This window comes from Microbulbifer sp. YPW16 (assembly GCF_021290385.1).
Lineage (GTDB): Bacteria > Pseudomonadota > Gammaproteobacteria > Pseudomonadales > Cellvibrionaceae > Microbulbifer > Microbulbifer zhoushanensis.
The window spans coordinates 2,178,947-2,294,289 of sequence record NZ_CP089928.1; the positions used below are offsets into that span (position 1 = coordinate 2,178,947).

General features: G+C 60.3%; 100 protein-coding genes and 1 tRNA gene (2 of these 101 running past the window's edge). 54 read left to right on the forward strand and 47 right to left on the reverse strand.

Annotation, left to right across the window (positions count from 1 at the left end; all coding sequences use genetic code 11):
* Positions 1-870 carry the 5' portion of an NAD-dependent succinate-semialdehyde dehydrogenase gene (locus LVE68_RS09195; RefSeq protein ID WP_232939926.1) on the reverse strand. Its footprint begins 576 nt before the window's first position, so the window shows 870 of its 1,446 coding nt (coding positions 1-870); its start codon is at positions 868-870; its stop codon lies beyond the left edge, outside the window.
* A 205-nt stretch (positions 871-1,075) separates the two neighbouring features.
* On the opposite strand from LVE68_RS09195, the gene LVE68_RS09200 reads away from it, so the two are divergent.
* The 17 genes from LVE68_RS09200 (at position 1,076) to LVE68_RS09280 (ending at position 12,076) form a co-directional block, all read left to right on the forward strand.
* Positions 1,076-1,993, forward strand: coding sequence for a LysR family transcriptional regulator (locus LVE68_RS09200; RefSeq protein ID WP_232939927.1), 918 nt, complete (start codon positions 1,076-1,078; stop codon positions 1,991-1,993).
* A 157-nt stretch (positions 1,994-2,150) separates the two neighbouring features.
* Complete coding sequence (locus tag LVE68_RS09205) at positions 2,151-2,393, forward strand: hypothetical protein (protein ID WP_232939928.1); 243 nt, start codon at positions 2,151-2,153, stop codon at positions 2,391-2,393.
* Positions 2,394-2,482: 89 nt separating this feature from the next.
* Positions 2,483-2,842, forward strand: coding sequence for a hypothetical protein (locus tag LVE68_RS09210; protein WP_232939929.1), 360 nt, complete (start codon positions 2,483-2,485; stop codon positions 2,840-2,842).
* 186 nt (positions 2,843-3,028) lie between these two features.
* Positions 3,029-3,367, forward strand: a complete 339-nt coding sequence (locus tag LVE68_RS09215) for a hypothetical protein (protein WP_232939930.1) — start codon at positions 3,029-3,031, stop codon at positions 3,365-3,367.
* A 76-nt stretch (positions 3,368-3,443) separates the two neighbouring features.
* Positions 3,444-3,812 carry a DUF4870 domain-containing protein gene (locus LVE68_RS09220; protein ID WP_232939931.1) on the forward strand — a complete coding sequence of 123 codons (369 nt, stop codon included), beginning with the start codon at positions 3,444-3,446 and terminating at the stop codon, positions 3,810-3,812.
* A gap of 94 nt (positions 3,813-3,906) precedes the next feature.
* Positions 3,907-4,545, forward strand: coding sequence for an FMN-binding negative transcriptional regulator (locus LVE68_RS09225; protein ID WP_232939932.1), 639 nt, complete (start codon positions 3,907-3,909; stop codon positions 4,543-4,545).
* Between the two features lie 150 nt (positions 4,546-4,695).
* Positions 4,696-4,983: a hypothetical protein gene (locus LVE68_RS09230; RefSeq protein WP_232939934.1), complete on the forward strand. Its 288-nt coding sequence runs from the start codon at positions 4,696-4,698 to the stop codon at positions 4,981-4,983.
* 119 nt (positions 4,984-5,102) lie between these two features.
* Positions 5,103-5,456, forward strand: coding sequence for a hypothetical protein (locus LVE68_RS09235; protein WP_232939936.1), 354 nt, complete (start codon positions 5,103-5,105; stop codon positions 5,454-5,456).
* A gap of 33 nt (positions 5,457-5,489) precedes the next feature.
* Entirely contained in the window at positions 5,490-6,011 is a 522-nt protein-coding gene (locus tag LVE68_RS09240; protein ID WP_232939938.1) for a hypothetical protein, read from the forward strand.
* Positions 6,012-6,118: 107 nt separating this feature from the next.
* Positions 6,119-6,619, forward strand: coding sequence for a GNAT family N-acetyltransferase (locus tag LVE68_RS09245; protein WP_232939940.1), 501 nt, complete (start codon positions 6,119-6,121; stop codon positions 6,617-6,619).
* Positions 6,620-6,636: 17 nt separating this feature from the next.
* Complete coding sequence (locus LVE68_RS09250) at positions 6,637-6,978, forward strand: hypothetical protein (protein WP_232939942.1); 342 nt, start codon at positions 6,637-6,639, stop codon at positions 6,976-6,978.
* Positions 6,979-7,302: 324 nt separating this feature from the next.
* Positions 7,303-8,877 (forward strand): serine/threonine-protein kinase, encoded by a 1,575-nt coding sequence (locus LVE68_RS09255; RefSeq protein ID WP_232939944.1) that lies wholly within the window; start codon positions 7,303-7,305, stop codon positions 8,875-8,877.
* Positions 8,878-8,907: 30 nt separating this feature from the next.
* Entirely contained in the window at positions 8,908-9,801 is an 894-nt protein-coding gene (locus LVE68_RS09260) for an MBL fold metallo-hydrolase (protein ID WP_232939945.1), read from the forward strand.
* Positions 9,798-10,400: an esterase/lipase family protein gene (locus LVE68_RS09265; protein WP_232939946.1), complete on the forward strand. Its 603-nt coding sequence runs from the start codon at positions 9,798-9,800 to the stop codon at positions 10,398-10,400. The genes LVE68_RS09260 and LVE68_RS09265 overlap by 4 nt, the downstream gene beginning before the upstream one ends.
* A 65-nt stretch (positions 10,401-10,465) precedes the next feature.
* Complete coding sequence (locus tag LVE68_RS09270) at positions 10,466-11,101, forward strand: CDP-alcohol phosphatidyltransferase family protein (RefSeq protein WP_232939947.1); 636 nt, start codon at positions 10,466-10,468, stop codon at positions 11,099-11,101.
* Positions 11,098-11,586, forward strand: a complete 489-nt coding sequence (locus LVE68_RS09275) for an FAD-binding oxidoreductase (RefSeq protein WP_232939948.1) — start codon at positions 11,098-11,100, stop codon at positions 11,584-11,586. Before LVE68_RS09270 ends, LVE68_RS09275 begins: the two co-directional genes overlap by 4 nt.
* Positions 11,579-12,076: a hypothetical protein gene (locus tag LVE68_RS09280; RefSeq protein WP_232939949.1), complete on the forward strand. Its 498-nt coding sequence runs from the start codon at positions 11,579-11,581 to the stop codon at positions 12,074-12,076. The genes LVE68_RS09275 and LVE68_RS09280 overlap by 8 nt, the downstream gene beginning before the upstream one ends.
* Before the next feature lie 574 nt (positions 12,077-12,650).
* On the opposite strand, the gene LVE68_RS09285 is transcribed toward LVE68_RS09280, so the two are convergent.
* The 9 genes from LVE68_RS09285 to LVE68_RS09325 all read right to left on the reverse strand — a co-directional run bounded on the left by LVE68_RS09285 (position 12,651) and on the right by LVE68_RS09325 (position 19,766).
* The gene (locus LVE68_RS09285; RefSeq protein WP_232939950.1) at positions 12,651-13,409 is read right to left on the reverse strand and encodes a TerC family protein; all 759 of its coding nucleotides are present in this window, start codon (positions 13,407-13,409) and stop codon (positions 12,651-12,653) included.
* A 71-nt stretch (positions 13,410-13,480) separates the two neighbouring features.
* Positions 13,481-13,864 carry an STAS/SEC14 domain-containing protein gene (locus LVE68_RS09290; RefSeq protein WP_232939951.1) on the reverse strand — a complete coding sequence of 128 codons (384 nt, stop codon included), beginning with the start codon at positions 13,862-13,864 and terminating at the stop codon, positions 13,481-13,483.
* 150 nt (positions 13,865-14,014) lie between these two features.
* Complete coding sequence (locus tag LVE68_RS09295; RefSeq protein ID WP_232939952.1) at positions 14,015-14,320, reverse strand: hypothetical protein; 306 nt, start codon at positions 14,318-14,320, stop codon at positions 14,015-14,017.
* A 10-nt stretch (positions 14,321-14,330) separates the two neighbouring features.
* A complete protein-coding gene (locus tag LVE68_RS09300; RefSeq protein ID WP_233006703.1) occupies positions 14,331-15,050 on the reverse strand; it encodes an SIMPL domain-containing protein in 720 nt (239 codons plus the stop codon).
* A 293-nt stretch (positions 15,051-15,343) separates the two neighbouring features.
* On the reverse strand, positions 15,344-15,742 hold the full coding sequence (locus LVE68_RS09305) for a VOC family protein (protein WP_232939953.1): 399 nt from the start codon (positions 15,740-15,742) through the stop codon (positions 15,344-15,346).
* A 33-nt stretch (positions 15,743-15,775) separates the two neighbouring features.
* On the reverse strand, positions 15,776-16,081 hold the full coding sequence (locus LVE68_RS09310) for a putative signal transducing protein (RefSeq protein ID WP_232939954.1): 306 nt from the start codon (positions 16,079-16,081) through the stop codon (positions 15,776-15,778).
* Between the two features lie 159 nt (positions 16,082-16,240).
* Positions 16,241-17,752 carry an aldehyde dehydrogenase gene (locus LVE68_RS09315; protein ID WP_232939956.1) on the reverse strand — a complete coding sequence of 504 codons (1,512 nt, stop codon included), beginning with the start codon at positions 17,750-17,752 and terminating at the stop codon, positions 16,241-16,243.
* A gap of 254 nt (positions 17,753-18,006) precedes the next feature.
* Positions 18,007-18,534, reverse strand: coding sequence for an asparaginase (locus LVE68_RS09320; RefSeq protein WP_232939958.1), 528 nt, complete (start codon positions 18,532-18,534; stop codon positions 18,007-18,009).
* Positions 18,535-19,103: 569 nt separating this feature from the next.
* A complete protein-coding gene (locus LVE68_RS09325; RefSeq protein WP_232939960.1) occupies positions 19,104-19,766 on the reverse strand; it encodes a fumarylacetoacetate hydrolase family protein in 663 nt (220 codons plus the stop codon).
* Between the two features lie 149 nt (positions 19,767-19,915).
* On the opposite strand from LVE68_RS09325, the gene serA reads away from it, so the two are divergent.
* Both serA and rarD read left to right on the forward strand, forming a co-directional pair.
* Entirely contained in the window at positions 19,916-21,148 is a 1,233-nt protein-coding gene (serA, locus tag LVE68_RS09330; RefSeq protein ID WP_232939962.1) for a phosphoglycerate dehydrogenase, read from the forward strand.
* Positions 21,149-21,765: 617 nt separating this feature from the next.
* A complete protein-coding gene (gene rarD / locus LVE68_RS09335) occupies positions 21,766-22,674 on the forward strand; it encodes an EamA family transporter RarD (protein ID WP_232939964.1) in 909 nt (302 codons plus the stop codon).
* Positions 22,675-23,143: 469 nt separating this feature from the next.
* Here rarD and LVE68_RS09340 read toward each other — a convergent pair whose 3' ends face one another.
* The 6 genes from LVE68_RS09340 to hisB form a co-directional block, all read right to left on the reverse strand.
* A complete protein-coding gene (locus tag LVE68_RS09340) occupies positions 23,144-23,764 on the reverse strand; it encodes a hypothetical protein (protein WP_232939965.1) in 621 nt (206 codons plus the stop codon).
* A 62-nt stretch (positions 23,765-23,826) separates the two neighbouring features.
* Positions 23,827-24,801, reverse strand: a complete 975-nt coding sequence (locus LVE68_RS09345) for an alpha/beta hydrolase (protein ID WP_232939966.1) — start codon at positions 24,799-24,801, stop codon at positions 23,827-23,829.
* A gap of 673 nt (positions 24,802-25,474) precedes the next feature.
* Entirely contained in the window at positions 25,475-26,233 is a 759-nt protein-coding gene (hisF, locus tag LVE68_RS09350) for an imidazole glycerol phosphate synthase subunit HisF (protein ID WP_232939967.1), read from the reverse strand.
* 23 nt (positions 26,234-26,256) lie between these two features.
* Positions 26,257-26,988: a 1-(5-phosphoribosyl)-5-[(5-phosphoribosylamino)methylideneamino]imidazole-4-carboxamide isomerase gene (gene hisA / locus LVE68_RS09355; protein ID WP_232939968.1), complete on the reverse strand. Its 732-nt coding sequence runs from the start codon at positions 26,986-26,988 to the stop codon at positions 26,257-26,259.
* A gap of 128 nt (positions 26,989-27,116) precedes the next feature.
* Entirely contained in the window at positions 27,117-27,791 is a 675-nt protein-coding gene (gene hisH / locus LVE68_RS09360) for an imidazole glycerol phosphate synthase subunit HisH (RefSeq protein WP_232939969.1), read from the reverse strand.
* Positions 27,792-27,936: 145 nt separating this feature from the next.
* A complete protein-coding gene (gene hisB, locus LVE68_RS09365; protein ID WP_232939970.1) occupies positions 27,937-28,524 on the reverse strand; it encodes an imidazoleglycerol-phosphate dehydratase HisB in 588 nt (195 codons plus the stop codon).
* 109 nt (positions 28,525-28,633) lie between these two features.
* Here hisB and LVE68_RS09370 point away from each other — a divergent pair, with 109 nt between their 5' ends.
* The 6 genes from LVE68_RS09370 to LVE68_RS09395 all read left to right on the forward strand — a co-directional run bounded on the left by LVE68_RS09370 (position 28,634) and on the right by LVE68_RS09395 (position 36,034).
* Positions 28,634-28,963, forward strand: a complete 330-nt coding sequence (locus LVE68_RS09370; protein WP_232939971.1) for a hypothetical protein — start codon at positions 28,634-28,636, stop codon at positions 28,961-28,963.
* 223 nt (positions 28,964-29,186) lie between these two features.
* The gene (locus LVE68_RS09375) at positions 29,187-31,331 is read left to right on the forward strand and encodes a TonB-dependent receptor (protein WP_232939972.1); all 2,145 of its coding nucleotides are present in this window, start codon (positions 29,187-29,189) and stop codon (positions 31,329-31,331) included.
* Between the two features lie 185 nt (positions 31,332-31,516).
* Positions 31,517-33,562: an AsmA family protein gene (locus LVE68_RS09380; protein WP_232939973.1), complete on the forward strand. Its 2,046-nt coding sequence runs from the start codon at positions 31,517-31,519 to the stop codon at positions 33,560-33,562.
* Positions 33,563-34,244: 682 nt separating this feature from the next.
* On the forward strand, positions 34,245-35,354 hold the full coding sequence (gene mutY / locus LVE68_RS09385; RefSeq protein WP_232939974.1) for an A/G-specific adenine glycosylase: 1,110 nt from the start codon (positions 34,245-34,247) through the stop codon (positions 35,352-35,354).
* A gap of 142 nt (positions 35,355-35,496) precedes the next feature.
* Positions 35,497-35,772, forward strand: coding sequence for an oxidative damage protection protein (locus LVE68_RS09390; RefSeq protein ID WP_232939975.1), 276 nt, complete (start codon positions 35,497-35,499; stop codon positions 35,770-35,772).
* Between the two features lie 186 nt (positions 35,773-35,958).
* Positions 35,959-36,034: transfer RNA gene (locus LVE68_RS09395), tRNA-Phe, on the forward strand.
* Between the two features lie 500 nt (positions 36,035-36,534).
* Here LVE68_RS09395 and LVE68_RS09400 read toward each other — a convergent pair.
* Genes LVE68_RS09400 through LVE68_RS09440 form a run of 9 tightly spaced genes read right to left on the reverse strand, consistent with a single transcriptional unit; the run spans position 36,535 to position 50,707 of the window.
* Entirely contained in the window at positions 36,535-38,442 is a 1,908-nt protein-coding gene (locus LVE68_RS09400; protein WP_232939976.1) for a DNA phosphorothioation-associated putative methyltransferase, read from the reverse strand.
* Between the two features lie 6 nt (positions 38,443-38,448).
* Positions 38,449-40,851 carry a protein kinase domain-containing protein gene (locus LVE68_RS09405; protein WP_232939977.1) on the reverse strand — a complete coding sequence of 801 codons (2,403 nt, stop codon included), beginning with the start codon at positions 40,849-40,851 and terminating at the stop codon, positions 38,449-38,451.
* A 6-nt stretch (positions 40,852-40,857) separates the two neighbouring features.
* Positions 40,858-41,784 carry a phospholipase D family protein gene (locus LVE68_RS09410; RefSeq protein WP_232939978.1) on the reverse strand — a complete coding sequence of 309 codons (927 nt, stop codon included), beginning with the start codon at positions 41,782-41,784 and terminating at the stop codon, positions 40,858-40,860.
* A gap of 11 nt (positions 41,785-41,795) precedes the next feature.
* A complete protein-coding gene (locus tag LVE68_RS09415) occupies positions 41,796-43,592 on the reverse strand; it encodes an ATP-binding protein (protein WP_232939980.1) in 1,797 nt (598 codons plus the stop codon).
* A gap of 20 nt (positions 43,593-43,612) precedes the next feature.
* Complete coding sequence (locus LVE68_RS09420; RefSeq protein WP_232939982.1) at positions 43,613-45,235, reverse strand: DEAD/DEAH box helicase; 1,623 nt, start codon at positions 45,233-45,235, stop codon at positions 43,613-43,615.
* Between the two features lie 11 nt (positions 45,236-45,246).
* Positions 45,247-46,113: a phosphoadenosine phosphosulfate reductase family protein gene (locus tag LVE68_RS09425; RefSeq protein WP_232939983.1), complete on the reverse strand. Its 867-nt coding sequence runs from the start codon at positions 46,111-46,113 to the stop codon at positions 45,247-45,249.
* Entirely contained in the window at positions 46,106-49,585 is a 3,480-nt protein-coding gene (locus tag LVE68_RS09430; protein ID WP_232939984.1) for a hypothetical protein, read from the reverse strand. Before LVE68_RS09430 ends, LVE68_RS09425 begins: the two co-directional genes overlap by 8 nt.
* Positions 49,582-50,511, reverse strand: a complete 930-nt coding sequence (locus LVE68_RS09435) for a DUF4007 family protein (protein WP_232939985.1) — start codon at positions 50,509-50,511, stop codon at positions 49,582-49,584. The genes LVE68_RS09430 and LVE68_RS09435 overlap by 4 nt, the downstream gene beginning before the upstream one ends.
* A complete protein-coding gene (locus tag LVE68_RS09440) occupies positions 50,501-50,707 on the reverse strand; it encodes a hypothetical protein (RefSeq protein ID WP_232939986.1) in 207 nt (68 codons plus the stop codon). The genes LVE68_RS09435 and LVE68_RS09440 overlap by 11 nt, the downstream gene beginning before the upstream one ends.
* Before the next feature lie 757 nt (positions 50,708-51,464).
* On the opposite strand from LVE68_RS09440, the gene LVE68_RS09445 reads away from it, so the two are divergent.
* The 5 genes from LVE68_RS09445 (at position 51,465) to LVE68_RS09465 (ending at position 59,661) form a co-directional block, all read left to right on the forward strand.
* On the forward strand, positions 51,465-51,962 hold the full coding sequence (locus LVE68_RS09445) for a hypothetical protein (protein ID WP_232939987.1): 498 nt from the start codon (positions 51,465-51,467) through the stop codon (positions 51,960-51,962).
* A 158-nt stretch (positions 51,963-52,120) separates the two neighbouring features.
* Positions 52,121-52,555, forward strand: a complete 435-nt coding sequence (locus LVE68_RS09450; protein ID WP_232939988.1) for a VOC family protein — start codon at positions 52,121-52,123, stop codon at positions 52,553-52,555.
* Between the two features lie 634 nt (positions 52,556-53,189).
* Positions 53,190-53,825 (forward strand): hypothetical protein, encoded by a 636-nt coding sequence (locus LVE68_RS09455; RefSeq protein WP_232939990.1) that lies wholly within the window; start codon positions 53,190-53,192, stop codon positions 53,823-53,825.
* A gap of 381 nt (positions 53,826-54,206) precedes the next feature.
* Positions 54,207-56,366, forward strand: a complete 2,160-nt coding sequence (locus LVE68_RS09460) for a PKD domain-containing protein (protein ID WP_232939992.1) — start codon at positions 54,207-54,209, stop codon at positions 56,364-56,366.
* A 1,135-nt stretch (positions 56,367-57,501) separates the two neighbouring features.
* Positions 57,502-59,661 (forward strand): PKD domain-containing protein, encoded by a 2,160-nt coding sequence (locus tag LVE68_RS09465; RefSeq protein WP_232939994.1) that lies wholly within the window; start codon positions 57,502-57,504, stop codon positions 59,659-59,661.
* Positions 59,662-60,405: 744 nt separating this feature from the next.
* Here LVE68_RS09465 and LVE68_RS09470 read toward each other — a convergent pair.
* The 5 genes from LVE68_RS09470 to LVE68_RS09490 all read right to left on the reverse strand — a co-directional run bounded on the left by LVE68_RS09470 (position 60,406) and on the right by LVE68_RS09490 (position 68,744).
* Positions 60,406-61,455: a glycoside hydrolase family 16 protein gene (locus LVE68_RS09470; protein WP_232939996.1), complete on the reverse strand. Its 1,050-nt coding sequence runs from the start codon at positions 61,453-61,455 to the stop codon at positions 60,406-60,408.
* A complete protein-coding gene (locus LVE68_RS09475; protein ID WP_232939998.1) occupies positions 61,452-63,395 on the reverse strand; it encodes a glycoside hydrolase family 3 protein in 1,944 nt (647 codons plus the stop codon). Before LVE68_RS09475 ends, LVE68_RS09470 begins: the two co-directional genes overlap by 4 nt.
* 150 nt (positions 63,396-63,545) lie before the next feature.
* Positions 63,546-66,137: a glycoside hydrolase family 3 protein gene (locus tag LVE68_RS09480; protein ID WP_232940000.1), complete on the reverse strand. Its 2,592-nt coding sequence runs from the start codon at positions 66,135-66,137 to the stop codon at positions 63,546-63,548.
* Between the two features lie 60 nt (positions 66,138-66,197).
* Positions 66,198-67,187 carry a glucokinase gene (glk, locus tag LVE68_RS09485; protein WP_232940001.1) on the reverse strand — a complete coding sequence of 330 codons (990 nt, stop codon included), beginning with the start codon at positions 67,185-67,187 and terminating at the stop codon, positions 66,198-66,200.
* A gap of 228 nt (positions 67,188-67,415) precedes the next feature.
* Complete coding sequence (locus LVE68_RS09490; protein WP_232940002.1) at positions 67,416-68,744, reverse strand: sugar MFS transporter; 1,329 nt, start codon at positions 68,742-68,744, stop codon at positions 67,416-67,418.
* A gap of 510 nt (positions 68,745-69,254) precedes the next feature.
* Between LVE68_RS09490 and LVE68_RS09495 the strand changes: the two genes are divergently transcribed.
* Entirely contained in the window at positions 69,255-70,436 is a 1,182-nt protein-coding gene (locus LVE68_RS09495; RefSeq protein ID WP_232940003.1) for a sensor histidine kinase, read from the forward strand.
* A complete protein-coding gene (locus LVE68_RS09500; protein WP_232940004.1) occupies positions 70,433-71,284 on the forward strand; it encodes a LytR/AlgR family response regulator transcription factor in 852 nt (283 codons plus the stop codon). Before LVE68_RS09495 ends, LVE68_RS09500 begins: the two co-directional genes overlap by 4 nt.
* Before the next feature lie 499 nt (positions 71,285-71,783).
* Here the strand turns inward: LVE68_RS09500 and LVE68_RS09505 are convergent, their stop codons facing one another.
* The 6 genes from LVE68_RS09505 to LVE68_RS09530 form a co-directional block, all read right to left on the reverse strand.
* Positions 71,784-73,055, reverse strand: a complete 1,272-nt coding sequence (locus LVE68_RS09505) for a sugar MFS transporter (protein ID WP_232940005.1) — start codon at positions 73,053-73,055, stop codon at positions 71,784-71,786.
* A 316-nt stretch (positions 73,056-73,371) separates the two neighbouring features.
* Positions 73,372-74,862: a tryptophan halogenase family protein gene (locus LVE68_RS09510; protein ID WP_255701100.1), complete on the reverse strand. Its 1,491-nt coding sequence runs from the start codon at positions 74,860-74,862 to the stop codon at positions 73,372-73,374.
* Positions 74,863-74,922: 60 nt separating this feature from the next.
* Positions 74,923-75,960: a cupin-like domain-containing protein gene (locus tag LVE68_RS09515; protein ID WP_232940006.1), complete on the reverse strand. Its 1,038-nt coding sequence runs from the start codon at positions 75,958-75,960 to the stop codon at positions 74,923-74,925.
* Positions 75,957-76,688 carry a SapC family protein gene (locus LVE68_RS09520; protein WP_232940007.1) on the reverse strand — a complete coding sequence of 244 codons (732 nt, stop codon included), beginning with the start codon at positions 76,686-76,688 and terminating at the stop codon, positions 75,957-75,959. Before LVE68_RS09520 ends, LVE68_RS09515 begins: the two co-directional genes overlap by 4 nt.
* Positions 76,689-76,724: 36 nt before the next feature.
* The gene (locus LVE68_RS09525; RefSeq protein WP_232940008.1) at positions 76,725-78,296 is read right to left on the reverse strand and encodes a tryptophan halogenase family protein; all 1,572 of its coding nucleotides are present in this window, start codon (positions 78,294-78,296) and stop codon (positions 76,725-76,727) included.
* A 123-nt stretch (positions 78,297-78,419) separates the two neighbouring features.
* Positions 78,420-81,386: a TonB-dependent receptor gene (locus LVE68_RS09530; protein ID WP_232940009.1), complete on the reverse strand. Its 2,967-nt coding sequence runs from the start codon at positions 81,384-81,386 to the stop codon at positions 78,420-78,422.
* 394 nt (positions 81,387-81,780) lie between these two features.
* On the opposite strand from LVE68_RS09530, the gene LVE68_RS09535 reads away from it, so the two are divergent.
* Together LVE68_RS09535 and LVE68_RS09540 are read left to right on the forward strand one after the other, a co-directional pair.
* Positions 81,781-82,206: a DUF1810 domain-containing protein gene (locus LVE68_RS09535; RefSeq protein WP_232940011.1), complete on the forward strand. Its 426-nt coding sequence runs from the start codon at positions 81,781-81,783 to the stop codon at positions 82,204-82,206.
* Between the two features lie 304 nt (positions 82,207-82,510).
* Positions 82,511-83,287 (forward strand): LuxR C-terminal-related transcriptional regulator, encoded by a 777-nt coding sequence (locus LVE68_RS09540; protein ID WP_232940013.1) that lies wholly within the window; start codon positions 82,511-82,513, stop codon positions 83,285-83,287.
* 152 nt (positions 83,288-83,439) lie between these two features.
* On the opposite strand, the gene LVE68_RS09545 is transcribed toward LVE68_RS09540, so the two are convergent.
* The 8 genes from LVE68_RS09545 to LVE68_RS09580 form a co-directional block, all read right to left on the reverse strand.
* Positions 83,440-84,009 carry a DJ-1 family glyoxalase III gene (locus LVE68_RS09545; RefSeq protein WP_232940015.1) on the reverse strand — a complete coding sequence of 190 codons (570 nt, stop codon included), beginning with the start codon at positions 84,007-84,009 and terminating at the stop codon, positions 83,440-83,442.
* A gap of 59 nt (positions 84,010-84,068) precedes the next feature.
* Positions 84,069-84,629 (reverse strand): hypothetical protein, encoded by a 561-nt coding sequence (locus LVE68_RS09550; RefSeq protein WP_232940017.1) that lies wholly within the window; start codon positions 84,627-84,629, stop codon positions 84,069-84,071.
* An 80-nt stretch (positions 84,630-84,709) separates the two neighbouring features.
* Positions 84,710-85,771, reverse strand: coding sequence for a DUF3570 domain-containing protein (locus tag LVE68_RS09555; RefSeq protein ID WP_232940019.1), 1,062 nt, complete (start codon positions 85,769-85,771; stop codon positions 84,710-84,712).
* 148 nt (positions 85,772-85,919) lie between these two features.
* On the reverse strand, positions 85,920-86,150 hold the full coding sequence (locus LVE68_RS09560) for a DUF4266 domain-containing protein (RefSeq protein ID WP_232940021.1): 231 nt from the start codon (positions 86,148-86,150) through the stop codon (positions 85,920-85,922).
* Between the two features lie 3 nt (positions 86,151-86,153).
* On the reverse strand, positions 86,154-86,630 hold the full coding sequence (locus LVE68_RS09565) for a TlpA family protein disulfide reductase (RefSeq protein WP_232940023.1): 477 nt from the start codon (positions 86,628-86,630) through the stop codon (positions 86,154-86,156).
* A gap of 90 nt (positions 86,631-86,720) precedes the next feature.
* Positions 86,721-87,377, reverse strand: a complete 657-nt coding sequence (locus LVE68_RS09570) for an outer membrane beta-barrel domain-containing protein (protein WP_232940024.1) — start codon at positions 87,375-87,377, stop codon at positions 86,721-86,723.
* Complete coding sequence (locus tag LVE68_RS09575) at positions 87,347-88,135, reverse strand: outer membrane beta-barrel protein (protein ID WP_232940025.1); 789 nt, start codon at positions 88,133-88,135, stop codon at positions 87,347-87,349. Before LVE68_RS09575 ends, LVE68_RS09570 begins: the two co-directional genes overlap by 31 nt.
* A gap of 3 nt (positions 88,136-88,138) precedes the next feature.
* A complete protein-coding gene (locus LVE68_RS09580) occupies positions 88,139-90,757 on the reverse strand; it encodes a hypothetical protein (protein ID WP_232940026.1) in 2,619 nt (872 codons plus the stop codon).
* A gap of 226 nt (positions 90,758-90,983) precedes the next feature.
* Here LVE68_RS09580 and LVE68_RS09585 point away from each other — a divergent pair, with 226 nt between their 5' ends.
* The 13 genes from LVE68_RS09585 (at position 90,984) to LVE68_RS09645 (ending at position 106,783) form a co-directional block, all read left to right on the forward strand.
* Entirely contained in the window at positions 90,984-92,201 is a 1,218-nt protein-coding gene (locus LVE68_RS09585; RefSeq protein ID WP_232940027.1) for a hypothetical protein, read from the forward strand.
* Between the two features lie 9 nt (positions 92,202-92,210).
* Positions 92,211-94,718: a LamG domain-containing protein gene (locus LVE68_RS09590; protein WP_232940028.1), complete on the forward strand. Its 2,508-nt coding sequence runs from the start codon at positions 92,211-92,213 to the stop codon at positions 94,716-94,718.
* 101 nt (positions 94,719-94,819) lie between these two features.
* Positions 94,820-96,391 carry a general secretion pathway protein GspF gene (locus LVE68_RS09595; RefSeq protein ID WP_232940029.1) on the forward strand — a complete coding sequence of 524 codons (1,572 nt, stop codon included), beginning with the start codon at positions 94,820-94,822 and terminating at the stop codon, positions 96,389-96,391.
* A gap of 44 nt (positions 96,392-96,435) precedes the next feature.
* A complete protein-coding gene (locus tag LVE68_RS09600; RefSeq protein ID WP_232940030.1) occupies positions 96,436-97,440 on the forward strand; it encodes an FAD:protein FMN transferase in 1,005 nt (334 codons plus the stop codon).
* 174 nt (positions 97,441-97,614) lie between these two features.
* A complete protein-coding gene (locus tag LVE68_RS09605) occupies positions 97,615-98,157 on the forward strand; it encodes an AraC family transcriptional regulator (protein WP_232940031.1) in 543 nt (180 codons plus the stop codon).
* Positions 98,158-98,175: 18 nt separating this feature from the next.
* Positions 98,176-100,155, forward strand: coding sequence for a hypothetical protein (locus tag LVE68_RS09610; RefSeq protein WP_232940033.1), 1,980 nt, complete (start codon positions 98,176-98,178; stop codon positions 100,153-100,155).
* Complete coding sequence (locus LVE68_RS09615) at positions 100,152-102,998, forward strand: tetratricopeptide repeat protein (RefSeq protein ID WP_232940035.1); 2,847 nt, start codon at positions 100,152-100,154, stop codon at positions 102,996-102,998. The genes LVE68_RS09610 and LVE68_RS09615 overlap by 4 nt, the downstream gene beginning before the upstream one ends.
* A complete protein-coding gene (locus LVE68_RS09620) occupies positions 102,985-103,659 on the forward strand; it encodes a tetratricopeptide repeat protein (protein WP_232940037.1) in 675 nt (224 codons plus the stop codon). Before LVE68_RS09615 ends, LVE68_RS09620 begins: the two co-directional genes overlap by 14 nt.
* The gene (locus tag LVE68_RS09625) at positions 103,656-103,958 is read left to right on the forward strand and encodes a hypothetical protein (protein WP_232940039.1); all 303 of its coding nucleotides are present in this window, start codon (positions 103,656-103,658) and stop codon (positions 103,956-103,958) included. The genes LVE68_RS09620 and LVE68_RS09625 overlap by 4 nt, the downstream gene beginning before the upstream one ends.
* A gap of 100 nt (positions 103,959-104,058) precedes the next feature.
* Positions 104,059-104,724: a MotA/TolQ/ExbB proton channel family protein gene (locus LVE68_RS09630; RefSeq protein WP_232940040.1), complete on the forward strand. Its 666-nt coding sequence runs from the start codon at positions 104,059-104,061 to the stop codon at positions 104,722-104,724.
* A 13-nt stretch (positions 104,725-104,737) separates the two neighbouring features.
* Positions 104,738-105,253, forward strand: a complete 516-nt coding sequence (locus LVE68_RS09635) for an ExbD/TolR family protein (RefSeq protein WP_370636822.1) — start codon at positions 104,738-104,740, stop codon at positions 105,251-105,253.
* 1 nt (position 105,254) lies between these two features.
* Positions 105,255-105,797, forward strand: a complete 543-nt coding sequence (locus LVE68_RS09640; RefSeq protein ID WP_232940042.1) for an ExbD/TolR family protein — start codon at positions 105,255-105,257, stop codon at positions 105,795-105,797.
* A complete protein-coding gene (locus LVE68_RS09645) occupies positions 105,794-106,783 on the forward strand; it encodes an AgmX/PglI C-terminal domain-containing protein (RefSeq protein ID WP_232940043.1) in 990 nt (329 codons plus the stop codon). Before LVE68_RS09640 ends, LVE68_RS09645 begins: the two co-directional genes overlap by 4 nt.
* 27 nt (positions 106,784-106,810) lie before the next feature.
* Here the strand turns inward: LVE68_RS09645 and LVE68_RS09650 are convergent, their stop codons facing one another.
* From LVE68_RS09650 to LVE68_RS09660, 3 genes are all read right to left on the reverse strand, one after another.
* The gene (locus LVE68_RS09650; RefSeq protein WP_232940044.1) at positions 106,811-107,662 is read right to left on the reverse strand and encodes a carbon-nitrogen hydrolase family protein; all 852 of its coding nucleotides are present in this window, start codon (positions 107,660-107,662) and stop codon (positions 106,811-106,813) included.
* Between the two features lie 150 nt (positions 107,663-107,812).
* Complete coding sequence (locus LVE68_RS09655) at positions 107,813-108,190, reverse strand: DUF2237 family protein (RefSeq protein ID WP_232940045.1); 378 nt, start codon at positions 108,188-108,190, stop codon at positions 107,813-107,815.
* On the reverse strand, positions 108,177-108,776 hold the full coding sequence (locus LVE68_RS09660; RefSeq protein WP_232940046.1) for a DUF2939 domain-containing protein: 600 nt from the start codon (positions 108,774-108,776) through the stop codon (positions 108,177-108,179). Before LVE68_RS09660 ends, LVE68_RS09655 begins: the two co-directional genes overlap by 14 nt.
* 275 nt (positions 108,777-109,051) lie before the next feature.
* Here LVE68_RS09660 and LVE68_RS09665 point away from each other — a divergent pair, with 275 nt between their 5' ends.
* The 7 genes in view from LVE68_RS09665 to LVE68_RS09695 are tightly spaced (at most 23 nt apart) and all read left to right on the forward strand, a layout consistent with a single transcriptional unit that may run on beyond the window.
* On the forward strand, positions 109,052-109,810 hold the full coding sequence (locus LVE68_RS09665) for a DUF975 family protein (protein ID WP_232940047.1): 759 nt from the start codon (positions 109,052-109,054) through the stop codon (positions 109,808-109,810).
* A gap of 23 nt (positions 109,811-109,833) precedes the next feature.
* On the forward strand, positions 109,834-110,520 hold the full coding sequence (locus LVE68_RS09670; RefSeq protein ID WP_232940048.1) for an RDD family protein: 687 nt from the start codon (positions 109,834-109,836) through the stop codon (positions 110,518-110,520).
* A gap of 1 nt (position 110,521) precedes the next feature.
* Positions 110,522-111,481 (forward strand): stage II sporulation protein M, encoded by a 960-nt coding sequence (locus LVE68_RS09675; protein WP_232940049.1) that lies wholly within the window; start codon positions 110,522-110,524, stop codon positions 111,479-111,481.
* On the forward strand, positions 111,471-113,018 hold the full coding sequence (locus LVE68_RS09680; RefSeq protein ID WP_232940050.1) for a hypothetical protein: 1,548 nt from the start codon (positions 111,471-111,473) through the stop codon (positions 113,016-113,018). The genes LVE68_RS09675 and LVE68_RS09680 overlap by 11 nt, the downstream gene beginning before the upstream one ends.
* Positions 113,008-114,255 (forward strand): DUF4350 domain-containing protein, encoded by a 1,248-nt coding sequence (locus LVE68_RS09685; RefSeq protein WP_232940051.1) that lies wholly within the window; start codon positions 113,008-113,010, stop codon positions 114,253-114,255. The genes LVE68_RS09680 and LVE68_RS09685 overlap by 11 nt, the downstream gene beginning before the upstream one ends.
* The gene (locus LVE68_RS09690) at positions 114,252-115,268 is read left to right on the forward strand and encodes an AAA family ATPase (protein ID WP_232940052.1); all 1,017 of its coding nucleotides are present in this window, start codon (positions 114,252-114,254) and stop codon (positions 115,266-115,268) included. Before LVE68_RS09685 ends, LVE68_RS09690 begins: the two co-directional genes overlap by 4 nt.
* Positions 115,265-115,343 carry the start of a DUF58 domain-containing protein gene (locus LVE68_RS09695; protein WP_232940053.1) on the forward strand. It continues 1,274 nt past the right edge of the window, so only the first 79 of its 1,353 coding nucleotides appear in the window; the start codon lies at positions 115,265-115,267; its stop codon lies beyond the right edge, outside the window. Before LVE68_RS09690 ends, LVE68_RS09695 begins: the two co-directional genes overlap by 4 nt.

Here is a 115,343-nt window from a genome sequence, read left to right on the forward strand (position 1 = left end):
GGACACGCAGGTCTGGCCGGCATTGCGCATCTTGGTGGCCACACAGGCGCTGACCGCGGTGTCCAGGTCGGCGTCATCGAAGACGATAAACGGCGCATTACCGCCCAGCTCCATGGACATCTTTTTCACACCGGTGGCGCACTGGGCCATCAGGATCTTGCCCACGGCGGTGGAGCCGGTAAAGGTGAATTTGGCCACCCGCTCATCCTCGGTCAATACCCTGCCAATGGCCGGGGCGTCGGATCCCACCACCATATTGATGGTGCCCGCCGGCAGGCCCGCCTCCTCCGCCAGCTGGCACAGGGCCAGCGCAGACAGCGGCGTCTCGGAGGCCGGCTTGATCACCACGGTACAGCCGGCTGCCAGTGCCGGTGCCGCCTTGCGGGTGATCATCGCATTGGGGAAGTTCCACGGCGTGATGCAGGTCACGACGCCCACGGGCTGGCGGATGGTCTGCAGGCGCATGGCCGGATTGTGGGTGGGGATGGTCTGGCCGTAGGCGCGGCGGCACTCCTCCGCATACCACTCGATATAGGACGCGCCATAGGCGATCTCGCCCTTCGCCTCCGCCAGTGGCTTGCCCTGCTCCAGGGTGAGGATGCGGGCCAGGTCATCGGCATTGTCCATGATCAGCTGGTGCCAGCGCTTCAGCACCGCCGCGCGCTCGGCCGCGGTCTTCTCGCGCCAGGCCGGCAAAGCGGTATGGGCCGCAGCCACCGCCGCCCCGGCGTCCGTCGCGGAGCCGTCGGCGATCTCCGCCAGCAGCGTCCCATTGGCCGGATCGCGCACCTCGATAGAGGAGGCGGCATCCCGCCACTGGCCATTGATATAGTTCTGTGTCTTCAACAATTCCGGTTTTGCCAGCTGCACTATCGGACTCCTTGCATCTAGTGGACTTTGGGCAGATACCCGGAATTCTGGACGGGGGCCGAGAGGACGCATAGTGTATTTTCTCCAACTAAAATTTACCCCCGTCAAACTTTGGTCTATTCTGCCGCCTACCCTGGTGTTTCCCCGCATCTGGGCCCCGCGGACATGGCGGGAAACCCGTCTTTCAACGAGAGTGGATAACCTGATGAGCGGCAAGAAGGCACTGGGTGGGCGAGTCACCGATATGGACCTGCGGCTGCTGCGGGTCTTCCGCGAGGTGGTGCGCGCGGGCGGACTGGCCCCGGCAGAGGTGGCACTCAACATCAGCCGCTCCACCATCAGCCTGCACCTCACCGACCTGGAGACCCGCCTGGGCATGCAACTGTGCCTGCGCTCCCGAGGCCGCGCAGACTTCAAGCTGACCCCGGATGGCGAGGCCCTGTACCAGGCAATCGGCGAACTGGACGGCCACCTGGCCGCCTTCAAGAGCCAGGTCAACGCCATCCAGTCCCAGCTTACCGGCAGCCTGCGCATCGTGCTGCCGGACGACGCGCTGGAGATTCCCCAGCTGGACCTGCCTGCCACCCTGGCCGGCATCCGCGAACGTGCGCCCCAGCTGCAACTGGACCTGCAATTGGCCGCGCCACAGGAACTGGAGCTGGAAATCCTTGCCGGTCGCGCGGACGTGGGTATCAACCCACTGCACACCAGGCGTCCGGGCCTGGATTACCGCCCCCTGTTCAACCACCAGTCACTACTCTACTGTCACCGCAGCCACCCGCTGGCCTCAGAACCCAACGTTAGTGAGGAGTTACTGACCCAGCAGGAACTGGCGGCCCCCAGCCACGCGGTGCTCTCCGGCGCCGCCCACCTGTATCGCCTGTTTCCCAACAAGAGCACCGCCAACCATATGGCAGCGCGCCTGGCCATGATCCAGTCAGGAAAGTTCATCGGCTTCCTTCCCTCCTACCTGGCAAGACGCCACCAGCAGGACGGCGAGCTTATCGCCCTGCGCCCGGACCAGTTCCAATACGAAATCCAGAACGCCGCCACCTTCAAGCGCACCGCCGCCGACCATCCGGCGGTACTGTTGTTTCTAAAGGCGCTGGTAATTACCGGCTGACTGAGCCCGCAGAAATTACACGGGATTACACCGATCCGGCGTGGTTAAATAGGGTCCATACGGAAGAAAACAGTCACATCCCGACACTGCCATTAACCGGGATATGACCATGCCTGAGACAGGCAGGTAAAACCTGCCGAGCAATGAGAGGAGCTTCATGGAAGAGGTATTCACAGGAATATTCCGGGTATTGGGCCGATTCCTGTTTGAAATTGTATTTTCGATAGCGGCTGAAATCCTGTTCCAGGTGCCCGGCTACTGGTTATGTAAACCGTTTACGAAACCTGGCAGGCAGCCAGACGGTTTCCTGGTTGTTGTACTCAGCATCCTGTTCTGGATTCTGGTCATTGCTGCCTCCTATGCCGGGTACCAGCTGCTTAATGGGGAAACCGGCACATAGCACTGTCCACATAACGCGCCGCCGGGATTACTCCGGGCGCGGCCAGTAGCCCAGCGACATTTGATCCAGGAAACCAGCACAGGGAAGCCATGAAAATAAAGCCCGGCAGACATCAAATAAGAGCGATTCTATTCTGGTCAATCGTTATCCTGATTGCGCCATTTGCTGTCGAAGTGGTGATGCTTGCGGAGCTGGCGGGTGCGGAGTTCGCCATTGGCTTTTTACTGCTCTACCTGAAACAATCCATGTTACAGCTTAGGGAAAGGCTTCTGCGACTTAAAGCCACCCTGACCAACGTTGCCGGGCTTTTGAATAGTCATATCGTTTTTAATGAAAGGGTTTTCTATCCGCATGCTGGCCTGTCACTGACAGTGGTGGCAATTGGCGCACCGCTGCTTTATGTCGCTCTAATCTGGTACCCGGTTATTGCAGCCGGCAGCTGGACCTAGTGTCTTTCGGCTAATTTTAAAGGACAGGCGCTCCATCTACGCCACTTGAATGACATACGGTAAAGCATGCCTGATATGAAAAGTGGCCGCTATGGAGCAGCACTTCCAGAGCGAAAGCCTGACAGGGCCAGAGGCAACGAACCGCCCTCATGCCGCGACACCTTTCGACCAGGGGAGAATATCAAGATGATCAGCGAAGACACCATAAACATACTGATAAAAGCGAGAAAAGAGCAGGCTGCCATTTACGGCCTACAGGCACTCTCAATCACGGCACTGGTGATATTGATTGCCCTGGAGGTGCTTGGTGTTCAGCACAATCTTACAATTTTCCTGGCTACGCTTGCGACGATTTTCATGTGCGGGGCTGTCGGGCAGAACAGGTGGGTATCGGTATCACGCGGCCAGCTGGTCAAAGCGCTCGAACAGCTGATAAACAATGATGCCAATGCAGTTGAGCGGCTGGCTGAGAAGAACAAAGCAAAAATCCGGCCTGGCTATAACTTCAGGGCTACCGATGACTAATTAACCCGCCGGAAAAGGACCGCTTTGAACAATCACTAGCCATTCAAAGAGCAGTAAGAAATGAGAGGGATAAGGAATGAATGAAATAAGACCATGGGGAATGGATAAAAATACATTCCTGATGCTGATGCACCTCAGCCAGCTGACCGGCTTCTTTTTGCCAGTCGCCGGGTTCGCGCTGCCCATCATCATGTGGGCCACCAACAAGGATCAGTCTGTCGAGATTGATCGCCATGGGAAGGTGATCCTCAACTGGATGATCAGCTTAATCATCTACGCCCTGATCTGCTCTATCCTGGTTTTTGTTGTCATCGGCATCCTGGGCTTTTTCGTCCTGCTGCTAGTCGAGGTTATTTTTGTGGTAATCGCAGCTGTCAAGGCCAGTGAGGGCGAACTATGGCAATACCCGCTCAGCATAAAGTTCTTTCAGGTCCCGGGTGCATAACCGGGACAACCCGGGCGAGTGACCTTTAGACACTCCAAATTGGCGCCCGGAGTACCAGGGGGCGCTTTTACCAGCACAACTGTGAAACCAGCAGATGTATACACCAAAGCCATTCAGGCAGGCCAACCCGGAAAAAATCAAACAAATTATTGCCGAGTATCCACTTGCGACCCTGGTCACCGGTAACGGAGCAGGGGTTGAGGCATTCCACCTGCCACTGGTTATTGCCGAACGTGATCGCAATCTGGTCCTGCAGGGGCATATCGCCAGGGCAAGCCACCTGTGGCGGGAAGCCTGCGATGGCGCCGAAGTGTTACTGATTTTTAATGGCCCAAACTGTTATATCTCTCCCAGTCTTTACCCAACCAAACAGGAACACGGCAGGGCAGTTCCCACCTGGAATTATGTGAGTGTGCACATACGAGGCAACATGCACTTTGTGCATGATCCCGCCTGGACCCATGAGACCCTCGAAAAGCTGACGGCCCAACAGGAAGGCTCCGGTGAGGAGGCCTGGTCAATCAGTGATGCGCCGGAGGACTATATCCAGAAGATGTTGAAGGCTGTGGTCGGACTGGAAATCGAGGTGATATCGATAGAGGGACAATGGAAATTGAGCCAGAACCAACCGGCACGCAACAGGGATGCCGTGATTGGTGCCCTGGGAAAATCTGACGATACGAATAAGACCAAAATTGGTGAACTGGCCTCGTCATGTATGACTGAAGGCTGATATGGTATTTTAAGTAGTCCCTGAAGCTACAGGGACCGACCAAGCAAACTTTCGCGCAGACGCCATATGAAAAAAATAAAAACGATAATAATCGCCCTGGTTTTTTCCGCGCCGGGATATGCTCAGGAAAAGCAGGAACCACTGAAAAGCATGTCCACATGCCTGATAATGTACGACTGGACATCCTGGGGCATGTGGCGCTTCGATGTTTACGCGCTCGCAGGCAATATGATCCTGATCGGTGAGAAAAAGAACCACTTCAGGGTCGACAGCAGTAGTCCGGGCTACAGCCACGTGATCGACGGGGAAGTGGTGGCCACTTACCCCGACGCCACAAGCATCGATGACCTCGGTGAGAACTGCCAGGACAACTGCCCCGTCAACCATGAGCGCCGTACCGGCTGGTTCAAGCGCCGCTGTGACTCTTACCCCTCATAACTGAAACCAGTTATTCAACCTGCCCCGCTTCACCTGTACAAGCGCAAATCGCAGGAACGCCCGGTTTCAGTTGAGTGCCGGGCATATACGAAAAACTTTATTGTAAGGGAGAGATCACATTGAGACCTGCCCCCGTAAAAGACATGGTTACAGTAGAGGTTCTGGATAAGCTCGATATCCGCGTCGGCACCATTCTGGAGGCGGCGGAGACCGCGCAATCACGCAAGCTGATGAAGCTTACCGTGGACTTTGGCAATCACCAGCGCTCGATCCTCGCGGGCATCCGCCAGGAGCGAGACAACCCGCAGGCGATCACGGGCCGGCAGGCGCTGTTCGTGGTAAACCTCCCGGAAAGAGAGATGGCTGGGGAGACCTCACAGGGTATGCTGTTCGACATCGGTTATGAGGATGGCCTCAGCCCGTGCCTGGCCATCCCCGAATCCCCGGTCCCGAATGGCAGCCGAGCGGACTAGAAGAAAGATGGCAATTCAGGGGAGTCCGTCACCATGAAACCAATCGAACTGTTGGCCGTAGGCATCAGGATATGCGGCATTATGCTGGCCATCATTGGTCTCAAGTCGATTTCCAGCCACCACGCAACCTTTGCAATGTTGAACCAGAGCAACTTCGGGGATACCACGGCTATTGCCTACCTGGCCGTGACAGAACTGGCCATCATCTTTGCTGTCAGCGCAATATTCATGCGTTTCCCGATGTCTGTCGCCGGAAAGTTGTTGCCGTTTGAAAGTTCGCATCCCATCAGTTTCTCCGACCGCGCTACCGACATACTCGCTGTCGCATTTTGTATCCTGGGTGTCTATATACTTTCCTGGGCGCTTCCCGACCTGGTCGACAATGGTATCTGGCTCTGGTACTACACCGCCGAGCGTCATCAGCTGGGGGATCGTTATGCCAGTACAATGATCACCTTGCTGGTCACCCTTGTGGAAATCGCTATCGGCCTGTTCCTCTCCCTGCGCAGCCGTGGATTCAGCGCACTATTATGGAGGTTAAGGAACGCGACATAACCTATTGTCAATCCACCGGCGTAACCGCCTTGATCGACAGGCCCACGGGCTACCCGGAACCAGGCTACCGGCCGGCTGCACTGCAACTTTTTTACCAGAGCAAAACCTTGAGCAATATTGAACCAGTCACCACCTACTACCTGGAGATGACCGACCAGCAAAGCCTCAAAAGCAAGCCCAAACCCGAGGGCCTGGAGGTGGTAGAGGCAGAGGAAAAGGAATTCCGCTTCAACCGCTACCTCTACCAGCTGGTGGGGGAGCCATGGCAATGGGTGGACCGGCTCTCGCTGCCAGATGCAGAGTGGAAGGCATATGCGGAACGCCAGGCCCTGCGTACGTGGGTGGCGTATTACCGCGGGTCCATTGCCGGCTACTATGAGCTGGAAAAGCAGTGGGAAGGCAATGTACAGATTGCCTACTTTGGCCTGGCGCCACGGTTTATTGGCCGCGGCTTTGGCGGCTACCTGCTGTCCCACGCCCTGCAGTCGGCGTGGGACTGGGGCAACACCCGCCGCGTATGGGTGCATACCTGCTCGCTGGACCATGAGGGTGCGCTGGATAACTACCGTGCCCGCGGTATGCAGGTTTACAGGACCGAACAGGAATAGGAGGAGCGGAAGGGAATATGCGCTACCCGGTAACACCCGATGGCCGCTACTTTGTGGTCCGGGGCAGGCTGTGGCGCATGAGTAACCCGGCGCTTACGGAGGGCGAGCGCGAGCGACTGACCCGGGAACTGATGCGCCACCGCTCCGCCGTGGGACGCGCCAGGAAAGCAGCCAACGAGGTGGCGGAAAAAGCCGCCCGCGAGGGTGTGCATGCAGCCAAGGTGGCGCTCGGTGAGCGCGGGCCAGCCTGGTGGCATGACGGCGCACCCGACTATAACCGCTACATGGTGAAGAACACCCCCTACCGCGACTGGTATCACGGCCTGCCGCCCCGGGACCGGAACCCGGATGAAAAATAAGCTTCCACTTCCCACGCCCAGATAGACGACGCCTCTTTTTTCCGGGGAATCCCTGCCGCGATTGTAAAGTCGTAGCCCGTCGTCTATCTAGTTATACAAGCTTTGTATATGGCCGGGCCGGATCGGCTTCCCCGGCCAGCACGCTGTTCCCGATTGACTCTCCATACAGTCTCTCCTGCCCACAGCAGAGACGGCGTAGCCAGGTTTCACGCCAGTTGCATATCCAGGCCGGGCAGGGAATACGCCCGCTGCTGGCAAGCAGTTGTGGCGGGCAATGCCCGCTGGCCGCGGTCCTCGTATGGATAACAGGCAAAACAGGCGTATATGGATTCTCCCGATATTCAGATACCCGGCTACACCATTCATGCCGCCATCGGCCACGGCGGCATGGCGTCTGTTTATCTCGCCACCCAGGAATCCCTGGATCGCAAGGTAGCGATAAAAGTGCTGCGCAACTGCGCCGATGCCGAGTTTGGTCAGCGCTTTATCAATGAGGCTCGTTTTATCGCCGGCCTCAACAACCCCCATCTCATTACCATCTACGATGTTGCGAGCATGGAAAGCGGCGATTACTACATCGCCATGGAATTTGTCGGCAACGGCGATGTAATCGAGAATGCCGATCGCTTTACACGTCCGGCGCCGATTCTCGCACTGATCCGCCAGGTGGCCGAGGGACTATCCATTGTCCACGACAATGGCATCATCCACCGGGACGTAAAGCCCACCAACATTCTCTTCCGCGCGGACGGCACCGCGGTGCTGACAGATTTCGGTATTGCCAAGAATGTCGAGAGTGACTCGGACCTTACCCAGAGCGGCCTCAGCCTGGGAAGTCCGTCCTATAGCAGTCCGGAACAGGCGCAATGTCACCCACTCGATATCACCACCGATATCTACAGCCTGGGTGTGGTGTTGCTGGAGCTGTTACTGGGCCGAAACCCGTTCAAGGGCGACAGCCACACCAGTACAGCAGTGAACCATATCCAGTTGCCGGTACCGGAACTCCCGGAAGAGTTTGACTACCTGGCGCCGCTGGTGGAACGGATGCTGGCGAAAGACCCTCGGGACCGTTATCCCTCCTGCCGCGAATTGATTGCGGATATCGACCGGGTACTGGAAGGTGACGATAGCCAACAAACTGATATAACGCTGCCCTTTATCCGCCAGCGCAGGCTTGCCGGACCCGCTGGACAAAAGGCAAAACTGCTGACAGTGGCAAGCTGCGTGCTACTGCTCACTGTATATTTCGGCTTTTTCTATAAAACCCCAACCGAGCGTGAGATCGAGCGGCTGCTGGAACAGGCGCAGCTCAGCATGGACGCCGGGCGCTTTATGTTACCGACAGGTAATAACGCGCGTAATTACTACAGCCAGGTGCTGGCACTGGATAACTCCAACCTGGAAGCGATCCTGGGCCGCAAGACCGCCGAGAAAAAACAGCTGGATAGCTACCTGAAGCAGGGTGCACAGGCACTGCAGGACGGCCGGTTGCAGCAGCCGGAAGGAAACAATGCACTGCACTATTACCGCCAGGCACTGGCGCTCGACCAGGACAATGCCAGGGCCAATGCCGGGATCGCCCGGGTAATCGACGAATTTGTCCGCCTGGCAAGGGTGGAAATCGACCAGAATGATTTACGCAATGCCCACTTCTACGTCGATAGCGGTCTCAGTATCCAGCCGGAGAATGACGTACTCCTGTCACTCAGCGACGAACTCAAGCAGAGACAGCAAAGGCAACAGCAACAGCACCGGCAACAAGTGCGAGAGGTCGATGCAGCGCAACCGGTCGCACGCAGGTCCAAACAAGCACCAAAAAAGAAGCAGTCCACCGTCAGGACCCACCTGCGCAATATCGTTGACAAGTTTCGCGATGTTATCGATGGTGACCGCTGATTACGATGCACCTTATTGCGGCAGGTCCCCATGAAGCCAGCGCTAGCGCTTTCCCTTGTTGCTTTCCTGCTCGGGCTGTTCGACCACGATAGTGCACGGGCTGCGCAGCAGGCGCCGGAATACCGTATCGATCCGGTCAAGGCCAATGTCTACCGTTTCACTGCCGGCAGCTACCGCTCCGTCTTTATGGTTACCAACGCGGGCATCTTCCTCGCCGACCCGATTTCCGCCGCTGCCGCGCAATGGCTTCATGGTGAATTAAGCCGGCGCTTCGAAAAGCCGGTACGCTATATGGCGTACAGCCATAATCATGTGGACCACACCCTGGGCGGTGAAGTCTTCGCCCGGGGTGGCACCACCATCATTGCCCACCAGTATGCCGCGGAGGACCTGGCCTGGACACGGGTCCCCACCGCCCTGCCGGACATCACATTCCGCGAGAGACTGACCGTCAACCTCGGCGAAGGCCAGGTAAGGCTGCGCTATCACGGTCCCAATAATGGCCGCGGCTCGGTGAGCATGCGCTTTATGCCCGCCAATGTATTGTTCGTTGTGGACTGGATCGTGGTGGGCCGCATGCCTTACCGGGACCTGCCGGGCTACGATATCCACGGCATGATCCGCTCGACCCGTGAGGTGCTGGCGGGCGAGCCCTTTGACGTATTTGTCGGCGGGCATGCCGGGACCGGCGACCGCGAAGATGTGCAGCGCTACCTCACCTACCTGCAGGCGCTCTATGACGCCGTGCGCGACGGCATGCTGGCCGGCAAGTCCCTGCAGGCATTGCAGGGGGAAATCCGCCTGCCGGAGTTCCGGGACCTGGAAATGTATGACGAATGGCTGCCGCTCAATATCGCGGGGGTATACCGTACCCTGGAAGATATGTCCTACCTCAAGATGCGCGAGGATGTCGACAGCCCATGAGCAACAGGGGGAGGGTGGTATTGCTAATCCCGGGCATCTTCGACCGCGGCAAGTCCATGCACCGCATGGAGGCAGTGCTGGACAGTGCCGGCTTCTCCGCATATTACATCCACCTGCAATACAATTCCGGCTGGTACGGAATGGAATTCCTCGCCCACCAGTTGAAGAGCCAGGTGGAGGAACTGGTGGAGCCGGACCAGACCTGTGCACTGGTAGGATTCAGCATGGGCGGCATTGTCGCCCGGCACTATATCCAGGTACTGGGCGGGCAGGAACGGGTCCACAAGTATATTTCCATCGCCAGCCCCCACTTCGGCAGCGTCTGGGCCAACTGCCTGCCCTACCGGGGCGGGCGCCAGCTGAGCGTGGGCAGTGAATTCCTGGCGCGCCTGAACCGGGAAATACACAGCCTCGAACCGCTCGAGCCGGTTTCCATCTGGACCCGCTACGACGCCACCATTTTGCCACACCGCAGCGCGCTCCTGCCGCTGGGTAATATCTATGAAGTGCCAGTGGCATTGCATCGCTGGGTGCCGCTGGACCGGCGCGTGATTGATATTGTCTCCGATGAACTTGGCACGGCACCCGCACCACGTTGAACTTTCCCCTTCACGGTCATCATTGATATAAACAGTCTTCCCGGGAAGAAATACAAGGAAGGCTATTGGATTTACCCACTGCGCGGGCTTCGACAGGCATGCCCGGCTACCAGGCGATATTACCCTGGGCCCTTGTCGCCCTCAGGGGACTGCTGGCACCGCTATCAATTGTTATCACCTGGTTACAGTTTCCGCCTTCCATCTGGCTGGGCCAGTTCGCGATGGCGATCATCTCCGATATTTACGATGGCCGGCTCGCACGTCGCTGGGGTACAGCCTCGCCCGCTCTCCGCCGCGCGGATAGCATGGTCGACACGTTCTATGCCCTGGCCTGCCTGTGCTGTTTCTGTATTGCCGCACCGCAGGTTATGCTGGCCCACCTGCCGGGCATCCTGTCGCTGTTGGCCCTCGATGCGATGCGGGCAATCATTGACTGGCGTCGCTTCGGCAAGCGTGCCAGTTATCACGCCTGGAGCATGAAGCTGTTCGGGTTGTCGATTATCCCGGCGGGCATCCTGGTCATGACCAGCGGACAACCACACTGGACACTGTGGCTGTCCATCGTTATCGGCCTTTACGCGCAGCTCGAGGCCCTGTCGATGTCGCTGATCCTGCCGCGCTGGACCCACGACGTAAAACATATCGGCGCAGCCCTGGCGATTCGGCGCGCGGGGGATACGAACTCCGGAGGAAAACCGTGAAATTTCCGATTGCGCTATCACCAACACGGCTGGCCGGCATAATGGCAGCGGGCCTGTCGATCCTAACCGCCCTGCCGGTGTGGGCAAGCACAGAAATAGCGCCATTCACTTCCGACGGCTGCAGCCTGTTCCCCGATGGCACGCACGAGGCAGAGACCCTGTGGCTGGACTGTTGCCGGGCTCACGACCTGGCCTACTGGCGGGGCGGCACCTATCGCGAAAGGCTGGAGGCGGACCGGGAACTTGAGGCCTGTGTGGCCGATGCGGGCGAGCCGGAAATCGCCGGCCTGATGCTGGCCGGCGTGCGGGTCGGCGGCTCACCATTCCTGCCCACCAGCTTTCGCTGGGGCTACGGCTGGCCCTACCTGCGCGGCTATGAGGCGCTCAGTGAAGAGGAACTTTCGGCCATCAGGGCAGCCCTGGGCGGAACCGACCCGCGGGATGCGGGAAAACATACAGACAAGGAGAAAAAGAATCGTGAGTAGTGGCGAGGCCGGTGCAAAACCCTATATCGAAACCAACCAGGCCCAGAAAGGGTTCCTTTACCCGTTTTTCCTGGTCCATATGGGCGTGTTCGGGTCGGTGCCTTTTTACCAGGCCTACTTCAGCGACGATCCCTCTTTCAGCAGTATCTTCCTGTTCGGCGGGTTCGGGCTGTATGTCTATATATTTTTTTATAACGCCATCTTCGGGCGCGATGCCATCCGCTGGATGTTTATCAATGCCGGCCTGGGCATCTGGGGCATCTACAACGAGCTGGACCTGCTGCTCGGCTTCACCGGCCGCTCGCTCGACGACGTCAGCCCGCTGTATCACGCGGTCCCGTTCACCTATTACGTGATGTACACCTTCCTGCTGCGCCAGGGCGTGATCGACCTGCTCGGCGCACGCCGGGATGAAGACCGCCGCAGGAAGGTGGAACACGGCTATATCGCCATCTCGCTGCTGGTGTATACCGGGCTGTATTTTCTCTGAATCGGGGGGTGTTGCGAACAGCCTGCTGACTGGTGGGAGGGCGGATACAAGATCCGCCCCTACGACGGGTCACCCTCCGGAAATCATGCACCGTAGGGGCGAACCTTGTGTTCGCCCGGGCCCGATACCCGCACTGGGGATGGGCGGATACAAGATCCGCCCCTACGACGGGTCACCCTCCAGAAATCATGTACCGCAGGGGCGAACCTTGTGTTCGCCCGGGCCCGAATCCCGCATTGTGGGAGGGCGGATACAGGATCCGCCCCTACGACGGGTCACCCTCCGGAAATCATGCACCGCAGGGGCGAACCTTGTGTTCGCCCGGGCCCCATATCCGCACTGGGGATGGGCGGATACAAGATCCGCCCCTACGACGGATCACTCTCCGGATATCATGCACCGCAGGGGCGAACCTTGTGTTCGCCCGGGCCCGATACCCGCACTGGGGATGGGCGGATACAAGATCCGCCCCTAGGACGAATCACCCTCCGGAAATCATGCACCGTAGGGGCGAACCTTGTGTTCGCCCGGGCCCGAATCCCGCACTTTGGAAGGGCGGATACAAGATCCGCCCCTACGCGGCCTTGTCCTCTTCGGTATACGGTTTATGGAGTTCCACCGGCTTGCCCTGCTTCTTACGCAGGCGCAGGTTGAGCATCTCCACCGCCACCGAGAACGCCATGGCAAAGTAGATGTAGCCCTTGGGTACATGCACGTCGAAGCCTTCCAGCATCAGGGTGAAGCCCACCAGGATCAGGAAGGACAGGGCCAGCATCTTCACTGTCGGGTGGCGCTCGACGAAATCACCAATGGGCTTGGCTGCCACCAGCATCACGATCACCGCCAGGATAATCGCAATTGCCATGATGGATATCTGGTCCACCAGGCCCACCGCGGTAATCACTGAATCCAGTGAGAAGACGATATCCAGGATGGCGATCTGCACCAGCACCATGCCGAAACTCGACACTACCCTGGCATCACTGCTGCCCTCCACGCCCTCGAGGCTGTGGTGGATTTCATGCACCGCCTTGAACAGCAGGAACAGGCCACCGCCCACCAGGATGATGTCGCGCCCGGATATCTCATGGCCCAGCACACTGAACCAGGGCTCCACCAGCCCCATGATCCAGACGATGGAAAACAGCAGTGCCAGCCGGGTGACCATGGCCAGGGTCAGGCCGATAAACCGTGCCGGCTCGCGCTGGTGTTCCGGCAGGCGCCCCACCAGGATGGAAATGAAAATGATATTGTCGATACCCAGGACGATTTCCAGCGCCGCCAGCGTCGCCAGTGCCACCCAGGCCTCGGGGCTTGCCATCCACTCGAACATGCAAAACTTCCTTTTGCCGTTGCTTGTTGTTCTGAGCGGCTGATTCTACGGCAGGCAAGCCCCGGCTTGCATCAATCCGATGCGAGCCAGGCCATGGCTTCCTCCTCATCCTCGAAGAACCGCGCATCGCCACCGATAAACCAGGCACCCACCCTGGTGGCCAGCTCCTGCCAGCGCTTGTGGCCCACCATCGCCACCTTGTGGAACTGGCGCCCGTGCCTGAGGCCCAGCTTGAGGTCGTCCCAGGCGGCACGGGCCTCCCAGCCTTCCAATTCGGTGGCGTCGAAAAACACATTGATCTTCGGGTGCCGGGCCTCGGCCAGCGCCGACTCCAGGATCGGCACCATAGCCTCGTAGTCCCTGTGGGTCAGCTTGCCCTTTACCCGCAGGGACAGGAACAGGTCGTCGTCGATGCGCTCCAGGCCCACAGACAGCCCGTGTCGCTTGATCGTCATGAATACCTCCGTCAGCAGCGTTGGCAGTCGTTACAGATCTTACTTTATAGACCAGTGACCCGGGCGGGCAGGCTAACAGGGAGGAGAAGGGTTGTTGAAGGCGGGGCGAGACAGGTCCCGGCGGGCCAACCGCCCGCCGGGAGGAAATCGTCAGTGGCTGAGGATCTCGACGATCTCACGGCTGTGATGCATCAGGCGCACGATCTCGCCCTCGATGCTGACCGTCACCAGGCCGTGGCGATCCACCGGCTTGACGATCACCGCATGGCTGTAGATATCGTGCTCCAGCACATGGCCTACCTGCAGCTTTTTCTTCCAGCCCGGGGGCAGTTCGCCGCCGCGCTCGGCTTTTTTCTGCAGGCCCGGGGGCAGGTCGTTGTTGGGCTTGGCCATGGCGCTGGAAGCGCTCAAGGCCACTGCGGCGCCAAGGGCCGCTGCAATCATGATCCTGTACATACTGCTGTCCTCAGTCGGAAAGGTAATACTCGATTGTCGACACTACCCGCACCTTCTTGATATGCGGGTTGTTCTTGTCGCGATCACGGATACTGAACTGTCCCTGCGACGCGCGCTTGATCTTCCCCAGCACGCTATCGGAGTCCTCGGCGAACTTCTGTGCCACCTGTCTCGCCTCGACCGTGGCCTGTTCGATCATTTCCGGCTTGAGATCGTTCAGGCCGGTGAAAATATATTCCGTCTGTCCCTGGTGATTGCCCTGCGAGAAGGCTATGCCCTCGCGTCCCAGCTGGGCCAGCTGGTCCATGGCCGCCCGTACCGCCTCCACCTCATCGGAGTAGACCGTCACTGTCTGCAGCGCGGTGTAGCGGAAGGGCGCCGGCTGGTTACCACCATATCTCTGCGCTGACTTGTCGGTGACCGCCGGCAGGGAAACCGAAACCGCCTGCGCGGCGATACCCTGCTCCGCCAGGAATTTCTCGATGCGCTCGCTGCTGGCGGCGATATCCCGGTAGAGCGCCTGCAGGTCATTGCTGGCAGCGGTGAACTGGATCGGCCAGATCACGATATCCGCCGGCACCTCCCGTTCCGCCAGGCCCTTTACGGTGACCGTGCGCTCGTAACCCTTGAAGCGCTCCACCGCCTCCACGGCAAACCAGCCCAGCGCCAGCAGGCCTGCCAGTATCCCGGCACCGAGTACGGCAGCGGGAGCGCTGTTCGGCGTTTTCATCTCTGTCACTAGGTCTTCCCTGGTCCAGTCAAAAGGGGGCGAATTGCGTTGGCCGCTCGGGAAACAGATCGTAGGGGCGGATCTTGTATCCGCCCCGTGCCGGTTCCAAGCCCGAGGTGAGGGCGAACACAAGGTTCGCCCCTACGGTGTATGGCGCTGGCATCTATTGCGTTCCCCGCCCGGCAAAGAGGCTGTACGGGCGGATCTTGTATCTATCCGTCCGGATCCGGGCCCGCACACAGATTCGCCCCCGGGCCCTGAATCCAGCCTGAACCTGCAACCGCTTCCGCCAGTCAGTCGCTGATCTCGTCATAACCGCGGCCGCGGAATTCCAGCAGGCAGAAGCCGTGGCCGAAGGGATCCGCCAGGCCCGCGATCGCGCCCCAGTTATTGACCCTGACCGAAGATTCAAGTTTCGCACCGGCGGCTACCGCCTTCTCCACCGCCGCTTCCACGTCCTCGACCACCATATCCAGGTGTACCGGGGTCCAGTGGCGCCGGTAACACCGCTCATCGCCGCCGGCGGTCACGGACCCGGCTTCTTTCGCCAGCAGGTACAGGGGCGCACTGGCACCCAGCAGCTCGACCCCATCACTGCCGAACCGGCGCCCCACCTGCAGGCCAAGGGCGCGGGTATAGAAATCCACCGCACCGGGCAGGTCGTCGACGTCGATATTTACCAGCAGGTCCATTTTTTCTTTACCTCTACTTCGCTAACCGTCTCACTACCCGGCCGGTCGCACATGGCCGCAATGCCAGCAGTAATCAAATGCCGCGCCGTTGTGCTCACCACAACCGGGACAGGACCACTCCTCCCCCGCGTGCTCGTCGGCGCGCAATAACTGCACCGCCCGCTCGTAATCCCGGTCGCGCTCCACCCACAACTCCAGCCACGCCTGGTGCGGCGCCAGCTCGCCGGTGGCGCCCTGGGCGAACTCGTTTTTCAGGACTACGGCGATGCCGGCCACTTCCAGCTTGCTCTTTGCCAGTTCCACCAGCAGGCGGTTTTCGTGCGTGAATACCAGTTTCATAGCTTTTTATCAGCTTCCGTCGGTGCAATGCACTGCGCTTATTGCACCCTACGCCATTGAGAGTATTCCACACAGGTTGCCACAGGCCGGCCCGCTCACACCATAAAAAAGGGGCCGCAGATGCGGCCCCTTGCTCTTATTCCGGATTACGCCGGCAGCTTAGCCGGAGATATCGATCCAGGTGGATTTGAGTTCGCAATACTTATCCAGCGCGTGCAGCGACTTGTCGCGGCCGTTGCCGGACTGCTTGAAGCCACCGAACGGCACGGTGATGTCGCCGCCGAAGTAGTTGTTTACCCACACGGAACCGACACGCAGGTCGCGGGACATCCGGTGGGCGCGGCTGATGTCGCGAGTCCAGACACCGGCGGCCAGGCCGTAGATGGAGTCGTTGGCGATCTGCAGTGCCTCTTCCTCGGTCTCGAACTCGATCGCCACCAGTACCGGGCCGAAGATTTCCTCGCGGGCCACGGTCATTTCGTTGGTGACACCGCTGAAGATCGTCGGCTCGTAGTAGTGGCCACCTTCCACGGCTGCCGCGGCGGCACCGCCACAGACTACCTGCGCGCCCTCTTCCTTGCCCTTGGCCACGTAGTGCTCGACGGTGTCGAACTGGTTACGGTCGATCAGCGCACCCATCACGGTGTTGGGGTCCTGCGGATGGCCCGGCTTGAAGCGGGCGCTGGCCCTTTTCACCTTCTCAATAAATTCGCCGGCGATGGATTTTTCCACCAGCAGGCGGGTACCGGCGGTGCAGGTCTCACCCTGGTTATAGAACACCGCCAGCGCCGCGGCCTCGGCCGCCTTGTCCAGATCGGCGTCGGCGAAGACGATATTGGGGCTCTTGCCGCCCAGCTCCAGGAAGGTGCGCTTCAGGTTCGACTGGCCGGAGTACTCGGTCAGGGTCTTGCCCACCTCGGTGGAACCGGTGAAGGTCAGGCAGTCGATATCCATGTGCAGGCTCAGGGCCTTGCCCAGGCTGCTGCCCGGCCCCGGCAGTACGTTCAGCACACCGTCCGGGATGCCGGCTTCCTTCGCCAGGCCGGCCAGCTTGATGGCGGTGAGCGGGGTGTTGGAAGCGGGCTTCAGGATCACGCTGTTACCGGTGGCCAGCGCCGGGCCCAGTTTCCAGCAGGTGGTGGACAGCGGGAAGTTCCAGGGCACGATGGCGGCTACCACCCCCAGTGGCATGCGCTGGATCAGGGCCAGCTCGTCCGGGCCGGTGGGCGCGACTTCGTCATAGATCTTGTCGACCGCCTCGCCGCTCCAGCGGATGGTGGTCACCGCGCCGGGCACGTCCACGTTCATGGTGTCGCTGATCGGCTTGCCGGCGTCCAGGCTCTCCAGCAGGGCGATTTCGTCCCGGTTCTGCTCAATCAGCTCGGCGAAACGCACCATGATCTTCTTGCGCTCCATCGGCGGCATGGCGGACCAGCTGCCGGATTCGAAGGTCTTGCGGGCAATCTTCACCGCCAGCTCGGCGTCCTCGGGACCACAGCTGGCCACCTGCGCCAGCTCGCGGCCATCCGCCGGGCTGGTGGTGGGGCGGGTCTCGCCGGACAGGGCGTCCACATACTCACCGTTGATGAAAGCGCGGCCCTCGATCTTGAGGCTGTCCGCAAGGGCCAGCCACTCCTGCAGGGTTTCCGGGGTCTTATTCTGTTCTGACATGGCGCACCTCTCAGATTGTCGAAGGGCAAAAGTTGAATGATTATTCAGTTTATACTGAAAATGTGATCACAATTCAAAGGGTTTGTATTGTAACGCGCGAATGGCGGCCGTGCGAAGACGGTTCGGGAACAGATTGAGTGTAGGAGGCCGGGAGGGGAAGGGATTCAGTTATGTAAGGTGCCCGTAGGGGCGGATCCTGTATCCACCCGGGCCCGGCGGATACAGGATTTACCCCACTCAGGGAGGGGGGAGCTTCAGCCCACCGCCTCGAAGGTACCCTCTTCGCGGTTCTTGCGTACGCCGGGGACAGCAAACACGCGGTTGTGGAAGGCGATATAGAAACCCGGCTCCATCAGGCGCGCGGTCAGCAGGGCCTCGGTGACGTTCTGGCGGGCGTCGGAATCGATAAAGCCCATGGGCTTCATGGCACCGGTGAACACCACCGGTACCGGGGGCTGGCCCATCTTCTTGAAGCAGAACTCGGCGGTATCGGCCATGGTGTCGGTGCCGTGCAGGATCACAATGGGGTCGCCCTGCTGCGCGGTGCGCTCCACTGCCTCGGCGATCAACGCCCGGTCGCGGTCGTCCATATCCAGCGAGTCCTTGTTGACCACGCTCTCCAGCTCCAGGTGGGTGTAGGGCAGCCGCAGGCTGGAGATCAGCCCTTCGCGGATAATGGAGGCGCGGTTCTTGAGGGTGCCTTCCTCCTCGCTGTAACTCTTCTCGATGGTGCCGCCGGTGGTGAGGATACGGACGGTGTTAATCGGGTTCAGGTCGGTCATCGCGCCTTGTCTCCCTGCTGGTATTGGCTGCTGGTCCACAGCTGCCTTGTGGGCCATGCTGCTGGAATGGTTGCCGGGAGGTTTGCCCGGCCGGCGGCATCATAGTGCCGCGGGACGATGGGGACAATATTAGCCCCGCTTATGGCTGCTCTGGCCCCGCAGGGCGGACACAAGGTCCGCCCCTACGAAGGAAGGACCCTGTAGGAGCGGCCCATGGCCGCGATCGCGCGGCGCCCCCCGGGACCTGTGCATTTTGCGACACCCCATCCCCACTCCGTAGGAGCGGCCGCTGGCCGCGATCCGCGGCTGGCAGGATGCGCGAGATGTTTACCGCACGGGGTATTGTGCCCCGCACCCCGCAGGGCGGACACAAGGTCCGCCCCTACGGATACGGGATCCCGATGTGCTTATCGCGGCCGGACGTCCTATGGCCATGCGACCGTAGGAGCGGCCGCTGGCCGCGATCCTCGCCAGCTGGGTATCGCGCCATGCCCCGGCAGGGCGGACACGAGGCCCGCCCCTACGAAAGAAGGACCCTGTAGGAGCGGCCCATGGCCGCGATGGCCGGTTCAGGCAACGCTGGTCTCCACCCGCAGCCAGTCGTCCTCCAGCTGCATCACCAGCCGGTCACCGCTGTGCAGGGGCCCCACGCCAGCCGGTGTGCCGGTGAGCACCACATCCCCCGGCTGCAAGGTGAAATAGCTGCTGATATAGGCCACCAGCTCGAGGATGGGCGTGAGCATATGGTTGGTCTTGCCCCGCTGGCGCAGCTCGTCGTTCAGCCACAGGGAGTAACTGAGCCCGTCCCAGTCCGGAAGCCAGTCCAGCTTCACGAACGGCGACAGCGGGCAGGCGCCATCGAACGCCTTGGCCTTTTCCCAGGGGTGGCCCTGCTGCTTCAGCTCTGCCTGCAGGTCGCGCAGGGTCAGGTCCAGCGCCAGGCCGAGGCCGGCGATGGCGTGGGGCACGTCGCCGGGGTTGGCATTGCTGATGGTTTCCCCCACCAACAGGGCCAGCTCCCCCTCGAAATGGCAGCTGCCGCGCCCCGGCGGCAGGTGGATGGGCGCCTCGAAGGGCACCGCCGCGGTGGCCGGCTTGATGAACAGCAGCGGCTCTTCCGGCACGGCGTTGTCCAGCTCGGCGGCGTGGGCGGCGTAGTTGCGCCCGACACAGACGATCTTGCCGGGCGCCAGTCCCGTCTCCGAGCCGCAGGTAAACCGGTGCTGGTACATAGCTATCTTCTATTCCTCTTGCCTATAGTTAGGATGGATATTTCGTATAAAGCTTTCCGGGCCGCTTGTGGTATGATCGCGCCCTCGCCGGATTCCCGGTTTCGCAAATTCTATCTCCAAACCCGTTGCCCATAGTCAAGAGAGTGTATATGGCTCCGCAAACATCATTGCAAAAGGACAAGATTCGTATTCTGTTGCTGGAGGGCGTGCACCAGTCGGCCGTCGACCTGCTGGCCTCGCGCGGCTATACCAATGTGGAGTACCTCAAGACCTCGCTGCCCGAAGACGAGCTGATCGAGAAGATCGCCGACGCCCACCTCGTGGGTATCCGCTCGCGCACGCAGCTGACCCGCAAGGTGCTGGAGAACGCGCACAAGCTGATAGCCATCGGCTGTTTCTGCATCGGCACCAACCAGGTGGACCTGCAGGCCGCCACCGACCTGGGCATTGCGGTATTCAACGCACCCTATTCCAACACCCGCAGCGTGGCCGAGCTGATCATCGCCGAGGCCATCCTGATGCTGCGCGGCATCCCGGAGAAGAACATCGTCTGCCACCGCGGCGGCTGGCAGAAATCCGCCAAGGGCTCCTTCGAGGCCCGCGGCAAGACCCTGGGTATTATCGGCTACGGTGCCATCGGTTCGCAGCTGTCGGTGATGGCCGAGGCCATCGGCATGCGCGTGATCTTCTTCGATGTGGTCACCAAGCTGCCGCTGGGCAACGCCACCCAGGTGAATTCCATGGACGAGCTGCTGGCGCAGGCGGACGTGGTGTCCCTGCATGTACCGGAGCTGCCGTCCACCAAGATGATGATGGGCGCCGAGCAGATCGAGCGCATGAAGCCCGGTGCCATCCTGCTGAACGCCTCCCGCGGCAGCGTGGTGGATATCGATGCACTGGCCGCAGCCCTGAAAAGCGGGCACCTGTCCGGTGCCGCCATCGACGTATTCCCGGTGGAGCCGCGCGGTAACGAGGACGAGTTCCAGTCGCCCCTGCGCGGTGTCGACAATGCCCTGCTCACCCCGCATATCGGCGGCTCCACCATGGAGGCGCAGGAAAATATCGGTATCGAGGTGTCGGACAAGCTGGCGCTCTACTCCGACAACGGCACCACCACCAGCTCGGTCAACTTCCCCGAGGTGGCACTGCCCGGCCATGCCGGCGCCCACCGCCTGCTGCACATCCACCAGAACGTGCCCGGCGTGCTGAGCGCGATCAACAAGGTGTTCTCGGACAACGCCATCAACATCTCCGCCCAGTTCCTGCAGACCAACGAGACCCTGGGTTACGTGGTGATCGACGTGGATGCCGAGTACTCCGACCTGGCACTGGAGAAGCTCAAGAACGTCAAGGGCACCCTGCGCTGCCGCGTACTGTTTTAGCCGTCGCGGGCCACAGGCAAGGCAGGCAAGAAAGGGCGGATACAAGATCCGCCCCTACGGCCCATCGTTCAAACCGAACCACACCGTCATCTCCGGGCCCGCCCCCGTAGGGGCGCACCTCGTGTGCGCCCTGCCGGCCGCTGGCACGAAAAGGGCGGATACAGGATCCGCCCCTACGGCCCACCGTTCAGGCCCAACCACACCATCATCTCCGGGCCCGCCCCGTAGGGGCGCACCTTGTGTGCGCCCTGCCGGCCGCTGGCACGAAAAGGGCGGATACAAGATCCGCCCCTACGGCCCATCGTTCAGACCCAACCACACCGTCATCTCCGAGCCCGCCCCCGTAGGGGCGCACCTCGTGTGCGCCCTGCCGGCCGCTGGCACGAAAAGGGCGGATACAGGAGCCCCTACGGCCCATCGTTCAGGCCCAACCACACCGTCATCTCCGGGCCCGCCCCCGTAGGGGCGCACCTTGTGTGCGCCCTGCCGGTGGCCCGGCCAGCGCAGGGGAGTTAGAATCGCCTCCCGACGCGCCCCCCGATGTGTTTCCGCGCCAGGTCGCCAGAAGCAGCCCCGAGCTCCAACTGCACCCTGAGCCCAAAATAGAGATCCCCCCAGTGCCAGAGAGAGATTCCGCCGCAGCCGGCCTGCTCGCCGGTGTTACTGCCTTCCTGATGTGGGGCGTGGCCCCGCTGTACTTCAAGCTGCTGGACGGCATCTCCGCCCCGGAGATCCTCGCCCACCGCAGTATCTGGGCGCTGGTGCTGGCCATGGTGGTGCTGGCAATCATCGGCAAGCTGCCGGACTTCATGGCCACCCTGCGCGACCGCAAGCGCATGACCACCCTGGCGCTGTCCACCCTGCTGATCGGCAGCAACTGGCTGGTGTTTATCTGGGCCGTGACCAGCAATCACCTGCTGTCCGCCAGCCTGGGCTACTACATCAACCCGCTGATCAACGTGCTGCTGGGTGTGCTGTTTATGGGCGAGCGGCTGCGGCCGCTGCAGTGGCTGGCGGTGGCCCTGGCGGCCATCGGTATCGGGCACGAGCTGTGGCAGTTCGGCGAGCTGCCGGTGGTGGCACTGTTCCTGGCGCTGTCGTTCGGTTTTTACGGCCTGGTGCGCAAGCGCGCACCGGTGGAGAGCCTGACCGGCCTGGCCATGGAAACCCTGTTTATGCTGCCCATTGCCCTGACCTACCTGGTGCTGAGCACCAGCCCCAGCAGCAACATGGCCAACAACGACTGGCAGCTGAACGGCCTGCTGCTGCTCGCCGGCCCGGTGACCCTGCTGCCGCTGCTGCTGTTCAATATCGCCGCGCGCCGGCTGAACCTGTCCACGGTTGGCTTCCTGCAATACCTGGCGCCGACGCTGATGCTGGTGATCGCCACCCAGCTGTTCGGCGAGCCGTTCAGCGAGACCAAGCTGGTGACCTTCGCCTTCGTCTGGTTCGGCCTGGCCCTCTACTCCACCGATGCCCTGGCCCAGCGGCGCAGGGACAGGGCGCTGCGGCAGGCGGCGATCTGACGGGCATCGCGGCCATGGGCCGCTCCTACAGCGCGCCCTTTTCGTAGGGGGACCCTGTGTCCGCCCGGCAGGGTCCAGGGCAATAGCCCGGACCCACCACGCATCCCGCAAATCCGGGTCGCGGCCAGCGGCCGCTCCTACGGTCGCATTGCCACAGGACACGCGGCCGGGATGGGCACATCGGGCTCCCATATCCGCAGGGGCGGACCTTGTGTCCGCCCGGCAGGACCCAGGGCGATAGCCCGGAAAAACCGCGGGCATCCTGCCAGCCCCGATCGCGGCCAGCGGCCGCTCCTGCGGTCGCGTTGCCACAGGACACGCGGCCGGGATAAGCACATCGGGATCCCATATCCGTAGGGGCGGACCCTGTGTCCGCCCGGCGGGGCCCAGGGCGATACGCCGGAACCTCCCCGCACATCCTGCCACCCCGATCGCGGCCAGCGGCCGCTCCTGCGGCAACGCTGCGAGCCTATTGGGCCTGGCCATAAGTGGCCAGGTACTCCCCCGGGATTTCCACCGCGCTGAAGCCACCGGAAAAAGCGGTGATGATCACCGCCGACAGCAGCAGCCCCGCCACGCACATGCCATAGCCCAGGCGGTCCCTCGCCACAGCCCCCATGCGATTGCGCAGCAGCCAGTGGGCGGCGCAGGCCAGGTGGGCGAAGATCGCCGCTACCGCCAGGAAGTAGTAGGGCAGGAAGAACAGTGAGTAGGGGAACACATGCATCCCCGCCGCGGCATAGAAGAAGTTCGTATCCAGCCCCAGCACCGAGCGCCCGAACAGCACCGCGCTCACATGTACCAGCAGGAAAAACGCCAGGTAACAACCGGATATTGCCTGTAACCGGTCGAAGAAATCCTGCCGCTGGCCAAACCGCCGCGCGACAAAATACAGGCCGGAACACACCTGGAACAGCACACAGCCGATCAGCAGGGCCTCCACCAGCGGCAACCGGTACACCTGGCGCAGGTTCTCCATCAACTGGATATGGGCTTCGACACCGGCCACGGCAAACCCGTGGTTGGCGATATGGAACATGGCGAAGAGGGCGATGATCACCGCGGAACTGCGGTGCAGGGTATGCAACATGGGAACTCCTTTCCCCGGCGGGTTAACGGAAATATTTTACCGGCCCGACTATACCCTGTGGATTATTGCATTAACCAGTCGTCCAGCGCCGTGAGGATCTGGTGCCGGTAGGGCTGGGTCTCGTTGATCATCTGGTGGCGCGCGCCGCGGATAATCACCCGCTTGCTATTGGGGAAACGCGAGCGGATGGCACGCATGTTGTAGCGCCAGGAGACGGTCTCGTCACCGGTGCCCTGGATCACCAGGATGCGCTTCTCATTGACTGCGGTTTTGGGGAAGGTCTTCAGCCAGTCCACCATGGCCGCCAGCCAGCGCATGGACATCACCGGTGACTGCAGCGGGTCGCGGTGGGCCTGGCGGCGGGCGAACTCGGCATCGTGGGTATTGATATTGAAGCCGCGGTTGGGGGCCACCATAAAGAAGCGCCCCAGGTAGAACATCCACTTGCGCACATGCCAGCGCGCCGGGCGCACCAGCGGTGCCAGCAGCATGATTTTGTCGAACGGCTGCCAGCGGCTGTACTGCAGGTAGGCCAGCAGTGCCGCGCCGCCGGTGCTCTGCCCCATGGCATGCCAGGGGCCCGGGAGGCGGTCGCGGGCAATGTGCAGCAGCGCCCCCAGTACCTGCCGGTACTGCAGGAAGGAATTGATCGCCACCCGCTCGCCACTGGACAGGCCGTGGCCGGGGAAATCGAAGATCACCACGTTGTAGCCGCGCTCCAGCCCGAAGCGGATGGCGGCACCGTAGATACCGGTGTGGTCGAAATAACCGTGGCAGATAAACAGTGTGCCGCGGGGCTTTTCCAGCAGCCAGTACTGGGCCACCAGCTCGTAGCCGGCCACCTCGAAGGTGCCGACACCGGTCTTGCTCGCCTGGGGGAAATTCAGCTGGTAGAAGTTGCGGTATTCCTGCAGGGCCGGCAACAGCTCGCAGCCACTGAAGTCCAGCGGTGCCAGTTCGTTACGCAACGCCGAGAAGTCCGGTCGACTGAAGACCGGGCTGTGTTCAACGGCGGAGAATTCCTGCAATAGATCCATATTTCAATGGTACTGCATTTTGCCAGCGGGGGAATCCTGGCGTGTCACGGTAACGCCATGGTGCTATCGAGGAGGCCGGGGGGCGGGCGGACACAAGGTCCGCCCCTACGATTGGATTGGAGCCGGGGAAGGGTCTGCGTTTACCGCCGCCTTCCGAACACCGCAGGAGCGGCCGCTGGCCGCGATAATTCCGGGCCCATTACCGCAGGCACTGGTACAGGGCCATCTCATTGCCACCCGTAGGGGCGCACCTTGTGTGCGCCCTTGCAGGAGATGGCACCTCGGGCGGACACGAGGTCCGCCCCTACGACGGGATTGGAGCCGGGGAAGAGTCTGCAGTTACCGCCGCCTTCCGAACACGGTAGGAGCGGCCGCTGGCCGCGATAATTCCGGGCCCAATACCGCAGCCACCCGTAGGGGCGTGCCTTGTGTGCGCCCTTTCAGGAGATGGCACCTCGGGCGGACACGAGGTCCGCCCCTACGACGGGATTGGAGCCAGGAAATCGTCTGCGTTTACCGCCGCCTTCCGAACACCGTAGGAGCGGCCGCTGGCCGCGATAATTCCGGGCCCAATACCGCAGCCACCCGTAGGGGCGTGCCTTGTGTGCGCCCTTTCAGGAGATGGCACCTCGGGCGGACACGAGGTCCGCCCCTACATGGACCGGGGTTGGAATTAGAGCCGCATCTCGATGCCGGCGTCGTGCATATATTGCTTGGCCTCGGCGATGGTGTATTCGCCGAAGTGGAAGATGCTGGCTGCCAGTACCGCGTCGGCACCGCCCTCGAGCACACCGTCGGCCAGGTGCTGCAGGTTGCCGACGCCGCCGGAGGCGATCACCGGTACCGGCACCGCGTCGGACACGGCGCGGGTCAGGGCCAGGTCGAAGCCGTTCTTGGTGCCGTCGCGATCCATGCTGGTGAGCAGGATTTCCCCGGCGCCCAGGCCGGCCATTTTCTTCGCCCACTCCACCGCATCGATACCGGTGGGCTTGCGGCCGCCGTGGGTGAAAATCTCCCACTTGCTGTGTCCCACCTGCTTGGCATCGATGGCGACCACGATGCACTGGCGGCCGAAACGCTCGGCGGCCTCGCGCACGAACTCGGGGTTTTTCACCGCGGCGGAATTGATGGCGGTCTTGTCGGCGCCGGCGTTCAGCAGGTTGCGGATATCCTGGATGGTGCGCACACCCCCACCGACGGTGAGCGGGATAAACACCTGCGAGGCCATCTGCTCCACGGTGTGCAGCATGGTGTCGCGGCCCTCGTGGGTGGCGGTGATATCGAGGAAGGTAATCTCGTCCGCACCCGCCTCGTTGTAGCGCCGGGCGATTTCCACCGGGTCGCCGGCATCGCGAATATCGACAAAGTTAACGCCCTTCACCACGCGGCCGGCATCGACGTCCAGGCAGGGGATGATTCGTTTGGCGAGCATATGACTTACCCCTCTCTAATCCCTTACTGGCCCCACTCGTCACAGAGTTTCTGTGCCGCGCCCAGGTCCAGCTTGTCCTCGTAGATGGCGCGGCCGGTAATGGCCCCGTAGATATCCCTCGCTTCCAGCAGCTGCTCGATATCCTCGATGGAGCTGACCCCGCCGGAGGCGATGATCGGCACCTTCACCGCGTGGGCCAGTTCCAGCGTGGCCGGGATATTCACCCCCTGCATCATGCCGTCACGGGCGATATCGGTGTAGACGATGGCGCTCACGCCGCAGTCCTCGAAGCGTTTCGCCATCTCGGTGGCCTTCTGGTCGGACACCTGGGCCCAGCCCTCGGTGGCCACCAGGCCGTCCTTCGCATCCAGGCCGACAATGATGTGGCCCTCGAACTCGCGGCAGGCTTCCTTCACCAGCTCCGGGTTCTTGACCGCAGCGGTGCCGATAATGGCCCAGGTCACGCCCGCGTCCAGGTAGCGCTCGATGGTGGGCAGGTCACGGATACCGCCGCCGATCTGTACCGGCAGGTCCGGGAAGGCCTTCGCGATTGCATTCACCGCCTCGCCGTTGACCGGGTTGCCGGCAAAGGCACCGTTCAGGTCCACCAGGTGCAGGCGACGCGCGCCCTGGTCCACCCAGTGCTGCGCGGTGGCCAGCGGATCGTCGGAGAATACGGTGGCATCGTCCATTTCGCCCTGGCGCAGGCGCACGCACTGGCCGTCTTTCAGGTCGATCGCGGGAATTACAATCATGGTCAGTCTTTCTGTTGGCGGTGTATCAAATTGTGTGATCGCTGTAGGAGCGGCCCATGGCCGCGACAGCCCCGGGCATTCAGCAAGCCGGGATCGCGACCATGGGCCGCTCCTACACGGTAATGTGGTTAAACCCTGCCGTTCCAGGCAGTGAAATTCTTCAGCAGCCGCAGGCCGCTGTCGGCGCTCTTCTCCGGGTGGAACTGGGTGGCGAAGATATTCTCCCGGGCCACGGCGGCGGCCAGGGACACGCCGTACTCGGCCTGGCCGGCAATATCCGGGTTGTTTTCCGCTGGCACAACGCCCGCGGCGGAGGCCTCAGCGGGTACATAGTAACTGTGGACAAAGTAAAAGCGGCTGCCGTCCTCGATCCCGTTCCACAGCGGGTGCGCCTGCTTCTGCCACACCTGGTTCCAGCCCATATGCGGGACCTTTAACCGTTCACCCCCATGCCGGAGATCAGTGCCGAAAAACTTCACCGGCTCGGGGAATATGCCCAGGCAGTCGACCCCGTTATTTTCCTCGCTGCGCTGCATCATGATCTGCATGCCCACGCAGATGCCCAGCACCGGCAGGCCGGAACCGATGGCGTCCTTGAGCAGCGGCGCGAAACCGGCATCGGTAAAGCCCGCCATGCAGTCGCGGATGGCACCCACGCCGGGCACCAGCAGGCGGTCGGCACCCGTGGCCTGTTCCGGCGTGGTGGCCAGCACCACCTCATCGCCGGGCGCCACCTTCTGCAGCGCACTGGCCACCGAGTGCAGGTTGCCCATGCCGTAATCGAGTACTGCGATTTTCTGCACCGATATTCTCCTGTGACCGCGGCCCCCGCGCAGCAGCGCGAGGGCCGGGAAAGCAAAGGGGCAGATTACGCCGATGCCGGTGACCCGGATCAGCGCTGCCCGTACCTGCGCCCGCCGGCGCGGTGAATCCTCGAGCGGGCGGCCGTTACAGCACACCCTTGGTGGACGGCATGGTACCCGCCATGCGCGGGTCCTCTGCCAGCGCCATGCGCAGGGCGCGGCCGAAGGCCTTGAACACCGTCTCCACCTGGTGGTGGGCGTTGTGGCCGCGCAGGCAGTCGATATGCAGGGTCACCAGCGCGTGGTTCACGAAGCCCTGGAAGAACTCGTAGAACAGCTCGGTATCGAAGTTGCCGATGCGCTTCTGGGTAAACGGCACATTCATCACCAGGCCCGGGCGACCGGAGAAGTCGACCACCACCCGTGAGAGCGCCTCGTCCAGGGGCACATAGGCGTGGCCGTAGCGGGTCATGCCCTTCTTGTCGCCGATCGCCTCGGCGATGGCCTTGCCCAGGGTGATGCCGATGTCCTCCACCGTGTGGTGGTCGTCGATATGGACGTCGCCGTCGCAGGTGATATCCAGGTCGATCATGCCGTGGCGGGCAATCTGGTCGAGCATATGCTCGAGGAAGGGCACCCCGGTATCGAACTTGCCGTTGCCCTGGCCATCCAGGTCCAGGCTGACCTTGATCTTGGTTTCCAGGGTGTCGCGATTGACGCTGGCCTTGCGCATAAGCGTTACGGTCCTTATATGATGCGTTGCAGTGCCTGTATAGAGCACTTCAGGAACAGAGGCGCGAATTATAGAGAAGAACGCCGCCGCTGTGGCCGGATAGTGTCAGATGAAACTTGATTCATGCGGTGTGGTGGATATGATACCAGCCATGAACACCCGCTCACGCCATAAGTCCAACCTGTGGACCGCCCTGTTGCTGCTGATGGCCCTGCTGTCAGCACAGCCGGTATTGGCCGAGCATATCCACTTCGTGGACCCGTCGCATGAGCTGTGCGATGTGTGCTTCCACCAGATGTCCGCCGCGGCGGGCAGTGAATACCGGGCCATTATGCCGGCCCCGGTCACCCACTACCTGCGCCAGAGCGCCCCGGTCCCCGGCGACAGCCAGCCCGAGCGCCAGACCGCCCGCGCACCCCCAGCCTCCCTGTCCCACTAAAACCGATCGATCCGGCGGCCCGACCGTCGCACAACTGTGCGCGTGGCCTGCCACCCGGACCACAGAATTACCGTTTCGGCGCAGTGTCGCCGTAAGCCTGTGACTCCGGGAAGGAACCGCGGCGCCCGCGCGCGCCGCACAATCGAACAGGAATTCCGGCGATGCGCGCCCGCGCCCCAAGTGGCAGCCCGCGTGCACGCCCATGAGACAGGTATAACAACTGATGTATAAGTCCAACAAACTGGCGCTGGCCGTAGCCGGCGCGCTGACCGTATCCGCCACTTTCGCCCAGGCCCAGCAGCAGGGCCAGGCCAGCTCCGCACTGGAAGAGGTGAACGTCACCGTCTCCCCGCTGGACAAGCCTGCCGACGCCGTGGCCGCCCCGGTGTCGGTGCTGGCCGGCGACGAGCTGCGCGACAGGGCCGCCGCCACCCTGGGCGACACCCTCAAAGACGAACTGGGCGTGGCCAACGCCTCCTTCGGCGGCGGCGTGGGCCTGCCGGTGATCCGCGGCCAGTCCGCCAACCGGGTGAAGGTCCTGAACGACAACCTGGACGTGGCCGACGCCTCCAACACCAGCTCCGACCACGCCAGCAGCGTGGAGGCCCTGCTGGCGAAGCGCATCGAGATCCTGCGCGGCCCGGCCGCCCTGCGCTACGGCAGCGGCGCCATCGGCGGCGTGGTGAACGTGATCGACGGCCGCATTCCCACCGAGGTACCGGAGCAGCTGGAGGGCGCCCTGGAAATGCGCCACGACACCGGCAACGAACAGGATGCCGGCGTCTTCCGCCTGGGCGGCGGTGCGGGCCAGCTGGCCTGGTACCTGGACGGCACCTACCGCGAGAACGGCGACACCCAGATCCCCGGCCTGGCCATCCGCCACCACGAGGAAGAACACGGCGCGCACGAAGAGGAAGCCCTCGCCGGCGAACCGCACGCCGAAGAGGAGGAGTTCAACACCGATGGCTTTGTCGGCAACACCAGCGGCCGCGGCCACAGCTACAGCGGCGGTGCCTCGTGGATTACCGACAGCGGCTTTATCGGCCTGTCGGTGAACCAGACCGGCAAGAACTACGGCATCCCCTTCGGCACCCATGCGCATGAGGAGGAAGTGCACGCGGGCGAGACCGCCGAGGAGCACGCAGCCCACGCCGGTGAGGAAGAGGGCCCGGAGGCGGTGCGTATCGCCATGGAGCAGACCCGCTACGACCTGAAAGGCGAGCACCGCTTCGACGACGACTACTGGGACAAGCTCAGCGTGCGCCTGGGCCACAACGACTATGAGCACGTGGAGCTGGAAGAGGCCGAACCTGGCACCCGCTTTACCAACGACGCCTGGGAAAGCCGCATCGAGCTGACCCACGACGACGGTGGCGCCTGGCGCGGCGCCTACGGCCTGCAGCTGTCCGACAAGGACTTCTCCGCCATCGGCGACGAGGCCTTTATCCAGCCCTCCAACACCCGCAGCGCCGGCGCCTTTGTGATGAAGGAGCGCAGCTGGGCCGACTGGCACCTGGACCTGGGCGGCCGCCTGGAGCGGGTGGAAGTGAGCCCGGAAACCGGCAGCGACCGCGACTTCAGCCTGGTCAGCGCCAGCGGTGCCATCCAGTACTTCCTGGCGGAGCACCAGCACGTGAGCCTGGGCCTCACCAGCGCCGAGCGCGCGCCGGTGGCCGAGGAGCTGTACGCCAACGGCGCCCACCTGGCGGAATCCCGCTTTATCCTCGGCAACGCCGACCTGGATACCGAGAACTCCATCAACTGGGAGCTGGGCTACCACCACCACAACGAGGAGGCCCGCGGCTGGCACGCCGCGCGGGTGGAGGCCAACCTGTTCTACAACCAGGTGAGCGACTACATCTACGCCCAGAACACCGGCCTGGAAGACCTGGAGAGCGAGTTCCCCATCTACGCCTACGCCAACCGCGACGCCACCTTCTACGGCGCCGAGGCCTCGGTGAAATTCCCGCTGGCGGGCGGCCACTTCCTCACCCTGTTCGGCGACAGCGTGCGTGCGCAGTTCGATGACACCCTGGTCCCCGGTGAAAGCCGCGACGTGCCGCGCATGCCGCCGCTGCGCACCGGCCTGGCCCTGGGCGGCGACTACAGCCAGTGGAACTGGGAATGGCGCACCACCCACGCCTTTGACCAGGACCGCCCGGGCGCCTTCGAGGAAGAGACCGACGGCTACACCCGCATGGACCTGACCGCGCGCTACAACATCAACGTGGGCGGCAGCGATGCGGTGCTGTTCGCCAGCGCCCGCAACCTGCTGGACGAGGAGATCCGCAACTCCACCTCACTGCTGCGCGACTTCGCCCCCGAGGCGGGCCGCAGCCTGGAAGCTGGCGTTAGGTTTATTTTCTAAGCGATCACGCTTTTTCCCCTCATTTCCCCACCTTTGCGGTTCCGTCATATGCGGCGGAACCGTTTTTTCCTACAATTGCCCAACCGTATGAAGAAGTACGCGCAGCGGCGACGGTGCGGCGCCCGTGCGTGGCGCCTCCCGCAGCCCGCTGCCAGCCACAGAAAATAACAGGGATCACCCACTCCATGGCCTGGATCAAGAACACACTGATATTCCTGCTGATCGTCCTCCTGCTGCTGGCCGGCGCCGCCGCCTGGCTGCTGGGGGGCATCGACATCAATCGCTACAAACCGCAGCTGGAGCAGATGGCCGCCAAGCAGGGCGTGGCCCTGCAGCTGGACGGCGATATCGGCTGGCAGATCTGGCCCAGCCTGGCGCTGGAGCTGGAAGGCGTGCAGCTGGCGCCGCTGCCGGTGCCGGACCAGCCGCTGGTAAAGGCCGACCGCATCGCCGTGGGCGTGGCGGTCATGCCGCTGCTGAAAAAGCGCATCGAGGCACAGGAAATCGTCCTGCTGGGCCCGCAGATCGACCTGCGCGTGGACGAGTCCGGCAAGGGCAACTGGGAGCTGCTGACCGAGGCCATGGAGGCCAAGCGCGAGGCCGAGGCCGAGGAACCGCCGCAGCTGGAAGTGGAGCCCGAGAAAGAGCCCGGCGCCCAGGACCTGAAGCTGGCGCTGGAGAAGCTGCGCATCGAGGACGGCGTGATCCGCTATGCCGATGCCAAGGCCAAGACCGAATACACCGTGGAGAAACTCAGCGTCTCTGCCGACAACCTGGTGCCCGGCGGCGATGCCGGCCAGGTGCAGGCCACTGCCGAAGTCAGCGGCAGCGCGCTGAAACAGCCGGTAACCCTGGATATCGACAGCACCCTGGCAGTGGACGAGGGCCTCAACGGCCTGCGCCTGCAGCCGTTTGAATTCCGTGCCAAGAGCGGCGAGGCGGCGGCCAGGCTCTACCTGCGCGGCCACGTGCGCCGCAGCGCCGACGACCAGCCCTGGCAGCTGCAGTTCACCATGAACGCCGAGGCCAACCCGCTGCGGCCGTGGCTGGAAGTCACCGGCACCGAGCTGGTGACCCAGAGCGGCTCCGCGCTGCAGAAGTTCAGCATGGAAACCAACGTCGAGGGCACCGAGAAAGAGATCAAGCTGACCCCGCTGCAGCTGCAGCTGGACGAGACCGTGTTCTCCGGCAGCGGCCAGCTGCGCAACGCCGAGATCCCCGGCATCGACCTGACCCTGCGCGGCGGCGCCCTGGTACTGGACGACTACCTGCCGCCGCCCTCGCCGCAGGAAGAGGAGCAACCCGAGCAGGAAGCCCCGCCGGCAGAACCTGTTGAGCTGCCGCTCACCGCCATGCGCGGCTTCACCGCCAATATCGAGCTGGCCCTGGAGCGCCTCAACGCACTGGAGCTGCAGCTGGACGCCCCGCTGCTGCGCCTGAACATCGACAACGGCCTGTACCAGCTGCAGGAGCTGAGCGCCGATATCTACGACGGCGAGTTCAGCACCAACGGCCAGTTCAACGCCCGTGGCCAGACCGCCACCGGCCAGGTCACCGGCGGCCTGGTGGGCGTGGAGATCTCCAAGGTGCAGCAGGTGCTGTTCCCCAGCGACCGGGTGCAGGTCTCCGGCAAGTCCACCATCAACTGGGCCGCCCAGACCAAGGGCAAGACCGACCAGGACCTGCAGAAAAACCTGCGCGCCGCGGTACAGGTATCCAGCCAGCAGCTGGCCCTGGCACCGTTCAACCTGGAGAAGGGCATGTGCCAGCTGGTGAGCTTCGTCGAGAAGACCCCGCTGTCACAACAGGAATGGCCCGCCCAGACCCGCCTGCAGGACCTGCGGGTGAACATCAAGGTTGAGGGCGACCAGGTGAAGGTGCAGGAAATCCTCGCCGGGGTGGAGAACATCGCGCTCACCGGTGACGGTGAAGTGGACCTGGAAAAGGCCGACTTCGACTTCGCCCTGGGCCTGTCCCTGGTGGGCCAGCGCACCTCCGCCAGCGGCTGCAGCGTGCAGAACGACCGCTGGCGCAACCGCCCGCTGCCCCTGCGCTGCAAGGACAGCTTCGCCGACGCCGGCATCGGCAGCTGTAAACCCGACAGCCGCCGCACCGACGACCTGCTGCGCGACGAACTGAAGTACAAGGCCGAGAAAAAGTACGGCGACAAGGTCAAAGAAAAAGTCGACGACCTGAAAGACAAATTCAAAGGCCTCTTCGACCGCAACTGATCCCCTCAGCCCAGCCCACAAAAAGGCCCCCACCCGGGGGCCTTTTTCTTTCCCCGTTCGTATCCCCCGTAGGGGCGCACCTCGTGTGCGCCCTGCTCACCGCAGACACAAGGGCGGATACAAGATCCGCCCCCCAGGAAACCTTACACACCCCTGTAGGAGCGGCCCATGGCCGCGACCCAACCCAACCACTGCACCACTCCCGTAGGGGCGCACCTTGTGTGCGCCCAACCACCCGCAGGCACAAGCCCGAATACAAGATCCGCCCCCCAGGAAACCTTACACACCCCTGTAGGAGCGGCCCATGGCCGCGACCCAACCCAATCGATGCACCACACCCGTAGGGGCGCACCTTGTGTGCGCCCAACCACCCGCAGGCACAAGCCCGAATACAAGATCCGCCCCCAGGAAACCTTACACACCCCGTAGGAGCGGCCCATGGCCGCGACCCAACCCAACCAATGCACCACACCCGTAGGGGCGCACCTTGTGTGCGCCCAACCACCCGCAGGCACAAGCCCGAATACAAGATCCGCCCCCCAGGAAACCTTACACACCCCGTAGGAGCGGCCGCTGGCCGCGACCCACCACAGACACAACCCCCAACCTCTGCCCCAAGCCAACCCCCCACCACCTCTGATAAACTCCCCAAACCCGCAGCAACCCCACACCACCACCCGCGATGTCCCCAACCCAATTCCACCAGGCCGTCCTCAAATGGTTCGACCAACACGGCCGCAAGGACCTCCCCTGGCAGCAGGACATCAACCCCTACCGGGTGTGGGTATCGGAAATCATGCTGCAGCAGACTCAGGTCACCGCCGTCATCCCCTACTTCCAGCGCTTCATGGCCAGCTTCCCCACCCTGGCAGACCTGGCCAGCGCCTCCCAGGACCGGGTCCTGGCCCACTGGAGCGGCCTGGGCTACTACGCCCGCGCCCGCAACCTGCACAAGTGCGCGCAGACGGTGATGGAAGAACACGGCGGGGAATTCCCCCGGGACGTGGAGGCACTGGCCAGCCTGCCCGGCATCGGCCGCTCCACCGCCGGCGCCATCGCCAGCATCAGCATGGGCATCAACGCCCCCATCCTGGACGGCAACGTGAAACGGGTACTGGCCCGCTTCCACGCCGTGGACGGCTGGCCCGGCCAGACCAGCGTGGCCAACGAACTCTGGGCCCTGGCCGAGGCCTACACCCCGGCAAAGCGCTGTAACGACTACACCCAGGCCATGATGGACCTGGGCGCCACCGTCTGTACCCGCAGCAAACCCAAATGCGACACCTGCCCCCTGGCCAGCGACTGCATCGCCCGCGCCCAGGGCAACCCGCAGGACTACCCGGGCAAGAAACCCAAGAAAGAGAAACCGGTGCGCCTCACCACCATGCTGCTGATCGAGCACGACGGCGACCTCTACCTGCAACAGCGCCCGCCCAGCGGCATCTGGGGCGGCCTGTGGGTACCGCCGCAGCTGGAGGGCGACGACGGCGGGGAGGCCAGCGCCCAGGAATGGCTGGCCGCGCGGGATATCCAGGCCGGCCAGGTACAGCCGCTGCCCCCCATGCGCCACACCTTCACCCACTTCCACCTGGACATCAGCCCGGTATGGATCCAGCTGGCCAGCCGGAGTCAGCTGGAGGCCGGCCGGGTGACAGAGCCCGGCGGCGACTGGTATAAACTGCGCCAGCTCAACCGCCCCAGGGCGGCACAGGACCTGGGCCTGCCGGCCCCGATCGCCAAACTGGCCAAACAACTGGACGCCTTCCGCGCCCCCTTGTTAGAGCCTATGTAACGCGCCACAACGCCGTAGGAGCGGCCCATGGCCGCGATCAAACCAGATCGAGGCACTGACCCGTAAGAGCGGCCGCTGGCTGCGATAACCGACGGACGCCACGGCCACGGCAAAACCAAACAACCCAACCCCGGAGACCAACATGTCCAGAACCGTATTCTGTCGCAAATACCAACAGGAACTCGAAGGCCTGGACGCGCCCCCCATGCCCGGCCCCAAAGGCCAGGACATCTTCGAGAACGTCTCCAAAAAGGCCTGGCAGGAATGGCTGGCCCACCAGACCATGCTCATCAACGAAAAGCGCCTCAACATGATGGAACCCTCCACCCGCGCCTACCTGGCGGAGCAGATGCAGAAGTTCCTGAGCGGCGAAAGCTACGACGCCGCCGAAGGCTACGTCCCACCGGAAGAGCAGTAAGCGAACTAGCGGAGAGCAGCTAGACTGGAAAGCGGGCGCCCAGACCCACTTACCGCCCCCCAGGCGGCCAAATAGTGAGCACTCGCTAACCGGAAAAACTATTGTGCAATCAAGGGGTTGACTCTCTCATCCAGAGCGGGTTTAATACGCGCCTCGCGACGCAGGGGAAGCCCCGCAAACAGCGAAGCCCGGATAGCTCAGTCGGTAGAGCAGGGGATTGAAAATCCCCGTGTCGGTGGTTCGATTCCGCCTCCGGGCACCATAAAACAAAGCCCCGTCCTCACGGACGGGGCTTTTTTTATGCTTGGTGTCTGGTGGCGGATGAGAACCACCGCGGTTCGACAAATTGCGAAAGCAATTTGAAACGAGCGCAACGCGCGAAGCCCGAAGGGTCGGAATAGCCCCTAGGCTATTCCGATTATTCCGCCTAACCACCGCTCTCTATGCCGCAAACAACCCCCTGCGGAGCACTTTTAGGGCCGGATGACAAAACGCCGGGAGCGTTTTGGTCTGCCGAAGGCACCCGAAGGGTCAAATGCATGGATACATTTGAGACAGTACCACCGATGTGGTTCGACAAATTGCGAAAGCAATTTGAAACGAGCGCGATAGCGCGAAGCCCGCCAGGGACGTTACAGCCCTTAGACTCTTACGATTCTTCGGCCTTCGGAGGCCGGATGAGAGCCACCGCTTGGGACACCGAAGTCAAAATCATCTTGAATTGCCTTGGCTACTAAGAGAACTCTCCAAATTTAGAAAACGTCACTCAGCAATTCCTATTGATTTAAATAACTTCTCGTTAATGAAATCAGATTTATTATTGAGGGGAGGAGGTGAGTACTTCCCAACATAGTCAAAATAGTCAACCTCCTGATCACGCAATCTAATTTTAATTCGCTCAACCAGTTTTGGAGTGTGCGCCGACCATTCTTTATAGCCCATTAAACTTACTTTGCCGGACGTAAAGTGAGCTTTTATTAATTGAATATCATCAAGATCACCATAAAGTTGTGTGGCGCAGCCAATGTAAATACGCAGCAATACGGGAGCCTCACCTAATAGGCCTTTATGAAAGGTGTAGCTATGGCCGTCTTCTAAATGGCCGCAATTAAATCGCTGGTATGCCTCTAGACATGCCGCCTCAACAACATCGGTGTTGCCGACAGAAAATAAAAGCTCTCTAGCTTCATCGACTGCAGCCACGGATGAGCCAAAGAACGCCTTAATATCGCGCTTTAAGCTTATCGGCATTTTTGATTGTGGCCTTCTCTTCTCAAACAGTCCGAGAGCAAAATATACAAGTAGGTCTTCTTTACGCTTTTGACGCGCTTCATTAAATAATTTAGCACCAAAATATTCAATGAGAGCCTGGTGAGCCTTGGAATGAGATCCTGCTATTATTCTAATTTGTCTCGAAAATTCAAATTCGTCACTTGCTGGAATCCTACCTAACTCAAGGCTTGCTTCCCAGTAGTCGGCAAAAAGCTCGATATTCTTCTCAATAACATCTTTTTGTACACGGGTTTTACGGAGCTCAATTTCTCGCTGCGTTTTCTGTTTCCAGGAACGACGAACATATTGCCGCTCAGCGAGAAACAAATGTTCTTCGATTTTGTCTTTAAATACCAGCAATATCCCCTGACCCACAGGGATGGCATTTTCTTCCAGTGTCGTTTCAACATAAAGCTTAAATTCGCCCTGAGAGTAATACTTTTGGAAAGTATTCCGGGAAGTGACAACGCCGTCTTTATATTGTCTAAATTGACTGGTCACACTGTCCCCGGCAATCATTACCGACACAATCAGAATCTTTTCAGCGTACTCATATGCTCTTCTTAGCGTTTCATCTCTTTCATCTCGATCTTCAATGACGTTTAATACAAAGCCAAGATTCACGACGGCACTGCTGATTAACTGCCCTTCAGGGTTATGGACTGGGTCCCATCCAGAGCAATCAATTCCATGAGCCTCAAGCTCTCTTAAATCGTCACCTTTTCCGCAACCATAATCGAGAATGCTATATTCACCATCGAGATAGTTATGCCTCGCTAAAATTTGCATTGGTTGAGAGAGCTGATTACGATCTATTGCTGTCAGATGTCGATCGATTTTTCCTCCGCACTCCGAGCTCTCTAGCGAGTATCGTTTTTCAGATAAGCGGACAAGTCGCCCATCACTATTCAGGGCATAGCCCTTTTTCTTAATAAGTCGTTCCCAGTTTTGCTTGAACCCGATATTCCTAGCGTTTTCATAAAGGCCTACCGACTCACCTTCTCGTGTAATTTCTTCAAAAACCTTAATAAGAGAATGTGTCTCAGCTACAAAAGCTTCCTTCCGATGCAGAATAGGTGGGTTATCGGATTTGGAGTAGTCGGCCTTTCTTACTGTCAGCCTCTCAAGGTCGATGGTATAGCTTTGATGTAAAGAGGGATAACTGTCACACTCAAATCCTGGGTAGTTTAAAAGAGTAACTTTGAAATCTCGTTTGTTGAATTTTATGACATTCCAGATATCATCTGGAATTTTAAGAGCTCTTGCAATCTTAATTACGACTGAGTGTAATTCGTCGGGCAACGTGCTAAAGGCAGATACATGCACATACACTGCATCAGGAAGCTGTTTTCCCACTTCAATCTGGTGTACTAGATCTCTAAATGTAGGAAAATCCATGATAATTCACTTACCGAATGCTGGTTGACTGTCTTCCCATGCTTGAAGAAAACTATTGGTGAGCCTGATTTTAGCTCCATGCTCTTCAACTACATTTGAGGACTTAAGAGCGCTGATTGCAGAGCTTACGGATTTCTTATTTGGCTTGTTACCAACGATATCGTTTGCCTTAAGAGTGTTGCGAACAATAACTTGTCTAGACCTTGGTTGCATATCGGCTAACATACACTTTAAAACTTTAAGCATGTAGCCCTTATTTATATTCCACTGAATCAAAATTCGCTCGGGAATCTCGAGTTCAAGCCGATCAGATATACCAAACCAAGAGCAATAATCCTGAATTCCATCCCAGTTGACATCGCCTCTTAATACCTGATCAAATTTAGATCTAACAACTGCAGGAAAGCTTGAGCTTGTTTTCATGAGCTGAGGCGTGCAATCAACACTCGGTATATCATCATTTTCAACAAAAGGATGTTGTTTTGATAAAGCCTCAGCAAATGTGACCACTAGAGAATAAATATCGGAAAAATATGTCCACCCTGATGCTTTAACTGTAGGATCTTTATATCTAGTTGTCCCTATTAACCTACTGTCGAGCATAGATATGTTAAAATCGATAATACTAGCATTGCCGTGGCTGATAATGATGTTTTCTGGCTTAATATCCTTGTGAATTCTTCCAAGACGATGTAGGTATTGAAGCGCACTCAATATTTGCCGGAAGTAGTTAAGGAGTTCCCCACTAGAAGAAAATTCAGTCTGATCTAAAGTATCACCTTCAAGGTATTCACAAGTTAAAAAGTATTGATCACTGTTATGTATTACATCAAGATCAAATATTCTTACAATGTGTGGGTGGTATAGAACTCTAAGCACCTCAAACTCTTTTCTTGCCAGCTGATCAGCGCCATCAAATGTATCTACGACCTTTAAGCAACAAATATACTCACCAAGTAGATGTTTAGCCCTCCAAATTGAAGAAGTACCTCCCCTTCCGATACAATCAATTAATTCATATTTATCGTTGATTTTGGCACCCGGCCGAAATCGGAACTCTTCGATTTCACTGGATTCATTTGCTTCACTACCAAAGCACTCAATAAAGTCTTCGAGTTGTGGTCTAACAGACTCATCAATATTACAGGCACCCGAAAGCCATTCAAATGCTTCTGCAATTGATGGATCCAGGTGTGATTTTTCCAGGCAATACCTTTCACTCACGAAATCAAGCGTCGAAGCCGAAGCGGGGGGATTACTGGAAATTCTGGGCAAGAAAATATGTGCAAACTGGTAACTCAGAGAACCTGTAGTGTAGACGCCGCTTTCAATATACTCAGGTGGAAGCCAAGGATTTTCTAGCTGGCCGGCAGTAACGAGAGTTTTGGCTTGTCTTGACCGAGCATACCCGACGTCCAGTAACTGAACCTTTCCATCATCAGATAAAAAGATGTTCTCTAAGGAAAGTGCGCGATGATGAATGCCTTTTTTGGACATTTCAATAAGCGCTGAAGCGACATCTAACATCACCCTTCTTTTATCAAAGTGATCCAATTCCGACAAAGAGTGCCCAACAATATTCTGGTGCACTAAGGCAATAGACTCTCCGTCATCGTGATAAGACAATGCCGCAGGGACCGCCGGTAAGTCAGCTAATTCACTTAGCAGATAGAACTCCTTTTTAAGTCGAGCACGTAATTCCGCTATTTTAGATGAGCTCTTTCCAGATATATCGACAAACTTCATCCAGTACTGAAAATTAAAAGTATGACCTTCTGGCTCTACCACCCATAGTTCCATGTCATCATCAATCGAGAGCAGCTTTTTCTTTGTGTAGTTGCCGACTTTCTGCTCTTGTTCTCTTAGTAGCTTGAAATCACAGATAGCACTTAAAGCGATTTCCTTTTGCGATTCTTGCAATTTGTGCTTGTGAAAAGCTGTTACATAATTAGGGGAGGTTAATGCTTGAATAATATTACTTTTATGATAGACAGGCAGACTATTCTCACCTTTGACTAAAGCAATTTCTCCACCCAATCCGCCCGTAATAAATGCAACACCTTGGCACCAAGGTGCATGTTGATTCTGCCTAAGCTTTAAACGACACCTCGATGCTAAGGTTCGCGCGTTTTGATGTAATTTTGGCAGTGGATTTTCAACGCTCCTGCTACCATGAAGCCATACGTCTTTGCCAGCACTTAGCCTACCTTGGTAGCCTTTTACATCAACTATATATATAGCCCAGTCTCCAACAATGATTGCATCGCACTCAAATGGCTGTCCGTGATCCGAATAGACGTCAACGTTTGCGACGATGATATAGTGCTCTGGGAGTTCTTTTTTTAGGAAATCAAAGGCCCACTTTTCAGCATCGTTAGCCGGCTTCCCAACTTGCAGTAGCTTCGCCATGTATTTTTATCTCTTTAGGCTTAATACTTGAGAGTAATTTGGCTGGCACACTTCAAAGTCACTATCAAGAAATTCAGCCCATTCAAATAATATTCGGTTGTATGTTTTTATATCGATTCTATACGGTTTAGGATCGTCGAGAATGGCTGCGTGCAATCGGGCCGAGACAGCACCAAAGCTCAAACTGTCGTCCCTCACTATAGAGTGCATCCATCTGTAGAGGCGCTGACGCTTAAATGCACGTCTCAATGAATCTTTGCAAATATCGTCTATGTTGAGACCTAACAGCTCGAAGTCATGTGCACACTTCTCGTCATCCAAGTTAAGTGTCAGAAGATCGGAAGGTGTTGTGAATAGAAGCTCTCGGACCCAAAGAAACTTTACAGGTTTCTGGACAATTTCATCGATAGCTCTCGACCAATGAACTGAAGTAACCGGCGTTTTATCTTTTTTGGATCTCTGGACCTCATTAGAAATCATTTCATATAATTCGTCAGTCATCCAAGTGACCTCTGAATTTATGAACTCACTAATTTTTTTCAGATCGGCCTGTTCAGCAGAAATTTTTGTTCCAAATTCGTGGTTTCCGGCCAAGCCAATATGCAAGCCTTTCTGTGTTAGATTCGCGGAGCCAAGGAAAATATCCGTATCGTCAATGAGAAAAATTTTCCCATGCAAATTGAGGTCAATCCCAAACTTCCAACCATATCTTTTACATAGTGCATAAACGTCCAAGTCGGATGCGCCAGAAAGTAGATCATGCTTTTGCCATCTAGCGATAACTTCAACATCCTTGTCATTAAGTTTCGCTGTGAACCTATCGTCATGCAGTGCCATTAATTTGATAAAGGCACTACAAACCTTAAATGATTTATGGCAACTGGAAATCGACTTGAATAACTGCTCTGCAAATTGGGAACTGTCTAGAAGCATGGATTACTTCCTTAGACATCTTCGCCATCACTACCCAAATAATCATCTAACAGCTGGCCCCAGTCCCTTCTAGCCATTTGCAACTGTTCAAGCCGCCTTTGACTAGTACACTCTCTTTCCATACGCGCCCAACCGGCCAAACAAATTTCAAGGGCCTCTTTTTGGCTGTCCGGAATTTTTTTAAGTATTTGGGTTGAAAATACATGGTTAGAATTAATTTGCAGGAGCGTCCAACCTTTCTTAGTCGACACATCGAAGAAGGCGTTGGTTGCCATCGGGACTTCTTCCACCCAAACCTGAAGCTGACGATCTAAGATGGTCTTCGCCTTTTCCTGGGCATTTTCGGCGCCGATTCCTTGGAGTTCTCTCTCAATTTCTTCTTTGGTAATTGAAGGGGACTCAGTTGGGTGCTTTTCTTCGCGTTCTTTATGCTTAATATTCACCGCAGCCGTTACTGGATTGACCCCTCCTCGCTCATGCTCCTCAGATCCTTGCGGACCGCTAGCAGCACCTTTGAAATCATATGCTCGAATTCGATTAATAAGTTTGGTCTCGACTTCCTTAATATGCCGTACGATTTCATAGATTCTCAGCTTGGGATCATTATTCGCACGAAGATCTGAGTAATAATCCTGCTCAGAATCAAAGCCTTCCCTTTCATAATCTTCTGACGCTTTCATTGGCCTTAGATTGACCACATGTTGCTTATTGTTAGTCACGCCAAAAATGTTATCGAGAGAGGGGCTAAACTCCACTTGAATACCATAAAATCTTGCCCAACCCTTATCTTTCGCCTCAGGCTTAATAAATTCGGCAGTTAATGCAAGTTCTCGACCGGATCGAACAACTGAAAGCCCCATGTTCTTGGCAGCATGCTTACCCCAAGGCGTGTGGCCAACGGTCTTAGTAGTTGTCTTTCTGATTTCGTCAAGTACTGATTTTTTTAGAACTGTGCCGGTAATCTTCACAGCTTGTTTTCTGCCGTGCTCATCAGCAATATTAAACTCGTATTGGCAGTCGTTACACAGCTCAAACATCGTTTCCCCCTTAAAATCCCCAGGGAGCTCTGGAAGTGAGGTGTTCTTCATTAGATATAGAGGATCATTGGCTGAAAACTTATGTTCTTCACTAACGATATAGATTGATCCATTTGACTCCGTTGATTTGAAGCGAATCGAAACCTTTTCAGAGCTGAGGAAGTTACGATACATACGGCCAACAATATCTTGTGTATGCTTAAAAATTGACTTCCCGGTCTTCCACTGGCATCTATCGATTTTGCTCCATAAAACCAGCGTTCCAGAATTAGGAAGCGATTCACCACAAGCGCCTAAAAGGTCGTCAGGTATTGCTTTCTTTACTGGCTCGGGGATAGTTTCAAGTTGTCCGTCTTTGATTTCATCGATATCAAGATACGTATAGTATATTTCACCTGGTCTCTCCCAGCTCCATACATCAACATGCTTGCATTGAGAGATAGAGGAGTTCGGAAGGCCCATGCCAAACTTGCCAATACCTAGACTATCCTTTCTATTTTCAGATGCGCCGAACTCCAATGCCAGGTGAAGTGTCTCTGGAGACATGCCGCGACCATTATCTAACACCCCAATTTTTTCAATTCTTTTAGTAGCCCTCTCGCCATTGCCTCTAGCATCCTTCTTTATTTCAAAAGTTATAAGTTCAACCCTATCCGCTCCTGCTTGGATACTATTATCCATCAGCTCCGCGAGGGCGTGAGCAGCACTCAGAAATCCGTTATCTCGCATTGAATCAATGGCGACTTGTCCCCTAATAAATGGTCTACTCATAACTTAATTCTCTATTTTTGTTAAACTTCGTTCCAAAGGCGATCCCAGTGGGTAAATGCCTGCGCTACACTAGTGAATGCTGGTATATCATCCCTCACAGTATAAATATTACATTCCTTGTTCCCCCCGCTCCGCTGACCGCGCATCGCACGCCCGGCCATTTGAGAGTATTGAACGAGAGAATCTGTCGGCCTTGCGATAACTGCTACATTTGTAATTGGAGCATCAAAGCCTGCTGTAAGAATATTATAGTTAATTAAAACTCGGACATTCCCATTTGAGTAATTGGAAATCTTATACCTTCGAGTTTCATCATTATCATACTTGCTATCAAGTGAATATGCTTTGACTCCACTAAATGCAAGCATAGAAGCTAGGGCTATAGAATGTTCGACGCTACAGGCAAAAACAATTATTGAGCTCCCCGCTTCGTACTCTTGCTTAATGACTTCTAGTAATTTTAAGTTCCTGTTTTCATCCTCAGAGAGCGCCTGTCTAATTTCATTACTACGCTTTTGGTTAGAGAACTCTTCAGCCAAAAGTATTTTTTTGCCGTTATATTCAATGTTCTTAAAGTTGGCCTTCGCTAAATATTTTTCCTCAACCAGGTATTTTATTGGTGATTCATACCCTGCGACCTGCATAGTGATCTTGTTGCCATGGAAAAAGCTCGTCAACTTTTCATCTTCATCACTATTATGCTCTAGCTTCCTTCCTGGTGTAGCACTTAAGCCAAGTAAGAAAGTTTTTTTCTTGGCATTAATCATATCGCTGACAGTTTTTGCATAAGTAGGAGCAATAGCTTTGTGCGCCTCATCAAAAATGATCAGCGTTACATATTTTCTTAGTTGTTCATATAGTATTCTATACTCATCGCTTCCACGAGCAGCGTTAAGCTTCTGTAAACCTGCCACAAGAAAACCGCTATCTATTCCACCTAGGGAGATATTGGTATTAGAATAATATGCATATAACTTAGTGTCTCGATTGCCCAAGCTACACCAGGCTTTAGCAAATTCTTCCGAGGCTTGTGAGCAAAGCTCTGATGTGTCGGCCAGCCATAATACTAAGCCGTTTTCATTTTCTCTAAGGTGCTCCGCTGCTATATTCATAGCAGTTCTAGTTTTACCTGCACCTGTTGGCAGGTGAAGTAGACATCTATGCTCTTTCGATGAAGCAATTACACTATTAACTTTTTTAACCATCCGCTGCTGATACGGATACATGGGATAAGAGCTTTCAATCCTTGAAATTCCCTTAACGCTTGATACAGCGGTTAAAGCGAAGTCAGCCGCATCTTGATAGCCAAAAAATGAAATAAAGCGTTCCGGCCATCGATTTGCCAGATGAATAAGGACTTCAAATTTGTCCAAATCACTGTCTATTGAAATCCCCTTTTCATTAAGAAAAGTATTGATAATGGTTTGGACTTGTTCCTGGCTCATCCGGTCAATCAACTTTTCGCGCTGATCTTTTTGAGAAACAAGCTCGAATCCGTATAACGTATGAACAGCGCTAATTAAATCCGATTTTTCAACCGGCCGACCTATCAGTTTCTCGTATTCGCCGATAATATCCTTGCCAATCAGTGATGACAGCTCACCATAGGAATATGCATTTAGTATCTCAATAATCAAGGTCACATCCTCTTCATCTATAGCGAGCAAATTAAACAAGCCTGATCATCGGCGTCATCATCATCAGACTCACGTAAAATATCTTGCCATCTAACAGAAGAAGTCTTAGAACTTGCAATTATCCCTTGCTCTTTTTCTCTTTTCTCAGCGCGGGCGACTAACTCATCAATGGTACCTTGTGAGGACCATGTATATCCATAGCCCCCGACTGCTACTTCCCCATCTTGCCAGTCGAACTTCTTGCGCTCACGCTGCTCGAATTCCTTGGCCTTTTCAAACAACTCAGGGTGGTTCCTTTTTAAGCCTAGCCATTCGTCCTGTCGTTGAAAGAAGCAGAAGTAGCATCCCGACCTTGAGCGCCACTTGTAATATTCGGGTATACCAACGGTATCTTCTAGTATTTGAAAAATATCATCGCGGACAAGGCCATCATCAATGAAAGGGAATACCGCCTTGATAGATTCTTTCTGGCTAATGTAACCTTCGCGATTTTCATCCGCCCTTATGCCGATATAGCTTATTACAGGATCGTCTCCAACAAATTCCTCGAATGGCCGGATCTTCATGACACGAGTGCACCAGCGCTGTTTGGCCGATGGCAAATAGCCGTTATGTACTTTCAGCCAGTGCTCAAAGCTTCTTCCACTATCTAATCGTATAATTTCTTTTCCGAGAAAAGACTCTAGTCGATCGAGAAAATCATAAATCTCCTGTAGTTCAGCGCCAGTGTCAGTAAAAAAGTATTCGACTTTTTCGTGGATTTTTGGATAGCGTAGCTTTATGTGAATTGCTAGTGCGGCACTATCTTTCCCGCCGGATATGCCCAGTACGTGTCTAGAGCCATTAACCGCTGCGGCCTCTTTTATCGACATCTTTTCAGCCATTACGTACCCTCGTTAGATTTCTCTTCCTCGCCTTGCTACCTTTATTTTGAGTGGCAAATTGTCTTTCATTTAGGAATTCGTCGACTAACTCCGCAAGTGCCGCGAGCTGTAGCTCACTGTCATTATGCGATTGCAAGGTTTTCTTAAGTAAATTCTTTACGCCCTGAATCGCTTCATGTCGCGCTTGGTCAATCGCTACTACCTCGTCGATCGGCTCCTGGCCTTTTTTAAGAGTTTTGAGCAAAATAACATCAAAGTCACCTTCGAGCTTTTCTGCGGATCGATCATAATGCAGCCGTAAGGTCTCTAGATCTAAAATTCGCTTAGCAAAGTCACTCAACTTGACATCTGCCTCACCCACGTCTGTGTCGGTCCACTTAGCGGATGGCTTTCTGCCTAAAAACATGAGGATGTTTTCTAACCAAGAGGCGTCATCCCCCTCCCGTTTAGTCAGCCGTTTTATGAAGGCCCGAAGTCCATCAATGTCAACTGTATGCTGGTCAAGCCCCTCATAGCGCCCGATTGCTTTTCTTCGAAGGTCCGAAAGATTCTGCCCTTCATCCATATGAAGGGCTTTTGATAAGTTACGAACTTGCTTTTCCAGCATCTTGGGATACGCCGACTTTAGCTCTTGCAGGCATTCCTGTAGAGATGCTGCCATACCCTCCAAATTAGGTTCTTTTTGCTTTAGTTCGCTCTCGTACCCTAGGGCCTTTGGCAGGCCTTCAAATAGCAAGTTCTCCGGCGATTTAGCTAGCTGGAAGGCCCCCCTCACTCGCTTGGACTTCTCACTTATATCGGGACTATTGGTTTTCTGTGTATATGGTTCTAGGGCACCCATCCAACTTGCTAGTGGTCTAACGAGCTGGATAACTGTTCTCTTTGCCTGGTCGCCACCCTGGATGACCTTGCAGTACTCTTCATAGATAGAAGCTCGTAGGCCAGAGATCCTAAACCGCTGGACTGTAAACTCGTCAGGGCGTTTAACAAACCGCTCTACCATCTCTTCCGTAAAAAACGGACGGTAGCGCCGCTCTTCGTATAAGGCAAGTTCATGCTGATAAACTACATAAACCGCCATATACAAGATTGGCAACACACCAGCTTTAACGCCATAGGGTGGCGCTATCAACTCCTGATTAAGTTCAGCAAACGATTTTGGCGCTTTTTCTGTTTGGTCTAAGAAATCCTCTATCCGCTGCCAAACTGGGTATAAGGTCGAAGTTTTCGGCGGTACACAGAAATTCAATGTTCTCTGGCAGTGGATTCCTGTCTCTCGCAATATTGAGCGGTAGATGGCTTTTTCCGGCGGAAACTTGCGTATACCCAAGTCGACTTGGTCGGCGTGGTTCAGCATCGCCACCATAAGTTTGTTTCGAGCTGCGTTTGCCTGGGAAGATGGCCGATCGCGATTAATCAATTCATTGTGCAAAAATGGCGATTTGTTATATGCATTAGCAAGAACGTATGATACAGCCTCTTGAAACTCTCGCTTGCTTGAGACCGTAAGCTGTTTGCCCGCGTGATACCATAATGCTTGTTCTGGCCGATCTAACAGGTCCTGTAACAAGACAGACTGTGCACTTTCGGCAGCTGTGAGCCGATCCTCAAATTCCCTCTTAGCGACAGGGTCGGTATTTAATTCCTGTCGATTAATCTGGACTTGTCTTAACGCAAGTACTTCGGCTGTTGCTTCTCGCAGCTGGCTCCCATTAAGGCAGAGTGAGGTGATGTCCAAGATCGAATAGTAGTTTGCGATATCACTCAGAAAATATTTTTCATCATCTTGTGCGGCAGCTAAGTAGAATAAGATTCTAGGTTGCTCTGCTTGAACTTCAGATCTTTTGTAAGTCTGGGCGTCAATGAACTCGGGGAAGAAATAGCGTAAGGCGCCACTTCGGATTGTGTACTTTCTCGCCACTATAGGCATTAGCGCTTTTTCTTTATTCAGCTGTTCCGCGAGCGAGAACTCACCCAGGTTATTTAATTCCTCCTCAACGGCAGCTTCTAAATCAAAATCACTTCCCTGCCACACTCGATATTCGTTGCTAAATTTTCGATATGTGATAATTGATTTTTCAACAAGCGGCTTAATCCCGACTCTTTTGAGGGAGCTAGAACAGCTTTGCAGGATCGATTTCGAAGCTTTAAATCCGCCTTTTGCGCCAACAATGTTTAATATGCCAATTGTCTTCAACATATTAATCTGATATTCAGGTGCGTCCCCAAGCCGTTCTATAGAAGTTACTACTTCAGCCCAACGTCGGTGAGTGGTGTAGTCTCCAAGAGCCGCCGGCTGATTGGTAATGAAGTAATCATAGATGTGATGGGGATATATCCAGCCATCGACATTATCAATACGGCTCAGCATATCCTGCAGGCCGTGCTCTTCGTGACTCCCCAGATAACTAAACAAGGTCCGTTCGTTTTGCGCGACCTTTTGGCACAAAACCGGCAAGAGAATCGCGCTGACTGGGTGTAACGGATAGCAGCTTTTAAAAAGCTCCGTGGCGGACGCTTCATCTAAAACGCCCGGTAGCGCGTCCTCAGCATTCAAGGCTCCAACCACCGCTTTTGTGTAATTGGTGATTACTTGATCTTCTTTTTTTGAAAAATTCTGAGAAAATGCAGCGCTAACAATTCTTAGCGTCTGTTCGCTCGATTCTAAGAAGGGGACTTCCTCAAAGCGGCCCTGAACTTTAGACCACTCATTTTTAAGGCTCTCTCCAAGCCCCTTTGCATACTGGTCAAATGATTGATGCAAGAGCACAAAGAGGAATAGCTTACTCTCCCCTTGCTCACAGGCGTGCTCGGCCAAGGCCTGGAGAAGGTAAATATCGTTAGCGCCATAGTGGCGTGCTTCATACTCTAGAAACTTCCCTAGCTCATCAATAACTAGGAATATTCCGTTACTGCTTGCTTTTAGTAAGGCAACTTGTAACTTCTTGACAAGAGCTATTACAGTCGTTGTCGATACACCAGGCTTCTCACTTTCCTCTTTCAGTAATTTAATAACTCTGGGCTTGGCGCCAGCCTGTGCAGACCAAAACTTTTCTGCAGCGACAAGCATACCTTTGACTATCTTATTCGCCATCGGCTCTGGCGAACCCGTGATCAGGACTTTTAAATACCCTCTTGTACCTTTGACTTCCTTCGCGAACAACTTTGAAAGTTCAGGCGCGACGGATTTTAGGGTATTAACAGCAGCTTTTGTCGTCTTTTCAGTGGGGTCGGACAAAAGGTGGGCAGAAAACCCCTGACATGAGGACTTACCGGAACCATATGGACCAACTACCGACCAGGCCCTTGGAGCCTGCTCATATGAAAAGCCCTCGGCGATACGGCGAAACAAGCTTAGAGAGCGAGAGGTCGGAATATAGGATTTAACGACATCCAACGAGTCTGCGTCACGCTCTAGATTAATAGAGCGAGTATAGTGCGTATTAACTTTTACTTTTTCTAGTAGACTCATGCGACCCTCTCTTGCTGAGATTGCGCGTAGTGTTTCTTAATTAAATCCATTGCATCAATGCTCTCGGACATATATAGCTGATGCTGGCCGGCTGTATCGCGAATCTCAAAAACTCCGGGAATAAATACCGTCAACTCTTCTAACTTTGTAACCAGGGAAGCTTCCGTTAACCTAAATACGGATCCGGGCGCAACATACTCATCACGGCTGTACATCAAGTCTTCGATAGGAACAACGGTGGTTTTTTTGGCTTCAAGCAACTGGCAGATCGCAAACCCAAGGACTCCCACAGGCAGTTCGGGGCGCGCCATGGGACGAGACTGGTAACTACGTCCGCCAGCAGACTGTGTTACTAGCTTCAATAATGCAAATGGGGAATCCAAAGCATCTTCTAGTGGGGTTCGGGTATTCCCTTTGGATTGCGTATACATCCTGGTAAGCAATCCAGCATCATTTTTTATCGTCGTTGCCGCGGGCTTCTTTTTAGCAATGACTTGATCATGCACGAAGTCGACTAAGGCAGTCGCCAACTCTTGTCCGGTAAATTCAGGCTTATGAAAACGATTGAAGAACCAATACCATGATGTAGCGAGTCCGGTATTGCTCACTAACAACCAATGCAATAGCCAAACAGTAGCTTCATCTTCTAAATAGGGGTCGAATCCGTTTTCACTTAGCAGAGCGACACCCAATTCTGTCGGCGCTCCAGAAACAGCATCGGTCATTCCACAGGCACGTAGCCAATACCGTATGGAGGTGACCATGTTCTTGCCAACACCGAGAACTACGGTCGCATCATCGTCTTCGAATACCTTGGCACCCTTTTTGCTGCTTAGAATAGCGTTGAAACCCTTGGACAGCCAACCATATCTCAGAGCAAAGGTTTCATGACGTCCAAAAGCCATACTGTCGACATTAAATTTCACGATTGGTACCTTTTAAATTCTCTCTCATACGCGTTTCGGCACTATCTTGCCCCGCCCGCCCGGACAAAAAATGGTCCACATTTTCTAAAAACCAAGACTTCAAATTGACACCGTCTTCTCGTAATGCGCTATGGAGTTTTTGCTTTAGATCCGGCTCAATCTCTATGACGATGCGGCCGCTACTGCCTATGCTCATTTTTTGCACACCAATGTTATGTTACATAAACTGAACGATACGCGAGCTCGCAGCGGCTGTCTATATATACAGTAAGGTGCTGCAAGTGATGTATGTAGAGCGCCATTTTCGATTGAATTTTGATCGATGGAGTTCTACTAAGGGATATAACTTTCCCGTAGGCGACAATGGTTTCGGCCGGCGCTTAGCAGTTTTAGGTCATTAATTGGGGAGATTGGGCTAGGTTGGCCGGGCGTTGGCGATGCCGACCGCATCCACACAGGCAATGAGCACTCACTCAACGGTGCCGAGGCACCGGCTTCCACTGGTAACACCAGAGTGGCCAGACTGAGCTTGGCCGCTAGATCGGTTAAATATTGCTGAGCTATTTCCCTTGCCATGCCTCGTGGATCATGGATCATCACCATAGCCATCGCATCCAGCTCACAGTAATTGGCCCTCAAGCTCATAATCGGTCATGTACGGGGAGTGAACCTTTGCGTAAGCAGTTAGTAGGCTGCTCCCCACCTTCTAAGGGAAACGTCGTAACTAAAGGCAGTCCCACATGAAGATGGTCAATTATCAAACAAAGGGCGCTACTCTATCCTTAAATCAATCTACTCGGAGGAATTATTCTTATTCAGCTCAAATTAAGGTTGAATTCCGTAACCTCCACTACAACAGTCTTTCCTACGGCAGCTGCAAAAGCAGCTTTTGGACTGTATAGGCAAATAGCTACGCAAAATTCATTGTTCACTCAACCATTAGGAGCCTGACTATGAAGAAGGCACTCCCGTATCTGGTAACAAGCCTCGTACTCTCCGCCCCGGCTCTGGCCCAGCAGCCCGATGCCGCCGGCAAGGAGATGAAGGAAACCAAGATCCCGGCCGAGGCCCAGGCCCGCATGGACGAGAAGCGCGCCATGGCCGAACAGAAGCGCATGATGGCGGAGCAACAGCGACTGAAGGCTGAGCAGATGCGTGAGGAGGCCATGGAAGAAGGCGAAGTATCGGAAGAGAAGCGCATGGAAGGCAAGAAAAAGCGCATGATGGCCGAAGAGAAGGCCGAGATGATGCAAGACGAGCACATGATGGCCGAGAAAAAGACTGAAATGATGCACGACAAGCACATGAAAGGCGCCAAGGACAACAAGGGCATGGCCAAGCAGGCTGAGAAGAAGGCCGAACAGGAGCGTAAGGAGCTGGGCAAGGGCTCCGAGCAGGGCCAGGCCGCGCGTGAGGAGAACAGCAAGAAGTGGTGGCAGTTCTGGAAGTAAGCGCCACTTGACCCCGGGGGCCGCCGCACTGGCGGCCCTTTGCCTTGGTGGGGGTAGTCATCACCCCCACTACACTCTCTTTACTGCCTTTACTCTCTTTTCCTTCCCCTTCCTCGCCGTGCATACTTTCCCCACGCTGTAACTGCTGAGGATGCACCATGCAACTGACACCCTTTCACCTGGCCATCCAGGTCCGCGACATTGCCGAGGCGCGGGATTTCTATGGCAACAAGATGGGCTTTGCCGAGGGCCGCAGTTCCGACCAGTGGGTGGACTGGAACTTCTTCGGTCACCAGCTGGTGACGCACCTGAATCCGGCCATTGGCCGCGATGGCCAGGTGCCGGCCATTGCCAACCATGTGGATGGCCACGGGGTGCCGGTGCCGCACTTTGGCGTGGTGCTGCCGTTTGACCAGTGGCAGGCGTTTGCCGAGCGGGCGCGGGGGTTTGTGCAGGAATTTGTGATTGAGCCCTATATCCGCTTTGCCGGGCAGCCCGGGGAGCAGGGCACCATGTTCTTTATGGACCCCTGTGGCAATGCGCTGGAGTTCAAGGGCTTCCGGGATATTGAGGCGGAGCTGTTTGCCAAGTGACTTGCCTGCGGGCAATTACCTGGTCGCTCGCAGGCCGCGCCTTCAGTCCCCAATAGGCCTTTAACCTTATGGTGTTCCGGAGTGCCGGCCTGCGTTGGTGCCCCGGCCCAGCGACAGGACGACGCGGGGGCCGACCCGTCGTCCCTGCACCCACGCTCGCTTTATATTACCTGTCATAAATTAACTGCCTCCACCTACCTTAATTTTTCAGCCGACATCACTTTCTTCGCTTCTGCTTCATCGCCTGTAACTGGTATGCCCAGAGGGAAATTGAACCGCCCATGGGCGGAATTTAGCCCTATTGGGCTATTTACGGTTTGTGCGCCAGTCGGCACTTTGTAGGTGTTCACCGTAACCGTGAGCAGACAGGAGGTGTACGGGACAGGGAAGTTCACATTTAAGGTAATGGATTGCCTTCACTCAGGGTGACGCTGTGCTTTGGCCGGCTAGCCTCTGTTCATTGTTGCAGCGTTGCAGCCCGCTTGTCCGGCCCATTTACTCTTCTCTTCGGGCTTGCCTCTCCCACCTGGAAAACTCTGCCTGTGCTGCGCCTTTTTTTGGGTACTTGCCCGAGAAGCGGCAGCCCGCAGCGGAGTTCTAAATACGCTTACTAATAAAGTTTGGGGAAACAAGTATGACCTTGAAGGGTATCTATTCCGTACTGTTGTCGGCGGTAATCCTGTTCAGTGGCGCGGCGGCCGCGCAGCCGCCTGCCGAGCCCGGTCCCGCCGCGGGCGGTGGCGGGCAGCTGGCCGAACTGTACGACGCTATCGAGGCGCTCTCTGCACGGGTGGCAGAGTTGGAGGCCGAAGCCGGCGTCAACATGACCCTCTCCGACCTTATGTCCGGCAGCACCTATCGCATGTACTGGAAAGACAGCGAGGTGGGCGCGGGCTGGACTACCGTCGGCATGGGTACTGGGCAGGTTGTGCTGAATTCCGACGGCACCTTCGCCTATCCGCAATACCTGAAGGCGAAGCAGAACAACGGCACAGAGCTGAACGAAACCTGGTCCTACGATACCTGGGGCGACCTGTCGGTGCTGGGAGAATGGGTTGTCGATGAGGCCAGCTCTTCACTGGAGCTGCAGTTCTATGGCGATGACGGTGTCTATACCCCGGGTGAGGATATGCGCTACTGGTACCAGGTATCCCACGACGGCACAGTGCTGATGTCTTGGGTGCTGGATGACAATGTGGATGCCGGTTACTTCTTTACCGAGTATGTGGCCGGCCTGCGCGTGCATGACAGCGCTTCGCTGCACCAGTAAGCATATCGGCACATGAAGTAGTGTGAGCTGAAAGGCGCACTGCTGCCCCCCCCCCAAAGCCCCATCTTCATCGGTGGGGCTTTTTATTTTACGTGTGGTCTGGCCGCTGTCGGTTCGGATTCGGCACCTTGTTTCTTTTTGCGGTACAGCGGTTCTTTTCCTGTTTCCCGTCCCGGTTCTAACTGCGTCACATTTCCTGGCACGCAGATCAACTTTTTAACTTTTGTCTATCTCGACAGCTTCCGCGTCGCCGCGCATATGATCCGCCCCGGCGATTTGGCCAGTGCTTCAACAGCCCGCCGCTGTGCAGGTTGCTAACTTGGTGCGCGCACCGCACCAATTGGAGGCGGTGCTTTGAAAATAAAATCGAGGAAATCGAGTATGCACAGCGATAAGAGAAATAAATGCGTGCTGTTCGGCGCGGCGATGCTGGCATCGTCCCTGGCCTTCGGGCAGCAATGCCAGAGTCCCACTCCCGTATGGGAAGACAATTTCGACGGTACCGCCCTGGACACCACCAAGTGGGAGCCGATGATCGGCGACGGCTGCACCTACGGGATCTGCGGCTGGGGCAACAACGAGTTGCAGTATTACCAGGCCGAGAATGCCGTGGTGGAAAACGGCATCCTGACCATTACCGCACGCAAGGAGCGGGTAAAAAGCAAGGGCTATACCTCCGCGCGCCTGCGTACCGCCAACATGCCCAACGGTGGCGAGTGGACCAACGGCCGCTTCGAGGCGCGCATCAAGCTGCCGGACGGCGCCGGCATGTGGCCCGCCTTCTGGATGCTGCCCACCGACCCGGACGTGGGCTGGCCCACCAGCGGCGAGATCGACATCATGGAGTCCACCGGCCAGGCGGACGAGTATGTGTCCGGCACCCTGCACTACGGCCAGCCCTACCCGGACAATTCCTTTACCGGCAACCGGCTGCTGACCCAGCCCGAGCCCTGGTCGGCCGACTTCCACACCTATGCGCTGGAGTGGGAGCCGAACGAGATGCGCTGGTATGTGGATGACCAGCTGTACGCCACCCTCACGCCCCAGGACCTGACGGATTCCTCCTACTGGACCTTCGAGAACTACCAGTACCATTTCCTGCTGAATATGGCCGTGGGCGGCAACCTGGGCGGCCCGGTGGATGACTCGGCGCTGCCGCAGACCATGCAGGTGGATTACGTGCGTGTGTACGACTACGGCCAGCCGGCCATCACCGGCGACCGCATCGTGGAGAACGGCTCCACCACCACCTATTCCGTGGCCGGTACCGTGGGCGGCAACCCGGGCTTCAGCTGGAGCCTGCCCGCCGACGCCACGCTGGTCTCCGGTGCCGGCAGCGACACCATCACCGTGCAGTGGGGCAGCAACGGCGGCGACGTGGCGGTAAGCGTGAGCGACAGCTGCGGCAGCGCCGACCTGAGCCTGCCGGTGTACGTGGCACCGAAGCTGGTGCAGGAGCAGGTGCTGGATGACTTCGAGGCGAACCGCCAGCTGGCCTACACCACCGCCGACGGCACCTTTGTGCAGGACGCGGCCAACCCGGCCCCGGACGCCACCAACGGTTCCGGCACCGTGGCCATGTACACCCGCGATGCCGCGGCGCAGTACGATGTGATCATCGCCGACACCAACGCCATCCCGGACGCAGACCCGTTCCTGGCCGGCAACAAGGCGTTCTATATGGACGTGTTCACCAGCGCCGCCCCGGGCACGCAGATCCTGGTGCAGCTGGAGGACAGCTCCACGGCCACCGCCACCAACTACCCCACCGGGCGCCATTCCAAGTACGCCGCCTACGTGGGCGAGGGCAGCGGCTGGCAGCGGCTGAAGTTCGAGCTGGACGACCGCATCGACGGCGGCACCCCGGCGAACGCGGTGGACAGCCTGGTGATCCTGTTCGACCCCAACACCTTCAATGGCGACACCTACTACTGGGACAACTTCGATATCTACGGCCTGGACGGCAGCAGTAACCAGGCACCCGTTGCCAGCGGCAGCGGCAGCTGTGACGGGCTGGGCTGCAGCTTCGACGGCAGCGCCAGCGCCGATGCGGACGGCTCCATCATTAGCTACGCCTGGGACTTCGGTGACGGCAACAACGGCAGCGGTGTCGCGCCCTCACATACCTATGCCGTGAGCGGTACCTACACCGTCACCCTGACGGTCACCGACGACCAGGGTGCCACCGACCAGGACAGCTTCGATGTCACCGCCAGCGACGGCGCGGCGGCCACCACCATGTATGTCTCCAGCGTGGTGACCGGCACCCAGTCCGCCGGCCGCGGCCAGAAGTACGCCACCGCCACCGTCACCGTGCTGGACGACCTGGGCCGCGGCGTGGGTGGCGTGACGGTGACCGGCAACTTCAGCGGCGACATCACCGAGAGCGGCGCAACCGCCACCACCGATGCCAGCGGCATTGCCACGGTGGTGAGTTCCGGCACCGCCGGCGGCAATGTACAGGTGGGCTTCTGCGTGAGTGACCTGGCCGGCGGCAACCTGAGCCACGACACCGGCGCCAGTGCGGGGCTGTGCCAGTAACGGCTGGTTGATGGGGGCGGGCCCTGTGTCCGCCCGTGTAAAAAAATAAAATTTGGTACCACAGGATGTGCCTGTGTGGGCCCTGTCTCCGGTGCTGCCGGGGCAGGGCTTTTTTTTTGGCTCTGCTCCAGTGGGGTATCGCGGCCATGGGCCGCTCCCGCGGTGTGCGCGCAGTATTGTAGGGGCGGATCTTGTATCCGCCCTTTGTGCTTGCGGTTAGCAGGGCGCACACAAGGTGCGCCCCTACGAACAGCCACCAGAGATTAATCCAATTATCGCGGCCAGCGGCCGCTCCTACGGCGTGTTGCGGTTCTGTAGGGGCGGATCTTGTATCCGCCCTTTGTGCTTGCGGTTAGCAGGGCGCACACAAGGTGCGCCCCTACGAATAGCCACCAGAGATTAATCCCATTATCGCGGCCAGCGGCCGCTCCTACGGCGTGTTGCGGTTCTGTAGGGGCGGAGCTTGTATCCGCCCTTTGTGCTTGCGGTTAGCAGGGCGCACACAAGGTGCGCCCCTACGAATAGCCACCAGAGATTAATCCCATTATCGCGGCCAGCGGCCGCTCCTACGGCGTGTTGCGGTTCTGTAGGGGCGGATCTTGTATCCGCCCTTTGTGCTTGCGGTTAGCAGGGCGCACACAAGGTGCGCCCCTACGAACAGCCACCAGAGATTAATCCAATTATCGCGGCCAGCGGCCGCTCCTACGACGTGTTGCGGTTCTGTAGGGGCGGATCTTGTATCCGCCTGTTGTGCAATTGAGCCTGATCGCGGCCATGGGCCGCTCCTACAGGGGGCTGTTGCCCTGGCGATAAATTTCTATGGAATATTTCTTTAGTGGAACTTTGTTCCTGCGGGATATTTTCCCGTTTTCTGCCCCGCCTTCCCGCCTGAAGTGCGCTTTATTTCCCGCCGGGCTGGTAATGGGTGAATTTTGTTCGCCAATGCCCCCTGCACCCTTATGGTTCATAACAGTGATGCTGCACCCAAATCGGGCCACATCGCCGTGCATTTGACCCGCCCCGACGTTTCGACCCGTGTCTCCACCACTTTTCTTTTTTACCGCTGATAACTTGCTTGGTCGCATGGCAGCGGTCGTGGGCTGTGCAGATAATAATGACTTCGAGGAAATCGAGAATGTACAGCGACAAGAGAGCGAAGAGCGCCATCTTCGGCGCGGCGATGCTGAGTTCATCCATCGCCATCGGGCAGCAATGCCAAAATCCCGCCCCCGTTTGGGAAGATAATTTCGACGGTACTGCAGTTGATACCACCAAGTGGGAAGTAATGCTCGGCGATGGCTGCAGTTACGGTATCTGCGGCTGGGGCAACAACGAATTGCAGTCCTACCAGGCCGAGAATGCCACTGTAGAGAATGGCATCCTGACCATCACTGCGCGCAAGGAGCGCGTGAAAGCCAAGAACTACACCTCGGCGCGCCTGCGCACCGCCAATATGCCCAATGGCGGCGAGTGGACCAACGGCCGCTTCGAGGCGCGCATCAAGCTGCCGAACAGCTCCGGCATGTGGCCGGCGTTCTGGATGTTGCCCACCGACCCGGCCGAAGGCTGGCCGATCAGCGGTGAGATCGACATCATGGAGGCCACCGGCCAGGCGGACATGTTCGTGTTCGGTACCCTGCACTACGGCGAACCCTACCCGAATAATTCCCACACCGGCAACAAGGTGCTGAGCCAGCCGGAACCCTGGTCGGCCGACTTCCACACCTACGCGCTGGAGTGGGAACCCAACGAGATGCGCTGGTATGTGGACGACCAGCTGTACGCCACACTCACCCCGGATGATCTCACCGATGCGTCTTACTGGACCTTCGAGAACTACCAGTACCACTTCCTGCTGAATATGGCCGTGGGCGGCAGCCTGGGCGGCCCGGTAGACGATTCACAGCTGCCGCAGACCATGCAGGTGGATTACGTGCGGGTGTACGACTACGGCCAGCCGAGCGTGGTGGGCGACCGCATCGTGGACAACGGCGAGAGCACTACCTATTCCGTGGCCGGCGCCATCGGCAACGGCGCCAGCTACAGCTGGTCTGTCCCGGCCGACGCCACCCTGGTTGCCGGTGCCGGCACCAACACTGTAACCGTACAGTGGGGCAGTACCGGCGGTGAGCTGGGCGTGAGTGTGACCGACGACTGCGGCAGCCGCAGCCTGTCCCTGCCGGTGCACGTATCTCCGCAGATGGCGCAGGAGACGGTGCTCGATGATTTCGAGGCGAACCGCAGCCTGGGCTACACCTACTTCGATGGCACCTTCATCATGGACGCGGCCAACCCGGCCCCGGACGCCACCAACGGTTCCTCTACCGTGGCGAGCTACACCCGCTCCGCGGCGGCCCTGTACGACGTGATCGCGGCTGATACTTCTGCGGTTGCGGATGCGGCGCCCCTGCTGGCAGGTACCAAGGCGTTCTATATGGACGTGTTCACCACCGCGGCACCGGGTACCGAGATCCTGGTACAGCTGGAGGACAGCACCCAGGCCACGCCCGACAACTACCCCACCGGACGCCACTCCAAGTACGCGGCCTACGTGGGCGAGGAAGCGGGCTGGCAGCGGCTGAAGTTCCAGCTGGCCGACCGCATCGACGGAGCTACGCCGGACAGCGCGGTTAACAGCCTGGTGGTCCTGTTCGACCCGAACAGCCTGAACGGCGACACCTACTATTTCGATAACTTCGATATCTACGGTGCCGCCACCGGTGCCAACCAGGCTCCCACGGCCAGCGCCAGCCACAGCTGCGACGGCCTGAGCTGCAGCTTCGATGGCAGCGCCAGCAGCGACAGCGATGGTTCGATTGCCTCGTACCAGTGGGACTTTGGTGATGGCGCAACCGCGTCGACCGCCACCCCATCCCATACCTACGGCGCGGCGGGCACCTACACCGTGACCCTCACCGTGACCGACGACCAGGGTGCGAGCGACCAGGCCAGCTTTGATGTATCCGTCAGCGACGGCGCGGCGGCCACCACCATGTATGTGTCCAGTGTGGTGAACGGCACCGCGTCGGCCGGCAAGGGCCAGAAGTACGCCACCGCGACCGTAACCGTGCTGGACGACCTGGGCCGCGGCGTGAACGGCGTAATCGTCAGCGGCAACTTCAGCGGCGATATCACCGAGAGCGGCGCGACGGCGACCACCGATGCCAACGGCATGGCCACCGTCACCAGCTCCGCTACGGCCGGTGGCAATGTGTCCGCCAGCTTCTGTGTCACCGACCTGAGCGGCGGTGGCCTGAGCCACGATACCGGCGCCAGCGCGGGCCTCTGCCAGTAAAAAAAGAATGCGACCGGGTGGGCCCCCAGCCGCCCGGATTGCATCACGAGGTATCCTCTCCTTTGATCATTGGGCCCCGTTTCCGGCATTGCCGGAGCGGGGCCTTTTTTATTTCTGGTGCAGGCTCTGGCCCGGTGTGGTATCGCGGCCAGCGGCCGCTCCTACAGGTGTATGAGCGGTTTCGTAGGGGCGGATCTTGTATCCGCACGTGGTGCCTGCGGAGTCGTGCCTCAACCGAGATCGATCGCGGCCATGGGCCGCTCCTACGAAGGGGGGAGTGCGGAATACAGTGCGGGTCCTGTTTTTTGTAGGTGCGGCCCATGGCCGCGAACCAGGCCCGGTAAAAACAGTTTTTGCGGGCGAAATCCCCTCTCCTGTAGGCCCGGTGCCGGCTGTGGGCAGGGCGCACACGAGGTGCGCCCCTACAACGAGGCGTCGATAAATATTGAGAGGTACGCCGCTGCGTTCCGGGGGGCAATGCCCCGGGCATATTGCGGCGGAAAAGATTCCGTAGGGGCGAACCTTGTGTTCGCCCGGCTTGGGGATTGCCTCCAGGCTCGGGGGTTGGCCGGGGACAGGGCGCACACAAGGTGCGCCCCTACGTGGGGTGCCCCGATCGAGCTGGATCGCGGCCATGGGCCGCTCCTACGGGGTGCGCGAGGCTTGTAGGGGCGGATCTTGTATCCGCCCGTTTGTGCGTGCGGTGAGCTGGGCGCACACAAGGTGCGCCCCTACGGGTGCGGGTCAGGCTTCCGGTGTCTGTTTACCGGAATTGCTGACGCCGGGATTGAGGACAGAGTCGTCGCCGCGGGAGGCGCAGCCCTTGCCGGTCTCCCGGTCGCGGGTGCATTGATAGACGCGCACGTAATCCACTTCCATCTGTTGCGGGAAGGCGCTTTCGTCGATGCCGGTGTCGTTTTCCTTGCCGGCCCAGTTGCCGCCAACCGCCAGGTTCAGCAGCAGGTGAAACCTGCGGTCGAACGGTGCGTGGGGGCTGTCGGGTTCGGCGGTGGAGTACCAGCCGTCGCTGGTCTGGGTGGCGTAATGCACGCCGTCCACGTACCAGCGGATCTCGCCCTGCTCCCACTCCAGCGCGTACTCGTGGAAGCCATCGGCGGGGTTGGCGCCACCCGGCAGGCGATAGACCTCACCACTGTGCACGTTGTCCGGCGCGGGGCCGCCATAGTGCAGGGTACCGTGCACCCGGTCCTCGCCGCCCACATGCAGGTTGACCGCCTCCATGATGTCGATCTCACCGGAGCTGGCCCACTTGCCGTAGTCCCAGTCGGTGGGCAGCATCCACACGGCGGGCCAGGTGCCCTGGCCCTGTGGCAGCTTCGCGCGGATCTCGAAGCGGCCGTATTTCCAGTCGCCCTTGCCGGCGCTGCGCAGGCGGCCCGAGGTGTAGGTGCCGCTGCCGCTGGTATCGCCGGCATCGTAATCCGGGTGATCGTCCATCACCGCCGGGCCCGTGGCATCCTCGCGGATGGCCTTCAGGTGCAGGTGCCCGTCTGCCACCCAGACGTTGTCCGGGTCGTCCACGTAACATTGCGACTCGTCGTTGCCGCCGCCCCAGCAATTGCGCTCGTAGCTCCACTTGTCGGTATCGAGTTGTTCACCGTCGAACTCATCGCCCCATACCAGGCAGTAGCCGGATTCCAGCGGCGCGGTGAGGCAGTTGCGGGCCCCGGCGGTCGCAGTGGCCGGGTCGCCACTGTCACTGCAGGCAGTGATGGCAACGGTGACGGCAGTGAGCGCGGTAAGGGCCAGGGGGCCCTGCCATTGTGTATTCACTGCTGCTCCCCCGCTGCCCGCTTCTGCTCCTCCCCATTATCTGCTGCATAGGTCAGGCCGTGGCCGAACGGGAACAGCGGGTCGTAGTCTGCGTCGCCCTTGTTGATCGGGATCTGCTTGAGGCTTTTCGGCCAGGTGACCGGCAGCTTGCCGGTGGGGGCGTAATCGCCGAACAGCACGTCCGCCACGCCGGCGCCCTCGGAACCGGGCAGCCAGGCGGCCACCAATGCATCCCATGCGGGCAGCTGGTCGGCGACCAGCAGCGGGCGGCCGGAAACCAGTACCACGACCGTGGGGATATCCGCGGCCTGTACTTTCTCCAGTACCGCCAGCTGCTCGTCGCCCAGGGTCAGCGGCTTGCACAGCTCGCACGGGGCCTCGCGGTAGTCACCCATGCCCTCGGCGTAGGGCTGCTCGCCCACCACCACGATGGCCAGGTCGTGGCCCGCGGCACCTTCACCCTCTGCGCTGAAGGTGACCGGGCCACCGGCGACATCCTTGATACCCTCGAGGATGGTGGTGCCCTCGGTGATATCACCGGCCTTGCCCTGCCACTCGATGGTCCAGCCACCGGACTGCAGGCCGATATCGTCGGCGTGGGCACCGGCGACGAATACCTTCTGGCCCCTGGTCAGTGGCAGCAGGTTGCCGTCGTTTTTCAGTACGACTAACGATTCGCGCACCGCCTGGCGGGCCAGGGCGCGGTGGTCCGGGTGGCCGAGCAGTTCACCGGCCTGCGGGCCATTGGCCAGCGGCGGCAGCGGGTTGTCGAACAGGCCCGCCTGCAGCTTGGTTTTCAGGATGCGGCTGACGGCATCGTCGATGCGCTCCATCGACACCTCGCCGGCCTCCACCGCGGCGGTGAGGTCGGTAATGAACTGCTGCCATTTCTCCGGCTCCATCACCATATCCACACCGGCGTTCACCGCACGCACCACGCGCTCGCGGTTGGTGTCTGCGGGGATCTCCTTCAGTGCCTCCCAGTCGGAAATGGTGAAGCCGTCGAAGCCCAATTCTTCCTTGAGCACGTCGGTCACCAGCTCCTTGTGCTCGTGCATTTTCTTGCCGTTGACGCTGCTGTAGGAAATCATCACGGTGCCCACGCCGGCGTCGATCGCCGGCAGGTAGGGGGCGATATGCTGCTCGCGCAGCTCCTCGTCGGACACCCGGGTATCGCCGCGGTCCATGGCGTAGTCGGCATCACCGGTGCCATAACTGGTGCCGCCGTCACCGACCCAGTGCTTGGCGGTGGCGACAATCTTGTTATTGGCCAGGGTATCGCCGTTCATGGGGCCGCCCTGCAGGCCGAACACCAGCGGCTCGGCGAACTCTGTCACCAGCTGCGGGTCCTCACTGAAGCACTCGTAACCGCGGCCCCAGCGCTCGTCGCGGGTGACGCACAGGGTGGGCGCAAAGGTCCAGCTGACACCGGTGGCGGCCACTTCCCGCGCGGTGGCTTCGCCGATCTTCTGTGCCAGTTCCGGGTTGCGCGTGGCACCCAGGCCGATGTTGTGCGGGAAAATCGTGGCGCCCACCACGTTGCTGTGGCCGTGCACGGCGTCGGTGCCGTAAATGATGGGGATACCCAGGCGCGTGGAGGTGGCGGCGTCCTGGTAGTCGCTGATCATCTGCACCCACTCCTCGCGGGTGTTGTCGCCGGGGAAGGAGCCACCGCCGTTGAGGATCGAGCCCAGGTGATAGTTTTTCACATCTTCCGGGGTGGCGTGGCGACGCTCGGCCTGGGTCATCTGGCCGATCTTTTCCGCCAGTGTCATACGGCCCACCAGCGCGGCCACGCGGCTGTCGATATCGCCCGCTGCCGCTTTAGCGGATTCTGTTTCGGCGGGTTTCACTGCATCCGGCTCGGCGGTGCAGCCCCCCAGGGCCAGCAGCAGTGCCATTACACAGGCGCCGAATCGGCCAGGATTATTGGCAAACATTTTCTCTCCTCCACTGGTCGGCCAGTCCGGGCTGCAACACTGCCGCTACCCGGCTGGCGATTATTTTTCGTAGTGTAAATCACAATGCCCGGGCGAGTGCCCGGGCATTGCGTTGTGCCAGTCGGTGCTGGCGGTAAAGAGCAACGGTTATCAGCCCTGGCAGCGGATCACCGCGTCGCCGGCCTTGTTGGGCACGTACTTGATATTGGCCACGGCCAGCTCCAGCGCGCCCTCGCTGCGCAGTGCCACGGCGTTGGATACGCGGCTGAAATCGGCGCCCTTGTCGACGAAGCACTGCAGGTCGATGGACAGCTTCTGCCACTCGCCCGGCTGCAGTGCCTGCAGGGCGTTCTGCAGCGGCAGTTCCGCGGTGCAGTCGTCACCACAGGCAATCACGGCGTTCACCGGTTGCTCGGGCTTGCTGTCCACGCGGATATCCAGGGTCAGGGCGGCACCCTCTTTCAGGTAGCGGCTCAGGTCCTGGGGCTGTTCCGCGGCCAGCTGCACGCTGCCCGGGCGCAGGCCTTTCCACTGGATACGGCGCGCGTCTTCCTGGGATTCCATATCGATGGAGGCCACGGTGATGTTCTCATCGTCACCGCTGGCGGCGCGGTTGCCGGCGACGGTCACCGGTGCCTGGCCGGCCTCGGTGATCTGCAGCTGCCACGGGGAGCGCGGGCGGGACACCAGCATCCACGCATCTTCCAGGGCACCGTCGGCATAGGTCTGGCCGTCCTCGGTAAGCTCATTGCTCACCAGCGACTCCTGGCCGGCGCGGAGGCCGTAGCCCAGCTTGAACAGCGGTGCGTATTCCTTGTGGTAGGGATTCAGTACGGTCTGGTGTACCTGCTCCGGCCAGCTGAACGGCAGGGTGCCGGTAAAGTCGTAGCGCACATTGCCCTCGGCGTCGGTGAACAGTACATCCGCCACACCGGCGCCCTCGGAACCCGGCAGCCAGGCGGCGACGAAGGCGTCGGACGCGTTCATTTCCTTGTTCACCCACAGCACGCGGCCGGACAGGAATACGCTCACTACCGGGATGCCCTGGGACTTGAGTTTTTTCAGCAGCGCCAGGTCAGCCTTGGTGGCCACCTGGTATTCCAGGCTGGACAGGTCGCCGTGCCATTCCGCGTAGGGGTTCTCGCCGAACACCACGATGGCCACATCCGGCTTTTCGCCGTTGGCAAAACTGTCGGCGGCAAACTCGCCCTGCTCGCTCAGGACCGCTTCACCACCGGCGCCTTTCACGGCTTGCTCGATCCCCTCGAAGATGGAGGTGGCACCGGGGAAATCCTCGCGGGTGGTACCGGTGCCCTGCCAGGTGATGGTCCAGCCACCGGACTGCTTGGCCAGGTTGTCGGCGCCATCGCCGGCGACCAGGATATTCTGGGTCGGCTTCAGCGGCAGCAGCTGGTCGTTGTTCTTCAGCAGCACCAGCGACTTGCGCACCGCCTCGCGCGCCAGCGCGCGGTGCTCGTCATTGCCGACGATATCTTCCTTGCCGGCCAGCGGGCGGTTGTGCTCGAACAGGCCTGCGCGGACCTTGACCCGCAGGATGCGGCGCACCGCGTCGTCAAGGCGCTCTGCGGGAATCTCGCCGCTCTGCGCCTGGGCCAGGGTGTTCTTGTACAGCTCTTTCCAGTCGGACGGCACCATGAACATGTCCAGGCCGGCGTTGATGGCCGCGGCACAGCTGTCGACGGTGCAGCCGGGCACGAACTTGTGGCCATTCCAGTCGCCCACCACAAAGCCGTCGAAGCCCAGGCGCTCCTTGAGCACGTCGGTCAGCAGGTATTTATGGCCGTGCAGGCGCTCGCCATTCCAGCTGTTGAAGGAGGCCATCACTGCCTGCACACCGGCGGGCAGGGCACCGAAGTAACCGGCGGCATGCACCTCGGCCAGTTCCTTTTCCGGCACCTGGTTGTCACCGCGATCGATACCGCGCTGGGTGCCGCCGTCACCGATCCAGTGCTTGGCGGTGGCTACGAGTTTCTCGCCGCCGAGGAACTCCTCGGAGTTCTTCTCGCCCTGGGTCCCCTTGACCATGGCCTCGGCGTAGGCTTTCACCACAGCCGGGTCCTCGGAGTAACTTTCGTAAGTACGGCCCCAGCGGTCGTCGCGTACGACAGCCACGGTGGGGGAGAAGGTCCAGTCGATACCGGTCACCGCCACCTCGCGTGCGGTGGCCTCGCCGATGCGGCGGATCAGGTCCGGGTCGCGGGCGGCGCCCAGGCCGATATTGTGCGGGAACAGGGTGGCCCCCATGACATTGTTGTGGCCGTGCACGGCGTCGCTGCCCCAGATGATGGGGATGGCGGTGCCGCCGTCGGAGGTGTCCATGGAGGCCTCATAGAAAGCCTCGGAGAGAGCGTGCCATTCCTGCGGGGTAGCCAGCTTGTTGTTGTGCGGGTAGCTGCCGCCACCGTTCAGGATCGAGCCCAGGTGGTACTTCTTCACGTCTTCCGGGGTGACGTACTTGATCTCCGGCTGGATCAACTGGCCGACTTTTTCCTCCAGCGACATCTGCGCCATCAACTCATCGATGCGTTTCTCGACAGCCGGGTCTTTCGGCAGCGCCGGTTCCAGTTTCGGCCACACGCTGATATCGCCGCCGCTTGCCTCGACTTGCGCCGCGCTGCTCGTCTCGGGTTTTGCTTCGCTGGTCGCCGCGCGCTCGCCGCAACCGGCGAGGATTGCGCTGCACAGCAACAGGCCGGTGCCCATCTGCCGGGAAAAAGACATGGGTTCTCTCCTCATTTCTTCGGGAACTCTGTTATTCGTACTTTTTGTTCGCACTTGCTTTTATTCATTGCTGCCCGGGAACGCCGCCGCCCCGTGCAGGGCCGGGAACGGGTGGTGCACCAGGTACACCGGCAACTCGGCCAGGTAGCCGGACATGGGGCCCTTGGCCCGCAGCCGGCGCTCAAAATCACTGCGCACCAGCAGCGGGTGCATCTTCGGCAGTATGCCGCCACCCAGGTACAGACCGCCGCGGGCACCGAGCACCAGTGCCACGTCGCCACAGAAGCCGCCCAGCAGGCCGCAGAATGTGTTTACCGCATCGCGGGCCAGCGCACATTCGCCCACCAGCGCCGCAGCGCCGATGTCGGCGGCGCTGCGGGCCGGCACAGCGGCATCCCGCACGGCGACCATTGCCCGGTAGATATTTTCCAGCCCCGGGCCACTCAGCAGGTGCTCCGCGGAGACATGGTCGAACTCGCGGTGCAGGTAGCGGATGATGGCGAATTCCTCGTCAGTGGCCGGGGCGATACTGGCGTGGCCGCCCTCGCCGGGGCGGGCCTGCCAGCCCGCTGCCGTACGCTGCAGGCCGCAGACACCCAGGCCGGTACCCGGACCCACCACGGCGCGCACGGGCTCACTTTCCGGCAACGGGCCGGTGAGGTTGTCGATTCTTTCCAGGTGGGTGCCATCCAGGCCGGGACAGGCCAGGGCCAGGGCGGCGAAGTCATTCAGCAGGGAGACGCGGCGATAGCCCAGGGCCTCCGCCAGCGCGGCGCCGGTAAAACTCCATGGCAGGTTGGTCACCGCCACCCGGTCCCCGTCCACCGGCCCGGCCACGGCGATACAGGCCTCACCGATTTCCGCCGCCGCGGCGGCGGGAATCGCCTCCAGGTAGGCGCGGATGGCATGCTCAAGGGAGGCATGGCTGGCACAGGGCAGGGTGAGGATCTCCTCTACCGCGGCGTCGCCCGGGGAGGTAATGCCAAAGCGGGCGTTGGTGCCGCCGATATCGGCAACGAGCATCCGCTGCCGGCCTGTTATTGAAGTCACACCGGCGTCGTTTCCCGGCTTTCCTACCTGTATCGCTGCTGCCTGCATATCCGAACCCGCTTACCCCTTTAACCTGCTGGTTATCGTTATTCTTGGCCGCCACGTGTAACGCACGACCGGCAGCATGACAAAATGCAATTACCTGCCTTCGCTGCCAAGGGGCCGCGGCGGGATAGTCGGCGGGGTGGTCTGAATTCCGGACAAGAGGGAAGCTGCCCGGCGCGCAACTCAGGTGCGGTTGCGCAGCAGCGGGGAGAATGTGCCGTAGTAGACGATGTAGCAGTAGCACAGCAACGGCACCAGGAACGACAGCTGGATACCGATCTGGTCCGCCAGGATGCCCTGCAGCAGGGGCACGAAGGCACCGCCGACGATAGCCATGCACAGGATGCCGGAGCCCTGGCTGGTGTGCCGGCCCAGGCCCTGCAGGGCCAGGCTGAAGATGGTGGGGAACATGATCGAGTTGAACAGGCCCACGGCAATGATGGCCCACACCGCCTGCATGCCCGAGGTGGCCATGGCCAGCACGATCATCACCGCGGCTCCCAGCGCACAGGTGGCCAGCATCACGCCGGCGGAGATATAGCGCAGTAGCAGGGCACCGGCGAAGCGGCCGATCATGGCGCCGCCCCAGTAATAGGACACATAGCGCGCGGCCTCACCGGTACTCATGCCGGCCACGCCGGGCTCGCCGAAGAAGTTGACCAGGAAGCTGCCGATTGCCACCTCGGCGCCCACATAGACGAAGATCCCGATGGCACCCAGGGACAGGCGGGGATGGCGCAGCAACTCCAGCTTGCTGTCGGCGCCGGGGCGCACCTGCGACGGCAGCTGGTGGCCGGGAATGCTGGGCAGGCGGATCCAGGAGAAGAACGCCACCATCAGCAGCAGCACCACCGCCAGCCAGAAATAGGGAGCCTCCACCAGCGCCGCTTCCTGCGCCCGGAAGGCCTGCAGCCCCTCGGCGGTGGAACGGTCGATACCCACCGAGACGCCGGCAAAAATCACCAGCCCGCCGAAGAATGGCGCCAGGGTGGTACCCAGGGAGTTGAACGCCTGGGTCAGGTTGAGCCGGCTGGGGGCGGTAGCGGCACTACCCAGGGCAATCACGTAGGGATTGGCGGATACCTGCAGGATGGTAATGCCCGCGGCCAGGACGAACAGGCCCAGCAGGAATACCTCGTAGACCTGCATGCGTGCGGCGGGGATAAAGATCAGGCAGCCGGCACAGGCAATCAGCAACCCCATCACCAGCCCCAGCTGGTAGCCGACGCGCTTCAGCAGCTTGCCGGCGGGAATGGAGACGATGAAGTAGGCGGCGAAGAAGCTGAACTGGACGAAGATCGCCTTGGTATAGCTCAGCTCGAATACGTTCCGCAGGTGCGGCACCAGGATATCGTTGAGGCTGGTGATAAAGCCCCAGATAAAGAACAGGGAGGTGAGCACCACCAGGCCGGTGCGCGTCGGCACAGTGGCCGATGCGGCCGACTCGATCGGCGTTGCCATGCCCGCATGGGATCCGCCTATCTCGCCCGTGCCGGTGACTAACTCTTTCATCGGGAATCCGGTCTATTGCACCTGCCTAGCTCGCTGGAAACAGCCTGGTTAAAACGCGTGGCGGCTGCTCGCGCAAGCCGCCCGCGGGCGCGAACCTGTGCGGCTCGCAGCAAGAGTCCTGTGAGACTGTCTTTGCGTCGCTGGGTCGTTTTTATCACGGCGTTGCCGCTTTTCTTTTGCCCCGCACATGGCGGGGGCCCTGCAGAGGGCGGGACGACCCTACCCTACTACACCGGCGCACTCTAGCACAGCTGCAGTTTGCACCCCCCCTGCGCAGCGGGCGCTCGCGGTGACCCGGACTGAAACTGCGCCGGACAGGATAGGCAGGTGTTTCCGTGACCGTATCCACCGGCCCGGTGACCGCAACCGACAAGGCGGTCCAAAAACCCGACAGGGCGGATCGGGAGTCAGGTACGGCGCTGGCCGGCCCGGGGCCCGCGGGTTAATATCTGTGCAGCGGCAAAACACCGCTAAAGATGAGAGAGAGATAACATTTATTACCGGGCCACTATGGCAGAGACTCCCCCGCAGCAATCGGACCTGTCGGTCAGGCTGCATTCCCAGCGCTGGTTCTGGAAACTGCAGCTCATCAGCTGGCTGGGGATTCTGGTGGTTACCTTCCTTTCCCTGACTTTCTGGCACAGTTCAGTCGAGTGGCCGCGGTTCGAGCCCGGCAACACCCTGTTCCAGTGCTCGGTGGCCTTCCTGCTGTCGCTGCTGTTGCGGCCGATCTTCGATATCGCCTGGGACACTCCCATCGCGCTGCGCACCTTCCTCTACCTGGTGGCGGTGGCGGTGATTGCCGGCATCTGGACCCTGGTGCGCATGGAGATGTATATCCGGCTCACCGGTGAGCACTCCCTGTGGTCCGAGTTCGGCGGCTGGTATTACGCCTCCCTGTTCGTGTTCCTGTTCTGGAGCGCCCTCTACTGCGGGGTGAAATACTACCTGCTGCTGGAGCACGAGCACGAGAAGATGCTGGAGGTGGCCGCGGTACACGAGCGGGAGCAGATTCGCCGGCTGCACGCCGAGGCGGTGGCCAAGGAGGCGCAGCTGAAGATGCTGCGCTACCAGCTCAACCCGCACTTCCTGTTCAACACCCTGAATTCCATCAACGCGCTGATCCGCTTCGAGCAGGCCAGCGAGGCCCGCGACATGGTGGTGCGCCTGAGCCAGTTCCTGCGCCACTCCCTGACCGAGGACCCGGTACAGAAGGTGACCCTGGAGCAGGAAATCAACGCGGTGCTGCTGTACCTGGAGATCGAGAAAACCCGCTTTGCCGACCGCCTGCAGGTGGAACTGGAGATCCCCGCGGAGCTGAATACTGCCCGCGTGCCCAGCATGCTGCTGCAGCCGCTGGCGGAGAACGCGGTGAAGTATGCCATTGCCCTGAGCGAGTCCGGCGGCCTGATCAAGATCGGTGCGCGCCAGCTGGACGACAGCCGGCTCGAGCTGAGGGTCTGCGACTCGGGCAGCCGTGACGACAATTCCGGGGCGGGCGCACCGGAGCAGGCCTCCACCGGCGTGGGCCTGGCCAATGTGCGCGACCGCCTCAGCACCCTGTATTCCAATAACTACAGCCTCAGCCAGGAGCGCAAGGAGAACGGGGGCATGATGGTCCGCATCAGCCTGCCGCTCGAACTCGCCGCCACCGGAGCCGGGGCAACAACACGACGGGAGGTAGTCGCATGAGCCACCTGAGAGCGGTGATTGTCGATGATGAACCACTGGCCCTGCGCCTGCTGCAGGCCATGCTGGAAGAGCTGCCGGATATCGAGGTGGTGGCCAGCTGCCGCAACGGCCGCGAGGCACTGAATGCGGTGGCCCGGCACACACCGGACATCCTGTTCCTGGATGTGCAGATGCCGGGCATGAACGGCTTTGATGTGGTGCGGCGCCTGCAGGGCGACACCATCCCGCTGGTGGTCTTCACCACCGCCTACGACCAGTACGCCGTCAACGCCTTCGAGGTGCATGCGGTGGACTATGTGCTCAAGCCCCTGGAAACCGAGCGCCTGCAGACCGCACTGTCGCGGGCGCGGGAACGCCTGCACGCGGGTGCGGGCCAGTCCGGCGCCGGCGGCAATGGCGAGAAGAACCGCCTGCTGGCTTCCATGGAGGATATCGAGCAGCGCGAACAGCCGGATACCGGCGCGCCAGCCGAGGCGCCGGCGCGGGAGGGCAAGGCCAAGCTGGCAATCAAGGACCGCGGCCGTATCACCATGATCTGCCAGGCGGATATCGAGTGGATCGACGCCGCCGGCGACTATATGTGCGTGCACGCCAGTGGTGAGACCCACGTAATGCGCAGCACCATGAAGGAACTGCAGGAACAGCTGTCGTCCGAGACCTTCAAGCGGGTGCACCGCTCGACCCTGGTGAACCTGAACTTTATCGAGCACATCAAGGTGCTGAGCAAGGGCGAGTACCTGCTGACCCTGGCCAGTGGCTCGGAGGTCAAGGTAAGCCGCAACTACCGCCAGCCGATCAAGGAATACCTGGACGCCAGCCGCGGCCAGGCCGCCGCGACACCCCGCTGACGTTTCCTCCGGGATGCGTGTGGCATCCCGGTTCCTCTCCTCCCTGTTATCGGCACGATCCATCCCGGTCGCGGCCAGCGGCCGCTCCTACGTCAGGGGGCGACAGGCAATCCCTATCGCGGCCATGGGCCGCTCCTACAGGAGAGTAGCCGCACTCCGGTGCACGATCCCCGTGTAGGGGCGCACCTTGTGTGCGCCCTGCTCTCCGCACGCACAAAGGGCGGATACAAGATCCGCCCCTACAAACCTCGCGTACTCCGCAGGAGCGGCCGCTGGCCGCGATCCAACTCAATCGGGGCATCCAACGTAGGGGCGCACCTTGTGTGCGCCCTGGCAGGAGCCCGCAACAGGACCAGAAAAAAACCTCAACCCGGGTGCACACAAGGTGCGCCCCTGCCGGACCGGTTTTGAAGACCGCAGGTTTCCGGCAGGCATAAAAAAGCCCGGCAAGCTTGCGCTGCCGGGCGAACCCTTTCCTAGGGAGATGATGAAAAGCCTCTCAGCTTTCCATGGCGATACGGTGTCCACGGATACCGTAAAAGAGGATGTAGAGATAACAGACGATGGGCAGGACGAAGGCCAGCTGGATGCCGATCTGGTCGGCCAGCACGCCCTGCAGCAGCGGCACCACGGCGCCGCCGACGATGGCCAGGCAGAGGATGCCGGAGCCCTGGCTGGTCGCCGGGCCCAGCTTGGCCAGTGCCAGGCTGAAGATGGTCGGGAACATGATGGAGTTGCACAGGCCCACCGCGAGGATGGCGACCATCGCCACCTTGCCGGTGCCGCCTATGGCCAGCGCCAGTAGCACACAGGCGCCGGTGGCACAGATGCCCAGCACCTTGCCAGCGGGGACATGGCGCATGACAACCGCACCGATAAAGCGACCCACCATGGCGCCGCCCCAGTAGTAAGCCACGTAGTAAGCTGCCTTTTCCTCGGTGAGGCCGGCGATATGCGACTCGGAGAGGAAATTCACCAGGAAGCTGCCGATAGCGACCTCGGCACCCACGTAAACGAAGATGGCCAGGGCACCCAGTACCAGGTGCGGGTGACGCCAGGCGGAATCACTGTTGCCAGCCGACTCCAGGGTCGGTGCATGCCCATCGATGCGCGGTAGCTTCAGGAATGCAAAGGTGATGGCCAGCAACGCCAGTGCGCCCGCCAGGATCAGGTAGGGCAGCTCCACTGCCGCAGCCCGCTCCTCGGTGGACAGTTCGCCCGAACCGATACCGGCAACCGACAGGATCAGGAAGGCACCGAAGAAGGGCGCCACGGTGGTGCCCAGCGAGTTGAAGGCCTGGGTCATTGTCAGGCGACTGGCTGCGCTCTTCTCGTCTCCCAGTGCGGTGACATAGGGATTCGCGGAAACCTGCAGGATGGTGATACCGGAAGCCAGCACAAACAGCGCAATCAGGAACAGGGTATAGACCTGCAGGCGCTCCGCGGGAACGAACAGCAGGCAGCCAACCACCGCCACCGACAGCCCCACCACGATACCGCGCTGGTAGCCGATAGCGCCCACCAGCTTGCCCGCCGGCAGCGAGATCAGGAAGTAGGCCCCGAAGAAGCAGAACTGCACCAGCATCGCCTGGGTGTAATTCAGGTCGAAGACACCCTTCAGGTGCGGAATCAGGATGTCATTGAGACAGGTAATGAACCCCCACATGAAAAACAATGAGGTGAGTGCCACCAGCGCGAATTGCTGGCTGGACTGCGAGGACGAAGGCGCGCTGACCGCTCCCGTCTCCAGGTTTGTTCCCAGTGTTGCCATCTTTATTTTTCCCAGTACATCAATTTTTTGTTCGGGCTTATCTACCCCGCTGCCGCGCTCTCATCATTCGCGGCACCGGTTGTGCGAGGCTTGATTGGAGCTATTTCTATCACGCGAAACGGCGCGGGCGGGGGGCTTTTCGATAAGAAGGATCAAATGGGGGGTAGCAGGGACCAGGATAGACGCATGAATTCAGGCCCCGCAGCATCCGGCCAATTACCCCTGCCACGGGACAGTAGCGTAATCCCTGCTGGGACAAATTGAGATGACCCGGGTGCCACTGCGGTGGGGCACCCGGGTTGCAGCAACAGCCCGGTCAGGCCGGCATTGCCTTGCAATAGTGGTCGATAAACTGCCGGTGGTCGGGCAGGTTGTCCACCTGTCGGCGAACGCCCTTGCGGATATTGTCGAGAAAGCTCTTCAGTTCCTCATCGCCCATCAAATCCACTATCGGGTGGTAGCGCTCCGGCATCAAGCCCTGTCCAAGCATTACCTGCAGCCAAGAGCTCTCGCCAAAGAGTTCCGGCGGGAATTTAAACACTACCCCGCTCTCGCGAAACATCTCAAGCCGGTGCGCCAGCGAATCCGGGATTGGCATCGAGCGGCAATAGCGCCAGAACTTGCTGTCCGTGCGGTCGGTGACATTGTAGTGGAGGATGATGAAGTCGCGGATGTTCTCCATCTCCCGCACCGTCTGCGCATTGAACTCATCGATATCGGCCTGAACGATCCCCCGCGAGGGAAACAGCTGCATCATCCGCACGATATTGCGCTGGATGAGGTGAATACTGGTGGACTCCATCGGCTCGATAAAGCCACTGGATAAGCCCACGGCAACGCAGTTCTTGTTCCAGTGCTGGCGGCGGGTACCTGTCCGGAACGGGATGATCCGGGGTTCATTGAGCAGCTCGCCCTCGATATTGCCCAGTAGCAACTCCCGCGCCTGCTCATCGTCCAGGTAACGGCTGCAGTACACCAGGCCATTACCGACGCGATTCTGCAACGGAATCTGCCATTGCCAGCCGGATTCGTGCGCGATAGCCCGGGTAAAGGGCACCGCCGGCCTGGTGGACTCGGTCTGCACTGCCATAGCGCGGTCACAGGGGAGCCAGTGGGTCCAGTCCTCGTAGCCCGTATGCAAGGCACCCTCGATCAGAAGACCACGGAAGCCGGTACAGTCGACAAATAAATCACCCTCGATTACCTGGCCGCTGTCGAGCTGCAGGCCCTCGATAAAGCCAGTGTCGGCATTCAGGCGCACGTCTTCAATCTTTCCCTCGACCCGCTTCACGCCGTGGGACTCGGCAAATTTGCGCAGGAATTTTGCGTAGAGGGTGGCGTCCAGGTGGTAGGCATGGTTGCGGTCCTGGTCCGGCAGCACGGCGAAGCGGTGCTCACGCGCCGCCAGGTGTTCCTTGCAGTAGTCACCGATCGGGTACTCAATCCCCTGCTCAAGCCCCTTGAGCCAGAAGTGCTGGAAGCCGCAGGCCCAGCAGTCCTTACCCAGGAAGCCGAAGGAGTGCAGGTAATCCTCGCCCGGCACGCGCCAGTTCTCGAAATTAATACCCAGCTTGAAGGTGGCATTGGTGGCAGCCATGACCTCCGACTCTTTCAGCCCCAACAGCTGGTGAAAGACATGCAGAGTGGGAATGGTGGCTTCGCCCACCCCGACAGTGCCGATCGCATCCGACTCCACCAGGGTAATGTCCAGGTTTTTCCCGATCAGCTTGCCCAGCGCTGCCGCGGCCATCCAGCCTGCAGTACCGCCACCGGCGATCACCACCCGGCGAATTCTTTCTGTGTCCACGTTACACCTCAGCTTTTATTTTGTGGGCCCGCTGCCGACAGCGACGACACAGGCTCGCTTTCAATTTTTCATTCGTTCCAACAGGTCCGCCCGCAGCTTCTGTGCGGCCTGCTCATCCAGTGGCTCCTGGCGCAGGCCCCGGGCGCTTGCGGGGATATGGCTCGGGCGTCCCGGACCAGCTTCGAACACGTAATAATCGAACAGTGCTTTCCATGCCTGGCGCAGCTCTGGTGAGAGACCCCGCACGCTCAACATGGCATGCAGCAGCGCACTGCTCGGCGCCCCCGCGTAGTCCGGTGATTCGTTCCACCAGTGGCTGTAGAGCACATTGAGGGCATCCAGCCCCTCGACGTGGTGCCACCACATGCCCGGCAAAAAGAGCGCATCGCCGGGATTCAGCTCCGCCACCTGCGCCGCTTCCAGCGCTTCGCGGAACCCGGGGAAGCGCTCGAAATCCGGTTGCCGGAAATCAACCAGGCTGATCTCCTGACCGCCCGGTGCGAACCCAAGAGGACCCGGGTACAGGTTCGCCACCTGCTCCGGCGGGAACAGGGTAAAGCGACGGCGGCCGGCAATATTGCAGGCCAGGTTGTGGGGAAAATCGTAATGGGCCGCGATGCGCGTGCGGTTGCCGAGCCACAGGAAGCCGATAGGCGAGAGGTCTTCCAGGCCAGCTGAATTCTGCTCGGCAAACCCCGGGAACCAGCGACTCACATCGGTAGAGGCCATGTAAAGCGTTGGCGGTGACGGCTCATCGGCACAGTCGAGCATTTCCTGCAGCAGGCGACGCAGGTCTACGCGGCCGTTGCGGAAATTGAACCCATCGAGTGCCTCGTTATAAAACACCCGCCCATCCAGAGCGGGCTCGCCGTAAGCCGCGTTGACGGGCATACCGTTGTAAAATTTGTTCAGGTAGGCAGCCGCATCTCGCGGCGAGGCCGCACAGGCTTTCACTGCAGGCCAGTCGCTGCAGAAGTTGCGCAGCACAACCGGCTGCTCCGACTGGAACAGCTCTGGCGGTACGACGCCGGGGCGGCAATCGTCCCGCTCGGCGGCGAAAGCCAGGCCGAATTCGGCGAGGCACGGCTGCTGGTTCACGCCTCGGCCACCCGACGATTCTTGGCTTCCAGGAGCTGCCGTACATTCGACTGAGAAGCCATGGCCATATAGATCGGCTCGAGGTAGCCCGCCTTGTGCAGGCTGGTAAGTGCGTCAGTGCCCAGGTCGCGAAGCTTGTCCTCATTGATGGTGTAAAAGCCCACCAACTGGTTTTTATCGCCGCTGTCCAGCTGCACCTCCAGGGTGAAGGGCTCGAGCAGCTCGTGCTCGACCAGGGCATCGATAAAACCTTCTGCCGCATTCAGGCCCTGGTGGATTGCCTCCAGCATGTCACCGATGTTGTCGAGATACGGGGAATTGCCGCCGAACTCCATGAACAATCGCTCGCCGCGCTCGGTATTTACGCGCGGATTCTCCATGTCGATGTGAATCACGCGCTGCTGTTTTTCAACACCGTCCTCGGTCACCGTTTGCCGGCCAATCAGGAAAGGCTGGCGGCGGATTGACAGCGGCACGTAGGAAGCCTGCCACTTGCCATGTTCCAGAAACAGGTTTTCTCCCTCGCGGAATCCCAGCAGCGCCAGGGCAAAAAATCGCCCGGTCTCCGGGTGCTTCTGGAAGAAAATGGGGTAGTGAGCCTGCAGGGAGCGGAATTCCAGGGGGAAGGTCAGGGCATACCAGACGTTGTCCCCGTATTCCTCTGCCCGCTCGGTGATTACCCGCAGGTCTTTATGTTCAACGCTGTTCAGCGGTACTGCCTTTGCCATTTTTTTATTTCCTCTCGGTTCATACCTGCGCCGGGCTCAGCATTGCTGGCCAGCGGCGAGGTGGATGCGTTGCAGCAGTTCGCGATTGCTGGGCAGGGTCCGCTGCAAGCGCTCCCGGTTTTGTATATTGTCGTAAAACTGTTTGTGCGCGGCCTGCTCCATGGCCGGTCGCACGGTCCACGGGAGGGGCTCGGTCACAAACCCCATGCCATAAAGAACATACTGGTAGCTGGCGGCTGGAAACAGTTCGTCGGCTATCTCTGTTTCCTCCAGCCACGGTGATCGACGCCGCCACAGCGCCAGGGATTCCTGCAAGCGCGCGGGAATACCGGCAGGATCGCGGTGATCCATCCAGTAGGCGCTATCCTCGCGCTCAGACAGCACATAGTGGAGCTTGAGGAACTCGATAATACGTTGCCAATGGTGCGCGAACTTGCGGTTAAAGCGCACCGCAACCGCCTCCATCATCGTGCGGTCAGGCGGTAGCTGTTCCGCCAGCATCCTGGCCGACTGTTCCACCAGGACCAGAGCCGATGCTTCCAGCGGTTCGATAAAACCTGCAGCCATACCGATGGCAACACAGTTCTTGTGCCAGAACTGCTCGCGGTAACCGGGCTGGAAGCTGATCTTGCGCAGCTCTGCACGCTCGGCGCCGCCGGAACCCAGCGCCGGCTCAAGATAGCGCCGCAGAACCTGCTCGGCATCTTTGTCGCTGGTATGCGCACCGGAAAATGTATAACCCACGCCACGGCGGCTGGGCAACCCGATATCCCAGATCCAGCCGGCCTCTCGGGCAGTGGAAAGGGTGCAGGACGCGATGGGGCTGTCGGCCTCGGGATAGGGCACCTGCACCGCCAGGGCAGAGTCGTTGAACAGTACATCCCGCTGCTCCCGCAGACCGATACTGTAGTGCCCACCCAGCAACAGGCTGCGCGCACCGCTGCAGTCCACGAACAGATCGCCTTCCAGCACCGCGCCCGACTTCAGCTGCAGGCCTGTGATGTAGCCGTGCCGGTCGTTGCGGATATCGGTCACCCGATCCCTAAGGTGCTCAACGCCCAGGCGGGTAGTGCAATGCTCCTGCAACAAATCAGCAAACTTCCCCGCATCCAGGTGGTAGCCGTAGTTGAGGTTGAAAGCATACTCCGGCGTGGTGACCTGCTTCGGAGCCAGGTTCAGGCGGCTGATATGCCCCTGGGGACAGACCGCATCGCCGAACGACATTTCTTCCCGATGCGGTTGCCAGAATGGAACAGGGTTCTGCTGGTGAAATCCTGCGGGGACAGTGAAAGGGTGGAAATACTCGTCGCCACCGGATGCATCGCCCCCGCGGCACCAGCCCAAAAAGCGGGTGCCCTGCTTGAAGCTGGCATTGCAACGGAGCAGGAACTCGGTCTCTGAAATGCCGATGCGCTTGAGTGTAGAGCGCATCGAGGGCCAGGTTCCCTCACCCACACCGATGGTGGGTACATCCGGAGACTCCACGAGAGTAACCTGCAGACCGCGATCAGCGCCCGCGGCATACTCTGCCGCCAGCACACCGGCGGTCAGCCAGCCCGCGCTGCCTCCACCCAGGATCACCACTTTCTTGACTGTTGTTTCACTCATATGCGGTACCACATGCCGAAAAGCACGATCCAGCAGCAGGGTATCATGAACAGAAACAGAAAAGCCGCTGTCACCAGCGGCTTCCCTGCTACCTCTGCTAGAAGATGTGCGTCACGCTATTGCTTAGAAAGCGTAGCGTGCACCCATCTGCCAGCGGGCCCCACCCTGGTATACACCCAGGGTCTGCTGGCTGGAACGGCCATACACACGGCTGTACTCATCGGTCACATTCAGGCCTTCGAGGAAGACCTCCAGACCTTCAACCTGCGGAACCTCGTAGCCGATGTTCAGGTCGATCTGGCTGTAAGCCTCAGTGTACGCCGGGTTGGCACCAGTGCCCTGACCACGGGAGTTCAGGAAGTCATCGCGCCAGTTGTAGGCGATACGCGCCTGGAAGCCGTTCTTGTCATAGAAGCCCACCAGGTTGGCAGAATCGCTCAGGCCGATCATCGCTTCCTGGTCCTGCAGCAGGTAGGGGTTGTACTCAACACCCGCCTCTACAATGGTGTAGTTAGCGATCACACCAAAGCCGGTCTCACCAAACATGTGCTGTACCGCGAATTCCCAGCCATCGATGGTTTCCTTCCGGTCACCGTTCTCGGGAATGCTCAGCAGGAAGGTCATTGCCGGGTCGGTCTCCGGGTTGCCGGTGATCGTGACGGTACCATCCGCGCCTACGTCTACGTAGGGGTCATCGGCGAAGTTGTCACCGATATACTGGCGAATATCATTCACATCAGTGAAGCCAGCATCACGGGCCGCCTGTACCAGTGCACCCTGTGCCGGGTTCGGGATACCGAAGATCTCGGACTCGGTGGTGCCGTTGGAGATGAAGTTGGCAATCCGCTTGGTGAAGTAACCCGCTGACGCGTAGCTGGACTCACCGTAGTACCACTCAACCGACAGGTCGAAGTTGGTGGACTCGAGCGGCAGCAGTGCCGGGTTACCGGCAGAGCCGCTGCCACCGTCGATACGGGCCAGGGAGCCAATGGAAGTACCGCCCTTGATGGCGTCGTAGCTCGGGCGACCGATGGTCTCGCTGGCAGCAGCGCGAACAACGACGTCCTCAGTGACATCCATCTTGAAGTTCACACTGGGCAGCCAGTAGTCGTAATCTGCGGTCTGGGACAGGAAGCCAGTACCGGAATTCACCAGTACAACCTCGTTGGCAGAACCCCAGATAGCCTGGTCGTAAGTCGGCGATGCGGATTCCGAATCCACCTCAGTGGTCTCGTAACGCAGGCCCAGGTTCAACTCATAGGGCATCTCGCCAGCACCGGTCTGGAACGCAGACTCGAAGTTATACTGCGCGAAGGCGGCAGTAGTGGTCTCTTCGGTAGTGCGGTCGGTGGCCTGGTCATAGGCGGTAGACGGGCAGAACTGGGTGCCGCAGTCGCCGACCAGCCCCGGCCAGATATCGTCACCGTACAGGTCTTCGGCGATCGCGCGCACAGTCTCGAAATCCCAGTCGAAGTAGACATTCTGTGCATCTGCACCGCCGATCTCGGAGAAATCACCAGTGGCGATATCGAACTTGTCTTGGATGGAATCGGCCGGGAACAGGGAATCGTCCAGGTCGCTGGCCGGGCCTGCACCGCCCCAGGCGTCGCGCTGCACTACTGCCATCTGCGAGCGATTGGTAACCGCCTGCATGCTCAGGCCGAAGTCGATGTCACTGGACTCATTCAGCTCGAAGTTACCGCTGAAGCGGAATGCATCGATATCGGAGCGGTCACGGGAGTTGGTGAACACGCTACCGGTGACCAGCATGTCGGACGGCTGTACGTCGTTGCCGCCACCGACAGACAGAGCCGGGAGGGCCTCAGTGAAATCGGTGGTAGCGCTGGTGCGCACGAAGGCCGCGGTGGACAGCAGGGCATCTGAACCCCAGGGGCTGTCGGGGCGACGCTCGGCGTCAGAGGTGTGGGCATCGAATGCCAGGGACAGGCTCTCGTTGACGTCCCACTCCAGGTTTACACCCAGGGTCTGGCCGCGGTAGGCCTCGGCGCTCTCACCGGCAGCCATGGACAGGTCAGCCGGGGCGCCGTAACTCTCGGAGTAGATCAGCGGAGTGGCGATAGGGCCATCGGACCAGACGTTTTCAGACGGGCCGAAGTTGTACCAGGCCGAGATATCGTTGTACTGCTTCGCGATATCGTTCGAATAGTACATGTAGTCCATGGTCGCAGTGATGTCGTCGGTCGGCGCCCACTGCAGGACCAGCTGGCCGTTGGTGCGCTTGCGCTGCTGCTCTTCGAACTTATAGACGGTAGTCTGCGGCACTGAGTAGATGTCGTCAGGACCGGGACGGTTAACCTGGTTTTCCTGGGGCACGCCGCCCCACTCAGCAGTACCGGCACCCCAGTTCTGGTCCACGGTACCCGCAAAGCTGCGCCAACCGGTGCCAACCAGACCCTGCTGGCTGCCGCTCTCGCGCTCCTGGACACTGGCGGCGATGACTACACCGAATTCACCATCGGCGAAGGTATCGGCATAGAAACCGGAGTATTCCGGGGTGATGTTAGCCTCTTCGGAGGACTCATCCATCACGCCCTTGGTGGCGAACTGCAGGCGACGCTCGCCAATCTCGAGCGGGCGGGCAGAAAGCAGGTTGATGGTAGAACCGATACCACCGCTCGGCACCAGGGCATTGCTGCTCTTGGCGACCTGTACACCACTCACCATCTCGGAGGCAATATTCTGGAAGTCGAAGGAGCGACCGCCGGTGGTGCGCGCCAGCTGGCGACCGTTCAGGGTAACCAGGTTGTAGTCAGGGTTAATACCGCGCACGGTAACCCGGCTGCCTTCCCCGTTAACCCGGTCGATGGACACGCCGGTGATCCGCTGCATGGATTCGGCCAGATTGGTGTCCGGGAACTTGCCGATATCCTCGGCCGAAATGGCATCCACGATACCATCGCTATCACGCTTGACGTCCATGGAACGGTTCAGACTGGCGCGAATGCCAGTAACCACTACTTCTTCCAGGGCTGCGTCCTGGGCCAGGGCACCCGAGGGCAGCATGGTTGCGCCCAGGGCCATGGAAATTGTGACCGCGAGACGGTCTTTGTGGAAAATTTTTCTTCTCATCAGCCTTTCCCCGAATTATTAGGTTCTTTTGACTCTCTCTGGATACTGCCCTGGCGAAGCCTGTTCTATCTTTATCGCGGTTACTGGCACGTCACTGGCCAGCTTTGCTGCTGTCGCCCGGCTACCACATCATTCCCGGGGCAGTGTTCCGGGTCTGATTCGGGGCGCGACAACGCTTCTTCGCTGCGATTGAATACTGCCGGGTTTGACGAGTACATCAATTCAGGGAGGGCACAAACAGGATATCCCGGATTAAATGCGCGGCAACAGGGATTTTGCGCGTTCGGCCGGTCCAAACTGGTGCAGCGGAAGATGACCGATGGTCCACAAACCGGCCGCTGGCCGGGACTAAAATAGCCCCAAATTAAGCCGTTACATGTCGGAACCAGAGAAAATGAGTGATCCGTTCGACCTCGAGCGCTTTGTGAACGCCCAGGCCCCCTGTTACGAGTCGGTACTCGCGGAACTAAAGGCCGGCAACAAGCGCAGCCACTGGATGTGGTTTGTATTCCCCCAGGTCGAGGGCCTGGGCCACAGCCCCATGGCACAGCGCTATGCCATCGGCAGCCTGGACGAGGCCCGCGCTTACCTGCAGCACCCGGTACTGGGCACACGCCTCCGGGAGTGCTGCGAACAGCTACTGCAGCTGGAGGGACTTTCAGCACACGAGATCCTTGGCAGCCCCGATGACATGAAGCTGAAGTCATCGATGACACTGTTTGAACAGGTGGCGGGAGCGAACAGCCCCTTTGGGCGGGTGCTGGAGCGATACTATGGCGGCGAGCGGGATCGCCGGAGCCTGGAGCTGCTGGGAGCCTGAGCCGTCCAGATACAACAAGGGGATGCAGCCGCATGAGGCGCACGAGATCACTGCCTGACTTTCCTGTCCCAGCCCCTTTTACGGCCAGAAATGCTGCGATGTCCGCTTTCAACAGTAGAAAATATTTAGTTATGTGATATAAATCACACAGATTTTGAGAACCAGTAACGCAGGAATCGCTTCCTGCACCAGCTTCGGGCCAGGGCGGCAGGGATCACAATCGCCTGTATCCACACTGTGGACAACGCGCCGGAACCTTCCCGACTGTGGCCGCTGAGAAAACCAACAACAGAAAGAGCAGTGGATGAAGCCGGATACGCAGCTACTGAAAGCCGTTTGGGAATCCTCCCGCCAGCATTTGAGCGACACCCATGTGGGACTTGAGAGGTACGACCTGGATAACCTGGTGTCCTCCGTATTCAGCAGTGGACCATTTTATTTTTACGTGGTCGATTTCAAGACCTTTCACCTGGATTATGTCAGCCCATCGATCACCGCTATCCACGGGCTCCAGCCGGAAACGGTCACTTTCCAGGATATCCTCGATTGTGTGCATCCGGACGACATGGGTTTTGTTTCCCGCGCCGAGCAACGGGCGATCGAAATCGTCTACGAGCGGATCCCACCGGAGAAACGCAAGCTGTACAAGATTTCATACTGCTTTCGCTTCCGTACAGCCGATGGTTCTTACCAGCTGTTCAATCACCAGGCGATCATGCTCACAGAGGATGAAAATAACCGCCTGAGCAAGAGCCTGAATATCCACACCAATATCAGTCACCTGAGTAGCGAAAGTAATCACCGGCTGTCGGTGATCGGTATGCTGGGGGAGCCCTCCTTCCTGAATATTGAGATCGAAAATGAGGCCCCCGTGCCGGCGGCTTCACAGCCACTGTTTACCGACCGGGAGATGGAAGTGATCCGCCTGCTATCCCAGGGAATGACCAGCCGGGAGATAGCGGCCAGGTTGTATATCGCGGTGGATACGGTCAAGAACCACCGCAAGAACATCATGAAAAAATCCGCCTGCAAAAATGTGGGGCAACTGATTACCAAGTGCATCACGCAGGGGCTGCTGTAAATATACCGGCATGTCATGACGTGTAATCATGACAGCTGCCAAATAGCCCCAAGGGGCTATTGTGAATGGCCGGCCAACCGGGAAAATGAAATCGACCTCCCAAGAAAGGACGCAGAGCCCGAGGTTTAGCGGTACAAGGATGTACCGCGCTTTCAGCTACTAGTGACTGCCATCGGTGCGGCTACTGACTGGCGCTGCTTTTCGCCATAGAGGCATTCCACCAGGGTGAGTGCAAATGCCATGGCCGTTCCCGGCGCCTGGCTGGTGACCAGGTTGCGATCACAGACAACCGGTTCACCTCTGGCGGCAAGAGCCTGCTCGCCAAGCTCTTGCCGAAATCCCTCGTGACAGGTAGCAATCCGCTGGTCCAGCATCCCGTGCCGGCCAAGCACGACTACCGGCGCCGCGCAGATTGCCCCCAGCCAGTGGCCAGCGGCCAACTGCTCCCTGGCCATCTCCACCAGCGCTGCACAGCCGGCCAGGTCTTCCGCGCCCGGCATACCGCCGGGCAGAACAATCAGGTCCCAGGCCCGCTCACAATCAGCCAGCAGGCAATCCGCCGTTATCACCACACCACGGGATGCGGTGATGGTTTGTGACGCCATGACCGAGGCGACAGTGACGTTCGCGCCGGCACGGCGCAGCACATCGATCACCGTGACCGCCTCGATCTCCTCACTGCCATCGGCAATGGGCACCAGTACCCGCTTTTCTGTTTTCACCTTGCCTCCCTGGCTTGTGCCTCCTGCTTAAAGATGTGCGCTGGCCCATCGGCCACGGGCTAGCGCCAGTACTCCCCGGTTACCGCATTCACGTACATCTTTTGCCGGTTACGGGGACTCTCAAATACTACGATATCGCCATTGACCGCGATCAGGTTCCAGCGCAGATTGACGGCTTTCTGTACCTGCGCGGCGGCGGGGGAGTCCGCGAGTTTTTGCAATTCTGCCTCTGCATCAAATCCATTGGCAGCGGCCACACTGATACCCTCGCCGATAATGGCAAAGACCAGCTCCTCCTCCTGCTCCAGTGAAATGATCGGGTAGACGACCTCATCGTAGGCCCCGATACGATAGCTTTCTGCATCCGGGTCCAGCGGCGTCAACATGACAATAAAGCCCCGCTTGCCCGCCCGGATACTTTCGACCTGGCGGATGCGCTCGGCTTGCCCCAGGCGCGGGTCATCTGCAGCCAGGTCGACAACAAAGACCTTGTTGTCGGCCACCTTCTCCGGGGTCCAGGTGCGCAGGAATACGTTGGTGGTATTTTCACTGCCCCAGGACCACTGGGGATTGGCCAGGGGAGCGTTAAGCACTTCGGAAAAATAGGAAGTGATGTTCATTGCCATTCCGGAAACCTCAGCCTGTTTATTATTTTAATCAGGCCGAGGTTAGCACGATCAGGCAACCCGGTGGACGGCAATTACAGCCTTACCGACCAGAACAGCCGGATCACATTGGCCCCAAAGCTGTAGCCGGGTTCCTCCCCCGGGGCAATAGTGTTTTCCGGGTTGTGCACGGTGACATCGCGGAAATCATCGTACTCAAACAGGATATGGTCCCAGTAGAAGTTGATGGTGTTTTTGCGGTCGAACAGGGACCAGCGTTCAGGCAGCACGTAGGCGACGCCGATACCGATGGAGATATCGGAGAAATTACTCAGCTCCTTGTCCCGCGCACGGAAATTTGTGGCATCGCGGTAGGGAAAGAGGTCACTGTAAAAATCTGCAGCGTCCTGCTGGTAAAAGCGCAGCTTTCCCTCGAGGATCCATTCATCCTGCTCCCTCAGGGGGTGGGTATAGCGAAACTCGATATTATCAGCCTCGACACCCCAGCTGTCCGCATAACGCCGGTATTCGGCCCGTATGGCAGCCCGGTAGGGCAGGCGATACTTTGCCCGCAGTGCCACTGCATCACTGTTGCGGGTGGTCGGGTAGATCTCCGGCTGGTAACTGAATCCCAGGGCCGAGGCGGGATCGGCGTAGCGTACTGTGCGATAGGGGTTGTTCAGAAAACCCTCGTCCGCGACCGTTTCCACACTCAGCTCGGCAATCAGTTTAGTGGTCAGGATCTGGTTCCAGTTGACCGCGTAACGCCGGTGCTGTGCATCGGCGGCGAAGTCCGGGTCACCATTGCGGAAAACATCGTCGTTGCCAAAGCTTACCCGCATATCCAGGGTGCTCAGCTCGCCGAAGAATGCCTGGCTGATACCAAAGGCTACTGTCTCCGCCTGGTAATCGTTCTCCGAGCTGTTGGTATAACCAATGCTGACCGTGGTCTTGTCCACCAGGTAGTCGGCGCCCAGGGAATATTCATCCCGCTGTTCCGAGTAGGGACTGGCGGTCGCCTCCACGTCGATGGAGGCGCCGGAGATCATATCGACGTAATAGTTGGCCGACAGGGATACCGAGTTGCCCACATTTTTCCGCACCAGTATCGACGGCCCGTCGATCGTCACCCCGCCGCCACTGTAAGAGTGGTACATGGTATCGGCGCGCTCCTCGGGGAGTACCGCGGCAAGCGCAATTACAGGAAAAGCCAGCAGGATTGCCAGCAGTCCACCGAACGTACCTGAATGACGCGAGCACCGCCGGGTGCCGAAATGTGGAGCGCAGCAGCCCTGAAGCGAATTTTTAGTTGCAGCCGCAGCCACCGCCACTCCCCCCTTCCGCACCCCGGGCCGCTTCGCGGGCCTCGTACACATGATTCATATAACCGGCAGCCACCGGGTCCATTTCGAACGCCATGATCGGGTCGGCAAGGTAATGCCGCTCGTAGGGGGCCACCCAGGGACTGACAGAACAGCCGCTGAGCAGCGCCATGCCGGTGCCGAGTAGCGCCAGGCGACGCAGGGTGGAAAACATGGGTTACTCCCGGATCAGTTCCTTGATGATTTTCTTGTAGGCCGCCTCGTCGCCCTCGCGATAGCCGCGATGGATGTGGCGCACCTTGCCGCTGCGATCAATGAATACACTACTGGGCATGGCATCGATACCGAACTTCTTGCTTACATCGCTGCCGCTGTCGAACAGGATGGGGAAATCAACCGGGATCTTCGCCAGCATCTGCTCTGCGTCACTGCGCTGGGCATCTACATTGACGCCCCAGACCTGGAAACCCGCGGCGCTGTAGCGTGCATGCAGGTCATCCAGCAATGGCATCTCCTGGCGACAGGGACCGCACCAGGAAGCCCAGAAATTGAGCATGATCACCTCGCCGCGTTGCTCAGCCAGGCGCAGGTTGTCGCCGCTGTTGGAGGCCAGGGTAAAGTCCGGCGAGGGGGCGTTGGCGCCGGCCAAGGATGCAGTCAGTGCCAGGGTTATGGTGGCTAGAAAACGAAACATGATGGTTCCCTGTTGTTATCTGGTTATGGTTTTCTGGACGTTGTTGTCTGGATGGTGGTGAACTCAAAAAGTCCTGGTACAGCCGGCCGCTCAGAAATATACCGACAGGCCCAGCTGGGCGGAGAGGTTGTTGGTCACCTGGGCCTCGCCAAACAGCTCGTGCTCAAAAATATGGTCGCGCACGTCCAGCCGCAGCGACAGCCAGTCGGTGGGCAGTACACGGATACCGGCACCGATGTTATAGGTAAAGTGGTCCTCGTCGGCGAAACTGGTATTGCCAATGCCGCCAACCAGGTAGAAACCGCCGTTCAGGGCCCAGTCGTCGAAAGCAAAGTATTCACCCGGGAACAGGTTCCAGGCCAGTGACAGGTTGTAGTAACTGAGTTCCCGCTCTTCATCGGTCAGCAGCGGCGCGGCACCGCTCAGGCGCTCAAAACTGGATTCCCCCAGCTCGGTCTGGCCGTAGCCGGCCTCCATAAAAAAGTCCTCGCTGATATGGTATGCGAGCGCGCCGCCGTAAACCGCGTTGGAGCCGAAATCCTCCACGTTCATAATGCCGCCGAGGAATGCGGTGACCTCAAAATTCTCACTGTCGATATCCGCCTCGCGAATCTCACGCCGCTCAAGGCCGGGCGAGACGATATCATCCAGTACCGTCGTATCCTGCTGCGCACTGGCCGGTCCCGCGACCTGCGCTGCCAGGTATGCGGCCGCGATTACAGAAAGACGTCGAAGCCCAGTTTCCATTCGTAAATCTCCTGGTTGCTCTCCCGCGAGGTGAGCAGGTAGTGATTGGCTACTTCCGCGCGCAGGGCAAACTGCCGCGACAGGTGTGTGCGCAAACCAAAGCCGGTCAGCATTGCCGTATCCTGCCGGTCTTCCGTGGCGACAATGGTGGCGTTGGGGGAGGTAATATTGATTCCGGTGCCGAGCATGAAGTAGGGCGACACCCGCCACTGCGGAAACGGTTGGTGCAACACTGCCACCTGGTAAGTCTGGCTGTCGGAAAATTCTCCCACTGCCTGGGTGGCCCGCAGCTCGCCGGAAAGGTTGGCGGTAAAGCGGTAGCCCAGGCTCACCCCCATGGCATTGGCGCCCTCGAAATCGCCGTAGGTAAAGCCGAGGTTAAAGCGTTGCGAGCGGTAGTCGCTGTAATCCGGCAGCGGGATTCGCACGGGCTCGCCCCCGGCATCACGGATCTCGGCCAGGTCGGCGATACGCGTCCAGCCACGGATATTTTTGCGGGTCGCCACTTTCACCCAGTCGGTGCGACGCTTCAGCAGCCACAGGGGCTCACCGTGCTCGGCCACATGAAAGATCGGGTAGCCGCGCCCGGGGCCGGTGTAGATGTTTACGTAGGGGGACTCGACAAATACCTGCTCCGCGTCAGCCGGCGGTGCAGTGGGTGCGCCACTGGCATGACCGATCGCCGGCAGCAGTGTGCACACCAGGGCCAGGAGCAGCCGGCGAGCGAGGAAATCCGGATGATACAACGGACTGTCCATGATTCAGTTCACCGGCGCTTCGAACGGGTTGTTGTAATACTGCGCACCGATATCAATCCATTCAGAGATCAACCGCAGTTCCGCCGGCTCCAGGTAGCCCGCGTGGCTGGCGCCGGCTGCAAACACATCGAAGAAGCGACTGCCGTTGGCAGAATTACCGACGATACGCTCGATTTCCACCACCACCATCACCGGGATCGGGTTGCCGTTCTCGTCCAGCACCAGGTTGCCGTCCTCATCGGTCTCGTACAGCAGGTTGCCATCGTCGTCCCGGTCCTGCACCAGCACTTCCTGCAATGCACCGTCCACCAGTTCCTGGGTGGGATTGTCGAATGACAGCTCCACGTATGAAGTCATCCAGTCGGCATTAAAGGGTGAAGCCTGTGAGGCCAGGTCCAGTTGCGCGGCGGGTACCCGGGCCATGCCATTGGCGTCACGGCTGGTATGGCACTGCAGGCAGCGGTTGTCGGCCACTACATTGCCCGCGCCATCAGTAACCGGGCGCTCCCGTTCCCACAGCGGCTGGATATGCAGCGGGTAGTGGATCACGCTGCGGCAGCCGGGCGCCCAGCTGTCGCGACAGGTGGGGCTCACCGGCTGCGCGGTGGCCAGGTCGGCATAGGGGATAGTGGTGCTGGGGTCCTTGGCGCGGACGGCGGGGTCGGTCCACAGGTCCGCGAAAGCAATATCGCCCCCGAGCTCTGCCTCACCGGCGATGCGCGCCAGCAGCTGCGCCATGGTCTCGCCCATTTCCGCCACCAGCGCGGGCTCGGTATTGGGGAAAGGGATTCCGGAGGTGGCGGCACCGCCCCAGGCGGGATCCGGGTTCTTGTCCGGGCGCCCGTGGGGTACCTCGCTGTCGCCGGTGTGGCAACCGTTACACTGGCGCACCTCACCGGCGCGCAGCTGCAGCCAGCTGCGATGGCGCCCGGCAATGCGACGACCGTTGGCATCCACCACGCCGATCGCCAGCGGCATATCCGCCGGCAGTTTGACCCGCACCGAGCCGTCCGGCTGGATCGGCGTATAACCGAGGATTTCGCGCATGCCCTGGGCGCGGCTGCGACCGAATGCGGAAGCATCGAAATCGAGCACACTGTCATCCGGGATACCCACCCCCTTGATCACCCGCAGGTACCGGGCCGGTCGCTCGGCAGCGGTGGTCTCTGCGGGATCTGCAAGCGGCGGGATTCCGGCGATATCCTCGCCATCAAAATCGTAGACGCTGCGGATATCCAGCACACCCGCACCCTCGTCCACCAGTTCCCGGTCCAGCTCGGTGGCCGGAATCAGCTCCGGGATATACTCCGGCACTGTGCGCGGCTCCAGGGTGACACCCTCGCTGATCATCTGACCCTCTTCGGCCACCACGATCGGCTGCTGGGTGCCCTCTGCATAGTCATAGATCCACAGCCCGTAAAGCGGGTCTGCCGGCATAATATCGGGGATTGCCAGCCACTCGTCGGTACAGGGCCGCGGCAGCTCGGTCTCCGGTTCCAGCACCCGGCACTCACTCCAGCTCACCAGCAGGCGACTGGTACCGTCGTAAAACGGCCAGGCGGACGCAAACAGCCCATGGGGGGAGAGGGTGCCGTCAGTAATGACCTCGTCCACGGAAATGGAGGCCTGGCCCACCAGCTCCCGCGGTGCATCACTGCCCTCCACCGGCGGCGTGTAGGCCTCGGTGTATTCGATGCTGTCGATGGCCACCAGGTCACCGCCAAAAGTAATTCCCTCGGGGCCGCGCAGGGTCACCAGCAGGCGGCCGTCAGCCAGTTCCCGAGGCCGTACGAACGCTGCCTCGCTTTCACCGGTGCCGGTCTGCTGGCTGTGGTAACCGTAGTGAAAGGCCAGGCCGGTGCCATCGGGATCGACGGTATAGAGGGAGAGATTGTCCACCCCGGCCATATTGTCCCAGCGATTGAACAGCACCCGGCCATCGTCCAGGACCGTCGGGTGCAGGTCGTGGCTCTGGTTGTAGGAAATCTGCCGGATATCGGAGCCGTCCCCTTCCATGACATGCAGGACGAAGGCCTCCTGTTGCAGGTCTTCTGCCAGTGATGAAAACTGCGGTTTGTTATCGTCCAGCAGCAACGCCCGCGAGCGACGCTGGCGTGTGGAAGTGAATACGATACGGCCGTCGGGCAGGAAGGCGGGGCCAATATCCTCCCCCTGCTCGGCAATCAGGTCGGAGTCGATAACCCGGCGCAGGGTGTCGGAATCACGCTCGTAGACCCAGATATTCCAGGTGGGCTGTTCATCGTCATCGGCATCCTCGATCTCCGGGGCGCGCATGGCGAACACCAGGGTTTCACCATCGGGCGAGACATTCAGGTCCTTGACGTCGTACTCGCCCTCAAACAAACCGGCCGTCAGCGCCCGTTCCGGCGCACTGGGCGTGGCGCGATCCTTGATTACCAGCTCCGCCCCGGGATTAAAATTGTCCGGGCGATAAATATTGTCTTCGCTGAGTGCACCGTCGTCCTCGAAACCCAGCTGCCTGCGCACAAACGCTACTGGAAAATCTACGACTACCGGGTCTTCGGCCTGGTCACCGCCGGTGCTCGAGCCGCCATTCCCGCTGCCACCACTACAGGCGTGCAGCAGGCACAGGACTGGCAAAGTGCAAATTAATCTCGCTGTAATATTCACTTACGCCAACCCCAATAAATTCCATTAACCTAGACTGCGGCCCATGGAATTCTCTCCGCCACCATGACAACACTCAAGGCAATCACGCTGAAAATGCCAACTGCAACCCACTTCTCGGCAGTGGCGCTGGCAAATCGGTAGCCAGCTCTTACCATCGCAGGTCTCAAACTCTCAGCTGGCTCCCTTTTCAATGGATATGAAACCAACCCGCGTGCGACGGCAACTGGCTACCGGTATCGCACTGGGCAGTGCACTTTGCTCGGCAATGGCCCTGGCTGCGCCACAGGAACAGGCCCTGCAGATGCACAGCCGCCTGACTGGTATCAAGCCCACTGAAACTGTCTTACTGGATATGGCCCGGGATATCGGCGATGGCAACCCGGAAGCCGCCGCCTATACGGCGATGGAAAACAACGCCTTTTACAATGTCACGCTGAAAAACATTGCCACTCCCTGGACCAATCGCGACCGCGATGTATTCGCACCGTTGAACGACTACACCGCAACGGTGATCGGGATCGTGCGCGACGACCTGGATTTCCGCCAGGTACTGTCCGGCAATATCATTTACACCGGTGACAGCGGGCTCGGCCTACCCGGTTACAGCAACAGCAACAACAATCACTACGAGGCCCTGGAGAGCGGAGGCTATTCCCTCCGGGACAGCCTGGTGCAACGCAGTCAGTCCTCGGTAACCGGCCTGCCGGCGGCAGCCACCGCCGGGGTAATGACCACTCGCGCCGGCGCCAAGGCGTTTTTCTATGCCGGCACCAACCGCGCCATGTTCCGCTACACCCTGCTCAACCACCTGTGCCGCGACCTGGAGCAGGTACAGGACACCACCCGCCCACCGGACCGTATTCGCCAGGATGTGAGCCGCAGCCCCGGCGGCGACAGTCGTGTCTTCCAGAACAATTGCGTTGGTTGTCATAGCGGCATGGATCCCATGGCCCAGGCATTTGCCTATTACGACTACGCCTACGACCCGGACAGCGATCCCACCGGCGAGAATGGCCGGCTGGATTACAACGTCGCCGGCGAGACCGACCCGGCCACCGGCAGCCGGGTCAAGGCCAAGAACCAGATCAACAGCGCCAACTTCCCCCACGGCTTTATCGTCCCCGACGATCGCTGGGACAACTACTGGCGCCAGGGACCCAACCAGCACCTGGGCTGGGACGCGGCCCTGCCTGGCGGCGGCAATGGTGCCAAGTCGCTGGGTGAGGAACTGGCCAGCAGCGATGCCTTTGCCCGCTGCCAGGTGACCAAGGTATTCCGCCAGGTGTGCCTGCGCGCGCCGGAGGACAGCAGCGACCGCGCTGCGGTGGATACCATTACCGAGAGCTTTGTGGGCGGGGGGTATCGCCTCAAGCAGGTATACGCCGATTCGGCGATTTACTGCGCGGGGGAATAGGACATGGCCATGACAAACCAGAGGATTTTCGCCGCGCCCCGCACCGCCCTGCTGACCAGCCTGGCCATGGCGGCCGCCCTGGCGGGCTGTAGTGGTGGCAGTGGGCAGGACACCGAGCAGCTCCCGGATACCAGTGGCAATACCGGTGGCGGCGTAACCTATTCCGGCCCGGCCCCGCGGGACGAGGATGTGCAGCAGTACAAGCGCTTTATCTGGGACAACCTGGCCGGCGAGGATCGCTGCGGCAGCTGTCATGTCGAGGGCGGCCAGAGCCCGCGGTTTGTGCGCGGCGACAATATCAATACCGCCTACGATGAGGGACGGGACCTGGTCGACCTGGCCCGCCCGGCGGAATCGCGACTGGTGACCAAGGTGGGCAGCGGGCATAACTGCTGGCTCGACAGCGCCAGTGCCTGCGCCGAGATCATCACCAACTATATCGAGGAATGGGCCCGGGAGAGCGGCAGCCTGGTCAATACCGTGCAGCTCACCGCGCCGGTAGAGCGCGAGCCCGGCCAGAGCAAGAGCTTCCCGGCGTCCAGCGGCAGTTTCGGCAGCACCGTCTATCCACTGCTGCGCACCTATTGCGCGGGCTGCCACAGTGAGGATGCGGCCACGGCACAGCAGCCCTATTTTGCCAGTGTCGACGTGGAGCAGGCCTACGAGGCGGCGAAGACACGCATGAACCTGGACACCCCGGCCAACTCGCGCTTCTCGGTGCGCCTGGGGCAGGAATTCCACAATTGCTGGGATGACTGCGCCGCGAACGAGGATGAGATGACCGCGGCCATCCAGGCCTTTGCCGACAGCATCCCGCTCAGTGCCGTGGATCCCGACTGGGTGATCAGCAAGGCCCTGCGCATGACCGATGGCATTGTCGCCAGCAGCGGTGGGCGCATCGAGAACAACGCCATCGCCCTGTATGAATTCAAGACCGGCAGCGGCACTACCGCCTATGACACCTCCGGCGTGGACCCGGCCATCGACCTGACCCTGTCCGGGGATGTGGAGTGGCTGGGCTCCTGGGGACTGCAGATGAAGGGCGGCAAGGCACAGGGAGCCACGGCTACCAGCCGCAAGCTGTTCGATACCCTGACCGCCACTGGCGAGTACTCCATCGAAGCCTGGGTCGCACCGGCCAATGTATCCCAGGAGGGACCGGCGCGGATCGTCACCTATTCCGGCGGCAACAATATCCGCAATTTCACCCTCGGCCAGGCGATGTATAACTACACCTTCCAGAATCGCGGCGACACCACCGACGCCGATGGCATGCCGGCACTGGTTACCGACGACATGGCCGAGCGGGTCCAGGCCACCCTGCAGCATGTGGTGGCCACCTACGACCCACTCGAGGGACGCAAGCTTTACGTCAACGGGGAATATACCGGCGATATGGATCCCACCGACCCGGCGCTGCTGGGCACCTGGGATGACACCTTTGCCCTGGCGGTGGGCAGCGAGGTCTCCAATGACAACCAGTGGCAGGGCTCCGTGCGACTGCTGGCGGTCCATTCCCGCGCCCTGTCGGCGGAGGACATCGCCACCAACTACAGCGCCGGTGTGGGCGAAAAATACTTCCTGCTGTTCAAGGTGGAAGAGCACACCGGTGTGCCGCAGGGCTATGTAATGTTCGAGGTACAGCTGTTCGACAATTACGGCTACCTCTTCAGTGCCCCCAAGTTCATCAGCCTGGACAACAGCATTGAACCCACCGGATTTCCGCTCGAGGGCATGCGCATCGGTATCAACGGGCGCGAGTCGGAAGTGGGGCAGGCCTGGGCCAACCTTTCGACCACGATCAACGCCACGGATTACACGCCCGGGGAAGGACAGCTGCTGTCGCGCCTGGGGTCGATCATTTCGGTGGACAAGGGCCCGGAATCCGATGAGTTTTTCCTGACCTTCGAGCGCCTCGGCGATGCCACCTTCGCCCGGGTCGAGCCAACCCCGGCGCCGCCGGCGCAACCGGCCGACCTGGATCCGCAGCCGCGGATCGGCCTGCGCCGCTTCGAGCAGATACTGGCCAACCTGTCCCGTGCCACCGGCATTGCCAGTAGCCATCCGCAGGTTGCCGAGACCTGGGAGAAGGTCAAACGCCAGCTGCCGGTGGAAAGTGATATACGCGGTTTCCTGGCGGCCCAGCAGATGGGCATTACCCAGCTGGCGGTGAAATACTGCAGTGTGCTGGTGGACGACGCCAGCGCGCGCAGCAACTATTTTGCCGGCTTCGACTTCAGTGCCCCGGCCAGCTCCGCCTTCGACAGCGCCAGTAAGCGTGCGCAGGTCATCGACCCGCTGGTGGAAAACCTGCTCGGCCACCAGATGAACTGGCACGACGGCACAACCTCGCAATTGTCCACTGCGCCGGACCTGGCTGCGGTGGAAGGCGAACTGGACAGCCTGATCGGCACCATGACCGCCTGCGGCAGCAGCTGCGCGGCCAACCGCACCGAGACCACCGTCAAGGCAGTCTGTGCCGCCGCCATGGGCAGCGCGATGACACTGATCCACTGACAGCTATCAAGTACTGGACCGCGGCCCCGGCCGCGCAGGTGAACTGAAACTCCCAAGGCATTCCGGTGGGCCGGCATGCCGCCCCAGCCCGGACAGAGACCATGAGCAAGAAAAAGCATTTCGACCTCGACGAACCCCTGCGGCACCCGGACCACCACCGGCCGGTATCGCGGCGGGACTTTCTCGGCCAGGGTTTTCGTGCCGGCCTCGCCACCCTGATGGGCGGCTCGGTATTCAGCCTGTTCGCCAATCCGCAGGCGGCGCAGGCCGCACTGTCATCCGACCTGGAGGCGCTGCGCCAGCAGTGCGGTGTGAGTGCCACCGGGGCCGGCAAGATTCCGTTTATCTGCTTCGACCTCGCCGGTGGGGCCAATATCGCCGGCTCCAATGTGCTGGTGGGCCAGCGCGGTGGCCAGATGGATTTCCTCAGCACCGCCGGCTACGGCAAGCAGGGATTGCCCGGCGATATGGTGCCCTCCATCACCGACGCCGCCGGCAACAGTTTTACCAATACCGACCTGGGGCTGGCTTTCCACAGTGACAGCGGCATGCTGCGCGGGATTCTTGACAAGGTTACTGCCGGCACCGCAGCGGCGGTCAATGGCGCCGTGATCCCGGCGCGCTCGGAGAATGACACCGGCAACAACCCACACAACCCCATGTACGGCATCAACCGCGCCGGCGCCGACGGATCCCTGCTGGGCCTGATCGGTTCCTCCACCAGCGAGTCCGGGGGCAACTCCATGGCCCCCGCCGCCATGATCAACCCCGAGGTGCGTCCCACCAAGGTGGACCGGGCCTCCGATGTCACCGGGCTGGTGGACGTGGGCGACCTGGTGGGCCTGCTGAGCCAGGAGGATACGGTGGCGGTGATGGAGTCCATGTATCGTATCTCCGACGCCAAACTGGGGCGGGTCAATACCCGGGTCAGCGCCGACGCGGTGATCAAGGACCTGGTGCGCTGCGGTTATATGAAGAGTGCCGACCTGGCGGATCGGTTCGGCGACCCCGGCGCGCTCAACCCGGAACTGGACCCGGATATTGTCGGTCCCGCAGGCATCTTTACCAGTGCCGAACTGAGCGGCGACCGCGAGTTCCAGAAAACCGCCGCGGCGATGAAGCTGGTGATCAACGGCTATGCCGGCGCCGGCACCATCACCATGGGCGGATACGACTACCACACCGGCGACCGCGCCACCGGCGAGATCCGCGACCTGCGCGCCGGCCGCTGTATCGGCGCCTGCCTGGAATACGCCGCGCGACTGGGCAAGCCGGTAATGATCTATGTGTTCAGTGATGGATCGGTATTCAGCAACGGCATGCTCGACGATTCCATCGAGGGGCGCGGCAAGGGGGTCTGGACCGGGGATAACCAGCAGACTGCCGCTTCGTTTTTCCTGGTCTACAACCCGGCCGGGCGGCCGCAGCTGCTGGGAGGCAACGCCGCCGACCAGGCGCTGCACCAGCAGCTGGGCTACATGCGCGCTTCGGGCGACGTGGAAACGGCTTCCAGCCCGGCCGCCAACAACGTCAACCTGCTGGTGGAAACGGTGGTGCTGAATTACATGGCCCTGCACGGTGAGCAGGGAAATTTCGCCAACCTGTTCCCGAACCACGGCCTGGGCAATGCCAGCCTGATGGACAGCATGACCGCTTTCGCACCCATTGTTTAACGGCCGCAGCGCAGCGGTGACCAGGAATCCCCGATAAAAATCCAATGACCAAGTGGTATCGAAATACTGTCGCCGGTTGCCTGGCACTGCTGCTGGCAACCCCGGCGCTGGCCGAGTGGCACTATGCCCGTGAGGCCATCATGGGCACCGAGGTGACCGTGCAGCTCTGGCACGAGGACCGCGCCCGCGCGGAAGATTTAAAAAAGGCAGTGCTGGCTGAATTCCGGCGACTGGACGCGGCGCTGTCGCCCTACCGCGACAACAGCGAGCTGTCCCAGGTCAACCGCACCGCAGCAACAGGCGCGGTGGCGATTACCGACGAGCTGGCAGACCTGGTCGACAAGTCCCTGTGGTACAGCGAGCAGACTGGCGGCGCCTTCGATATCACCTACGCATCGCTCGGCCAGCACTACAACTTTCGCGCGGGTCGCCGCGCCGACACTGAAACCACAGAGAAACTGCTGCCGGCGATTGATTATCACCACCTGCAACTCGACCGGGAACAGGGCACGCTGGCGTTTGCCCACCCGGATACACGCATTGACCTGGGCGGTATCGCCAAGGGTTATGCCGTGGATCGCGCCGTGGCCATACTGCGCGGCGCCGGTGTGCACCACGCCAGTGTCAGCGCCGGTGGCGATGCGCGCATGCTCGGCGACCGCCGCGGCAAACCCTGGCTGGTGGGCATCCGCCACCCGCGGGAAAAATCGAAAAATGCCGCGGTGATCCCGCTCGAGAATACTGCCATCTCCACTTCGGGGGATTACGAGCGTTTCTTCATCGATAACGATGAATCACGAGTGCACCATATTTTCGACCCGACGACCGGACTGCCGGCAGAGACCGGGGAAACAGATAGTGACCGGCTGATCAGTGTCAGTGTGATCGGTCCCCGGGGTTTCGACACAGATCCGCTGTCCACCAGTGTCTTTGTGCTGGGCAAGAAGCGCGGGCTGGCACTGATCGATCGACTGCCGGAATTCGAGGCCATTGTGATCGACAGTAACCGGCAACTGTACTTCAGCAGGGGCCTGCAACAGCCAAAATAATTCGGGTATTCGTCGCCATGGGAGAATTGCCAACCGCATCACACCCGCGACATGATCCCCTGAGATAATTCACGGCAATCGAGACTATCGTAGGAGCGGCCGCTGGCCGCGATCTTGCAATTGACTGATCCGCAGCGGCTTTCGCGGCCAGCGGCCGCTCCTACAAGAGAAAATATGACAAAGGCTGTTCCCATGCGCCGCTGTATCCAGCAATTCGCTTTCCTCCTCGTTTTCGCCACCGGCGTGCCGGCACAGGCCGCCGATAACGCTTACTCCGCCGGTGCCGTGGAAGACCTGAAAGAGAATGTGCTCAAGCTCAATCGCGACCTGCTGATCCTCGAGGAGGACCTGCTCTATCCGGCACAGAGCCAGGTGGCCTTCTACGTCTCGATGGACGTGGGCCATTACTTCCAGCTCGATGCGGTAAAACTGCATATCGACAACAAGCTGAGCGCGAGCCACCTGTACACCGAACACCAGCGGGATGCACTGGTCCGCGGCGGCATCCAGCCGTTGTTCAAGGGCAACCTGAAATCCGGCACTTATACCGTGACCGCATTCTTTACCGGCATCGGGCCGCAGGGGCGCGAGTACAAGCGTGCCGCCACACTGGAGCTGGAAAAGACCGACGAGCCCGCGGTGATCGAGTTGCGCATCGCCGACTCGGCCGAACGCCAGCAGCCCGAGTTTGAGCTGGTGGAGTGGCCCGCGCCGTAAACCAACATGATGTTCCGCGTGTTTTGCTCCCGTCTTGTCCTCGCTGCGGCCCTCTCCGGCGCCGGGGCCAGCCCGTGGGCGCAGGATCGCGATGACAATGGGGATGGTGCCGGCCAGCAGGACAGGCCTTACCAGCAGGCCCAGGATATGCGCTACGGCGCCGGCCTTTACGATTACTTCCAGGGCAATTATTTCGATGCCCTGAGTACCCTGCAGGTGGCCGGACACCGGAGTGAACTGCATGCGCACCGCGACAACGCGGCCCTGATCGAGGGCGGCATCGCACTGGCATTCGGGCTACACGATCGCGCCGAAATTTTATTTAACGAACAACTGCAGCAGGTCGACAGTGCCGATAACGAGCGCTACCGCGCGGTAGCCTGGATGAAGCTGGCCGAGCTCAATTACCTGCGACGGGAATGGGACAGCAGCGCACGCCAACTGCAACTGTCCGGCGCCGCCGACACAACCGACCTGGGCCTCAACCTGGCGCTGCGCAACGGTGAGCTGGCGCGCGCTGAAGCCTTGCTGGACGGCCGCGGGCCGGTGGTGGAGGCCCTGCCGCCGGCAAAGCGCATCCTCGGCCACCTGAACCTGGCTGCGGCCCTGGCGCGGGGCGGGCGCCTGGCCGAAGCAACCACTCACTATCGCCTGGCGGTGGCGCTCGTGGACGGGATCGACGAACCCGCGGAGCAATTACTGGTATTGCGGGACAAGGCGTATACCGGCGCCGGCTACAGCCTTACCCTGCAAGAGGATTTCGCTGCAGCGATGACGGAGTTCCGCCGGGTGCGCCTGCACACCCCCTGGTCCGATCGCGCCCTGCTGGGGCTGGGGTGGGCGGCCATCAAGGGCGGCGACTACAACGCCGCCAACGACGCGCTGCACTTTTTAATCCAGCGCAGCCCGCTCTCCCCCGAGGTACAGGAGGCGCTGGTAGCACTGCCCTACAGTTATGAACAGCTGGCGCGCCCGCGGGCGGCGCTGCAAAGTTACCGCCATGCGCAACAGCAATACCAGCGGGCCCGGGACGACATTGCACGCCTGGCACAGCAGCTCGATACCCTGGCGCTGGCACCAGCCGCCGGCGCCGGTGAGGCGCAGCGCTATGGCTGGCTGTTGCCGGCCGAGGTGCCCGGCCCGGTGGCGGACAAGCGTCGCTACCTGAAGCGGCTGCTGGACAGCGACCGGTTCCAGCTGCGACTTTCCGAATTGCGCGACCTGCACCAGTTGCAGCGGGTACTGGAGCGCTGGCAGGCGCGCCTGCCGCTGTTCCAGCAGTTGCTGCGTGCCCGCAGTGAGCGTCGCCAGTCGATCCTGGCGGATTACCGCAGTGCCCAGTTCGACCAGCAGGTGGACCTGGCCCGCGAAAGGTACCGGCAACTGCGCGCGGGCCTGGAAAAGATTGAACGCGAGCGCGATGCCCTGGCACTGATGCAGGCTGGCGCAACGGAAGACGATCCGGCGGTGGAGCTGCTCGCCCTGCAACAGCGGGCAGCGCGGCTCTACCGGCAACTGCAGGCGTCGGGCAAAGTCGGTGAGCGGGAGCGGCAGGTACTGGCGCGCGCCCACGGGCTGCTGCTCTGGCAGGCCGCGCAGGCCTGGCACGACAACCTGTGGCGGCAGCAGCGCGCGCTCGACAGCGTCGGTGTGGCGCTGGAACAAGCGGCGGGCAATCGCCGGCAATTACAGCAGACTGCCGAGCGGGCTCCCCAGCTCAGCAGCCTGGGCGCGCGGGTGCAGTCTGCACTGCCCCGGGTGCGCAGCCAGCAGCGCGCGGTCAACCGCGCCAGTGCGGTGCTGGAAGCCGACATCCGGCGCGACCTGCGCGCTGAACTGGCACGGGTCGACCAGCGCCTGCGCCAATACAGTGCCCATACCCGGCTGGCTATCGCCCGGCTGCAGGATGCCGCCCTCCAGGAAGGCACCACCCACGAACAGGCACCAGGCGGGCGGGAAGCAGCCCCGGCCTCGGAACTGGCGGGGGGCGCACCGTGAAGCATCCCCGTCACCTGCTGGCCGCCGCAGTGTGCAGCCTGGCCCTGGCCGGCTGCAGCCAGCCACAGGTTGCCACCCTCGCGGACCTGCCCGGTGCCGGCCTGCCGGCTGAACCGGATATCCGGATTCCGCAGGTACAGATCGATACACTCCAGCGCAACTACAAGCAGGCGCTCGTGGACCAGCAGGATCCCGCCGTGCGCCGGCAGATCAGGATGCGCCTGGCCGACCTGGAAATGGAGCGGCTGGAGCAGCTGCAGGCTGACAACCCCGGGCAGCGGGTGTCCTTCCAGCCCGCCATCGAACGCTACCGCGCACTGGTCGCCGCACAACCCGGCGATGACTACCTCAATTACCGCCTGGCACGGGCCGAGGCACTGGACGGCAACCAGGGCGCCGCACTGCAGGCACTGGAAAATATCGCCAGCGCGAGGCCGGAATCGCCATTCATTGCCGAAGTACTGTTCCGCCGCGGCGAGGCCGCCTTCAACGACCGCCGCTACCGGGACGCGGCACGGGATTTCGACGCCGTGCTGGCCCAGGGCGAATCACCGTTTACCGATAATGCCCGCTATATGCTCGGCTGGTCGCAATTCAAGGCATCCGACTACCCGGCTTCGACGCGCACCTTCCTGGGCCTGCTCGACACCCTGCACAGCCGCGCACCGCTGGATGAACTGGACAGCGGCGACCGCCGCCTGGCCGATGACAGCCTGCGCGGGCTGGCGCTGGGATTCAGTTACCAGGGCGGCGCCGGCGCCATCGAGCCCTACAACCCGGACCGCGGGGCGCGTCCCTACCAGCACCGCATCTATCGTGCGCTGGGGGACTGGTACCGGGAGAAAGAGCGTTTCCGTGAGGGCGCCGACAGTTACCTGGCCTTCGTCGAAAACTATCCCGGCAGCGCCGAGGCGCCGGCGTTGCACCTGCGCGCCATCGAAACCCTGCAACAGGCCGGGCTGGACGCCGAGGTGATGCCGGCCAAGCGCGAATTCGTGCGGCGCTATGGCATCCACAGCGATTACTGGCAGGCGGCCGACGACACCCAGCGTGAACAACTGGGCGCCTGGCTGCGGCCCTGGCTGGCGGAGCTTGCGCGCTTCGACCACGCCCGCGCCCAGGCCCTGCAGCAAGAGCAGCCCGGCAGCCCGCGCGAACGGCGCCAGCTGGCCACCCGGGCACGCCAGGCCTATCTCGCCGCCGCAGCCATGTACCGCGAGTACACCGAGACGTTCCCGCAGGACATCGAGACGCCGGCAATGGCATTCCTGCTGGCGGAGTGCCTGGAACAGGCCGGCGACCGTGCCGGGGCCTGGCGGGCCTACCGGAACGTGGCCTCCACTTACCCGAAACACGAGCAGGCCACCGAAGCGGGCTATTCCGCGATCCTCAACGCCGAGGCGGTTTACCGGGAGACTGCCGCCCAGGCAAACGCAGGCGGGCAACGGGACGAGCAGGCGACCCTGTGGCGGGATCGTGCCATCGAGGCCGGGCAGTACTTTGTCGATACCTGGCCGCGCGACCCGCGCGCGCTGCCGGTATTGCTCGATGCTGCCGACAAGCTGTTCCAGCAACGCCGTTACGCCGAAGTGATCGTTGCTGCCGAGCGCGCAGCCAGGTGGCAGCCGCCACCGGACCTGCAGCAGCGCCGCAACCTCAACCTGCTGCTGGGCCACAGCTATTTCGAGCAACGGGATTACCCGGCCGCGGAACAGGCCTACGCCCGCGTGCTGGCGGGAACTGCGGCAGGCGTCCCTGCGGCAGGCGTTCCTGCGGCAGGTGATTCCATTGCGGCTACTGCCCGGCAGAAAATGCAGGCCGCCATCTACCGCCAGGCCGAGGCCGCCCTGGCGCAGGGAGACAGCGAGCTGGCAATCACTCACCTGCTGCGGGTCCGCGACAGCGGGCGCACCGACATTGCCGCCACCGCACAGTACGATGCCATCAACCAGCTGGTGACCCTTGAGCAGTGGCAACGCGCAGCCACCGAACTGGCGGATTTCCGCAGTCACTACCCCGCCCACGCCCTGACCCCCACCCTCACTGCCAAGGCGGTGGTGATCTACCAGGCCCTGCAGATGCCGGGCGCCGCGTCGGCCGAGCTGCTCAGGCTGGCGCAGTCGGACGCGGACCCGCAGGTGCGTCGCCAGTCGCTGTTCCTGGCCGCCGAGGGTTTCCGCGAGGCGGGCGAGACCGATCGCGCCATCGCGGCCTTCCAGCAGTACAGCGAACAGTGGCAGGAGCCCCGCGAACAGCAGCTGGAGGCGCAGTACCAGCTGGTACAGCTGACCGGCGAGGCCGGCGATAGCCGTGCCCGCACTCGCTGGCTGCAACGCCTTGGCCAGGCGCAGCCGCGGAGTGAGCGGGCCCGCTACCTGGCAGCCTATGCCCGCAGCGAACTGGCTGAACAGAGTTACCAGGCTTTTGCCGGCATCCCGCTGGCACTGCCACTCAAGGCCAGCCTGGCCAGCAAGAAACGCGCGCTGGAAACCACCGTCGCGGACTATCGCGAGGTGCTCGACCTGGGCGTGGCCGAGTTCTCCACCCAGGCCAACTTCCGCCTGGCGGAGGTCTACCGCACCCTGAGCGGCGACCTGATGGATTCCGAGCGACCACCGGGGCTATCCCCGCTGGAGCTGGAACAGTACGACATCCTGCTGGAAGAGCAGGCATTCCCGTTTGAGGAAAAGGCCATCGAATTGCACGAAGCCAATATCCAGCGCACCGCCGACGGAATGTATGACGACTGGGTGCGTCGCAGCTTCCGTTCGCTGGCAAAACTGCTGCCGGCGCGCTACCAGAAACCGGAACAAACCGCGGAGTGGAGCGATGCCCTGCACTGATGACAGCGTCGCGCGTGTCGTGACCCGCGCAGCCGTGGTGCTCACCCTGGTGTGGCTGGCCGCCTGTAGCCAGACCGGCCCGCGCGCGGGCGGTGATCCCGGGGCAACAGGCAGCGCCACGGCGCCGGGCACTGCCGCCAGCCCCAATCCCTACCTGGCCTCCCGGGTATCCGTGCCGGGCGCGGCCCGCAGCGGTATGGCACAGGCGCGGGAGCTGCTGGAGAGCGGCGATGCCGCTGCGGCCGAGAAACGGCTACTGGGCCTTACCGCAGAGTGGCCGGAATTGTCCGGGCTGTGGCTCAACCTGGGCATCGTCCAGCGCCACCTGGAAAAGTACACCGAGGCCGAGCAGAGCCTGCGCAGTGCCATTGCCGCCAACGATGACAATGTATTTGCCTGGAACACGCTCGGGGCACTACTGCGTGACCGGGGACAGTTCGACGCGGCAGAGCAACACTATCGCGGGGCGCTGGAACGCTGGCCGGACTTCGCCGCCGCCCACCGCAACCTGGGCATTCTCTACGACCTGTACCTGCAGCGTCCGCAGGAAGCACTGCAACATTACCGGCGGGCGCAGGAATTGCATCAGTTGCGGGACCCGGAACAGGAACCGGACCGGCAGCTGGCCGGCTGGATCGTCGACCTGGAGCGCCGACTATGACATCACCGCAACCACAACGCACCAGGCTCTACCTGGCAACCACACTGCTTGCGCTAACCGCGCTGGCAGGGGCGGCACAGGCCGAAGAGCCGATCGAACTGGAATCGACGATTATCGGCAGCCAGGAGCAACCCAAGGTGCTGTACATCATCCCGTGGAAACAGGCCGACAGCCTGCAGAAAATTGACGGCGGCCTGCCGCAGACCATCGACGATATATTCGAGCACCAGGAATACTCGGAGCTGCAGCGCGAAATGGAAAACTCGGGCCAGGACAACAGCGACTCGTCGCCGGAATAGGCCGGCAGGATCGCAGGCAACTGTGGCCAGGAATACTTTTTAAAAATTGCAGGGCGCGACTGTGCGCCCCAGCTATCCACCGAAAACCCCGGAGAACAACATGGAATTCACTCAGGCGCTGTTGCGTTTTTTCCAGAATGGCGGCCCCTTCATGTACCCCATAGCGCTGGTACTGGTGATCGGCCTGATCATGGTGATCGAGCGCTGGATCTTCCTGTCACTGGCCCGCAGTGCCAACCGCAAGGCCTATCGCCAGGTGCTGCCGCTGCTACAGCAGCGTAACTACAACGGCGTGCTGCAGGTGGCCCGTGACAACAAGGCGGCCATGGGCCGGATTGCCGCCGCCGGTATCGGCACCCTGCAGTACGCAAAGCGCGATGAGAATATTGCCCTGGCAATCGAGGAGGGCATCCTCGAGGCGGTACCGCGCCTGGAAAAACGCACCAATTACCTGGCCACCCTGGCCAACATCGCCACCCTGCTGGGCCTGCTGGGCACCATCATGGGCCTGATCGCCGCCTTTACCGCGGTAGCCAATGCGGACCCGTCCGAGAAGGCCTCGATGCTGTCATCCAGTATCTCCGTGGCCATGAACACCACGGCCTTTGGCCTGATTTCCGCGATACCCCTGTTGCTGGCCTACTCCATGCTGCAAAACAAGACCAATGAAATCGTCGACAGCCTGCAGATGGCCGGGGTGAAGTTCCTCAACCTGCTCACCATGGGGCGCGCACAGGCGGCTGAGCAACGCGCAGCCAAAGGCTGACGGCATGCTGAAACTGAATATTCGCCGACGCGGCGGCATCGACCCGGAGCTGGACATCACCTCGTTTATGAGCCTGATGGTCATCCTGGTGCCGGTGTTGCTGTTGAATATGGTGTTCTCGCATATCGCCATCCTCAAGCTGAACCTGCCGGGCCTCAGCGACGGTAATCCCGCGAGCGAGGAAAACCGCCAGCTGGAGGTGGTTTTGCGCGATCGCCATATCGATATCAATTACCCGGCCGGGGTGCGGGTACAGCGGGTCGAGCATGTCGATGGCGTACCCGATTTCGAGCGCATGTCCGATGTCCTGCAGGAAGTGAAGCGCCAGCTGCGGGAGAAGTCTGTGGACAAGAAAGACATCCTGATCCTGTCCCAGCGGGATACGCCCTACCGCACCCTGGTAAAAGCCATGGATACCGCGCGCAGCTATCGCGCCGTGGTCGCGACTTCAGTCGTGGATGCGGAACTGTTCCCACAGATTTCCCTGGGTGACGCAGCGGAACCCACGGCAACGGCAGCGGGGCAGTGATATGAACCTGAACGTCGGTAAAAAATTACAGGAGCGCCGCGAGCGCCAGAAAAAACAGCAGTCACGCCTCAACCTGGTATCGCTGATGGACATTTTCACCATCCTGGTGTTCTTCCTGCTGGTGAATTCCTCGGACGTGGAGGTGCTGCAGAGCGACAAAACCATCAAGCTGCCGGAGTCCACATCGAAGCAGAAACCGGAGCTTACCCCGGTGGTGCGCATCAACAACGAGACGCTGTTTGTGGGCAACCGGCCTGTGGCCAGTATTGGTGAGATCAGCAGCGACGCGGAGCAGATCGAACCATTGCTCAAGGAACTGCAGTACCTGGCCCAGCGCGCCGAGCCCCTGTCAGAAGCGCAGGCAAAAACTGGCCGCGCGGTGACCATCATGGGCGACGAGGAACTGCCATACCAGCTGCTGAAACAGGTGATGCGCACCTGTGCGGCGGCGGATTACCGGGATATTTCCTTCGCCGTGAGCCAGGCCGCGCCCGACGCGGCGGCTGGCGATGAAATTGCAGGGCGGGGGCCGGGAGCCAGATGAGTGCCGCAACCCTTTCCCGACCGGCCCCCTGGCAGTTACAGGAAACTGAGCTGCCCTGGACTTCCGCCGCGGCTGAAGATGCACGTTTCCGGCGCCTGCTGAAGTGGGGCCTGGGCGCCCTGTGTGTACTCGGCGTGGTCATCAGCCTGGTACCGGTGCCCGAGCTGACCCGCGAGCAGGCCGAGCGGGTTCCGCCACAGCTGGCGCGGGTGATCCTGGAAGAGAAGTCGAAGCCCAAGCCACCGCCACCCAAACCGGCCCCCGAACCGAAACGGGAAAAGCCACCTGAGGCAAAGGCGGAAAAGCCCAAACCGAAACCCGAGCCCCGGCCGGAGCCAGAACCGCAAACCAGGCCGAAGCCGGCTCCGGCAAAGGTGCAGATGGCGCGGGAGAAAGCCGCCAACAGCGGCCTCTTGCAGATGCAGGACGACCTGGCGGCAATGCGCGACACGGTCGATGTGGCAGAGGTTTCCCGCAAGGCAACCGCGAGCGGGGCCGCGGCGAGCAGCGCCCAGCAGGTCGACCGGGCGGTAATTGCGAACCGGGCGCAGACCCGCAGCGGCGGCGTCAGTGACAGCAACCTGAGTCGTGATACCGGCGGTGCCGAACTGGCACAGCGGCAGGCGACCCGCGTCGCAAGCGCCCAGGCCAGCAACGCCGCCCGGGCATCCGCGCGGGAAACCCGGCGCGAGACCTCGGTGCGCCCGGAGGACGCCATCCGCAGTGTCATGGAGAATAACAAGGGGGCGATATTCGCCATCTACAACCGCGCCCTGCGCCGCGACCCCACGCTGCAGGGCAAGGTTACCGTGCAACTGGTGATCGAGCCCAATGGCAGTGTTTCGGATATAAAGCTGGTGGGCAGCGAGCTCAATGCACCGGCGCTGGAACGCAAGCTGCTGGCGCGAATCCGCTTGATCAACTTCGGCGCGGCCAATGTGGAGCGGGCGACCCTCAATTACTCCATCGATTTCCTGCCTTCCTAAAGCCCTGCGCCGGACCAGCCCCGGCGGTCAGGGTAAGCGGCGCATATCGAGCAGCGGCATGCGCCGGCGGATCTCCGCCAGGCGCTTGCCGTGCAGGTCGGCGGCCAGCACGGTTTCCTCCTCGCCGGCCTCGGCCAGCACATCGCCCCAGGGGTCCAGTATCACCGAGTGCCCCCAGGTCCGCCGCCTCGGTGAGTGCTGCCCGCACTGGTCGGCGGCAACCACGAAGCAGCCGTTCTCGATCGCCCGGGCCCGCAGCAGGGTCAACCAGTGGGCACTGCCGGTGACATGGGTGAAGGCCGACGGCACCAGCAGGATTTCGGCGCCGCGGGCGGCGAGTTCGCGGTAGAGTTCGGGAAAGCGCAGGTCAAAACAGATACTCAGCCCCAGGCGGCCCCAGGGGGTCTCCACCACCTGCAGCGAGTCGCCGGCCTCGATACCGGCGGACTCACGGTAACTGCGCGCCGCATCCTCCACCTCCACATCGAACAGGTGCACCTTGTCGTAGCGCGCCCGGCACTGGCCACGGTCGTCATAGACCAGGCAGGCGGAGCGCACCCGGCCCGCGTCAACGGCACTGCCGTCCGGCCGCTGGTTCAGGGGCATGGCACCGGCTACCAGCCACAGGCGGTTTTCCCGCGCCCAGCGCTGCAGCGCCGCCTGGACCGGCTGGCGTTCGGGGTCTGCCTCCGCGCTGGCGAAGGTCTCTGCCACTGCCGCACTGCCGCCATCGGCCAGGTGGGCAAAATATTCCGGCAACAGCACCATTTTCGCCCCTCCGGCCGCCGCTGCCCGGACCAGCTCCCCGGCCCGCGCCAGGTTGGCGGCCACCGAGGCACCGCTGCTTATCTGGATGGCGGCAATTCGCAGGTCTCGCATGACAATTTGTCTCCGCTCGCGTTGTTGCTCTCTGCCCAGCAGCTTATGCCCTGGCCGGGGTGGATGCCAACGGCGGCAGCGCAGCGCACAAAAAAACCGGCGGGGCTGAACTGGCAGCCGCGCCGGTTTTCGCTGGCACCATAGCCCGGCTCAGTTAAGGTCCGCGGCGTACTCGCGCAGCACTGTCAGCGGAACCACTTCCAGAGCCTTGATATGGGTGCGCTGCAGGTATACCCGCGGGGCCATGCCCTCTTTCTGCGCCTCCAGCCAGCGGGCGGCACACAGGCACCAGCGGTCCCCCGGGGCCAGGCCGGGAAAGCCGAACTCCTTCTGTGGAGTGCTGAGGTCATTGCCCCGGCTGCGGGAGAATTCCAGGAACTCCTCCGTGACAGCCACGCACACGGTGTGCGACCCCAGGTCCTCGGCGCAGGTATTGCAGTGCCCATCGCGGAAAAAGCCCGTCAGCGGTTCCATGCCACAGGCCAGCAGGGGGTCGCCAAAGACGTTGATCGGTTCATCCATTTTCATCGTTCTCTCCCCTGTCTTGCTCTTTTTCTTCCATCTCCGGGAATCTCAGTTCAACCACCCGCCAGTGCAGGCCCTGGCGCTCCAGGATCAGGCGCAGCTCGGTTTTATCGCTGGCGCCGTAGTCGGCGGCGATGTGGTTAATACCCGTGAACCCCCAGCGGCGCAGCTGCAGGTATCCGGCATCCTCATCGGTTTTATCGTCGCTACCGGCCGGGGACAACTCGCGCCCGGGCTGTGGCGGGTAAAGTTCGCGCTCAAACTGCCAGAGCGCATCACCACCGCGCAACAGGGCAGCCAGAGACTCGCCGGTTACCAATCCCTCCAGCAAGGGTCCCAGGAACAGGTTGGCGCCGGCGCTCAGGAAGTCGCTGAGGTCCCGGGGCATGTCCTCGCCCATGGAGCCGCGCAGGCTCTGTTGCAGGTGGCGCTTCAGGTTGGTACGGACCGCGGGAAGGTCGACATAACCCCGGAAACGATCCATATCCTCACTATGTGCGGTGGCGGCAACCTGACTGGCGGCGTACCACGGCATGCCCACATAAGCGGCAGCCAGCAACAGCATTGCCAGCATCAACCATTTTCTCACTGGCTCTCTCCAGTCGGTAACTGTTGGCGCAGATATTAGCGAAAGGAGACCACCACTGCACGGGCCCTATTAGCAGACGGGCCGGTTGTTGCTACAGCCGCATTGTAATGGCGCGTGATTGTTCGCTCACCGGCTGTGTGAGATATTTGCACATCTGTACCCGGCCTACGGCAACCTGATCCGGGTACCCGCAGCAGTGCAGGCAGGTCGGAATGACTCGACGTCGACTCCCCTCACTGGACGCAAAATAAAAATACAGATCAATGGAGTATGACATGAGTGATATTTACCAGGCCCCGGAATCAGAACTCACAACCGGGGAGAATGGCGGCGAATACGGATCACTGGAGAAAGGGCTGGCGGGGGATTACAGCCTTTCGATTGGTGCGATTATCGGTGAGGCATGGCGCCGGATCAGTGGCAGGAAGCGCACCATCTGGCTGGGTACCCTGCTGCTGATCGTCGCGTATGTGATTATTGATTACGTCACCGGGCTTTTCACCGGCATCAACAACTGGAGCCTGGAGGGCACCTCCGTCGGCGTGAACAGCTCAATCTATAACGGCCCCTCGCTGTTGCACCAGCTTGTTATCACCGCGGTCACTGCCCCACTGACCGCCGGCCTGATGATGATTGTGGTCAAGATCGCGCGCGAAGAGCAGGTCTCCGGCTCCACCGTATACTCCTACTTTGACAGGATTGTACCGCTTGCCATCTGCAGTGTGCTGATGTCCGTCCTGGTCCTGATTGGATTTATGCTGCTGGTATTGCCGGGTATCTACCTTTCCATTGCTTACATGCTGGCCCTGCCGCTGATCGTGGACAAGGGCCTGGGTCCGTGGGAAGCGCTGGAAACATCCCGCAAGGCAATTACCAAGCACTGGTTTGCGTTCTTCGGGCTGGTCATCGTCTGTGCCCTGATTTATATCGCCGGTGCACTGGCGCTGATGATTGGCCTGATCTGGGCCGTTCCCACCGGCCTGCTGGCCCTCGGCATTGCCTACCGCAATATTTTCGGTGGTGCCGAAGACTGATCGGGACGGGAGGGGGGTACTGCGTGCTGGATACCCGCTACACAATCGAGACCCCCGAGGGCATAGACCTGCAGGCACAGGTGGCGGGGCCGGTGCCGCGGGTGCTGGCCTATGCGGTAGACCTGTTCTACCGCACTGTCATTACCATTGCCCTGTGGCTGGGACTTAACCTGGCCGGCATGGACACTGCCGGCTGGGGCATCTGGCTGCTGGGCTCTTTCCTGCTGGAATGGTTTTACCCGGTAGTATTCGAGCTCTGGCGCCACGGCCAGACACCGGGCAAACAGGCTTTTGGTCTGATGGTGGTCAATGCAAACCTGACCCCGGTCTCCTGGAGCGCTTCACTACTGCGCAACCTGCTACGTGTCGCCGACTTCCTGCCCCTGGCATACGCCACCGGGCTTACCACCATGACCCTGTCCCGGCAGTTCCAGCGCCTGGGGGATATGGCGGCGGATACAATAGTGGTCTACCGCCAACCGCAAGCAGACCGCAAGGCCCTGCCACAACTGGCTCCGTGTGTGCCGCCGCGGAACCTGGAGGCAGAAGACCAGCGCGCTATCATCAGCCTCACCGAGCGCCACCGCGAGATCAGCGAGGCGCGCCAGGAGGAACTGGCCGAGCTACTGCAGCCAGTCACTGACGCGTCGGGGCCCGCCGGGCTAAGGTACCTGCGTGCCATCGGCCTGTGGCTGCTGGGAGCTCGCTGAAATGAGGCAGAGGGAGTTCGAAAAACGCCACGAATCCGGGTGGCGGGAACTGGAGGCGGCACTGCGCACTGATGGGGGGACTGTCGCGGACCTGCCGGGCCGCTATCGCCAGCTCTGCCAGCAATTTGCCATGGCCTCCGAGCGCCACTACACCAGTGACCTGCAGGAGCGACTGAACCGGCTGGTGATGGCCGCCCACCAACGCATCTACCGTCGCCGCCCCCTTCGCCGCAGCGCCTGGGTGGACTACCTGCTGGGTGGTTTCCCCCGTGCGGTACGAAGCCAGGCGCGGGCGGTGTACCTGTCCACGGCGCTGTTCCTGTTGCCCGCACTTGTACTGGGCATCGGCTGTTACCTCAACGATTCACTGGTTTATACCCTGATGGAACCCGAACAGGTGAGCCTGTTCGAGTCCATGTACGATCCCGCCAACCGGGTTACAGGCAGGGAGCGTGGATCAGATTCCGACCTGTACATGTTCGGTTTCTATATCAAAAATAATATCGGCATTGCGTTCCGCACCTTTGCAGCTGGCATCATCTTCGGCGTGGGCGCTGTGTTTATCCTGGTCTTCAATGGTGTCTATATCGGCGCAACTGCCGGCCACCTCACTCGCCTCGGCTTCGGTGGCACTTTCTATCCGTTTGTCATCGGTCACGGGGCTTTCGAGCTGACCGCGATTGCCCTGGCAGGTGCGGCCGGGCTGTGCCTGGGACAGTCACTGATCGACCCGGGCGGCTACCCACGCCTGGTGGCACTGCGCAAGGCGGCTTCGAGGGCGATGCAAATCATGTACGGCACCTTCCTGATGCTGGTGCTTGCCGCTTTCCTGGAGGCCTTCTGGTCATCCAGCCAGTCGCTGCCGGTGGGCCTGAAACTGGCAACTGGTGCGGCACTCTGGATCCTGGTGCTGGCATACCTGGCTTTTGCCGGTCGCGGGGGGCAGCATCGTGCAACTTGATCGCCTGGCAATCCGGGCGCGCATGCGCAACCCGTGGGAGTCCACCGACCTCGGTATTCTGCTGGCACGACGCCACTGGTTCGCGATGTTCCTGGCCTGGCTGCTGCCCGCAGCTGCAGCATTTACCTTTGCCCTGGTATTTATCCCCGAATCCCCGGGCTGGGGCCTGCTGATAGCCTGGTGGCTGAAGCCGGCTTTCGACCGGTTGCCACTCTTTATTGCCAGCAGGGCCCTGTTCTCCGAGCCGGTCACTGCCCGCCACGCGCTGGGCCAGGTCCTGTCCCTCAACCGGCTCGACTGGCTGCCCTGGTTGACCTGGCGCCGCCTGAGCCCCACGCGCTCGTTCGACCTGCCGGTAACACTGCTGGAACGACTCACCGGTGCCCGGCGCGGCAAGCGCATCCGCGTGCTGCATCGCAAGTACGCCGGCACGGCCACCTGGCTCACCCTGGTCGCCGTCCATCTGGAAATGATCCTGTTTTTAGCCGCGATTGCTGTCCTCTACCTTTTGGTGCCGCAACAGCTGCAACTGGACTGGACGGGAATCATTGACGGGCACGAGCTGGCTGCCCAGTGGGTGGGGAACGGCCTGTACCTGCTGGCAATGGCCGCCATCGCCCCCTTTTACGTGAGCGCCGGTTTCTGCCTCTATATTGGCCGGCGCATCGAGCTGGAGGGATGGGATATCGAAATCCAGTTCCGCAAGTTACGTGAGCGTTGGCAAAGCGCCGAGCAGCGCCAACCCCGGGCCCGGAGTGTCAGTGCCGCCCTGCTCGCCCTGTGCCTCGCGACCGGGGCCACAATGTATCCGGAGCCTTCCCAGGCAGAATCCATTGAATCCCGTGAGGAAGCCGCAGAACGGATCGAAGAAGTCCTGCAACAGCGTGACTTTCACCAGGTGGAGGAAGTGAGTGGCTGGCGGCTGAAGGACCGCGAAACCCAGCATGAACAATTGCCGGGCTGGCTGGTGGAATTTATTTTCTGGCTGGCAGACCTGCTGCGCATGGAGGAGGAAGAAAAGGAGTACTCCTGGGGCCCACTTGTTGCCACCCTGGTGGAGGTGATGTTGTGGCTGGCGCTCGCCATACTCTCCATTCACCTGCTGTGGCGCCATCGCCACCGGCTGCAGTTCAGCTTCCGCAAACAGCCACCAAAACCGGCGGCAGATACCCCGGAGGTGCTGTTCGGCCTGGATGTCTCCCGCGAGAACCTGCCGGACGATATCTGCGGCGTGGTAATGGAGCAATGGCAGAAGGGCAATGCCCGGGCTGCCCTGGGACTGCTGTATCGAGCCACACTTTCGCACCTCATCAACCGCTACGGATTGGCGTTCGGCGACCAGTACACAGAGCACGAATGCGCAACCGTGGTGGAACAGACGGTCGGCCGCGGCGAAGCCGGCAGCCCGCTGGTGGAGTTCATGTGGCAGCTGACAAACGACTGGCAATTGCTCGCCTACGCACACCGCCTGCCTGATGAGCAGCGCGTGCAGCAGCACTGCTTGCGCTGGCGGGAGATATTCGACAATGAAGTCTAGTCACTTCCTCTACGGCGGTTTTGCACTGGCACTGGCTGCCGCGGTCACCCTCTTTGTTATTTTTTTCGAGCGCTACACCGAGGAGCGCGATATAGGCTGGAGCCAGGAAGCCCATCGCCATCCATTCCTGGCCGCGCAGCGTTTCCTGGAAAGCACCGGGCTGACGTTCCGGAGGGAAGATAACATTGATGCCATCGGCGGATTGCGACCGGGTGACACGCTTTTCCTGGGCAGCTCCAGTTATCTCTACAACGAAAACCAACTGCGCATGTTCATGCAGTGGGTCAGGCGTGGCGGCCATGCGATTGTGGTGGCACGGCAGAGCGAGCTCGATGCCGGCGACCCGCTGCTGGAATCCCTGGGGGTCACCATTGTGGAGGGAGAGCTGGATGCTATCCAGGAGTACCTGCTGCCGCTCTACTCCCGTCCCGGGGGTGGGGACAAGTGCGAGCTGAATCGCGCGCTGGCGCAATTGCTGGAGATCGAGGGAGACCCTTGCCAGCCCGAGATCGATCCCAAATATGTAAGCACCCTGGATATGGGTGATGGCGACTTCCGTGTGTTTTTTAATCCGGCGCTGATGCTGCAACACGCGGATGTCCAGGACCAGGGGCTGGCACCCGGCGGGCCGCTATTCCGGGCGACCCTGGAGAGCCAGCCCGAGGGCGTCCCGTTGATACAGTTCTCCCGTGGTGAGGGCCGGATTACTTTGCTCGCCGACGACACGCTGTGGCTCTCCCAGCGTATCGGCCAGTTTGACCACGCCTGGCTTCTATACCAGCTCGCCGGCGACAGTGAGTTCGTGCTGATGTCGCGCCCCCGCTTCGATTCCCCCGGCTCCCTGGTCGCCCGCTACCTTTCCGAGTTTTTCCTCGCCGGAGCCCTGGCACTGATACTCTGGCTATTGCACCGTGCCAGCCGCTTCGGCCTGCGCCAACCAATACCCGATACGGCTCGTCGCTCGCTGCGCGAGCACATCGCCGCCAGTGGTTACTACTACTGGTACGAGGACCAGTGCGGCCAATTGCTGCGCGACTATCGCGCGCGCATTTTACGACAGCTGTGCGCAGCGCCGGACAGCCCCGCACTGCGGCGCAGCATGTCCGCGCGACTGGCCGAGGCCACCGGGCTGGCACCGTCCGCTGTCGCCCTCTGCCTGTGGGGCGAGCCGCCCCGCGACGAGGAAACCTTTACCCGGCATATCCGCAGTCTGCAAATAATTGAGGCAACCCTATGAGTGAATCCACCGTCCCCACCAGGCCGGCAGCCACCAGCCAGCCCGGCGTCACCAGCCGGGACTGGGACCTTGCCATTGAACGCGCCAGTGCCCTGCGCGACACCGTCAACCGGGTCCTGGTGGGGCAGCGGGCGGTGGTCGACCAGGTGCTGGTGGGACTGCTGGCTTCCGGCCACCTGTTACTGGAAGGGGTTCCCGGCCTCGGCAAGACCCTGCTGGTGCGGGCCCTGGCAAAATGTTTTGACGGCGACTTCCGCCGCATCCAGTTCACCCCGGACCTGATGCCGGCGGATGTTACCGGGCATTCAATTTTCCATATGGGAGAAAGCCGCTTCGAGGTGCGCCGCGGGCCCGTGTTTACCAACCTGCTGCTTGCCGATGAAATCAACCGGGCACCGGCCAAGACACAGGCGGCGCTACTGGAGGTGATGCAGGAGTGCCAGGTCACCATTGATGGCGAGGCGCTGCCGGTGCCGCGCCCGTTCATGGTGCTCGCCACACAGAATCCCATCGAGCAGGAGGGCACCTATCCCCTGCCGGAGGCAGAGCTGGATCGCTTCCTGCTGAAGGTGCTGATCGATTTTCCCTCCCTGGAAGCCGAGGTACAGCTGGCCGCCGCCGCCAGTAGCGGGCAGATCGAGCGGGACCTGCTGGACAACCAGCAGCCGTTGATGGACCTTGCCGGGCTGCAGGCGCTACAGGCCCTGGTGCCCCAGCTTGAGATGGACCAGAAAGTTGTGGACTACGCCGTCCGCCTCGTGCGCGCCACCCGGGAGAATGCACAGCTGCGCCGGGGCGCCGGCCCCCGTGCCAGCATCGGGCTGCTGCAGGCAGCCAGGGCCCGGGCGCTGCTGGCTGGACGCACTTTTGTACTGCCTGATGATGTGAAGTCCATGGCCATTCCGGTGATGCGCCACCGCGTCGGGCTTTCACCGGATATGGAGATCGACGGCCAGGACCCGGACGCGGTACTGGCCCGGATTATTGAAACGGTGGAGGCTCCCCGCCTGTGAAGCTCCCGCCCATACGGCCGGACGGCACCCTGGTCCGGCTGGCTGCGGCCTGGTGTGCAGCGGCACTGGCAGTCA

What these genes read in the sequence shown, in the direction of transcription:
- LVE68_RS09475 (WP_232939998.1), bottom strand. Translation starts at nt 63,395, where the DNA reads ATGTTTGCCAATAATCCTGGCCGATTCGGCGCCTGTGTAATGGCACTG.
- hisF (WP_232939967.1), bottom strand. Translation starts at nt 26,233, where the DNA reads ATGCTCGCCAAACGAATCATCCCCTGCCTGGACGTCGATGCCGGCCGC.
- LVE68_RS09665 (WP_232940047.1), top strand. Translation starts at nt 109,052, where the DNA reads ATGAGTGATATTTACCAGGCCCCGGAATCAGAACTCACAACCGGGGAG.
- LVE68_RS09605 (WP_232940031.1), top strand. Translation starts at nt 97,615, where the DNA reads ATGACAAAGGCTGTTCCCATGCGCCGCTGTATCCAGCAATTCGCTTTC.
- LVE68_RS09450 (WP_232939988.1), top strand. Translation starts at nt 52,121, where the DNA reads ATGCAACTGACACCCTTTCACCTGGCCATCCAGGTCCGCGACATTGCC.
- LVE68_RS09425 (WP_232939983.1), bottom strand. Translation starts at nt 46,113, where the DNA reads ATGGCTGAAAAGATGTCGATAAAAGAGGCCGCAGCGGTTAATGGCTCT.
- LVE68_RS09480 (WP_232940000.1), bottom strand. Translation starts at nt 66,137, where the DNA reads ATGTCTTTTTCCCGGCAGATGGGCACCGGCCTGTTGCTGTGCAGCGCA.
- LVE68_RS09595 (WP_232940029.1), top strand. Translation starts at nt 94,820, where the DNA reads ATGAGCAAGAAAAAGCATTTCGACCTCGACGAACCCCTGCGGCACCCG.
- LVE68_RS09225 (WP_232939932.1), top strand. Translation starts at nt 3,907, where the DNA reads ATGTATACACCAAAGCCATTCAGGCAGGCCAACCCGGAAAAAATCAAA.
- LVE68_RS09555 (WP_232940019.1), bottom strand. Translation starts at nt 85,771, where the DNA reads ATGTACCACTCTTACAGTGGCGGCGGGGTGACGATCGACGGGCCGTCG.
- LVE68_RS09535 (WP_232940011.1), top strand. Translation starts at nt 81,781, where the DNA reads ATGAGTGATCCGTTCGACCTCGAGCGCTTTGTGAACGCCCAGGCCCCC.
- LVE68_RS09285 (WP_232939950.1), bottom strand. Translation starts at nt 13,409, where the DNA reads ATGTTCGAGTGGATGGCAAGCCCCGAGGCCTGGGTGGCACTGGCGACG.
- LVE68_RS09575 (WP_232940025.1), bottom strand. Translation starts at nt 88,135, where the DNA reads ATGGACAGTCCGTTGTATCATCCGGATTTCCTCGCTCGCCGGCTGCTC.
- LVE68_RS09260 (WP_232939945.1), top strand. Translation starts at nt 8,908, where the DNA reads ATGAAGCCAGCGCTAGCGCTTTCCCTTGTTGCTTTCCTGCTCGGGCTG.
- LVE68_RS09560 (WP_232940021.1), bottom strand. Translation starts at nt 86,150, where the DNA reads ATGTTTTCCACCCTGCGTCGCCTGGCGCTACTCGGCACCGGCATGGCG.
- LVE68_RS09650 (WP_232940044.1), bottom strand. Translation starts at nt 107,662, where the DNA reads ATGCGAGACCTGCGAATTGCCGCCATCCAGATAAGCAGCGGTGCCTCG.
- LVE68_RS09675 (WP_232940049.1), top strand. Translation starts at nt 110,522, where the DNA reads ATGAGGCAGAGGGAGTTCGAAAAACGCCACGAATCCGGGTGGCGGGAA.
- LVE68_RS09370 (WP_232939971.1), top strand. Translation starts at nt 28,634, where the DNA reads ATGAAACTTGATTCATGCGGTGTGGTGGATATGATACCAGCCATGAAC.
- LVE68_RS09430 (WP_232939984.1), bottom strand. Translation starts at nt 49,585, where the DNA reads ATGAGTCTACTAGAAAAAGTAAAAGTTAATACGCACTATACTCGCTCT.
- LVE68_RS09250 (WP_232939942.1), top strand. Translation starts at nt 6,637, where the DNA reads ATGCGCTACCCGGTAACACCCGATGGCCGCTACTTTGTGGTCCGGGGC.
- LVE68_RS09340 (WP_232939965.1), bottom strand. Translation starts at nt 23,764, where the DNA reads ATGTTGCATACCCTGCACCGCAGTTCCGCGGTGATCATCGCCCTCTTC.
- LVE68_RS09345 (WP_232939966.1), bottom strand. Translation starts at nt 24,801, where the DNA reads ATGGATCTATTGCAGGAATTCTCCGCCGTTGAACACAGCCCGGTCTTC.
- LVE68_RS09305 (WP_232939953.1), bottom strand. Translation starts at nt 15,742, where the DNA reads ATGGACCTGCTGGTAAATATCGACGTCGACGACCTGCCCGGTGCGGTG.
- LVE68_RS09295 (WP_232939952.1), bottom strand. Translation starts at nt 14,320, where the DNA reads ATGTACAGGATCATGATTGCAGCGGCCCTTGGCGCCGCAGTGGCCTTG.
- LVE68_RS09590 (WP_232940028.1), top strand. Translation starts at nt 92,211, where the DNA reads ATGACAAACCAGAGGATTTTCGCCGCGCCCCGCACCGCCCTGCTGACC.
- LVE68_RS09585 (WP_232940027.1), top strand. Translation starts at nt 90,984, where the DNA reads ATGAAACCAACCCGCGTGCGACGGCAACTGGCTACCGGTATCGCACTG.
- LVE68_RS09265 (WP_232939946.1), top strand. Translation starts at nt 9,798, where the DNA reads ATGAGCAACAGGGGGAGGGTGGTATTGCTAATCCCGGGCATCTTCGAC.
- LVE68_RS09500 (WP_232940004.1), top strand. Translation starts at nt 70,433, where the DNA reads ATGAGCCACCTGAGAGCGGTGATTGTCGATGATGAACCACTGGCCCTG.
- LVE68_RS09405 (WP_232939977.1), bottom strand. Translation starts at nt 40,851, where the DNA reads ATGGCGAAGCTACTGCAAGTTGGGAAGCCGGCTAACGATGCTGAAAAG.
- LVE68_RS09495 (WP_232940003.1), top strand. Translation starts at nt 69,255, where the DNA reads ATGGCAGAGACTCCCCCGCAGCAATCGGACCTGTCGGTCAGGCTGCAT.
- LVE68_RS09620 (WP_232940037.1), top strand. Translation starts at nt 102,985, where the DNA reads ATGCCCTGCACTGATGACAGCGTCGCGCGTGTCGTGACCCGCGCAGCC.
- LVE68_RS09565 (WP_232940023.1), bottom strand. Translation starts at nt 86,630, where the DNA reads ATGTTTCGTTTTCTAGCCACCATAACCCTGGCACTGACTGCATCCTTG.
- LVE68_RS09690 (WP_232940052.1), top strand. Translation starts at nt 114,252, where the DNA reads ATGAGTGAATCCACCGTCCCCACCAGGCCGGCAGCCACCAGCCAGCCC.
- LVE68_RS09390 (WP_232939975.1), top strand. Translation starts at nt 35,497, where the DNA reads ATGTCCAGAACCGTATTCTGTCGCAAATACCAACAGGAACTCGAAGGC.
- LVE68_RS09240 (WP_232939938.1), top strand. Translation starts at nt 5,490, where the DNA reads ATGAAACCAATCGAACTGTTGGCCGTAGGCATCAGGATATGCGGCATT.
- LVE68_RS09315 (WP_232939956.1), bottom strand. Translation starts at nt 17,752, where the DNA reads ATGTCAGAACAGAATAAGACCCCGGAAACCCTGCAGGAGTGGCTGGCC.
- LVE68_RS09550 (WP_232940017.1), bottom strand. Translation starts at nt 84,629, where the DNA reads ATGAACATCACTTCCTATTTTTCCGAAGTGCTTAACGCTCCCCTGGCC.
- mutY (WP_232939974.1), top strand. Translation starts at nt 34,245, where the DNA reads ATGTCCCCAACCCAATTCCACCAGGCCGTCCTCAAATGGTTCGACCAA.
- LVE68_RS09525 (WP_232940008.1), bottom strand. Translation starts at nt 78,296, where the DNA reads ATGAGTGAAACAACAGTCAAGAAAGTGGTGATCCTGGGTGGAGGCAGC.
- LVE68_RS09460 (WP_232939992.1), top strand. Translation starts at nt 54,207, where the DNA reads ATGCACAGCGATAAGAGAAATAAATGCGTGCTGTTCGGCGCGGCGATG.
- LVE68_RS09375 (WP_232939972.1), top strand. Translation starts at nt 29,187, where the DNA reads ATGTATAAGTCCAACAAACTGGCGCTGGCCGTAGCCGGCGCGCTGACC.
- LVE68_RS09290 (WP_232939951.1), bottom strand. Translation starts at nt 13,864, where the DNA reads ATGACGATCAAGCGACACGGGCTGTCTGTGGGCCTGGAGCGCATCGAC.
- hisA (WP_232939968.1), bottom strand. Translation starts at nt 26,988, where the DNA reads ATGATTGTAATTCCCGCGATCGACCTGAAAGACGGCCAGTGCGTGCGC.
- LVE68_RS09310 (WP_232939954.1), bottom strand. Translation starts at nt 16,081, where the DNA reads ATGAAACTGGTATTCACGCACGAAAACCGCCTGCTGGTGGAACTGGCA.
- LVE68_RS09465 (WP_232939994.1), top strand. Translation starts at nt 57,502, where the DNA reads ATGTACAGCGACAAGAGAGCGAAGAGCGCCATCTTCGGCGCGGCGATG.
- hisB (WP_232939970.1), bottom strand. Translation starts at nt 28,524, where the DNA reads ATGCGCAAGGCCAGCGTCAATCGCGACACCCTGGAAACCAAGATCAAG.
- LVE68_RS09540 (WP_232940013.1), top strand. Translation starts at nt 82,511, where the DNA reads ATGAAGCCGGATACGCAGCTACTGAAAGCCGTTTGGGAATCCTCCCGC.
- LVE68_RS09320 (WP_232939958.1), bottom strand. Translation starts at nt 18,534, where the DNA reads ATGACCGACCTGAACCCGATTAACACCGTCCGTATCCTCACCACCGGC.
- LVE68_RS09490 (WP_232940002.1), bottom strand. Translation starts at nt 68,744, where the DNA reads ATGAAAGAGTTAGTCACCGGCACGGGCGAGATAGGCGGATCCCATGCG.
- LVE68_RS09645 (WP_232940043.1), top strand. Translation starts at nt 105,794, where the DNA reads ATGAGTGCCGCAACCCTTTCCCGACCGGCCCCCTGGCAGTTACAGGAA.
- LVE68_RS09440 (WP_232939986.1), bottom strand. Translation starts at nt 50,707, where the DNA reads ATGAGCATAGGCAGTAGCGGCCGCATCGTCATAGAGATTGAGCCGGAT.
- LVE68_RS09655 (WP_232940045.1), bottom strand. Translation starts at nt 108,190, where the DNA reads ATGAAAATGGATGAACCGATCAACGTCTTTGGCGACCCCCTGCTGGCC.
- LVE68_RS09230 (WP_232939934.1), top strand. Translation starts at nt 4,696, where the DNA reads ATGTCCACATGCCTGATAATGTACGACTGGACATCCTGGGGCATGTGG.
- LVE68_RS09200 (WP_232939927.1), top strand. Translation starts at nt 1,076, where the DNA reads ATGAGCGGCAAGAAGGCACTGGGTGGGCGAGTCACCGATATGGACCTG.
- LVE68_RS09570 (WP_232940024.1), bottom strand. Translation starts at nt 87,377, where the DNA reads ATGGAAACTGGGCTTCGACGTCTTTCTGTAATCGCGGCCGCATACCTG.
- LVE68_RS09455 (WP_232939990.1), top strand. Translation starts at nt 53,190, where the DNA reads ATGACCTTGAAGGGTATCTATTCCGTACTGTTGTCGGCGGTAATCCTG.
- LVE68_RS09400 (WP_232939976.1), bottom strand. Translation starts at nt 38,442, where the DNA reads ATGGATTTTCCTACATTTAGAGATCTAGTACACCAGATTGAAGTGGGA.
- LVE68_RS09530 (WP_232940009.1), bottom strand. Translation starts at nt 81,386, where the DNA reads ATGAGAAGAAAAATTTTCCACAAAGACCGTCTCGCGGTCACAATTTCC.
- LVE68_RS09380 (WP_232939973.1), top strand. Translation starts at nt 31,517, where the DNA reads ATGGCCTGGATCAAGAACACACTGATATTCCTGCTGATCGTCCTCCTG.
- LVE68_RS09625 (WP_232940039.1), top strand. Translation starts at nt 103,656, where the DNA reads ATGACATCACCGCAACCACAACGCACCAGGCTCTACCTGGCAACCACA.
- LVE68_RS09325 (WP_232939960.1), bottom strand. Translation starts at nt 19,766, where the DNA reads ATGTACCAGCACCGGTTTACCTGCGGCTCGGAGACGGGACTGGCGCCC.
- LVE68_RS09410 (WP_232939978.1), bottom strand. Translation starts at nt 41,784, where the DNA reads ATGCTTCTAGACAGTTCCCAATTTGCAGAGCAGTTATTCAAGTCGATT.
- LVE68_RS09640 (WP_232940042.1), top strand. Translation starts at nt 105,255, where the DNA reads ATGAACCTGAACGTCGGTAAAAAATTACAGGAGCGCCGCGAGCGCCAG.
- LVE68_RS09600 (WP_232940030.1), top strand. Translation starts at nt 96,436, where the DNA reads ATGACCAAGTGGTATCGAAATACTGTCGCCGGTTGCCTGGCACTGCTG.
- LVE68_RS09300 (WP_233006703.1), bottom strand. Translation starts at nt 15,050, where the DNA reads ATGAAAACGCCGAACAGCGCTCCCGCTGCCGTACTCGGTGCCGGGATA.
- LVE68_RS09520 (WP_232940007.1), bottom strand. Translation starts at nt 76,688, where the DNA reads ATGGCAAAGGCAGTACCGCTGAACAGCGTTGAACATAAAGACCTGCGG.
- LVE68_RS09220 (WP_232939931.1), top strand. Translation starts at nt 3,444, where the DNA reads ATGAATGAAATAAGACCATGGGGAATGGATAAAAATACATTCCTGATG.
- LVE68_RS09210 (WP_232939929.1), top strand. Translation starts at nt 2,483, where the DNA reads ATGAAAATAAAGCCCGGCAGACATCAAATAAGAGCGATTCTATTCTGG.
- LVE68_RS09415 (WP_232939980.1), bottom strand. Translation starts at nt 43,592, where the DNA reads ATGAGTAGACCATTTATTAGGGGACAAGTCGCCATTGATTCAATGCGA.
- serA (WP_232939962.1), top strand. Translation starts at nt 19,916, where the DNA reads ATGGCTCCGCAAACATCATTGCAAAAGGACAAGATTCGTATTCTGTTG.
- LVE68_RS09505 (WP_232940005.1), bottom strand. Translation starts at nt 73,055, where the DNA reads ATGGCAACACTGGGAACAAACCTGGAGACGGGAGCGGTCAGCGCGCCT.
- LVE68_RS09215 (WP_232939930.1), top strand. Translation starts at nt 3,029, where the DNA reads ATGATCAGCGAAGACACCATAAACATACTGATAAAAGCGAGAAAAGAG.
- LVE68_RS09685 (WP_232940051.1), top strand. Translation starts at nt 113,008, where the DNA reads ATGAAGTCTAGTCACTTCCTCTACGGCGGTTTTGCACTGGCACTGGCT.
- LVE68_RS09445 (WP_232939987.1), top strand. Translation starts at nt 51,465, where the DNA reads ATGAAGAAGGCACTCCCGTATCTGGTAACAAGCCTCGTACTCTCCGCC.
- LVE68_RS09205 (WP_232939928.1), top strand. Translation starts at nt 2,151, where the DNA reads ATGGAAGAGGTATTCACAGGAATATTCCGGGTATTGGGCCGATTCCTG.
- LVE68_RS09630 (WP_232940040.1), top strand. Translation starts at nt 104,059, where the DNA reads ATGGAATTCACTCAGGCGCTGTTGCGTTTTTTCCAGAATGGCGGCCCC.
- LVE68_RS09255 (WP_232939944.1), top strand. Translation starts at nt 7,303, where the DNA reads ATGGATTCTCCCGATATTCAGATACCCGGCTACACCATTCATGCCGCC.